The sequence below is a fragment of the Kitasatospora sp. NPDC053057 genome (assembly GCF_044546945.1).
Classification (GTDB): domain Bacteria; phylum Actinomycetota; class Actinomycetes; order Streptomycetales; family Streptomycetaceae; genus Kitasatospora.
Genome location: NZ_JBITZP010000025.1, coordinates 1 through 109,291, shown reverse-complemented (window position 1 = coordinate 109,291; position 109,291 = coordinate 1). Strand labels below are relative to the sequence as shown.

General features: G+C 72.9%; 104 protein-coding genes, 2 pseudogenes and 1 riboswitch. Of the genes and pseudogenes, 42 read left to right on the top strand and 64 right to left on the bottom strand.

Going from position 1 to position 109,291, the window contains the following annotated elements:
* Nucleotides 1-11: 11 nt before the first annotated feature.
* The 10 genes from ACIG5E_RS25275 to pdxH all read right to left on the bottom strand — a co-directional run bounded on the left by ACIG5E_RS25275 (nucleotide 12) and on the right by pdxH (nucleotide 13,732).
* Nucleotides 12-680, bottom strand: a complete 669-nt coding sequence (locus tag ACIG5E_RS25275) for a DUF4097 family beta strand repeat-containing protein (RefSeq protein ID WP_396536905.1) — start codon at nucleotides 678-680, stop codon at nucleotides 12-14.
* A 262-nt stretch (nucleotides 681-942) separates the two neighbouring features.
* The gene (locus ACIG5E_RS25270; RefSeq protein ID WP_396536903.1) at nucleotides 943-1,716 is read right to left on the bottom strand and encodes an aminoglycoside N(3)-acetyltransferase; all 774 of its coding nucleotides are present in this window, start codon (nucleotides 1,714-1,716) and stop codon (nucleotides 943-945) included.
* Between the two features lie 15 nt (nucleotides 1,717-1,731).
* Nucleotides 1,732-4,146: an FxsB family cyclophane-forming radical SAM/SPASM peptide maturase gene (locus tag ACIG5E_RS25265; RefSeq protein WP_396536901.1), complete on the bottom strand. Its 2,415-nt coding sequence runs from the start codon at nucleotides 4,144-4,146 to the stop codon at nucleotides 1,732-1,734.
* A 54-nt stretch (nucleotides 4,147-4,200) separates the two neighbouring features.
* Nucleotides 4,201-4,386, bottom strand: a complete 186-nt coding sequence (gene fxsA / locus ACIG5E_RS25260) for an FxSxx-COOH cyclophane-containing RiPP peptide (protein WP_033347760.1) — start codon at nucleotides 4,384-4,386, stop codon at nucleotides 4,201-4,203.
* Nucleotides 4,387-4,723: 337 nt separating this feature from the next.
* Nucleotides 4,724-5,812, bottom strand: a complete 1,089-nt coding sequence (locus tag ACIG5E_RS25255; RefSeq protein WP_396536898.1) for an aKG-HExxH-type peptide beta-hydroxylase — start codon at nucleotides 5,810-5,812, stop codon at nucleotides 4,724-4,726.
* A 178-nt stretch (nucleotides 5,813-5,990) separates the two neighbouring features.
* Nucleotides 5,991-7,160: an FxsB family cyclophane-forming radical SAM/SPASM peptide maturase gene (locus ACIG5E_RS25250; protein WP_396536896.1), complete on the bottom strand. Its 1,170-nt coding sequence runs from the start codon at nucleotides 7,158-7,160 to the stop codon at nucleotides 5,991-5,993.
* Between the two features lie 43 nt (nucleotides 7,161-7,203).
* A complete protein-coding gene (gene fxsT, locus ACIG5E_RS25245) occupies nucleotides 7,204-11,217 on the bottom strand; it encodes an FxSxx-COOH system tetratricopeptide repeat protein (RefSeq protein ID WP_396536894.1) in 4,014 nt (1,337 codons plus the stop codon).
* A complete protein-coding gene (locus tag ACIG5E_RS25240; RefSeq protein WP_396536892.1) occupies nucleotides 11,214-12,608 on the bottom strand; it encodes a TIR-like protein FxsC in 1,395 nt (464 codons plus the stop codon). Before ACIG5E_RS25240 ends, fxsT begins: the two co-directional genes overlap by 4 nt.
* A 132-nt stretch (nucleotides 12,609-12,740) precedes the next feature.
* The gene (gene fxsA, locus ACIG5E_RS25235; protein WP_396536890.1) at nucleotides 12,741-12,935 is read right to left on the bottom strand and encodes an FxSxx-COOH cyclophane-containing RiPP peptide; all 195 of its coding nucleotides are present in this window, start codon (nucleotides 12,933-12,935) and stop codon (nucleotides 12,741-12,743) included.
* Nucleotides 12,936-13,099: 164 nt separating this feature from the next.
* Nucleotides 13,100-13,732 carry a pyridoxamine 5'-phosphate oxidase gene (gene pdxH / locus ACIG5E_RS25230; protein ID WP_396536940.1) on the bottom strand — a complete coding sequence of 211 codons (633 nt, stop codon included), beginning with the start codon at nucleotides 13,730-13,732 and terminating at the stop codon, nucleotides 13,100-13,102.
* A gap of 416 nt (nucleotides 13,733-14,148) precedes the next feature.
* Here pdxH and ACIG5E_RS25225 point away from each other — a divergent pair, with 416 nt between their 5' ends.
* Together ACIG5E_RS25225 and serC are read left to right on the top strand one after the other, a co-directional pair.
* On the top strand, nucleotides 14,149-15,249 hold the full coding sequence (locus ACIG5E_RS25225; RefSeq protein WP_396536888.1) for a citrate synthase 2: 1,101 nt from the start codon (nucleotides 14,149-14,151) through the stop codon (nucleotides 15,247-15,249).
* A 162-nt stretch (nucleotides 15,250-15,411) separates the two neighbouring features.
* Nucleotides 15,412-16,530 carry a phosphoserine transaminase gene (serC, locus tag ACIG5E_RS25220; RefSeq protein ID WP_396536886.1) on the top strand — a complete coding sequence of 373 codons (1,119 nt, stop codon included), beginning with the start codon at nucleotides 15,412-15,414 and terminating at the stop codon, nucleotides 16,528-16,530.
* A 228-nt stretch (nucleotides 16,531-16,758) separates the two neighbouring features.
* Here serC and thpR read toward each other — a convergent pair whose 3' ends face one another.
* Complete coding sequence (gene thpR / locus ACIG5E_RS25215; RefSeq protein ID WP_396536884.1) at nucleotides 16,759-17,346, bottom strand: RNA 2',3'-cyclic phosphodiesterase; 588 nt, start codon at nucleotides 17,344-17,346, stop codon at nucleotides 16,759-16,761.
* Between the two features lie 46 nt (nucleotides 17,347-17,392).
* Here thpR and ACIG5E_RS25210 point away from each other — a divergent pair, with 46 nt between their 5' ends.
* A complete protein-coding gene (locus ACIG5E_RS25210; protein ID WP_396536882.1) occupies nucleotides 17,393-17,911 on the top strand; it encodes a GNAT family N-acetyltransferase in 519 nt (172 codons plus the stop codon).
* Nucleotides 17,912-17,974: 63 nt separating this feature from the next.
* Here ACIG5E_RS25210 and ACIG5E_RS25205 read toward each other — a convergent pair whose 3' ends face one another.
* Together ACIG5E_RS25205 and ACIG5E_RS25200 are read right to left on the bottom strand one after the other, a co-directional pair.
* Nucleotides 17,975-19,264, bottom strand: coding sequence for an MFS transporter (locus ACIG5E_RS25205; protein ID WP_396536938.1), 1,290 nt, complete (start codon nucleotides 19,262-19,264; stop codon nucleotides 17,975-17,977).
* Between the two features lie 353 nt (nucleotides 19,265-19,617).
* Nucleotides 19,618-20,052: a MarR family winged helix-turn-helix transcriptional regulator gene (locus ACIG5E_RS25200; RefSeq protein WP_030287092.1), complete on the bottom strand. Its 435-nt coding sequence runs from the start codon at nucleotides 20,050-20,052 to the stop codon at nucleotides 19,618-19,620.
* A gap of 122 nt (nucleotides 20,053-20,174) precedes the next feature.
* On the opposite strand from ACIG5E_RS25200, the gene ACIG5E_RS25195 reads away from it, so the two are divergent.
* Complete coding sequence (locus tag ACIG5E_RS25195; RefSeq protein WP_396536880.1) at nucleotides 20,175-20,642, top strand: VOC family protein; 468 nt, start codon at nucleotides 20,175-20,177, stop codon at nucleotides 20,640-20,642.
* Nucleotides 20,643-20,928: 286 nt separating this feature from the next.
* On the top strand, nucleotides 20,929-21,759 hold the full coding sequence (locus ACIG5E_RS25190) for an MHYT domain-containing protein (RefSeq protein ID WP_396536878.1): 831 nt from the start codon (nucleotides 20,929-20,931) through the stop codon (nucleotides 21,757-21,759).
* A gap of 108 nt (nucleotides 21,760-21,867) precedes the next feature.
* Here the strand turns inward: ACIG5E_RS25190 and ACIG5E_RS25185 are convergent, their stop codons facing one another.
* Together ACIG5E_RS25185 and ACIG5E_RS25180 are read right to left on the bottom strand one after the other, a co-directional pair.
* Nucleotides 21,868-23,580: a hydrogenase maturation protein gene (locus ACIG5E_RS25185; RefSeq protein ID WP_396536876.1), complete on the bottom strand. Its 1,713-nt coding sequence runs from the start codon at nucleotides 23,578-23,580 to the stop codon at nucleotides 21,868-21,870.
* Between the two features lie 204 nt (nucleotides 23,581-23,784).
* Nucleotides 23,785-24,708 carry a DUF4231 domain-containing protein gene (locus ACIG5E_RS25180; protein WP_396536874.1) on the bottom strand — a complete coding sequence of 308 codons (924 nt, stop codon included), beginning with the start codon at nucleotides 24,706-24,708 and terminating at the stop codon, nucleotides 23,785-23,787.
* Between the two features lie 129 nt (nucleotides 24,709-24,837).
* Between ACIG5E_RS25180 and ACIG5E_RS25175 the strand changes: the two genes are divergently transcribed.
* Nucleotides 24,838-25,290 (top strand): VOC family protein, encoded by a 453-nt coding sequence (locus ACIG5E_RS25175; protein WP_396536872.1) that lies wholly within the window; start codon nucleotides 24,838-24,840, stop codon nucleotides 25,288-25,290.
* Nucleotides 25,291-25,361: 71 nt separating this feature from the next.
* On the opposite strand, the gene ACIG5E_RS25170 is transcribed toward ACIG5E_RS25175, so the two are convergent.
* The gene (locus ACIG5E_RS25170; protein ID WP_396536936.1) at nucleotides 25,362-26,768 is read right to left on the bottom strand and encodes an NCS2 family permease; all 1,407 of its coding nucleotides are present in this window, start codon (nucleotides 26,766-26,768) and stop codon (nucleotides 25,362-25,364) included.
* A 238-nt stretch (nucleotides 26,769-27,006) separates the two neighbouring features.
* On the opposite strand from ACIG5E_RS25170, the gene ACIG5E_RS25165 reads away from it, so the two are divergent.
* From ACIG5E_RS25165 to ACIG5E_RS25155, 3 genes are read left to right on the top strand one after another with little or no spacing between them, the layout of a single operon-like run.
* A complete protein-coding gene (locus tag ACIG5E_RS25165; protein WP_396536870.1) occupies nucleotides 27,007-27,309 on the top strand; it encodes a DUF2530 domain-containing protein in 303 nt (100 codons plus the stop codon).
* 52 nt (nucleotides 27,310-27,361) lie between these two features.
* Nucleotides 27,362-29,818, top strand: coding sequence for an HAD-IC family P-type ATPase (locus ACIG5E_RS25160; RefSeq protein ID WP_396536868.1), 2,457 nt, complete (start codon nucleotides 27,362-27,364; stop codon nucleotides 29,816-29,818).
* Nucleotides 29,819-29,853: 35 nt separating this feature from the next.
* The gene (locus ACIG5E_RS25155; RefSeq protein WP_396536866.1) at nucleotides 29,854-30,066 is read left to right on the top strand and encodes a hypothetical protein; all 213 of its coding nucleotides are present in this window, start codon (nucleotides 29,854-29,856) and stop codon (nucleotides 30,064-30,066) included.
* Here the strand turns inward: ACIG5E_RS25155 and ACIG5E_RS25150 are convergent.
* Together ACIG5E_RS25150 and ACIG5E_RS25145 are read right to left on the bottom strand one after the other, a co-directional pair.
* Entirely contained in the window at nucleotides 30,063-33,362 is a 3,300-nt protein-coding gene (locus ACIG5E_RS25150) for a sacsin N-terminal ATP-binding-like domain-containing protein (RefSeq protein ID WP_396536864.1), read from the bottom strand. The two genes, ACIG5E_RS25155 and ACIG5E_RS25150, sit on opposite strands and share 4 nt — an antisense overlap.
* Before the next feature lie 344 nt (nucleotides 33,363-33,706).
* A complete protein-coding gene (locus ACIG5E_RS25145; protein ID WP_396536934.1) occupies nucleotides 33,707-34,588 on the bottom strand; it encodes a DUF3027 domain-containing protein in 882 nt (293 codons plus the stop codon).
* A 581-nt stretch (nucleotides 34,589-35,169) separates the two neighbouring features.
* Between ACIG5E_RS25145 and ACIG5E_RS25140 the strand changes: the two genes are divergently transcribed.
* From ACIG5E_RS25140 to ACIG5E_RS25125, 4 genes are all read left to right on the top strand, one after another.
* Entirely contained in the window at nucleotides 35,170-36,528 is a 1,359-nt protein-coding gene (locus tag ACIG5E_RS25140) for an MFS transporter (protein ID WP_396536932.1), read from the top strand.
* An 83-nt stretch (nucleotides 36,529-36,611) separates the two neighbouring features.
* Nucleotides 36,612-37,160: a hypothetical protein gene (locus tag ACIG5E_RS25135; RefSeq protein ID WP_396536862.1), complete on the top strand. Its 549-nt coding sequence runs from the start codon at nucleotides 36,612-36,614 to the stop codon at nucleotides 37,158-37,160.
* A gap of 10 nt (nucleotides 37,161-37,170) precedes the next feature.
* Complete coding sequence (locus ACIG5E_RS25130) at nucleotides 37,171-37,932, top strand: futalosine hydrolase (protein WP_396536860.1); 762 nt, start codon at nucleotides 37,171-37,173, stop codon at nucleotides 37,930-37,932.
* A complete protein-coding gene (locus ACIG5E_RS25125) occupies nucleotides 37,925-38,782 on the top strand; it encodes a menaquinone biosynthesis family protein (RefSeq protein ID WP_396536858.1) in 858 nt (285 codons plus the stop codon). The genes ACIG5E_RS25130 and ACIG5E_RS25125 overlap by 8 nt, the downstream gene beginning before the upstream one ends.
* 22 nt (nucleotides 38,783-38,804) lie before the next feature.
* Here ACIG5E_RS25125 and ACIG5E_RS25120 read toward each other — a convergent pair whose 3' ends face one another.
* Entirely contained in the window at nucleotides 38,805-39,188 is a 384-nt protein-coding gene (locus tag ACIG5E_RS25120) for a cold-shock protein (RefSeq protein ID WP_396536856.1), read from the bottom strand.
* Nucleotides 39,189-39,689: 501 nt separating this feature from the next.
* On the opposite strand from ACIG5E_RS25120, the gene ACIG5E_RS25115 reads away from it, so the two are divergent.
* The gene (locus ACIG5E_RS25115) at nucleotides 39,690-39,932 is read left to right on the top strand and encodes a hypothetical protein (protein WP_396536854.1); all 243 of its coding nucleotides are present in this window, start codon (nucleotides 39,690-39,692) and stop codon (nucleotides 39,930-39,932) included.
* Nucleotides 39,933-39,938: 6 nt separating this feature from the next.
* On the opposite strand, the gene ACIG5E_RS25110 is transcribed toward ACIG5E_RS25115, so the two are convergent.
* Nucleotides 39,939-40,568, bottom strand: a complete 630-nt coding sequence (locus tag ACIG5E_RS25110; protein WP_396536852.1) for an HAD family hydrolase — start codon at nucleotides 40,566-40,568, stop codon at nucleotides 39,939-39,941.
* Between the two features lie 250 nt (nucleotides 40,569-40,818).
* Here ACIG5E_RS25110 and ACIG5E_RS25105 point away from each other — a divergent pair.
* The 3 genes and pseudogenes from ACIG5E_RS25105 to ACIG5E_RS25095 all read left to right on the top strand — a co-directional run.
* Nucleotides 40,819-40,986 (top strand): annotated as a pseudogene (locus ACIG5E_RS25105) (cobalamin/Fe(3+)-siderophore ABC transporter ATP-binding protein); the annotation flags it as partial.
* A gap of 76 nt (nucleotides 40,987-41,062) precedes the next feature.
* Nucleotides 41,063-42,046 carry an ABC transporter substrate-binding protein gene (locus ACIG5E_RS25100; protein ID WP_396536850.1) on the top strand — a complete coding sequence of 328 codons (984 nt, stop codon included), beginning with the start codon at nucleotides 41,063-41,065 and terminating at the stop codon, nucleotides 42,044-42,046.
* 106 nt (nucleotides 42,047-42,152) lie between these two features.
* Nucleotides 42,153-42,848: a VC0807 family protein gene (locus ACIG5E_RS25095; protein ID WP_396536848.1), complete on the top strand. Its 696-nt coding sequence runs from the start codon at nucleotides 42,153-42,155 to the stop codon at nucleotides 42,846-42,848.
* Nucleotide 42,849: 1 nt separating this feature from the next.
* On the opposite strand, the gene ACIG5E_RS25090 is transcribed toward ACIG5E_RS25095, so the two are convergent.
* Entirely contained in the window at nucleotides 42,850-43,638 is a 789-nt protein-coding gene (locus tag ACIG5E_RS25090; protein ID WP_396536846.1) for a DUF6597 domain-containing transcriptional factor, read from the bottom strand.
* Between the two features lie 66 nt (nucleotides 43,639-43,704).
* On the opposite strand from ACIG5E_RS25090, the gene ACIG5E_RS25085 reads away from it, so the two are divergent.
* A complete protein-coding gene (locus ACIG5E_RS25085; protein WP_396536844.1) occupies nucleotides 43,705-44,292 on the top strand; it encodes a TIGR03086 family metal-binding protein in 588 nt (195 codons plus the stop codon).
* A gap of 51 nt (nucleotides 44,293-44,343) precedes the next feature.
* Here ACIG5E_RS25085 and ACIG5E_RS25080 read toward each other — a convergent pair whose 3' ends face one another.
* The 3 genes from ACIG5E_RS25080 to ACIG5E_RS25070 form a co-directional block, all read right to left on the bottom strand.
* Nucleotides 44,344-45,312 (bottom strand): RICIN domain-containing protein, encoded by a 969-nt coding sequence (locus ACIG5E_RS25080; RefSeq protein ID WP_396536842.1) that lies wholly within the window; start codon nucleotides 45,310-45,312, stop codon nucleotides 44,344-44,346.
* Nucleotides 45,313-45,475: 163 nt separating this feature from the next.
* Nucleotides 45,476-46,351 (bottom strand): LysR family transcriptional regulator, encoded by an 876-nt coding sequence (locus tag ACIG5E_RS25075; RefSeq protein ID WP_396536840.1) that lies wholly within the window; start codon nucleotides 46,349-46,351, stop codon nucleotides 45,476-45,478.
* An 89-nt stretch (nucleotides 46,352-46,440) separates the two neighbouring features.
* On the bottom strand, nucleotides 46,441-46,620 hold the full coding sequence (locus ACIG5E_RS25070; RefSeq protein WP_396536838.1) for a DUF2382 domain-containing protein: 180 nt from the start codon (nucleotides 46,618-46,620) through the stop codon (nucleotides 46,441-46,443).
* Between the two features lie 154 nt (nucleotides 46,621-46,774).
* On the opposite strand from ACIG5E_RS25070, the gene ACIG5E_RS25065 reads away from it, so the two are divergent.
* Nucleotides 46,775-47,143, top strand: a complete 369-nt coding sequence (locus tag ACIG5E_RS25065) for a nuclear transport factor 2 family protein (protein WP_396536836.1) — start codon at nucleotides 46,775-46,777, stop codon at nucleotides 47,141-47,143.
* 177 nt (nucleotides 47,144-47,320) lie between these two features.
* Here the strand turns inward: ACIG5E_RS25065 and ACIG5E_RS25060 are convergent, their stop codons facing one another.
* Nucleotides 47,321-47,554 carry a hypothetical protein gene (locus tag ACIG5E_RS25060; RefSeq protein WP_396536834.1) on the bottom strand — a complete coding sequence of 78 codons (234 nt, stop codon included), beginning with the start codon at nucleotides 47,552-47,554 and terminating at the stop codon, nucleotides 47,321-47,323.
* A 14-nt stretch (nucleotides 47,555-47,568) separates the two neighbouring features.
* Nucleotides 47,569-47,940, bottom strand: coding sequence for an ATP-binding protein (locus tag ACIG5E_RS25055; RefSeq protein ID WP_396536832.1), 372 nt, complete (start codon nucleotides 47,938-47,940; stop codon nucleotides 47,569-47,571).
* Between the two features lie 231 nt (nucleotides 47,941-48,171).
* On the opposite strand from ACIG5E_RS25055, the gene ACIG5E_RS25050 reads away from it, so the two are divergent.
* From ACIG5E_RS25050 to ACIG5E_RS25040, 3 genes are all read left to right on the top strand, one after another.
* Nucleotides 48,172-49,035: a helix-turn-helix domain-containing protein gene (locus ACIG5E_RS25050; protein ID WP_396536830.1), complete on the top strand. Its 864-nt coding sequence runs from the start codon at nucleotides 48,172-48,174 to the stop codon at nucleotides 49,033-49,035.
* On the top strand, nucleotides 49,028-49,219 hold the full coding sequence (locus tag ACIG5E_RS25045) for a DUF397 domain-containing protein (protein WP_396536828.1): 192 nt from the start codon (nucleotides 49,028-49,030) through the stop codon (nucleotides 49,217-49,219). The genes ACIG5E_RS25050 and ACIG5E_RS25045 overlap by 8 nt, the downstream gene beginning before the upstream one ends.
* Nucleotides 49,220-49,284: 65 nt before the next feature.
* The gene (locus ACIG5E_RS25040; protein WP_396536826.1) at nucleotides 49,285-49,992 is read left to right on the top strand and encodes a carbon-nitrogen hydrolase family protein; all 708 of its coding nucleotides are present in this window, start codon (nucleotides 49,285-49,287) and stop codon (nucleotides 49,990-49,992) included.
* 152 nt (nucleotides 49,993-50,144) lie between these two features.
* Here the strand turns inward: ACIG5E_RS25040 and ACIG5E_RS25035 are convergent, their stop codons facing one another.
* Nucleotides 50,145-50,720, bottom strand: coding sequence for a TetR/AcrR family transcriptional regulator (locus ACIG5E_RS25035; RefSeq protein ID WP_396536824.1), 576 nt, complete (start codon nucleotides 50,718-50,720; stop codon nucleotides 50,145-50,147).
* A 76-nt stretch (nucleotides 50,721-50,796) separates the two neighbouring features.
* Between ACIG5E_RS25035 and ACIG5E_RS25030 the strand changes: the two genes are divergently transcribed.
* Nucleotides 50,797-51,123, top strand: a complete 327-nt coding sequence (locus tag ACIG5E_RS25030; protein WP_396536822.1) for a rhodanese-like domain-containing protein — start codon at nucleotides 50,797-50,799, stop codon at nucleotides 51,121-51,123.
* A gap of 181 nt (nucleotides 51,124-51,304) precedes the next feature.
* Nucleotides 51,305-51,446 (top strand): annotated as a pseudogene (locus ACIG5E_RS25025) (IS5/IS1182 family transposase); the annotation flags it as partial.
* 5 nt (nucleotides 51,447-51,451) lie between these two features.
* Here the strand turns inward: ACIG5E_RS25025 and ACIG5E_RS25020 are convergent.
* From ACIG5E_RS25020 to ACIG5E_RS25005, 4 genes are all read right to left on the bottom strand, one after another.
* The gene (locus ACIG5E_RS25020; RefSeq protein ID WP_396536820.1) at nucleotides 51,452-52,270 is read right to left on the bottom strand and encodes a hypothetical protein; all 819 of its coding nucleotides are present in this window, start codon (nucleotides 52,268-52,270) and stop codon (nucleotides 51,452-51,454) included.
* Between the two features lie 59 nt (nucleotides 52,271-52,329).
* Entirely contained in the window at nucleotides 52,330-53,415 is a 1,086-nt protein-coding gene (locus ACIG5E_RS25015; RefSeq protein ID WP_396536818.1) for a fatty acid desaturase family protein, read from the bottom strand.
* Between the two features lie 154 nt (nucleotides 53,416-53,569).
* Entirely contained in the window at nucleotides 53,570-53,995 is a 426-nt protein-coding gene (locus ACIG5E_RS25010; RefSeq protein WP_396536816.1) for a VOC family protein, read from the bottom strand.
* A gap of 72 nt (nucleotides 53,996-54,067) precedes the next feature.
* On the bottom strand, nucleotides 54,068-54,673 hold the full coding sequence (locus tag ACIG5E_RS25005; protein ID WP_396536814.1) for a TetR/AcrR family transcriptional regulator: 606 nt from the start codon (nucleotides 54,671-54,673) through the stop codon (nucleotides 54,068-54,070).
* A gap of 84 nt (nucleotides 54,674-54,757) precedes the next feature.
* Here ACIG5E_RS25005 and ACIG5E_RS25000 point away from each other — a divergent pair, with 84 nt between their 5' ends.
* The gene (locus ACIG5E_RS25000; protein ID WP_396536812.1) at nucleotides 54,758-55,630 is read left to right on the top strand and encodes an alpha/beta fold hydrolase; all 873 of its coding nucleotides are present in this window, start codon (nucleotides 54,758-54,760) and stop codon (nucleotides 55,628-55,630) included.
* Nucleotides 55,631-55,770: 140 nt separating this feature from the next.
* On the opposite strand, the gene ACIG5E_RS24995 is transcribed toward ACIG5E_RS25000, so the two are convergent.
* Nucleotides 55,771-56,301 (bottom strand): hypothetical protein, encoded by a 531-nt coding sequence (locus ACIG5E_RS24995; RefSeq protein WP_396536810.1) that lies wholly within the window; start codon nucleotides 56,299-56,301, stop codon nucleotides 55,771-55,773.
* A 210-nt stretch (nucleotides 56,302-56,511) separates the two neighbouring features.
* Between ACIG5E_RS24995 and ACIG5E_RS24990 the strand changes: the two genes are divergently transcribed.
* Nucleotides 56,512-58,929: a hypothetical protein gene (locus ACIG5E_RS24990; RefSeq protein ID WP_396536808.1), complete on the top strand. Its 2,418-nt coding sequence runs from the start codon at nucleotides 56,512-56,514 to the stop codon at nucleotides 58,927-58,929.
* Between the two features lie 61 nt (nucleotides 58,930-58,990).
* On the opposite strand, the gene ACIG5E_RS24985 is transcribed toward ACIG5E_RS24990, so the two are convergent.
* The gene (locus ACIG5E_RS24985) at nucleotides 58,991-59,674 is read right to left on the bottom strand and encodes a hypothetical protein (protein ID WP_396536806.1); all 684 of its coding nucleotides are present in this window, start codon (nucleotides 59,672-59,674) and stop codon (nucleotides 58,991-58,993) included.
* Between the two features lie 343 nt (nucleotides 59,675-60,017).
* On the opposite strand from ACIG5E_RS24985, the gene ACIG5E_RS24980 reads away from it, so the two are divergent.
* Nucleotides 60,018-62,519, top strand: a complete 2,502-nt coding sequence (locus ACIG5E_RS24980; RefSeq protein ID WP_396536804.1) for a helicase-associated domain-containing protein — start codon at nucleotides 60,018-60,020, stop codon at nucleotides 62,517-62,519.
* Nucleotides 62,520-62,531: 12 nt separating this feature from the next.
* Here the strand turns inward: ACIG5E_RS24980 and ACIG5E_RS24975 are convergent, their stop codons facing one another.
* A complete protein-coding gene (locus tag ACIG5E_RS24975) occupies nucleotides 62,532-62,783 on the bottom strand; it encodes a hypothetical protein (RefSeq protein WP_396536802.1) in 252 nt (83 codons plus the stop codon).
* 151 nt (nucleotides 62,784-62,934) lie between these two features.
* Between ACIG5E_RS24975 and ACIG5E_RS24970 the strand changes: the two genes are divergently transcribed.
* Complete coding sequence (locus ACIG5E_RS24970; RefSeq protein ID WP_396536800.1) at nucleotides 62,935-64,572, top strand: DNA repair helicase XPB; 1,638 nt, start codon at nucleotides 62,935-62,937, stop codon at nucleotides 64,570-64,572.
* Nucleotides 64,573-64,600: 28 nt separating this feature from the next.
* Here the strand turns inward: ACIG5E_RS24970 and ACIG5E_RS24965 are convergent, their stop codons facing one another.
* Nucleotides 64,601-64,762, bottom strand: a complete 162-nt coding sequence (locus tag ACIG5E_RS24965) for a hypothetical protein (RefSeq protein ID WP_396536798.1) — start codon at nucleotides 64,760-64,762, stop codon at nucleotides 64,601-64,603.
* 291 nt (nucleotides 64,763-65,053) lie between these two features.
* On the opposite strand from ACIG5E_RS24965, the gene ACIG5E_RS24960 reads away from it, so the two are divergent.
* Nucleotides 65,054-67,099 carry a HelD family protein gene (locus ACIG5E_RS24960; RefSeq protein WP_396536796.1) on the top strand — a complete coding sequence of 682 codons (2,046 nt, stop codon included), beginning with the start codon at nucleotides 65,054-65,056 and terminating at the stop codon, nucleotides 67,097-67,099.
* A gap of 44 nt (nucleotides 67,100-67,143) precedes the next feature.
* On the opposite strand, the gene ACIG5E_RS24955 is transcribed toward ACIG5E_RS24960, so the two are convergent.
* The 3 genes from ACIG5E_RS24955 to ACIG5E_RS24945 form a co-directional block, all read right to left on the bottom strand.
* Entirely contained in the window at nucleotides 67,144-67,830 is a 687-nt protein-coding gene (locus ACIG5E_RS24955; RefSeq protein ID WP_396536794.1) for a copper homeostasis protein CutC, read from the bottom strand.
* A 61-nt stretch (nucleotides 67,831-67,891) separates the two neighbouring features.
* On the bottom strand, nucleotides 67,892-68,845 hold the full coding sequence (locus ACIG5E_RS24950) for a hypothetical protein (protein WP_396536792.1): 954 nt from the start codon (nucleotides 68,843-68,845) through the stop codon (nucleotides 67,892-67,894).
* Nucleotides 68,842-69,195, bottom strand: coding sequence for a PadR family transcriptional regulator (locus ACIG5E_RS24945; RefSeq protein WP_396536790.1), 354 nt, complete (start codon nucleotides 69,193-69,195; stop codon nucleotides 68,842-68,844). The genes ACIG5E_RS24950 and ACIG5E_RS24945 overlap by 4 nt, the downstream gene beginning before the upstream one ends.
* Before the next feature lie 63 nt (nucleotides 69,196-69,258).
* Between ACIG5E_RS24945 and ACIG5E_RS24940 the strand changes: the two genes are divergently transcribed.
* Nucleotides 69,259-69,885 carry a hypothetical protein gene (locus ACIG5E_RS24940; protein WP_396536788.1) on the top strand — a complete coding sequence of 209 codons (627 nt, stop codon included), beginning with the start codon at nucleotides 69,259-69,261 and terminating at the stop codon, nucleotides 69,883-69,885.
* Here the strand turns inward: ACIG5E_RS24940 and ACIG5E_RS24935 are convergent.
* The 5 genes from ACIG5E_RS24935 to thrC all read right to left on the bottom strand — a co-directional run bounded on the left by ACIG5E_RS24935 (nucleotide 69,882) and on the right by thrC (nucleotide 74,687).
* Nucleotides 69,882-70,238, bottom strand: a complete 357-nt coding sequence (locus ACIG5E_RS24935; RefSeq protein WP_396536786.1) for a hypothetical protein — start codon at nucleotides 70,236-70,238, stop codon at nucleotides 69,882-69,884. The genes ACIG5E_RS24940 and ACIG5E_RS24935 overlap by 4 nt on opposite strands.
* Nucleotides 70,239-70,353: 115 nt before the next feature.
* Nucleotides 70,354-71,976 (bottom strand): chaperonin GroEL, encoded by a 1,623-nt coding sequence (gene groL, locus ACIG5E_RS24930; protein WP_396536784.1) that lies wholly within the window; start codon nucleotides 71,974-71,976, stop codon nucleotides 70,354-70,356.
* A gap of 344 nt (nucleotides 71,977-72,320) precedes the next feature.
* Nucleotides 72,321-72,524, bottom strand: a complete 204-nt coding sequence (locus ACIG5E_RS24925; RefSeq protein WP_030289665.1) for a cold-shock protein — start codon at nucleotides 72,522-72,524, stop codon at nucleotides 72,321-72,323.
* Nucleotides 72,525-73,086: 562 nt separating this feature from the next.
* Nucleotides 73,087-73,365 carry a ubiquitin-like small modifier protein 1 gene (locus ACIG5E_RS24920; RefSeq protein ID WP_396536782.1) on the bottom strand — a complete coding sequence of 93 codons (279 nt, stop codon included), beginning with the start codon at nucleotides 73,363-73,365 and terminating at the stop codon, nucleotides 73,087-73,089.
* Nucleotides 73,366-73,391: 26 nt separating this feature from the next.
* The gene (gene thrC / locus ACIG5E_RS24915) at nucleotides 73,392-74,687 is read right to left on the bottom strand and encodes a threonine synthase (RefSeq protein WP_396536780.1); all 1,296 of its coding nucleotides are present in this window, start codon (nucleotides 74,685-74,687) and stop codon (nucleotides 73,392-73,394) included.
* Nucleotides 74,688-74,702: 15 nt separating this feature from the next.
* Nucleotides 74,703-74,838, bottom strand: a riboswitch (SAM riboswitch).
* 143 nt (nucleotides 74,839-74,981) lie between these two features.
* On the opposite strand from thrC, the gene ACIG5E_RS24910 reads away from it, so the two are divergent.
* The gene (locus ACIG5E_RS24910) at nucleotides 74,982-75,986 is read left to right on the top strand and encodes a glucosyl-3-phosphoglycerate synthase (protein ID WP_396536778.1); all 1,005 of its coding nucleotides are present in this window, start codon (nucleotides 74,982-74,984) and stop codon (nucleotides 75,984-75,986) included.
* 38 nt (nucleotides 75,987-76,024) lie between these two features.
* Complete coding sequence (locus ACIG5E_RS24905) at nucleotides 76,025-77,491, top strand: trehalose-6-phosphate synthase (protein ID WP_396536776.1); 1,467 nt, start codon at nucleotides 76,025-76,027, stop codon at nucleotides 77,489-77,491.
* Here the strand turns inward: ACIG5E_RS24905 and otsB are convergent.
* The 3 genes from otsB to ACIG5E_RS24890 all read right to left on the bottom strand — a co-directional run bounded on the left by otsB (nucleotide 77,478) and on the right by ACIG5E_RS24890 (nucleotide 79,936).
* Nucleotides 77,478-78,302, bottom strand: coding sequence for a trehalose-phosphatase (gene otsB, locus ACIG5E_RS24900; RefSeq protein WP_396536930.1), 825 nt, complete (start codon nucleotides 78,300-78,302; stop codon nucleotides 77,478-77,480). The genes ACIG5E_RS24905 and otsB overlap by 14 nt on opposite strands.
* 58 nt (nucleotides 78,303-78,360) lie before the next feature.
* The gene (locus tag ACIG5E_RS24895; RefSeq protein ID WP_396244790.1) at nucleotides 78,361-78,588 is read right to left on the bottom strand and encodes a DUF3263 domain-containing protein; all 228 of its coding nucleotides are present in this window, start codon (nucleotides 78,586-78,588) and stop codon (nucleotides 78,361-78,363) included.
* A gap of 94 nt (nucleotides 78,589-78,682) precedes the next feature.
* Nucleotides 78,683-79,936, bottom strand: coding sequence for an extracellular solute-binding protein (locus tag ACIG5E_RS24890; RefSeq protein WP_396536774.1), 1,254 nt, complete (start codon nucleotides 79,934-79,936; stop codon nucleotides 78,683-78,685).
* A gap of 330 nt (nucleotides 79,937-80,266) precedes the next feature.
* On the opposite strand from ACIG5E_RS24890, the gene ACIG5E_RS24885 reads away from it, so the two are divergent.
* Nucleotides 80,267-81,214, top strand: a complete 948-nt coding sequence (locus ACIG5E_RS24885) for an ROK family protein (protein ID WP_396536772.1) — start codon at nucleotides 80,267-80,269, stop codon at nucleotides 81,212-81,214.
* Nucleotides 81,211-82,407: an N-acetylglucosamine-6-phosphate deacetylase gene (gene nagA, locus ACIG5E_RS24880; RefSeq protein WP_396536770.1), complete on the top strand. Its 1,197-nt coding sequence runs from the start codon at nucleotides 81,211-81,213 to the stop codon at nucleotides 82,405-82,407. Before ACIG5E_RS24885 ends, nagA begins: the two co-directional genes overlap by 4 nt.
* Before the next feature lie 65 nt (nucleotides 82,408-82,472).
* Here nagA and ACIG5E_RS24875 read toward each other — a convergent pair whose 3' ends face one another.
* Complete coding sequence (locus ACIG5E_RS24875) at nucleotides 82,473-83,453, bottom strand: hypothetical protein (protein ID WP_396536768.1); 981 nt, start codon at nucleotides 83,451-83,453, stop codon at nucleotides 82,473-82,475.
* Nucleotides 83,454-83,642: 189 nt separating this feature from the next.
* On the bottom strand, nucleotides 83,643-85,433 hold the full coding sequence (locus ACIG5E_RS24870) for a diguanylate cyclase domain-containing protein (protein WP_396536766.1): 1,791 nt from the start codon (nucleotides 85,431-85,433) through the stop codon (nucleotides 83,643-83,645).
* A 367-nt stretch (nucleotides 85,434-85,800) separates the two neighbouring features.
* On the opposite strand from ACIG5E_RS24870, the gene ACIG5E_RS24865 reads away from it, so the two are divergent.
* On the top strand, nucleotides 85,801-86,328 hold the full coding sequence (locus ACIG5E_RS24865; protein WP_396536763.1) for a flavin reductase family protein: 528 nt from the start codon (nucleotides 85,801-85,803) through the stop codon (nucleotides 86,326-86,328).
* Between the two features lie 23 nt (nucleotides 86,329-86,351).
* On the opposite strand, the gene arfB is transcribed toward ACIG5E_RS24865, so the two are convergent.
* Nucleotides 86,352-86,783: an alternative ribosome rescue aminoacyl-tRNA hydrolase ArfB gene (gene arfB, locus ACIG5E_RS24860; RefSeq protein ID WP_396536761.1), complete on the bottom strand. Its 432-nt coding sequence runs from the start codon at nucleotides 86,781-86,783 to the stop codon at nucleotides 86,352-86,354.
* A 216-nt stretch (nucleotides 86,784-86,999) separates the two neighbouring features.
* Here arfB and ACIG5E_RS24855 point away from each other — a divergent pair, with 216 nt between their 5' ends.
* From ACIG5E_RS24855 to ACIG5E_RS24845, 3 genes are all read left to right on the top strand, one after another.
* Nucleotides 87,000-87,497 carry a hypothetical protein gene (locus ACIG5E_RS24855; RefSeq protein WP_396536759.1) on the top strand — a complete coding sequence of 166 codons (498 nt, stop codon included), beginning with the start codon at nucleotides 87,000-87,002 and terminating at the stop codon, nucleotides 87,495-87,497.
* A 146-nt stretch (nucleotides 87,498-87,643) separates the two neighbouring features.
* The gene (locus ACIG5E_RS24850; protein ID WP_396536757.1) at nucleotides 87,644-88,219 is read left to right on the top strand and encodes a TerD family protein; all 576 of its coding nucleotides are present in this window, start codon (nucleotides 87,644-87,646) and stop codon (nucleotides 88,217-88,219) included.
* A 589-nt stretch (nucleotides 88,220-88,808) separates the two neighbouring features.
* On the top strand, nucleotides 88,809-89,390 hold the full coding sequence (locus ACIG5E_RS24845) for a hypothetical protein (RefSeq protein WP_396536755.1): 582 nt from the start codon (nucleotides 88,809-88,811) through the stop codon (nucleotides 89,388-89,390).
* Between the two features lie 279 nt (nucleotides 89,391-89,669).
* Here the strand turns inward: ACIG5E_RS24845 and ACIG5E_RS24840 are convergent, their stop codons facing one another.
* The 6 genes from ACIG5E_RS24840 to ACIG5E_RS24815 form a co-directional block, all read right to left on the bottom strand.
* Nucleotides 89,670-90,158, bottom strand: a complete 489-nt coding sequence (locus tag ACIG5E_RS24840) for a DUF3180 domain-containing protein (RefSeq protein WP_380411349.1) — start codon at nucleotides 90,156-90,158, stop codon at nucleotides 89,670-89,672.
* 185 nt (nucleotides 90,159-90,343) lie between these two features.
* Complete coding sequence (folK, locus tag ACIG5E_RS24835; RefSeq protein ID WP_396536752.1) at nucleotides 90,344-90,943, bottom strand: 2-amino-4-hydroxy-6-hydroxymethyldihydropteridine diphosphokinase; 600 nt, start codon at nucleotides 90,941-90,943, stop codon at nucleotides 90,344-90,346.
* A 43-nt stretch (nucleotides 90,944-90,986) separates the two neighbouring features.
* A complete protein-coding gene (gene folB, locus ACIG5E_RS24830) occupies nucleotides 90,987-91,346 on the bottom strand; it encodes a dihydroneopterin aldolase (RefSeq protein WP_396536928.1) in 360 nt (119 codons plus the stop codon).
* Between the two features lie 247 nt (nucleotides 91,347-91,593).
* Nucleotides 91,594-92,091 carry a nuclear transport factor 2 family protein gene (locus ACIG5E_RS24825; RefSeq protein ID WP_396536750.1) on the bottom strand — a complete coding sequence of 166 codons (498 nt, stop codon included), beginning with the start codon at nucleotides 92,089-92,091 and terminating at the stop codon, nucleotides 91,594-91,596.
* A 10-nt stretch (nucleotides 92,092-92,101) separates the two neighbouring features.
* Nucleotides 92,102-92,974: a dihydropteroate synthase gene (gene folP / locus ACIG5E_RS24820; protein ID WP_396536748.1), complete on the bottom strand. Its 873-nt coding sequence runs from the start codon at nucleotides 92,972-92,974 to the stop codon at nucleotides 92,102-92,104.
* Nucleotides 92,975-93,043: 69 nt separating this feature from the next.
* On the bottom strand, nucleotides 93,044-94,885 hold the full coding sequence (locus ACIG5E_RS24815; RefSeq protein ID WP_396536746.1) for a phosphatidylglycerol lysyltransferase domain-containing protein: 1,842 nt from the start codon (nucleotides 94,883-94,885) through the stop codon (nucleotides 93,044-93,046).
* A gap of 379 nt (nucleotides 94,886-95,264) precedes the next feature.
* On the opposite strand from ACIG5E_RS24815, the gene ACIG5E_RS24810 reads away from it, so the two are divergent.
* On the top strand, nucleotides 95,265-96,419 hold the full coding sequence (locus ACIG5E_RS24810; RefSeq protein ID WP_396536744.1) for an alpha/beta hydrolase: 1,155 nt from the start codon (nucleotides 95,265-95,267) through the stop codon (nucleotides 96,417-96,419).
* Between the two features lie 130 nt (nucleotides 96,420-96,549).
* Complete coding sequence (locus ACIG5E_RS24805; RefSeq protein ID WP_396536742.1) at nucleotides 96,550-97,338, top strand: ferritin-like domain-containing protein; 789 nt, start codon at nucleotides 96,550-96,552, stop codon at nucleotides 97,336-97,338.
* Nucleotides 97,339-97,358: 20 nt separating this feature from the next.
* On the opposite strand, the gene folE is transcribed toward ACIG5E_RS24805, so the two are convergent.
* The 6 genes from folE to dacB form a co-directional block, all read right to left on the bottom strand.
* Nucleotides 97,359-97,964 (bottom strand): GTP cyclohydrolase I FolE, encoded by a 606-nt coding sequence (gene folE / locus ACIG5E_RS24800; RefSeq protein ID WP_396536740.1) that lies wholly within the window; start codon nucleotides 97,962-97,964, stop codon nucleotides 97,359-97,361.
* 121 nt (nucleotides 97,965-98,085) lie between these two features.
* Nucleotides 98,086-100,137, bottom strand: a complete 2,052-nt coding sequence (ftsH, locus tag ACIG5E_RS24795; protein WP_396536738.1) for an ATP-dependent zinc metalloprotease FtsH — start codon at nucleotides 100,135-100,137, stop codon at nucleotides 98,086-98,088.
* A gap of 225 nt (nucleotides 100,138-100,362) precedes the next feature.
* On the bottom strand, nucleotides 100,363-100,917 hold the full coding sequence (gene hpt, locus ACIG5E_RS24790) for a hypoxanthine phosphoribosyltransferase (RefSeq protein WP_045692298.1): 555 nt from the start codon (nucleotides 100,915-100,917) through the stop codon (nucleotides 100,363-100,365).
* Nucleotides 100,918-100,987: 70 nt separating this feature from the next.
* The gene (tilS, locus tag ACIG5E_RS24785) at nucleotides 100,988-102,115 is read right to left on the bottom strand and encodes a tRNA lysidine(34) synthetase TilS (protein ID WP_396536735.1); all 1,128 of its coding nucleotides are present in this window, start codon (nucleotides 102,113-102,115) and stop codon (nucleotides 100,988-100,990) included.
* Between the two features lie 309 nt (nucleotides 102,116-102,424).
* Nucleotides 102,425-103,609 carry a zinc-dependent metalloprotease gene (locus ACIG5E_RS24780; RefSeq protein ID WP_396536733.1) on the bottom strand — a complete coding sequence of 395 codons (1,185 nt, stop codon included), beginning with the start codon at nucleotides 103,607-103,609 and terminating at the stop codon, nucleotides 102,425-102,427.
* Nucleotides 103,610-103,827: 218 nt separating this feature from the next.
* Entirely contained in the window at nucleotides 103,828-105,420 is a 1,593-nt protein-coding gene (gene dacB, locus ACIG5E_RS24775; RefSeq protein ID WP_396536731.1) for a D-alanyl-D-alanine carboxypeptidase/D-alanyl-D-alanine-endopeptidase, read from the bottom strand.
* Between the two features lie 94 nt (nucleotides 105,421-105,514).
* Between dacB and ACIG5E_RS24770 the strand changes: the two genes are divergently transcribed.
* Nucleotides 105,515-106,006, top strand: a complete 492-nt coding sequence (locus tag ACIG5E_RS24770; protein ID WP_030059594.1) for an inorganic diphosphatase — start codon at nucleotides 105,515-105,517, stop codon at nucleotides 106,004-106,006.
* Nucleotides 106,007-106,135: 129 nt separating this feature from the next.
* On the opposite strand, the gene ACIG5E_RS24765 is transcribed toward ACIG5E_RS24770, so the two are convergent.
* The 3 genes from ACIG5E_RS24765 to ACIG5E_RS24755 all read right to left on the bottom strand — a co-directional run bounded on the left by ACIG5E_RS24765 (nucleotide 106,136) and on the right by ACIG5E_RS24755 (nucleotide 108,132).
* On the bottom strand, nucleotides 106,136-106,345 hold the full coding sequence (locus tag ACIG5E_RS24765) for a dodecin (protein ID WP_030288965.1): 210 nt from the start codon (nucleotides 106,343-106,345) through the stop codon (nucleotides 106,136-106,138).
* Nucleotides 106,346-106,458: 113 nt separating this feature from the next.
* Complete coding sequence (locus ACIG5E_RS24760) at nucleotides 106,459-107,418, bottom strand: asparaginase (RefSeq protein ID WP_396536729.1); 960 nt, start codon at nucleotides 107,416-107,418, stop codon at nucleotides 106,459-106,461.
* A gap of 72 nt (nucleotides 107,419-107,490) precedes the next feature.
* Nucleotides 107,491-108,132 carry an ABC transporter substrate-binding protein gene (locus tag ACIG5E_RS24755; protein WP_396536727.1) on the bottom strand — a complete coding sequence of 214 codons (642 nt, stop codon included), beginning with the start codon at nucleotides 108,130-108,132 and terminating at the stop codon, nucleotides 107,491-107,493.
* A 573-nt stretch (nucleotides 108,133-108,705) separates the two neighbouring features.
* On the opposite strand from ACIG5E_RS24755, the gene dtd reads away from it, so the two are divergent.
* Nucleotides 108,706-109,146 (top strand): D-aminoacyl-tRNA deacylase, encoded by a 441-nt coding sequence (dtd, locus tag ACIG5E_RS24750; RefSeq protein WP_030288976.1) that lies wholly within the window; start codon nucleotides 108,706-108,708, stop codon nucleotides 109,144-109,146.
* The last annotated feature ends 145 nt before the right edge of the window (nucleotides 109,147-109,291 follow it).

The window sequence follows — 109,291 nt, the reverse complement described above, 5'->3', positions numbered from 1 at the left end:
CGGTTGGCGGATCAGAGGCTGCGGGCGGTGATGTCGCCGTAGGCGGTGGTGGCGTGGATGGTCAGGCCGGGGGTGCTGTCGGCGTTCTTCAGGGCGTTGTGGATCCGGCCGTGGCCGGTGCCGGCGTCCAGGGCGGCGGAGACCCCGCGGGCGACGCCGACCGCGATCTGCCCGTACTCGGTGCGCAGGGTGACGGCGCCGCCGACGGCCTCGGCGATCTGGAGGTCGCCCTTCTGGGTGCGGATCTCGGCGGGGCCGCCGAGCCGGCCGACCGCGATGTCCCCGGCCTGGAGGGCGAGGTGGGCGCCGGCGGTCTCGTCGAGCTTGACGGTGCCCTGCGCGGCCTGGAGGGTGACGTCGCCGAGGCGGCCGACGCCCCGGAACTCGCCGAGCGCCGCCTTGGCGTCGACCCGGGAGCCGGCGGGCAGCTGGACGGTCACCTCGACGGTGCCGGAGTGGCCGAGGATCCGGTTCTCCGCCTCCGGGGCCTGGATCCGCAGCACGCCGTCGGCGTACGCGACCTCGATCCGCTCGGCGGCCTTCACGTCGCGGCTCTTGCCGGCGTCGGCAGGCCGGACCTCGACCACGGTGTCGCTCCGGTCCGCGGCGATGAACCGGATGCGGCCGGCGGGGATGTCCAGGACGGCCGAGACCGGGGCGGGGGTGGCGAACTTCTGCATGGTGCGCTCCTTCTCTTCCGCGGCTTCGGCCCCTTCGGCCCGCCGCTTTCTGACGAGGGAAACGCTACGTTGCATTCAATGGCCTGGCAACAGCTGCGTTGCGCAAAAACACCATCATCGCAGGTGAAAGGCACATATTCATTGCAACGGCCCTGCCGGGAATGCAACGACCGCGAGCCCATTCATTGCAATGGACTGAAGGTGAACGCTATGACAGAGCCGCTACGGCGGGCGTCACGGGGTTCCCGGGGGCTCCCGGGGGTCAGCTACGGATGTCGCGCAGGAAGCCGTCGGCGAGGTCGACGGCCTCCCGGACCGGCACGAGCCGGCAGTCGGCCGTACCGATCCGCGCGCTGGAGATCCCCGTCGCCGCACCGAGGACCCGGTCTCCCAGCTCGGCGAAGTGCAGGTCGTCCAGGTCGGGCGCCTGGAAGGCGGTCCAGCCCTCCGGGGCGACGCACCGGTACTCGCGCAGCCGGACGCCCGGCTGGCGCAGGTCGGCGAGGTGGAAGGCGGTGAAGCGGTCCATCCCGACGCCGAGCATCAGCACCCGGGCGTCCAGCTCGTAGAGCCGCCCGAGCGGGGACTCCGGGCCCAGGTGGGAGGTGAGCGGGTGGCCGGCGGTGATCTCCTCCGCCCGGGGGCCGAGGGCCGCCCAGGAGGTCTGCGGATGACCGCTGCGCAGGGCGCCGGGCCGGGTGCGGACGGCCTCGGAGAGCGCCCCCATGGTCGGGGACGCCGGGGTGAGCGCCGGATCGAAGCGCGGCATCCGCGCCCGGTAGGCCTCGGCCTGCGCCGCGGAGAGCCCGGCGACGGCCTCCTGGTAGATCCGCGAGGTCGAGGAGTTCTCGGGCGTCGCGGTGTACGCCACCAACGTCCCGTCCGCTCCCAGGACTTCACACAGGGCGTCGACCACGCCCCCCGCCCCGCCCTCGACCGGCCCGAGCGCCCGCAGCGAGGCCTGGACGTGCAGCACCGTGCCCGGCCGGACGCCCAGCCGGGCGAAGCGTTCGACGAGCGCGGCGGTGGAGATCACCGGCAATCCTCCGAATCAGGCCTGGACCGACCTCAGTTGACCGCTTTCCCGCTGGTCGCGTTCCCGCCGCGTCCGCTCGGCCTCCCGCTCCGCCGCCGCCGGCAGCGGCACCGCGAGCCACGGCTCGACGCTCTCCCGCATTCCCTCCGCGAACCGCACTCCGAGCCCGGTCAGCGCCCCCGACTCGGCCAGCCGCTCGACCGCCTCCACGGTGTACCGCCGCCAGAGCGCGAACTGCGCCCGCGCCCGGTCGGCGGCCTCCCCCGCCAGACCGTCGTACGCGGCCGTCCGGGTGCCCCAGTACTCGGTCACCGCCAGGTGCGCGTACGTGCCCTGCAACAGCCCCTCCAGCGGGCGCGGATCGGGCCGCCAGGGGGCGAAGTACAGCCGGTCGTCGGCCCGGTCGTGGAGGTCGAACAGGTCGAGCACCGCGCCGAGCTTCACGTGCTGGAACTCGTGCGCGAGCAGCAGCGCCAGGGTCGGCGCGGTCGCGGGCCGGGCGATGCCGACCACCCCGTACGCCTGCCGGGCCGCCGAACTGATGTCCCGGCCCGCCGGGCCCGGCCGCAGCGGGGTCACCGTGCCCAGCCCGGCCCGGATGCCCTCCGCGTAGGCGGGCAGGTCGCGCCCGAGCAGTTCCCAGGCCTCCCGCAACGCGCCCGTCCAGCTCAGCAGTTCGGCCTCCGGCAGCCGATCGGCCACCGGGTGGGCGTGGCTGTCCCGCAGCGGGTCGACGTCCTCCAGCGCGACCGTCCAGCCCCCGGCCAGCCGGACCCGCCGCAGCGGCTGGTCCAGCGCCGTACGCACCGACCCGTCGGCGGCCCGCACCTCCAAGCCGTCCGCCCGTCCGGTGACGACCGCCTCCCCGTCCGGCACCGCGACCCGCCCCAGCGTCGGCAGGTGCAGCCACCCGCCCCGCGCCGGCACCGCGATCGAGTCCCCCCGCCCGGCCCGCACCGCCGCCGCCGCGGCCAGCGCGGCCAGCGGCCCGAGCCCGACCGCCAAGTCCCCGGCCAGCCGCCGCGCGGCCCAGGCCCGGGCGTACGGGTGCGCCAGCACCGCGTCCACGGCCGCCGGCGCCACCCCGTCGAGCGCCGACAGCAGCTCCCAGGCCTCCGCCCGGCCCTGCCCGGAGGCGTCCCAGGCGGCGGCCAACATGGCACGAGTCAGCGCGAGTTGGGAACGACCGAGGGCGGCGACGGTGTCGGCGCTGCCGTACCCGCGCGCCAGTTCGTCGAGTTGGGCGGGCGCGAGCGCGGCCGGCAGCAGCGGCTCCCCGCCCTGAGCGGGGACAGCAGCCGGAACAGCGGCCGAACCGCCGCTCCCCGCGATGCCGTTGATGAGCGTCATGAGGTCACCGCAGTAGACGGAGGGATTGTCGAAGCCAGTGTCCGCCCGGTAGCGGTGGGCGTACAACCCGCCACCGCAGGAGCGCACCACCGGACAGGCCCGGCAGGCCGCGCTCAGCCCGGCCAGACCGGACTGACGGGCGGCGATCCCGGGGTGGCGGGCGAGGTCGTCGAGGCTGTGCGCGAAAACGTTCATCCCGGTGACGGGCGCCCCGTCGTACGCGGTCTTCAGGCTGTCCGCCTGCTCGAACGTCCCGTCCGTCTCCAGCACCGCCAGGTCCGAGGGCTCCAGCCCCAGCGACTCGGTCAGGCTGGACAGCCCCCGCAGGGTCCGGTGCACGGATTCGAAGGTCCGCACGGCGAACGGCCGCCCGTCCGCCTCCCACAGCCTGTGGACGACCAGCAGCCAGTCCGCGTACGGTGCCTCCCCACCCCCCGGGACCCGCTTCGGCGGCTCCTCCCAGGTGGCGTGCGGCAGCAGGAAGTCCACCGCCGGCGGCCGGAGTCCGGCCAGCGCCCGGTACACGGCCACCGGGTCGTTCTCGATGTCGATGGTGCACAGCAACCCGGCGAACAGGTGCCGGTACTCGGGCTCGTTCAGCAGCCCCACCGCCCGCAGCACCTGCGGATGACTGCTCCGCCCGTCGGCGAACCGCCGGTGCCGGTCATTGGCGGCCCTGTCGCCGTCCAGCGAGATCCCGACCTTGACGTCCAGCTCCGCGAACAGCGCGCAGAATGCGCGGCTGAGCAGCACGCCGTTGGTGTGGATGCGCAGGTCGAGGGCGCACTCGGGCGGCAACGCCGCCCGCAGCGCCTCGGCGGCGCGGCGCAACCGGTCCGGGCCGGCGAGCAGGGGTTCTCCCCCGTGCAGGACGACCCGGACGGCGGACAACCGGTGGGCGACCGCATGCTCGCCGATCCGCTCGGCGGCCTTGGCCAGGATCCCCTCCCCGATGACCTTGGGGCGGGAGCGCCAGCTGCTGTCCGCGTGCTCGTAGACGTAGCAGTGGTCGCAGGCGAGGTCGCACCGGCTGTGCATCTTGACCACGAATTGCGTCAGTGGCACCGGAATTCGCGTCATCATGGATGTGGCGGGTTCAGCTCGGCCTGGGTCCGTTCGGTGTTCCGGTCCGGGTCAGATCGAGGAGTTGAAGGCCGCTACCGGCACGCGGCCGGATTCCGCGCCGGGGAGGGCGCGCTGCAGCCGGGAGGCGAGTTCCTCCGCGCCCAGGGCGGCGAGCTCGGCGAGGGACGGGCGTTCCGGCGTCTCCTGAGTGTCAGTGAGGTTGCCGGCCGGCCTGGTGCTGGTTACCGGAGTCATATTCGTTTCCTTAGGCGCGGTTAGGACCTGCCGAGTGCGGGTAGGCCACCCGGTTGCGACCAATGTAGTGCCCGCGAGGACTCCGCGCGGCACCTTGCCTCCTCACGTTGGTCTGCCCAGCCGGCCGACGCCATACCACGGCGCCTGGAAGGCCCAGAATTCACCCGTTCAGCGGTCGCGCACTTCGCCATTGCGCGCGCCGAAGCGCGTTGACCGGAGCAGACGTTCGAGCCCTTCGGCCGGTCCTCCCACGGACCCGAACCGCAGGAGCAAAAGCGCTCCCGAAACCGCCGCGTCGACATCCGTCGACGGATTTCCGATGGCCGGGCGAGCCGCCTCAGGAACCCAGCTCGCGGACGGAACGCGCCAGTTCCTCGGTGAACTCCCTTCCATTCACCGTGAGTTCACCGCACTCCAACAGAGTCCCGGCCGCCGCCAGGGTGTGCGCCCGCCAACAGGCGAACTCCCTTTCCGCGCGCGCGGGTTCACTTACCCCGGCGGCCGCCTCGGCGCACCAGAAGGACGCCACGCCCAGATGTGCGTACGCCCCCTGGAGCAGCGCACCGGCCGGGCGCGGATCGGTCCGCCAGGGGGCGTGGTAGACCGCCGGACCGTTGGGCCGGTGCAGCGGTACGAGGTCCAGCAGGGCGCCGAGTTGGACATGCAGGAACTCGTGCACCAGGGCCAGCGCCAGCAGCACCGGATCTCCCGGCAGCGAGGCCGCCACCGCCCCGTACGCCCGGCGGGCGGCGGCGCTGACCGCCTCCCCGCCGGGGGCGGGGTGCAGCGGCACCACGGCGGCGACGCAGGCCGCCACCGCCTCCGCGTGCCGGCGGTGGCGGCGCACCAGGATCTCCCAGGCCGCCGCCAACTGCTCCTCCCAGCCGCGCAGTTCGACGGCGGACAACGGCCCGGCCGGGGGGCGTCCGTAGTCCACCCGGCGCGGCCCGAGGTGGTCGACCACCGGCGTCCACCGCAGCCCGTCGCACTCCAGGTCGAGCGCCGGCCCGGCGTCCGCCCGCAGGAACGCGCCCAGCCCGTCCAGCGGCGCCACCGATCCGAGCGACAGCGCCCGCAGGCAGTCGGCCGCCCAGGCGTCCAACTCCGGTCGCAGCAGCACCTCTTCCCAACGGACCCGATCGCTCCGCTGGAGCGCGCAGACCTCGCCGTACGCCTCCCGGAAGCCCTCGTCCTGCGGAGCCTCCCGACGCAGCGCCAGCAGCAGCAGGGTCCGCTTGCTCAACTGCCCGGCGCGCAGCAGTCGCACCGCCTCCGGACCGCCGCGCGCGCCCGCGATCGCCCGGAAGGTCGCCCGGTCCATGACGTGCCGGGGCAGCCCGTCCGCACCACGCCCGTCCGTCGAAGACCCATCCGCGCCGCGCGCGCCCGGCACCCCGGCCGCCACCGCCTCGCCCGTACCCGTCACCGGTCCGTCCTCTCCCGAAAACCTGAACGCCCTGAAGGCCCTGAACAGCCGGACCACCCGTCCGGCCCGCCCGCAGTCTCCCCGCGCGGCGCCGACTCAGCCGGTCCGGGCCCGCCCATGACCCGGACGGGTGAGCACCGCCCGCGAGGCATGCCTGGACCGCGCGCCGCAGGCCCCGCTATCCCCGCTGCCCGGCCCCGGCCAGCTCCGCCACCCCGGCCCGCAGCCTCCCCGCGATGTGCCGGATCAGTCGGTCCATGTCCGCGCAGTACACGGACGGGTGGGCGAAGCCGTCGCCCGCGTAGCGGTGGGCGTAGAGCCCTCCCCCGCAGACCCGGACCAGCGGGCACGCCACGCACACCGGCCCGAGCCCGGCGAGGCCGCGCTGACGGGCCCGGAACGCCGGGTGCGCGGCCGCCTCCGCGAAGCCGTGCCGCCAGACGTCCAGGCCCGTTCCGGCGGCCCCGTCGTACGCCACCTTGAGGCTGTCGGCCTGCTCGATCGTGCCGTCCGCCTCGACAACCACCAGGTCCACCGGCGCCAGCCCCACCGCCTCGCTGGCCGCCCGCCCGCCGAGCAGCAGGACGGACAGCTCCTCGAACAGCCGCACCCCGGTCTCCCGGTACGGCGCGTCGTACCAGCGGTCGAAGGCGGCGATCAGCCACTCCCCGTAGGGCGCGGGATCGACGCCGGAGGGCGGCGAGGACGGCATCGCGCGCCGGACGCCCGTCGGCGGCTCCTGCCAGGTGGCGTGCGGCAGCAGCAGGTCGAGCCGGGGCGGCGCGAACTCCAGCAGCGCCTCGTAGGTGGCGACCGGGTCCGCGGCCAGGTCGACGACGCACAGCAGGCCGGCGAACAGTTCGCGGTGCCGGTCCGAGCCGAGCAGCCGCACCGCCGCCGCGGTCCGCTCCCAGCTCCCCGCGCCGGAGGGCAGCCGCCGGTGCCGGTCGTGGTCGGCCCGGGCGCCGTCCAGCGAGACCGCCACGCCGACCCGGTGGCGGTGCAGCACGTCGAGCAGCGCGGGCTGGTCCAGCAGCCGCAGCCCGTTGGTCTGCAGGCTGAACCGCACCCGCGGCCCGGCACCGGCCAACTCGGCCAGCAGCGCGTCCAGATGGGCCGGTCCGACGAGCAGCGGCTCGCCGCCGTGCAGCACCACGGAGACCTCGTCCAGCCCCTGCTCGGCCGCGTGCTCGGCGATCCGCCTGGCGGTGCGGCGGACGGTCGCCAGCTCCATCCGCCGAGGCCGGTCGCGCCAGCTCTGGTCGGCGCCCTCGTACATGTAGCAGTAGTCGCAGGCCAGGTTGCAACGGCTGTGGATCTTCAGCAGGAACTGCCGGAACGGCACCATGCGCGTGAACCTAGCACCGCCCGGCGAGATCGCTGACCGCCCGTCACACGTGCGGGGGCTCCACGTCCGAGTCGAGCCGTGTCCCCGCCTTCACCGCGACCGTGGTCGGGTGCTCCTCCCCCAGCGTCACCCGGGCCCGGCGGATGCAGTCCGCCCGCAGGTCGGCGGCCCGCTCGCTCTCGCCGACCGCCGCCAGGCTCAGCGACAGGTTGGAGTTGATGCCGATGGAGTCGTAGTGGTCCGGGCCGAGCGCCTCGGTCATCAGCGGCGCCGCCTCCTGCTCCAGGGCGAGCGCGGCCCGGATCTCGCCGCCCCGCGCCAGGTCGTTCGCGTGGTTCATCATCGCGATCGGGATGTAGAGGTGGTGCGCGCCGAGGACGGCCCGGAACTGCGTCAGCGTGCGCCCGGACAACTCCCGGGCCTCCGCGATCCGCCCGGCCAGCCGCAGGTAGACCGAGAGGTTGTTGGCGCCGGCCAGCGTGACCGGGTGGTTCTCGCCCAGGTAGTCGCGGTAGCGCGCGAGTGCCCGTTCGGCCAGCGGTATGGCCCGGTCGGTGTCGCCGAGCGCGTTGAGGTCGCTGGCCAGGTTGGTGGCGGCGGCCAGGGTGTCCGGGTGCTCGGGGCCGTTGATGTCCAGGTAGCGCTGGTAGATGTCCTCGTCGATCTCCAGGGCCTCGTGGTATCGCCCGGCCCGGCGCAGCGCCACGGCGAGGTTCTTGCGGGCGCGCAGGGTGTCGGTGTGGTTGTCGCCGATGGTCTGCTGGTAGATCCGGACGGTCTCCTCCAGCAGGTCCAGCGCCTCCCGCAGCCGCCCGGTCTCGCGCAGGTCGCGGGCGTAGTTGGAGGCGGAGGACAGCGCGTACAGGCTGTGGGCGCCGAGGGCGTCGCGCTGCTGGAGGTAGTTGCTGCGGTGCCGTTCCAGGGCGGCGCGGCGGTCGCCGGCCAGGTAGTCGGAGACGGCGAGGTTGTTGGTGATCATCAGGGTGCGCGGGTGGTCCGGGCCGAGGGTGCGCCGGGCCGCGTCCAGGGTCCTGCGGTCGAGCGCCCGGGCCTCGTCGTAGCGGCCGAGGAAGCGCAGGTCGGCGCCGAGGCTGTTGGCGACGGCGAGGGTGTGCGAGTGCTCCGGGCCCAGGGTCGCGGTGAACCGCTCCAGGATGTCCCGGTCCATCTCGTACGCCTCCTGGAGGGCGCCCTGGGAGCGGCGGATGTTGCACAGCTGGGTGCGCAGCATGAGCGTCTGGGCGTCGTTGTCGGCGTCGAAGCCGGGCCCGCCGTAGCCGTCCTCGCGCCAGTGCTCCAGGGTCCGTTCGGCCAGTTCCCGGCCGGACTCGTGCAGGCTGCGCTTCCACTGGTAGCGGACCGAGTCGATGATCCACTGCCGGACGTCCTCGTCCGAGCTGTCGAGCGCGCCGGACGGCCAGAGGTGGGGCAGGAGTTCGGCGTACTCGGCCCAGTTGGCGGGGATGTCCGGGTCGCCGGGGTTGGCGGTGGCCAGGGCCGCGTGCACGACGCCGCGCAGCTCGGCCTGCCGCCCCTCCTCGACCTGGTCCCGGAGCACGGCCTGGACCAGTCGGTGCACGGTGATGGTCTCGCTGCCCTGGTCGGTGCGGGCGAGCCCGAACCGGTTGATGGCGCGCAGGAACTCGCCGATCGCGAGCTTGTCGCGGGGCGCGCGCGGGGGCAGCCGCAGGGCGCGGGTGACGGCCCGGCTGTAGAGCAGCCGCATCGGGATGGCGTCCGGGCCGAAGAAGGCGCAGATCTCCAGGATCTGGGCGGCCGGGGCGTTCATCCGGCGCAGTTCCTCGACCGAGATGCGCCAGGTGGCGGCGGCGGAGTGGGGGTACTCGGCGGGGCGCAGCCGGGTGCGCTCCAGCATCTCGGTGAGCTCGCCGTCGAGCAGTTCGAGGTAGGTGGCGATCGGCATCGACGTCTCCTGCAGCCAGACGGCGGCCTGGCCGACGGCGAGCGGGAGGTCACCGAGGCGGTGGGCGACCTGGTCGGCGTCCTCCGGGGAGAGGCCGCCGTTGAAGCGGCGCAGCAGCCGGATGCTCTCCTCGCGCAGGAAGACGTCGACCTCGACCAGGCCGGCGTGCCGGGCCCAGCCCTGGTTGCGCGAGGTGATCAGCACGTGCCCGCCGGAGGAGCCGCCGGGCTGCCAGGGAGCGAGTTCCTCGGGGGTGCCGGCGTTGTCGAAGACCAGCAGCCAGCGGCGGTACGGGTGGCCGCGGCGCAGCGCGTCGAGGACGGCGGCGGCGGTGTGGGCGACGTCGTCGCTGGTGGGCACGCCGAGCCGGGGGGCGAGTTCGGCGAGCTTCTGCGGGATGTTGGCGGGCTCCTCGGCGGGCACCCACCAGATGACGTCGTAGGCGGACTTGAAGCGGTGCGCGTACTCGGCGGCGATCTGGGACTTGCCCGCGCCGCCGAAGCCGTAGAGGACCTGGCTGAGGACGGCGGCGGGTCCGCCGGTGAAGCGGTTGCGGAGCAGTTCGAGCAGCTTGCCGCGGCCGATGAAGGCGGCGTTGCGCGAGGGCGCCTCCTGGACCTGCGGGGCGGTGCCGGGGAAGCGCGCCGGGGCGAGGAACTCGCCGCTGTCGGTGTCGAACTGGCGGTTGCTGCCGGGCGGCGGGCCGAGTTCGCCGTACAGCTGGGCCTCGGCGCCGGTCGCGGAGGAGCGGATCAGGTCGGGCACCGCCTGGCCGATGAACGGGCGGGGCACCGGCTCGTCCGAGTCCTGCAGCCGCAGGGCGACCAGTGCCGAGGCGCCGGAGGGGAGTTCGCGCCCCTGCAGGAGCTGCCAGACCTCGGCGGCGCGGGGCAGCGCGGTGTACTCGGGCGAGAGCAGCGCGAGCAGCCGGCCCTGGCCGTCGAGCGGCCCGGCGACCTCGGGCGGCCGCTGGCCGGTGTGCGGCTCGGCGGCGTTGTGCAGGGAGGTCTGGTAGCCGAAGCGGGTGAGGGTGCCGGCCGCCCACTCGGCCCACATCCGGTCCTCGGGCGCGTAGCTGACGAAGACCTGGCGGGGCACCGCCCGGGCGGAGCGCAGGTAGGCGCCGTACAGCCGGCGGCGGGCCTCGGAGCTGAGCGGGCGCAGCGAGCGGACCCGTCCGTCGGTGATCCACTCGGCCAGCCGCTCGAAGGCGTTGAGCAGGCTGCGCGCCTCCTGCGGCCGGTCGGCGACGGTGGCCGGCACCTCCTCGTAGGCGTAGAACGGCTTGTACGGCACCTCGACGTCGGCCCAGTAGGCGGCCCGGCGGTCCCCGGGCAGCCAGCGGCCGAGGTAGGGGGCGAAGGCCTCCCGGGCGAAGTCCCGGCCGGCTTCGAGGCGTTCCTGCTCGGCGTCCTCGACCCGCATCGGCACCGGCAGGACGCGGATGGCCCGCTCCTCGGCCTCGGCGATGGCCCGGGCGGCGTCGACGCCGCCGCGGATGTTCTGGGCGCTGAAGGTGAAGCAGTCGACCACGGTGTCGGGCATCAGCACGGTGCAGATGCCGGAGGTGTCGCTGACGCCGGTGCGGCTGTCGATGAGCACGTAGTCGTAGCTGCGGGCCCAGCGTTCGCGCAGCTCGCGCAGGAACTCGCCGCCGCGGATGTCCCGACCGTGGTAGAAGCTGCGCCAGTTGAAGCTGGTGACGGCGGCCGCGTAGGCGGCGTTCTGCCGGCCGGCGGGCAGGAAGTCGAGCCGGCCGCCGGCGGGCAGGTCGAGGGCGAGGCCGCAGATGTAGCCGTCGAGCCGCCCGGGTTCGTCCAGCCAGGCGGCCGGGGGCCGGCCGGTCGGCCCGGCGGCGGAGGGCAGTGCCTGCTTGACGTAGGAGCGCAGCAGGTCGATCAGCCCGTCGGTGGAGTGGAGTTCGGGGTCGACCAGGAGCGGGTGGTAGTAGCGGTGGAGGCCGGGCGCCTCCAGGTCCCAGTCGACCACCAGGACGCGCAGGCCCCGGCTGGCGAGGATCCAGCCGACGTTGGCGAGTGCCATGGTCCGGCCGGTGCCGCCCTTGAACGAGTAGAACGTGACGACCGAACCCGGTCCGCCGCGTCCCGGCTCCGCGCCGGGCTCAGTGCTCATCGTTCGTCTCCCCTCAGCGGGACAGAGCCGTCGTGGCTGCCCGGGCGCTGGCCGGGCACGTCGTTCGGTGTCGGATCCGGATCGCGGCGCGCGGACGGGCTCCGCGGCGGACCGGAGGGACCGGGCGGTCCGGCCGGGATGGTCAGCCCGGGCATGTCAGGGCCGCCGCCCGGGCCGAAGCCGAAGGCGTCGCCGCCATCGTCCCCCCAATCCAGGTTGTCGTCCATGAGCTTGTTCTGAGCGACCGTCACCATGATGGCGAGGTCGCTGTCGAAGCTCTCCCGTCTCACTTTCACCCGGAACAATTGCTCCGGATCACGCCGGCGCAACCAGTTGCGGCGGAACACTCCGCGCACGCCGACCCACGGCGCTTCGCGCTCCCCGTCCGGGTCGTTGCCGCCGATCGGCACCACCACGCCGGTGACCGGGTGGTTCTGGTCGTCGTACTCGCTCAGGGCGGCCCGGTAGCGCTCGCTCCCGGCCGCCCACGGGTCCACCAGCAGCACGCTGACCTGGCTGTCCTCGCGGGCCTGGTCGAGCTTCTCGCCGAGCCCGGCGCCGATCTCCTCCAGCGTGGTGGTGTGCCCGGCGTTGGTGATCACCTGCTGGGCGCGCGAGGCCAGCGACGGCTGGGCGGGCGGGAAGAACGGCGCCCAGTGCCAGGGCTTGGCCCCGTACCAGCCGCCCGCGTACGAGCCGCCTTCGGCGGCGGCCTCCGAGGCCCGGCCGGCCGCGATGAACAGCCGCACCATCCCGGGCTCGGTGGCGGGCGCCGGCGCGGCCGGTCCGGGGAAGTAGCCGCGGACGGCGTCGAGGTCGAACTCGGGCAGTTCGGCGAGCCGCCGCACGGCCGCGTCCCGGATCCGCCCGGCGACCACCCGGACGACCTGCCGGTAGGCGTCCTGCTGGGCGGTGCGCAGCAGGGCGCGCAGGCCGTGCCGGGCGTAGGCGTCCCCCATGTCCGGCTGGGCCCACTGGATCTTGGTGACCTCGGTGACCAGGTCGCCGGGCGCGACCGGCTCCCAGAGCACCGGGATCAGCGCCGAGACCAGTTCCGCGGTCTCCTCGTGGTGGCGCCGGACCCTGCCGCGGAAGGCCGTCCACTCCTTGCCGCAGTACAGGCTGGCGAAGTAGGCCGGGGAGTACAGCGCGACCATGGTCCGGCTGCGGCCGAGCATCAGCGCCAGCTTCTCGGCCCACTCGTCGCCCAGGCGCAGCCGTTCGGTGTCCCGGAAGGCGAGTTCGTCGGCCTGGACGGCCGGTCCGAGGATGCGCCCGAGTTCGTCCCTCAGGTCGTTGAAGAACTGATCGACGAAGGCGTCCCCCGCCTCGAAGTCCCGACGCGCGTAGCTGAAGAAGAAGTACGGCCGCTGCTGTTCCCGTTCACTCACCTGTTCCCCCCGACCCCGACGGTGCCGTGACGGCGCTGGTTTCCTACCCAGCATGTCGTGAACTGCACCGACAGGAGCGGAAGTTGGTGATTTTCATGGCCCCCGGGGGTTTAACCGGCGGTCAGCGGTCGGTCACCGGAGTTCGAGCGCCGACTGGAAGGCGGCCAGCGGCTCCGCGCCGGGGGTCAGGGCGTCCGCCACGACCCGGCGGAGCAGGTCGCCGAGGACGGTGTCGGGAAGGGCGTCGAGCTCGTCGAGCGGCAGGGCGGCGACGTCGACCAGGTCGGAGCCGAGTCCCGCGGCGGTTTCCGCACCGGTGACGCCCATCAGTCCCTTAGTCCCTCACTCGATCACGCCGACACGGCGGCCGGCAGCCGAAGAAATCGACCCGGTCCACGACGCGCACATTCTACACAAAACGGTGACGGTGCGTCAGATCCGTGCGCCCGCCGCGCCCGGACGCGGCACGGCCGGCCGAAGCCGCTCCGCGGTCACGGGCAGAGCCGCTCCACCCGCCAGCCCGTCGGGGCGGCCGGGTCGGCGAGGTAGCGGAGGCGGTCGTGCAGGCGGTTCTCGCGGCCCTGCCAGAACTCGACGCTCTCCGGGACGACCCGGTAGCCGCCCCAGAACGGCGGGACGGGGACGCCCTCGCCCTCGGGGTAGCGGCGCTCCAGGTCGGCGTAGCGCTGTTCGAGGACCTCGCGGCCGCTGACCGGGCTGGACTGCTCGCTGGCCCAGGCGCCGAGCTGGGAGCCGTGCGGGCGGGTGCGGAAGTAGGCGGCGGTCTCGTCCCGGCCGACCTTCTCGACCCGGCCCTGGACGATCACCTGGCGGGCCAGCGCGATCCACGGGAAGAGCAGCCCGGCGTACGGGTTGACGGCGAGCTCGGAGCCCTTGCGGGAGCCGTAGTTGGTGAAGAACACGAAGCCGCGCGCGTCGTAGCCCTTGAGCAGCACGGTGCGCGAGCTGGGCCGGCCCTGGGCGTCGGCGGTGGAGAGCACCATGGCGTTGGGCTCCACCACCCCGGCGCCGTCCGCCTCCAGGAACCAGCGGGCGAACTGGCCGATCGGCTCGGGCGCGAGCTGCTCCTCGGCCAGGCCCTCGTGGGTGTAGTGCTTGCGCATCACGGTGAGGTCCGGACCGGGGCTGGCCTGGCCGGCCAGGGTCCGGGTGACGGGGCTCAGGGGCGTCGACTGGGCGCGTTCCGGGGTCTGCACGCCAACATCATCCCGTACGACAAGCAACCGGCACCGCTACCTCCGGACAAACCCCGGTCGGAGATATGGTGACTCGCCACCGCTTGGCCGCCCGCCGTACGGGGAATTGTCCGGAACCGGGCGTTTGGTTCCGGGGATCCCCCGGGCACGACCGACCCTCGGCGGAAAGTCAAGCGGTCCCACGGGAAACATCACCGCGGTGGTGTATGGCGCAATGCACCCCGTGCCTGTCACTCTGGCACCGAGTGCCAACCACGATTCGGTCACTGGTTAACCGCCCCACCACGGCGGAGCGCCGATCGCAGAACTGAAGGAGCCGTCGCATGTCCGATTTCGTACCCGGGCTTGAGGGAGTCGTCGCGTTCGAGAGCGAGATCGCCGAACCCGACCGTGAAGGCGGCGCCCTGCGGTACCGCGGTGTCGACATCGACGACCTGGTCGGCCACGTCTCCTTCGGCCACGTCTGGGGCCTGCTCGTGGACGGCAAGTTCAACCCCGGCCTGCCGGCCGCCGAGCCCTTCCCGATCCCGGTGCACTCCGGCGACATCCGGGTCGACGTCCAGTCCGCGCTCGCCATGCTCGCCCCGGTCTGGGGCCTCAAGCCGCTGCTCGACATCTCCGCCGAGCAGGCCCGCGACGACCTCGCCCGGGCCGCCGTGATGGCGCTGTCCTACGTCGCCCAGTCCGCCCGCGGCCAGGGCCTGCCGATGGTCCCGCAGAGCGAGATCGACAAGGCCGAGACGGTCGTCGAGCGCTTCATGATCCGCTGGCGGGGCGAGCCCGACCCGAAGCACGTCAAGGCCGTCGACGCCTACTGGACCTCGGCCGCCGAGCACGGCATGAACGCCTCCACCTTCACCGCCCGGGTCATCGCCTCCACCGGCGCCGACGTCGCGGCCGCGCTCTCCGGCGCGGTCGGCGCGATGTCCGGCCCGCTGCACGGCGGCGCTCCCTCCCGCGTGCTCGGCATGATCGAGGAGATCGAGCGCACCGGCGACGCCGTCAAGTGGGTAAAGAACGCGCTGGACAAGGGCGAGCGCCTGATGGGCTTCGGCCACCGCGTCTACCGCGCCGAGGACCCGCGCGCCCGCGTGCTGCGCCGCACCGCCAAGGAGCTCGGCGCGCCGCGCTTCGAGGTCGCCGAGGCGCTGGAGAAGGCCGCGCTGGAGGAGCTGCACGCCCGCCGCCCCGACCGGGTGCTCGCCACCAACGTCGAGTTCTGGGCCGCGATCATGCTGGACTTCGCCGAGGTCCCGGCGCACATGTTCACCTCGATGTTCACCTGCGCGCGCACCGCGGGCTGGTCGGCGCACATCCTGGAGCAGAAGCGCACCGGTCGCCTCGTGCGCCCTTCCGCGCGCTACATCGGCCCCGGCCCGCGCCGCCCCGAGGAGGTCGAGGGCTGGGACGCCATCGCGCACTGAACGCCCTGAGCGCACTGCGCTTCCGCTCGCGAAAGCGCCTCTGACCAGCGGGTCCGGCTCCGGCCGGGCCCGCTGTTCGGATACCTCCGAGCTATCAAGATCACAGTCTCAGCGGGCGGACGACCCGTACCCCGCAAGGCTCCCGGCCGGTAGGCTGCGCGCGTGGCTCAGATCCAGATCCCCGCTGACATCAAGCCCGCAGACGGCCGTTTCGGCTGCGGACCGTCCAAGGTGCGCCCCGAGGCCCTGAGTGCCCTCGCCGCCACCCAGACCTCGCTGCTCGGCACCTCGCACCGCCAGGCCCCGGTGAAGAACCTGGTCAAGCGCGTACGCGAGGGCGTGAGCAGCCTCTTCTCGCTGCCGGACGGCTACGAGGTCGTCCTCGGCAATGGCGGCTCCACCGCCTTCTGGGACATCGCCGCCTTCGGCCTGGTGCGGGAGAAGTCCCAGCACCTGGACTTCGGCGAGTTCTCCTCGAAGTTCGCCTCCTCGGTCAAGGCCGCCCCGTGGCTGGCCGAGCCGACCGTGATCAAGACCGCCCCTGGCACCCACCCGCTGCCGGTCGCCGAGGCGGGCGTGGACGTCTACGGCCTCACCCACAACGAGACCTCGACCGGCGTCGCGATGCCGATCGGGCGCCCGGCCGGCGCCGACGAGGGCTCGCTGGTGCTGGTGGACGCCACCTCGGGCGCCGGCGGCCTGCCGGTCGACATCACCGAGACCGACGTCTACTACTTCGCCCCGCAGAAGTCCTTCGCCTCCGAGGGCGGCCTGTGGCTGGCCACCTTCTCCCCGGCCGCCCTGGAGCGCGCCGCCGAGATCGCCGGCTCCGGACGGTACATCCCGCCGTTCTTCTCGCTGCCGACGGCCATCGACAACTCGTCGAAGGACCAGACGTACAACACCCCGTCGATCGCCACCCTGTTCCTGCTGGCCGACCAGCTGGAGTGGCTGAACGGCAACGGCGGGCTGGACTGGGCCGTCGCCCGTACGGCTGATTCCTCGTCCCGGCTGTACGCCTGGGCCGAGAAGTCCTCCTTCGCCACCCCGTTCGTGGCGAACCCGGCCGAGCGCTCCCAGGTGGTCGGCACCATCGACTTCGACGAGTCGGTGGACGCCGCCGCGGTCGCCAAGGCACTGCGTGCCAACGGCATCGTGGACACCGAGCCCTACCGCAAGCTGGGCCGCAACCAGCTGCGCATCGCGATGTTCCCGGCGATCGACCCGGCGGACGTCGAGGCGCTCACCCACTGCATCGACTACGTGGTCGAGCAGCTCTGACGGCTGCCTCCGAGCACGGCTGAGGGCCACCGCCTGCGGGCGGTGGCCCTCTCGCCGTTCCCGGGCCGCCTGCGGACCGGTGCGGGCCCGGTCTACTTGCCGACCAGTGAGCTGATCAGCACGACGACCAGCAGCAGCAGCAGGGTGCCGGAGACGATGCGCATACGAGTCTTGGGATCCACGGTCAACGAGCGTACCTCCGGCTCACACCCGCGCGAATCGGAGCCCCTAGCTCCAGTCGGCCAGCGCCCAGGAGCGCAGCGACTCGTAGTGGGCGAAGCCGCCGTCCAGGTCGCTCTTCATCAGGTGCAGCTCGGCGGCCTCCCACTCCGGCCCCCGGTAGTCCGCCAGCGCCGCCGCCAGCGCCTCCAGCTCGGCCGCCGCGACCCGCTGGACGGCCCGCCGGTGGCCGCGCGAGGAACCGGCCCGGGCCAGCGTGAGGTGCGGGTGGAAGCCGAAGGCGTCGGCCTCCCCGGTCATGTCGGCGGTGGCCTCGGTGACGGCCTCGGCGAGCCGTCGCAGCGCCCAGGTCTGGCCCTCGATCCCGGCCCAGAGCACCCGGTCGCCGAACCGGCCGGCGCCCGCGATCCGCAGCCGGTGCACCGGGTGCACCTCGGCGACGGCCGCCAGGCCGGTCTCCAGCTCCGGCAGCCGCTCGGCCTGCACCTGGCCTAGGAAGGCCAGGGTGAGGTGCCAGCCCTCGACGGTGGTCCAGCGCAGCCGGTCCGCCCCGGGCAGCCCGCGCACCGGCGCGACCGCGTCCGAGAGCCCCTGCAACGCCACGACCGGTGGGAGTACCGCCACGAACAGCCTCATGGGCCAATCTTCTCGCGATCGGCCGTTTGAGGTAGAACGTTGATCCATGAAGATCCGCAACGGGGGGCCCGCGGACGTCCCCAACATCCTGTCCCTGCTCGACGGCGCCGTCTCCTGGCTGGCCGCCCAGGACCGTACCGGGCAGTGGGGCGACCAGCCGTTCTCCACCAATCCGGCCCGGGTGGAGCACATCGAGCAGTACGCCGCCGAGCCGTTCCTGATCCGCCTCGCGGTCGACGACGAGGGCCGTACGGTCGGCTGCTGCGTGCTGTCCGAGGAGCGCGGCAGGTACGTCCCCGCCGTGGACGAGCGCGAGCTCTTCGTCCGCAACCTGGTCACCGACCGCGGCCGCAAGGGCTCCGGCATCGGCGCCGCGCTGATCGCCGACGCGGTCGAGGAGGCCCGCCGGCGCGGCATCGGCCTGCTGAGGGTGGACTGCTACGCCGGCGCCGACCGCAAGCTGGTCGGCCAGTACCGGGCGCTCGGCTTCACCGAGACCGTGGGCTTCGAGGTCGAGCAGCCCGCCGGCATCTGGCCCGGCCAGGTGCTCGAAATCCGCGTCTGACGCATTGACTGACGCTTCGTCAGAAAACCCCGGAAGTCACTTCCGGGGTTTTCTGACCGCCCATCAGCAGGCGGGCACCAGCTCGCCCTTGCCCGCCGCGGCGGCGCGCGGCACGAAGGCCACCACCCGCCCGCCGCGACCGGGGTGCAGGTCGAACCGCACCCGCAGGTCAGCGCTGCGGGCCAGCACCAGGCCGACCGCGCCGGCCGCCAGCGCGGACACCACGCCGCAGGCCAGCAGGCCGAGCCGGGGCCCGTACGAGGCGGTGACCCAGCCGACTATCGGGGCGCCGATCGGCGTGCCGCCGGTGAAGACCAGCACCAGCAGGCCCATCACCCGACCGCGCATCTCGGGGTCGGTGGCCAGCTGCAGGGTGGAGTTGACCGAGGTGTTGAAGCTCAGCCCGAACACCCCGATCAGCGTCAGCAGCAGCGCGAAGGTCCAGTAGTCGGGCGCGAAGGCCGCGACCACCTCCAGCGTGCCGAAGGCCAGCGCCGCACCGACCAGCCGGCGCAGCCGGGGCGCACCCCGGCGGGCGGCGAGCAGCGCACCGGCCAGCGAGCCGACCGCCATCGCGGTGTTCAGCAGACCGTACTGGCCGGCGCCCACCTTGAAGGTGTCGTACGCGAACCCGGACAGCAGCGTCGGGAAGTTGAACCCGAAGGTGCCGATGAACCCGGCCAGCACCATCGGAAAGAGCAGCTCGGGCCGCTCCTTCACGTACCGCAGGCCCTCGCGCAGCTGGCCCTTCTCGCGGGCGATCGGCTCGGTTGGGCGCAGTTCGCTCTCCCGCATGGCGAGCAGCCCGCCGATCACGGCGGCGAAGGACAGCGCGTTGACGGCGAACGCCCAGCCGCTGCCGACCGCGGCGATCAGCAGGCCCGCGACGGCGGGGCCGACCAGGCGGGCGGTCTGGAAGTTGGCGGCGTTCAGGCTGACGGCGTTGGCGAGGTCCTTGGGACCGACCATCTCGGAGACGAAGGCCTGCCGGGTCGGGTTGTCGACCACGGTGACCAGGCCGAGCAGCAGCGCGAAGGCGTAGACGTAGTACGGCGTCACCACGTCACCGATGGTGAGCACGGCCAGGCCGGCGGCGAGCAGGCCCATGGCGCCCTGGGTGTAGATCAGCAGCCGGCGCTTGGGCATCCGGTCGGCGAGCACGCCGCCGAACAGGCCGAGCAGCAGCATCGGCAGGAACTGCATGGCGGTGGTGATCCCGACCGCGAGCGGGCTGCCGGTGAGGCTCAGCACCAGCCAGTCCTGGGCGATCCGCTGCATCCAGGTGCCGGTGTTGGACACCACCTGGCCGGCGAAGTAGTAGCGGTAGTTGCGAACGCGCAGGGAGGAGAACATCCCCCGCGGCCGGGTGAACTCGGCTCCCGTGGGAGATGCGGCCGAATGGGTTCGGCGCTGAGCGGCGGAGTCCGCCGCGGTGCGTTCGTCGGGGTCGTCGTCGCCGCTGCCGGGCAGCCCGCCGGGGTCGGAGGCCTGGGCGTCGGCGGCCGCGGTGCTGTCCGCGGCGGGGTCGGTGGTCGGGTCGTCGGTACGGATGGCGGCGGCGCTGGCTGCGGCCGGCGGTGTCACGGTGGTCTCCCCTCGCGGCGCGACGGCCCTGGCGGGGGCCGTCGCGCTCCTGGTTACGGTGGTCGGTCCTGCGGTGATGCGGGCTCCTTCGTCTCCCGGCGGCTGGGCCGGGCTCGGTGTGCCTAGAGGTGTGCGAGCTTGTAGAGCACCGGAGCGGCTTCCCGAAGGACGGCCCACTCCTCATCGTCGAGCCCCTGGGCGAGCTCGGCGAGCCAGACGTTCCTGCGCCGACGACTCTCCGTGAGGATCGTCTCGGCCTGCTCGGTGCTGCTGACGACCACCTGGCGGCGGTCCTCGGGGTGCGGCTCGCGCCGCACCAGCCCCTTCTCCTCCAGCATCGCGACGATCCTGGTCATCGAAGGAGGCTGCACGTGCTCCTTCCGGGCGAGCTCACCCGGCGTCGCCTTCCCGCACCGGGCGAGGGTGCCCAGTACCCCCATCTCGGTGGGACTGAGCGACTCCTCCACCCGCTGGTGTTTGAGTCGTCGGGAGAGGCGCATCGTGGACGACCGCAGCTGAGAGATCGCTGCGAGGTCCTGCTCGGACATCTCGGGCATCTCTTTAGCTTACGTCATTACTCTCGCTAAGGAAAAACGGGTTCCCACCGCGCCGGAAGATCGGCCCGGTGCCATATTGGTGATGGGTGATCGTTCCCGACTCCCGGAAGGGCCGACCAGACATGTCCGATCTCGCCGCCGAGCAGCCCGGGCCGTACGTGCCGTACCCGCCGCCCCCGCCGTACGAGCAGTCCGCAACGTCCGGGCCGGACCGGCAGGACGACACCGGCTTCGCCCGGCTCGCCATGGTCACCATCGACTGCGCCGACCCGGTCGCGCTGGCCTCGTTCTACGGCGAGCTGCTGGGCTGGGAGACCCGGCACGTGGACGAGCACTTCGCGATCCTGGACAACCCGGAGGGCGGCAGCCCGCTGGGCTTCGGCCGAGTGACCGGCTACCGGCCGGAGCCGTGGACCGAACCGGACGGCAGCAAGCACTTCCACCTCGACTTCTACGTGGACGACCTGGAGGAGTCCACCGCGAAGGCCCTCGCGCTCGGCGCGACCGAGCCCAGCTACCAGCACGGCCGCACCCTCAAGGTGCTGATCGACCCGGCCGGCCACCCGTTCGGGCTCGCCCCGCTGGAGTAACCGACAAGAGGGCCCGGGGGCGATGCGCAGGCGGTGTCAGGGCTTGGTGCCAAGATCATGCAGACTACGTAAAGGTCCATCCTGACCTGGGACTTCACGAAAAACGCGAACCTTGTGCGACTGGACGGTAGTGGCTACTGTCCCCGCTGTCAGGTGCACCACACGCCAGGCCCCTCCTCGGCGGAACCCGTCTCGTGCCCGTTTCCCGCACGCCCGCCCCGGCCGTCCGGCCTGCCGCTTCCGTCCGAACCCTGGCGTCCGCAACCCCCATGTCCAGGGAGCTCAATTGGGTGAGATCCATCATGCCGACCACGGCTGGGTGACACCGGCGGTCTCGTACTTCGTCGCCTGTCTCGGTGCCTTCGTCGCCCTGCGCAGCGCCCGCTGGGCACTCGTCTCCCAGGGCCGCAGCCGGGTCGCCTGGCTGCTCTTCGCCTCGACCTCGCTCGGGGCCGGGATCTGGTCCATGCACTTCATCGCGATGCTCGGCTTCTCGGTCAGCGGCGTCGAGATCAGCTACCAGCCGGGGCTGACCGTGTTCAGCCTGCTGGTCGCCGTCGCCATGGTCGGCGTCGGCCTGTTCACCGTCGGGTACTGGCGCAGCCACCCCCTGCTGGCCCTGCTGATCGGCGGGCTGACCACCGGGCTCGGCGTCGCGGCGATGCACTACCTGGGCATGGCCGCGATGGTCCTGCCCGGCCGACTCGGGTACGACCACACCACGGTCGGGCTGTCGATCGGCATCGCGGTGTTCGCGGCGACGGCCGCGCTCTGGGCCGCACTGAACATCCGGGGCACGCTCGCCGTGCTGGCGGCGGCGCCGGTGATGGGTGTGGCCGTCTGCGCGATGCACTACACCGGGATGGCGGCGCTGTCCGTCCAGCTGGACTCCTCGCGCTCCACCCAGGGCGGCGTGATGGCCCTGCAGTTCATCTTCCCGCTCGGGGTCGGGCTCGGCTGCTACGTCTTCTTCGGCTCGCTGGCCTTCGCCGTCTCGCCGAGCAAGGGCTCCACGCAGCCGCTGCTGGCCGGCCCGGCGGCCCCGCTGCCCCCGCGGACGCCCCGGGTCCCCCCGCAGCGGCGGCGGCCGATGAGCGAGGCGCGCGCCCGGCGCTGAACCCCGAGCAGCAGAACACCGGGCAACAGAGCACCGGGCAACAGAGCACCGAGCAACAGGACGTCCGGCCGGGTCCCCCACCCCGGCCGGACGTCGTCGCGTTCGGACCTACTCCGGCTTCCCGAGCAGCCCGGTCAGGTGCTCCGGCGTGGCCACCGGGCAGACCTTGCGCACGAAGTCCCGCCGCAGCGCGTGGTACGGCTCGCCCGCCCGGTAGAAGTTGGCGTGCATCCGGCGCAGTTCCTCCGCCCGGTACTCGGCCAGCGGCTTCGCCTCCTCGTCCTCGGCGCGGCGGCGCTTCTTGTCCACCAGCCGCCCGGTGAGCTCCGGCGAGTCGGCCAGCCGGGCGGCCTCCCGGGCCACCCAGCGGCGGAAGCCGGCCGCGTCCCCGCCGGCCGTACGGTCCACCAGGCCGATCCGGCGGGCGTGTTCGGCCCCGACCGGCAGCGCCTCGGTGGTCAGCCGCTCCGCCTGCTCGGCGCCGACCCGGGCCGGCAGGGTGTACGTCCAGTACTCGGAGCCGTACAGGCCCATCAGCCGGTAGTGCGGGTTGAGCACCGCCGAGTCCCGGCACCACACCTCGTCGGCGGCGAGCGCCAGCATCAGCCCGCCGGCCGCCGCGTTCCCGGCCAGCGCGGCGACGGTCAGCTTGTCGCCGGTGGTCAGGATCGCCTCGACCAGGTCGTCCATCGCGTTGATGTTCTCCCAGGACTCCAGCGCCGGGAAGGTCGCGCCCTCGATGACGTTGAGGTGGATCCCGTTGGAGTAGAAGTCCCGGGGCGCGCCCAGCACCAGCACCGAGGTGGGCCGGTCGGCGGCCTCGCGGTAGGCGGCCAGCAGCCGGCGGCACTGCTCGGTGCTCATCGCCCCGCCGGCGTAGGCGAACTCCAGGAAGCCGACCTCGCCCTCCTCCCGGTAGCGCAGCTCCGACCAGGTGTTGCGGCGGGCGGCCTGCGCCGGGGTCACCGGCACCTCGCGGACCCGGTGCAGCTCGTCGGCCAGCACCGTGGCGGCCGGCAGCTTGAAGGTGACCGGCCCGCCGGGGGTGCGGCGCGGGCGCAGCTGCGGGATCCAGACCGCGCCGTCCACGGTGGCCCGGCAGATCGCGCCGTCCCGGGTGGCCAGGACGGCGCCGGGCTCCGGGCCGCGCAGCTCGTCCTCGGGGTGGCCGCCGTGCAGGAAGAACTCGCGCCCGTACAGCTCGTCCAGCACGCCGGGCTGGGAGTCGGCGGCGCGCAGTTTGCGCAGCACGGTCTCGGTGTCGTCCCGCTGCCAGTCGATCCGGCGCGCCTCCTGCCGGAGGAACGGCCGCAGCTCGCCGCGCACGTCCGGGCGGGTGTAGTCGAGCGGCTCGGGGGTGAACAGCCCGCCCTCGTACCGCTGGACGGCCAGCAGGACGGCCTCGACGGCGGCGTCCGCGACCTCGCCGCGGTACAGCTCGCTCTTGCCGCAGTCCGGGACGGCGAACTCGACGGACGCCCAGATGTCACCGGCGTCCATCTCGTCGACGGCCTGCAGCACGGTGACGCCCCAGCGCCGGGCGTCCTCGGTGATCGCCCAGTCGAGCGAGGAGGGGCCGCGGTCGCCCTTGGGGCCCGGGTGCACGATCAGGACCGTCCGGGTGGACCAGATGTCCGCCGGGACGGCCCTGGTGAGCATCGGGCAGAGGATCAGCTCCGGGTCGACGCGGGCCACCGCGTCCCGCATCTGCTCGTCGCCGAGCGCGAGTTGGACGGCGACCTGGTGGCCGCGCTCGCGCAGCTCGGTGTGGACGCGCTGGGTCAGGCTGTTGAACGCGGTGGCGATCAGGAGAATGCGCAAGGGGGGCCTCCGGGCAGGGACTGCGGGTCGCGCGGAGGCGATGAAACCAGGGCATGGACACGTAATGGTCACGTTCGGTGCCTCGGCGCTCTACTCTCACGCACCCCGCACACCTGTGGCGTCGGCGTGGCCCCGCTTCGCCGGATCTCCCCAGCCCCTCCCCGGAGTTGCCCCAGGGAGCGTCTTGCGGATCCCTGCCCCGTCCTACCGCGGGAACGCCCGGCGGGCCCGCCAGGTGGTGTGCTCCCGGGAGACCGCGTCCTCCGCCTCGGCGGCCAGCCGGGCCCAGCGCGCCTCGGCGTCCGGCGCCTTGAGGTCGAGGTCGGAGAGCTGGTTGCCGACGTTCTCCAGCTCGCGCGCGGCCAGCTGGTAGGCGGCGGCCAGCGGGCGCAGCTGCTTGAGCTGGGTCCAGGCGATGATCGCGGCGGCCGCGGCCGAGCTGGCGCCGAAGATGTGCACCTCCAGGGCGCCGGTGGCCTGGGCGATCGCCGCCGCCGCGCCGATGATGATCAGCGTCGCGATGCCGAGCCCCCAGGAGACCGCCTGGGACTCGCAGGACTCGGCCCGGGAGCGGTACCAGGTGCGCTGGCCCTCGACCCGGGTGCGCAGGTAGAGGGTGCGCCGGGCGGTCAGGCTGTCGGCCCGGGCGCGCCGCATCTCCTCGGTGATCTCCGGGACGCTGCCGGGCGGCACGATCTCCGGGTCCTCGAAGGCCCGCAGCACGTCCTCGACCTGGAGCAGGTAGCCGCGGTCGGCGTCCGCCGACTCGGCCTCGCCGTCGAAGGGCCGGGCCCGGACGCTGTACTTCCAGGCCAGCGTCTTGACCGACTCGGCCGCCGCCCGGGCCTCGTACCACCGGCCCTGCGGGTCGCTGCGGCGCAGCCGGGACCAGAAGTAGCCGGCGACCAGGAAGGCCGCCACCGAGAACAGTGGCTTGATATCGCTGTCGCCCTTGTGGTCCGGGCCCGGGAGCGAGCCGATCAGCGCGGCCACCACCAGCATGGCGATCAGCCCGCGGTGCCAGCGGAGCGTCTCGCGCTGCCCGTCCAGCGAGGCCTTGTCCGCCCGCCAGAACAACTCCGGCAGCAGCCGCGCCTCGACTCCCCCGGGCGGATCCTGTTGCACCATCGGTCGCGTCCCCTCCCCGTCTCCGTCCAGGCAGTATGCCCTCCGCCAACTGCCCTACACAGTCGCCTTTTTGACACCTTTCGCCGGCACTGATTGCCCCGCCCCGACGTAACCGATATAAACGGTTACATGCCGCTGCATTGGAAGCTCGTCATCGACTGCGCCGACCCGCACCGCCAGGCCGCCTTCTGGGGCGCCGCCCTCGATTACACCGTCGAGGACCACAGCGCCCTGATCACCCGCCTCCTGGCCGCCGGCGCGATCACCCCGGACGCCCTCACCGAGGTCGACGGCCACCCCGCCTGGCGCACCCTCGCCGCCGTCCGCCACCCCGAGGACGAGTACGACCCGGCCTCGGACACCGGCCTCGGCCGCCGCATCCTCTTCCAGGCCGTCCCCGAGGCCAAGCAGCAGCCCAAGAACCGCCTCCACCTGGACGTCCACCCCGGCCCCGGAGAACGCGCGGCCACCGTCACCCGGCTTGAATCCCTCGGCGCCACCGTCCTGCACGACGTCAGGGAGCCCGGCGGCGAGTGGACCGTCATGCGGGACCCGGAGGGCAACGAGTTCTGCGTCCACTGACGCGGCCCACCGGAAAACGCCGAAGGGTCCTCCCCGCACGACGCGGGGAGGACCCTTCCGGGCTGTCCGGCTCAGAGCAGGCCGAGGGCCGGCATCAGGTAGTAGAAGGCGAACACCGCCGCCACCACGTAGAGCGGGGCCGGTACGCCGCGGCCGCGGCCGGTGGCCAGGCGCAGCAGGCAGAAGGCGATGAAGCCGAAGCCGATGCCGTTGGTGATCGAGTAGGTGAACGGCATCATCACGATGGTCAGGAAGGCCGGGATCGCGATGGTGTAGTCCGCCCAGTCGATCTCCTTGATCGAGTTGGCCAGGATCAGGAAGCCGACCGTGACCAGGGCCGGGGTGGCGGCCTGGGCGGGGACCATGGTGGCGAGCGGGGTGAGGAAGAGCGCCACCACGAAGAGCAGGCCGGTGACGATCGAGGCGAAGCCGGTGCGGGCGCCCTCGCCGACGCCGGCGGTGGACTCGACGAAGCAGGTGTTGGCGGAGGCGGAGGTGGCGCCGCCGGCCGCGGTGGCGATGCCGTCGACCATCAGGATCCGGTTGATGCCGGGCAGGTCGCCCTTCTCGTCGAGCAGGTGGGCCTCGTCGGCGACGCCGAGGATGGTGCCCATCGCGTCGAAGAAGCAGGACATCAGCACGGTGAAGACGAACAGCACGCCGGTCAGCACGCCGACCTTCCCGAAGCCGCCGAACAGGCTGACCTTGCCGACCAGCCCGAAGTCCGGGGCGGCCACCGGGTTGCCGGGCCAGGTGGGGACGGTGAGGCCCCACTTGAGCGCCGGGATGTCGGCGACCTTGTCGATCACCACGGCGAGCACGGTGGAGGCCGCGATGCTGATCAGGATCGCGCCGGGCACCTTGCGGATCACCAGGACCAGGGTCAGCACCAGGCCGAACACGAAGACCAGCACCGGGAAGCCGAGCAGGTGCCCGTTGCCGCCGAGCTGCAGCGGGACGGTGGTGTGGGCGACGTCCGGGATGCGGCTGACGAAGCCGGAGTCGACCAGGCCGACCAGGCTGATGAACAGGCCGATGCCGATCGCGATGGCCTTGCGCAGCCCGAGCGGCACGGCGTTCATGACCCGTTCGCGCAGACCGGTGGCGACCAGCAGCATGATCGCGAAGCCGGCCAGCACCACCATGCCCATGGCGTCCGGCCAGGTCATCTTGGGCGCGAGCTGGAGCGCCACGATGGTGTTGACGCCGAGGCCGGCCGCCAGGCCGATCGGCACGTTGCCGATCACACCCATCAGCAGGGTGGTGAGACCCGCGGTGAGGGCGGTGGCGGTGACCAGCTGGGCGCTGTTCAGGTGGGCCCCGGTGATGTCCGTGGCGCTGGCCAGGATGATCGGGTTCAGCACCAGGATGTACGCCATGGTGAAGAAGGTGGCGACACCGCCGCGGATCTCGCGCGGCAGGGTGGAGCCGCGCTCACTGATCCTGAAGTAGCGGTCCAGGGCGCCGTTGGGGGGCATCGGCGCGGGGGCCGCGGGTTCGGGCGACTCGGTGGTCGGCTGGACCACAGGCATGCGTGCGTCCTCTGTGGGGGAGCTGAGGAGGGGGAGAACGCCCGTGGCGACGGTGGCCGGGCGCGGACCTTCAAGTATGGTTTCCCGCTCGCACACGCGCTATCTTCGCGCGTAGAGCGCCGCTGACGCCGACCGGGCTCCCGCCGCGCCCCCGGAGCCTGCGGCGCACCGTACGCTAGGCCCCATGCCCAAGACGCCGCCGCACCCCTCGCCCCCTCCGCTGGAGGCCAATGACGTCGCCATCGTCGGCGGCGGCACGGTGCTGTGGTTCGTCGCCTTCCTCGCCCTGCTCCCCTTCCAGGGCACCCTCTCCGATCACGGCCACGGCACCTGGCCCTGGATCTGCCTCTCCGGCTGCCTGCTCGGCCTGATCGGCCTCTGGTACTGCCGCGCCCGGCGGGACGCGATCGCCCGCAGCCGCGCCGCCGAGGCGGCCGCACGTGAAGCGGAGAACGACGGCACGGGCCCGGCCACCCAGTCGGACTGAATAGTCCTTTAGTAGCACGCATCGGACATAAGGCACCCGTAGAGTCGGTGCCATGACGCAGCCTGCCCAGCCGGCGGAAGAGCAGCCGAGCGACGGGAACCGCCCCGACGGAGCGCACCCGCTCGGGCTGCTGCCCGGCCGGCGAGGCGGCCTCACCGCAGCGGAGGTGGCCGAACGCATCGCGAACGGGCAGGTCAACGACGTCCCGGTGCGGTCCAGCCGGTCCGCCGGGGAGATCGTCCGGGCCAACGTCTTCACCCGGTTCAACGCCATCATCGGCATCATGTTCGGGATCATCCTGATCGTCGGACCCCTCCAGGACGGCCTGTTCGGCCTGGTCATCGTGGCCAACACGGCGATCGGCATCTTCCAGGAACTGCGCGCCAAGAAGACGCTGGACAGCCTGGCGCTGATCGGCGAGGCCCGCCCGCAGGTCAGACGGGACGGCAGCGTCCAGCAGATCGCCGTCTCCGGGATCGTCCTCGACGACACCGTGCTGCTGGGCATCGGCGACAAGGTCGTCGTGGACGGCGAGGTCACCGCGGCCGACGGCCTGGAGATCGACGAGTCGCTGCTCACCGGCGAGCCCGACCCCGTCCTCAAACAGCCCGGCGACCAGGTGATGTCCGGCAGCTTCGTGGTGGCCGGCGCGGGCGCCTTCACCGCCACCAGGGTCGGCCGCGAGGCCTACGCGGCCCAGCTGGCCGAGGAGGCCAGCAAGTTCACCCTGGTGAAGTCGGAGCTGCGCAGCGGCATCAACAGCATCCTGCGGTTCATCACCTACCTGCTGATCCCCACCGCCCTCGGTCTGATCATCAGCCAGCTGGCCGTCGAGGGCCGCGACTGGCGCGAGGCCGTGCGCCGGATGGTGGCCGGCATCGTGCCGATGGTCCCCGAGGGCCTGGTGCTGCTGACCTCGGTCGCCTTCGCGATCGGCGTGATCCGGCTGGGCCGCAAGCAGTGCCTGGTCCAGGAACTCCCGGCGATCGAGGGCCTGGCCCGCGTCGACACCGTCTGCCTGGACAAGACCGGCACCCTCACCGAGGGCGGCATGGACGTGATCGACCTGCGGGTGATCTCCGACGGCGAGCCCGCCCCCGTCGACCGGGAGACCGTCCAGCACGCGCTCGCCGTGATGGCCGGCGCCGACGCCCGCCCCAACCCCTCCATGCAGGCCGTGATCGACGCGTACGGGCGCGGCGACGGCCCGGGCCCGGGCGGCAACGGCTGGCGGGTGATCGAGGCGATGCCCTTCTCCTCCGCCCGCAAGTGGAGCGGCGTACAGCTGCTGGAGCCCCAGGGCGGCGAGGCCAGCTGGCTGCTCGGCGCCCCCGACGTCCTGCTGCCCGCCGGGCACCCGGCGCTCACCGAGGTGGACGAGCTGGGCGCCCAGGGCCTGCGGGTGCTGCTGCTCGGCCGCACGCCCGTCCCACTGGACTCCCCCGACCCGGCCTCCGGACTCACCCCGCTCGCCCTGGTGGTGCTCCAGCAGCGGCTGCGCTCGGACGCCGCCGAGACCCTGCGCTACTTCGAGGGGCAGAACGTCCGGGCCAAGGTGATCTCCGGCGACGCGGCCGTCTCGGTCGGTGCCGTCGCCGGGCACCTCGGACTGCCCGGCGCGGAGCACCCGCTGGACGCCCGCACCCTGCCCGAGGACTCGGAGCGGCTCGCCGAGACCGCCGACCGGACCAGTGTCTTCGGCCGGGTCACCCCCCAGCAGAAGCGCCTGCTGGTGGGGGCGCTGCAGTCGCGCGGCCACACCGTGGCGATGACCGGCGACGGCGTCAACGACGTGCTCGCGCTCAAGGACGCCGACATCGGCGTGGCGATGGGCACCGGCTCGGACGCCACCAAGGCCGTCGCCCAGATCGTGCTGCTGAACGACTCCTTCGCGACCCTGCCCTCGGTGGTCGCCGAGGGCCGCCGGGTGATCGGCAACATCGAACGGGTGGCCGGGTTGTTCCTGGTCAAGACGGTCTACTCCGTTTTGCTGGCCCTGTTGGTGATCTTCACCCACTCGCCGTACCCGTTCCTGCCCCGGCACTCCACCGTGCTGTCCACCCTCACCATCGGCGTGCCGGCCTTCTTCCTCGCCCTCGCCCCCAACAACGAGCGGGCCCGCACCGGCTTCGTGAAACGCGTGCTGCGCCTGGCGGTCCCCGGCGGCGCCATCGCCGGCACCGGCACCTTCGTCGCCTACGCGCTGGCCCGGGCCAACCACACCACCGACCTCAAGGCCGACACCAGCGTGGCCACCCTGACGCTCTTCCTGATCGCCATCTGGGTCCTCGCCATCGTCGCCCGCCCGTACAACTGGTGGCGCCTGCTGCTGATCGGCACCATGGGCTTCGCCTTCGCGCTGGTGCTGGTGGTGCCGTGGCTGTCGAACTTCTTCCAGCTCTCCCTGGTCGGCGACCGCGACCCGTGGACGGGCGTCGCCATCGCGCTGGTCTGCGGCGCGGCCCTGGAGACCGCCTGGGCCTGGATGAAGCGCCGCGGGATGGAATGACGACGCCTTAGCATCTTCACGAGAGGGGGTGCCGAATGGCGCGCAGGGGTGGGGAGCTGGAGGCGTTCATCGCCTTCCTGGGCGGACTGCTGGCCGCCGGGCTGGCGGCGCTGACGATGGCGGGAGTCGGCCTGGCGGCCAGGCCGACTCCCGCGCTGAGGACGGCGGCGATGGTGACGCTCGGCGCGATCTGGCTGACCGTCACCACCACCGTCTACCTGCGGCTCAAGCCGCGCATCCGCCCCTAGCCCTCGAAGTCCCGGGCCGCGGAGAGCTCGTACGCCCGGTCCGGCTCGCTGAGCGCTGCCAGCACCTCGAAGCGCCGGTGCCACTGGCCGACCGACCAGGCGAGCCCGGCCGCCAGGCCCTCCGGGGTGGCGGCGTGCAGCAGGCCCGGCACCGGCGGGACCTCGAACTCGTCGTCCTCGTCGCCGGCTTCGGCCAGCTCCGGGTCGTACGGCGGCTCCGGGGCGTCCGCCTCGTGGTCCCACCGCCAGTCGACCGCGGCCTCGCCGCCGTCCGGGCCGACCACCAGCAGCTCCTCGTGCTCCTCGTAGACGACCGGGCAGCCGGGCAGCAACTCCCTCACCACGGCCGGGACTCGGTGCAGCACGCCCTCGGAGAGCACCCGCCCGCCGGCCACCTCGCTGGCCAGCGACACGTGCAGCCGCTCGGCGAGGTCCGCGGCGAGCGCCGGGGCGACCGGCAACAGCGGGTACGGGTGCAGGAGTTGGACCAGGTCGGGGGCGTCGGCGACGACCGCCTCGGTGGCGTCCACGACCACGGTGTGGTCCGGGCGGCGCCCGGTGGCCGGGTCCAGCGGCGGCAACGCCCGTACCACGTCCAGCGGTTCGATCCGCTCGCGGTCGACCCTGGCCAACGCGCTGTGGATGCCGTGCAGTTGGCGGTGCCCGACCTCGGCGGCCGGGTCGGTGAGGCGGTCCAGCACCTCGTCCGGGCCGTGCACCTCGGCGAGCAGCGCGGCCAGCGTGGTGCGCACCCCGAGGGCGTGCAGGAACTGCTCGTCCAGGGTGGTGCGGGCCTCGTCGTACAGGCCGCGCAGCAGCGGGTCGGCCCCGGCGGCGCGCAGCCCGGCGGGCTCGCGGCCGGCCAGCACCGGGTGGTCGCGCAGCCACCAGGCGGTGTACGGCGGCAGGTCGGCGTAGGTGCCGTCCGGCAGCAGGGTGCGCACCGGGTTGACCACGGCGTCCCGGTACGGCGGGCGGGCGAGCGCGGCGAGCGCCTCCGGCCAGGCGTCGTCGTCCACCAGGTCGAGGTCCCGGACGGCCAGCAGCTCGGCGGCCACCGGCGGCACGCCGACCACCTCGTCGGCGTGCAGCGCCTCCAGGGCGTCCTCGGCCCAGTCGGCGAGCCCGTCGGGCGCCTCGTCGAGCAGCCCGGTGGGGTGGCCGCCGGCCGCCCGGTCGGCGGGCACGGTCGGGTCGAGCCGCTCCAGGTCGTCCGGGTCGAGCACCACGTCCTCGGCGCGCACCAGCACGAAGTCGGCCAGCACGCCGACGGCCGTGAGCACCTCGGGGCCCCAGCGCTCCAGCAGCTCGTCGTCCACCCAGCCGGCGTCCTCCTCCCGGGCGAGCGCGGCGAACGGGCTGCCGGGCAGCACGAGTTCGCCCGCCCGGGCGGGCTCGCCCTCGTCGTCCAGCAGCGCCAGCCGGGCCAGCCAGGGGTGCTCGCCCGCGGCCGGGGCGGCGGCCTTCACCAGGGCCAGCACGGCGTCGGCCAGTTCGAGCGCGGCATCCAGGTCGTCGTCGGCCGCCAGCTCGTAGGAGCGGGCGACGGCGGCGCGCACCTCGGGGGTGTCCAGCACCCCGGCCGGGGTGGCGGTGCCGGCGCCCAGCTTGGCCAGCAGCGGGTGGGCGGCCTCGGGGTGGGCCAGCCGCAGGTCGAGCGCGGCGAGCGCGGCGGCCAGCGACTCGGGGTAGCCGGGGAAGGCCGCCCAGTCGGCGTCCTCGGAGGGCAGCAGCACCCGCCGGGGGCCGGTGACGGTCCGCCCGTCGGCGAGCGGTACGGGCAGCGCGCCGAGCGCCTCCGGGTCGGCCGCGCCGAGCGCCGCGTACAGGTTGCGCCACCAGGCGGGGTCGCGGTCCAGCCCGCCGAGCTGGTCCACCACCTCGGCCAGCGGCACCCGGCGCACGTTCAGCACTCGCAGCTCGGTGCGGCGCTCCAGGCCGGCCGGCAGCAGCCCGGGGAAGATCGGCGCGAGCGCCTCCACCACCGAGCCGTCCGCGCCCTCCAGCAGCGTCGCGTCCCGGGGCCGCAGCGCGGGCGTGCCCTCCTCGACGCCGCCCGGGTGCGGCAGGAACGGCGTGCCGGGCAGCCGGGACAGCACCGCCCCGCGCAGCGCGTTGTCCAGGGCGCCCTGCCCGAGCGGCCCGGGCACCAGCCCGAGCGAGCCGAGGTCGGCGCCGCGGGCGCGCAGCAGGTCGGCGTAGCTGTCGGCGGCGCGCTCGGTGAGGAAGTCGGCGAGCGCGCCGGGGGCGATGTGCCGGCGGGTGGAGTCCAGCGGGTAGGAGGCGATCAGCAGCGCGGGCAGGCCGATCGGCTCGTCGCTGGGTGTGGGCGCGTGCAGCACCGGCGCGATGGCGGGCCGCTGCGGGCTGCCGTCCTCCTCCACCGGGACGGCCCAGGTCACCGTCCAGTACGGGCGGGCGCGCTCCTCGGTGGGCCGGTCGGCGAGCAGTTCGGCGTCCAGCCGGCCGGAGGCGCCGGCGGTCTGCCAGACCGTCCGCCGCAGCCGCCCGCCGGCGTCGTCGGTGACGGTGACCTCGGTGACGCCGTCCGGGCGCGGCTCGGCGGCGCTGCGGGTGAGCACCCGGGTGCCCTCCGGGGTCTCCACCACGACCTCGGCCAGCCCCGGCAGGGTGAGCAGCAGGGCGTCGTCGATCCCGGCCAGCAGACGGCGGGTCAGGTCCTCGGCGGCGGCGTCCCGCAGCGGCAGCACCACCACGGTGTCGTAGCCCTCGGGCGCCGGGCCCTCGGCCGCGAACGGCAGCCGCAGCAGCGGCACGTGGCCGTCCCGGGCCCGCAGCTCGTCGGCCAGCGCGGGCTGCGCCCCGGCGAGCGCCCGGGCCTCGCCCAGCGACCAGCGCACCCCGCCCGCGGCTCCGAGCACGGCCGGCTCGTCGGTGACGGCCAGGACGGCGGCGAAGCCGACGCCGAAGCGGCCGACGGCGGGCTCCTCGCCGCGCTTGGAGGAGGCGCGCAGGGTGGACAGCGACTCGACGGCCGCCGCGTCCAGCGGGGCGCCGGTGTTGGCGGCGGCCAGCACGCCGTCGGCCAGGGTCAGCCGCAGCCGCCCGGGGCCGCGCCCGGCCCGGACCGCCGCGTCGGCCGCGTTCTGCGCCAACTCGACCACCAGGCGGTCCCGGTAGCCGCCGAGCGCCAGTTCCTCCTCGGCGTTGGCGTCCTCCCGGAACCGGGCCGGCGAGGCGGCCCAGGCGTCCAGCACCCGCCGGCGCAGCACGGCGCTCCCGAAGGGATCCGCGAGGTGCTCGTCCCCGCCGCTGCCGATGATCCGAGGTTCCACTGGACCTGCCGCCTTCCGCCGCCCTGTACGTCGTAGGGCATTCTTCCCTGCCCCACTGACTGCTCCCGACCACGGCCCGCTCGGACGGCGGCCAACGACCCGCCCGGGCCCGGGATTGCGCGGGCGACGTCCGGCGGGCGGGGCGGAGCGACAGCGGCCGTCGGCCGTCGGCCGGCACCCCACCGGCCGGGCCGACGACCCGCCCTGCCGCCGTCCGTGGGCTGGGGGTCCCCACGGACGGCGGCAGGACCGGGGGCCCCGCGGCGGGCGGGCGCCCCCACCTGGAGGAACGCCGCGGCCCGCCCCGCCGGTTCAGCGGGACGGGCCGAAAGGGCGATGCGGCCTCAGGAGTGGCCGAGCTCCTCCGCCGGGGCGTCGGGCTCGACCGAGCCGGAGGCGCGGTCCGGGTGGAGCTGCAGCGGCTCGACCACCAGCTCGTCCAGGATCAGCTCGGACGGCGCCGGCGGGGCCGGGATGACGGCCGCCTCGGAGTGCCCGCCGCAGCCGTACGCGAAGGAGACGATCTGGCCGTCGGCCGGACCGAACTCATTGCCGCACACACCGAAGGCCTGTCCGAGCGAGCCGCCGATCGGGATCAGGAAGCCGCAGCTGGCGCACGCGGCGGGCGCGGCCTGAGCCATCGGGGTCTGCGGGCCGTGCGTCTTCTCCCAGCGGTCGGCCGCCAGGTGCAGGCCGAGCCGGGACAACACCCGGCTGCGGCCCAGGCCGAGCTCGTCGGCGACCGCGTTGATCTGGGCCCGGGCCGGGGCGGGCTGGACGTGCGGGTCGGTGACGACCACGTCCTCCTCGGCCGCCAGGGCGACCACGGAGTTCGGCGCGGGCTCGTCCTCGCCGCTCCAGCCGGGCTCCAGCCGCACGTCGTCGGCACCGGTCGGCAGCAGGTCGCCGGGGCCCATGTCGCCCGGGCGCAGCCGCTCGCTCCACGGCACCCACTGCGGCGCCAGCACGGCGTCCGGGCCGGGCAGCAGCACGACCTCGTCCAGCGTGACGTTCTTGGCGCGCGGGGCGCGCGCGACGGTGACCGCCCAGTGCCAGCCGCGGTAGGCCGCGTCCAGGCACTCGAAGCTGTGGGTGACGACGCGGTCGGCGTCCGCCTGCACACCCAGGTGCGCTCCGACTGCCTCCGGCCCGACGGCCTCCTCGGCAGCCTGGCGGGCGAGTTCGACGGCCTCGGCACAGAGCCGGTCGGGGGTACGGCTTCGCATCGCAGCACTCACGGCGTCGATTCTCTCCCAGTTCTTCTGTCGCCCACGGCGTGTTGCCTTCTCCGTCGCGGCGCGGTAGTCCCTTATCCATTCTGCGCGACCCGGGGCCGCCGCGGGTACCGGCCGCGCCGCTCGTCCGGCCTGCCGGCGCCCCTGCGCCCCGGCGGGCGGACCCTGGGGCAGGCTACCCGTCGCTCGGTGCCCCGGCACAGTCCGGGGCGGAGCCGACCCTTCCGGAGGCCGCGCCGAGCGGATCCGAATCCCGCGTCACGGCGGCGAATCTGGGGCAGGATGGGCTTGTGGCGGACGACAACCCGTCGCAGCACGCACTGCGCCCCTCGCAGGCCGGCAGCCCCGACGAGGCGGACGCCGCGCCGCGACAGCAGCCTCCCGTCCCCGCTGCGGGCGAACCGCAGCCGGTGGACGGCGACGGGGCGTCCGCCCTTCGGGTCAGCCTGGAGAAATCCGATCCGCCCGCCGAGTCCTCGGGAACCGACCCGGAGGACGACGCCCACACCCGCCACCTCCACGCGCTCGACGAGGACCTGGCCGAGGAGTCCCCCGAGCCCCGCCGGCACTTCCTGGTCCGCACCGCCTCCGCCGCCGGCCTGGGCACCGGCAGGCTGGTGCACGGTACCGGCCGCCGGATCCGCCGGGCCACCTCGGCTGAGGGCGCGGGCGAGTCTGGCCTGGCGAAGCTGATCGAGCTGCACGCGCTGAACTCCTTCGGCGACATGCTGATCACCATCGCGCTGGCCTCCACCATCTTCTTCTCCGTCCCGACCGGCGAGGCCCGCGGCCGGGTCGCCCTGTACCTGCTGATCACGATGGCCCCCTTCGCCCTGCTGGCCCCGGTGATCGGCCCGCTGCTGGACCGGCTGCCGCACGGCCGCCGGGCGGCCATGGCGATGTCGATGCTGGCCCGGGCCGTCCTGGCCTGGACGATGGCCGGGGTGATCTCCGGCGGCGGCATCGCGCTCTACCCGGAGGCGCTGGGCGTGCTGGTGGCCTCCAAGGCGTACGGGGTGGTGCGCAGCGTGGTGGTGCCCCGGCTGCTGCCGAGCCGGCTGTCCCTGGTGAAGGCGAACTCCCGGGTCACCCTGGCCGGGCTGCTGGCCACCGGCGTGGCGGCCGGGGTCGGCGGGGTGCTGCACCTGATCGGGCCGGGCTGGCCGCTGCGCGGCGCCTTCCTGGTGTTCGTGATCGGCACCCTGATGGCCTTCCACCTGCCGCACACGGTCGACTCGGCCAAGGGCGAGCAGCGGGCCGTGCTGCACGCCGAGCTGCCCCGCGAGGGTGAGGGCTCCCACCTGATCCACCACAGGCCCCCGAAGGTCAAGGCCTCGCTGCGGACCGTCGGCCCGTCGGTGGTGCTGGCGCTGCGGGCGATGTCGGGGATGCGGTGGCTGGTCGGCTTCCTGGTGTTCTTCCTGGCCTTCCTGCTGCGCACCGACCCGATCGGCGGCCTGCGGCCGACCCTGGCGCTGGGCCTGGTGGCGCTGGCGGCCGGGACGGGCAACGCGCTGGGCTCGGTGCTCGGCTCCTGGCTGCGCACCCGCGGCCCGGAGGCGACGGTCACCGCGATGCTGCTGCTGGCGGCCTGCGTGACGGCGGCGGCCGCGCTCTGGTACGGCGTGGTGACGGTGGTTCTGGTCGCCGGGGTGTCCGGGATGGCGGCCTCGCTGGGCAAGCTGGCGCTGGACGCGCTGATCCAGCGGGACGTCCCGGAGGCGGTGCGGACCTCGGCGTTCGCCCGTTCGGAGACGCTGATGCAGCTGTCCTGGGTGGCGGGCGGCGGGGTCGGCATCGTGCTGCCGCTGAACGGGGTGCTGGGCCTGTCGATCGCCACCGCGGTGGTCGGCCTGGTGCTGGTGTGGACGACCCATTCGCTGCTGCGGCTGGGCCTGCGGCGGCACCCGACCGCTCCCCGGGTGGCCTGAACCCGCCTGAACCGGGTGACGGGCAACACGCGGCGGCCGACCCCCGCGTAGCGTGATCGGCCGGGCCCGGTAGATTCTGACGCATGAGCCTCAATACCCGTGTCATCGCCGCCCTCGGCGCCGTCGTCGTGGTCGGTGCCGCCACGGTTGGCACCTCCGTCGCGGTTGCCTCCGGCCAGACCGAGCACAACAGCCACCGGGCCACCCTGACGGTCGGCACCACGTCGGTCACCGCGGACCCGCTGTGCTGGAACGACGGCAGCCCGCTCACCGACGACCAGCAGGACCAGTGCAAGGCCAAGGCCACGAAGGCCCTGAAGGACGGCTCGCTGCCGTCCTCCGACGTGGTGCCGAGCGACCGGATCGGCGTCGGCGTCAGCCCGAACGTGGCCAAGACCGGCTGGTGGGCCTCCACCAACGGCGGCGCGAGCGCCCAGAGCGGGCAGACCAGCCTGTTCTCGTACGCCCAGGGCCCGACCTTCTCCGGCCTCCAGACCGCCGGCTCGGTGCTGAACGCCAGCGGCCACACCCTGGTCACGGTGGTCGAGATCGACAAGAAGGCCGAGGCCCCGGTCGCGGTCTGGTACTTCCAGCTGAACGGCAAGAACGCCACGGACGCCAGCAACGGCTGACGCTCCCGCGATGACCGCGCACGTCGACGACGCGCACCCCGGGCAGTCGGGCCCCGAACGGGCCCGGCTGCTCGTCGTCGTCGCGGTCCCGGCCGAGGCCGAGGCGGTTCTGCGCGGCCTGCCCGGCGGGGCTGACGCCGTTCCGCTGCCCGGCGGAGTGCTGCACCGCTCCACGGGCGCGCCGGTGGACGCCCTCGCCGCCGGGGTCGGACCGGCCGCCGCCGCGGCCGCCGCCTCCGCCGCCCTGGCGGCCCGCCCGTACGGCCTGGTCGCCTCGGCCGGGATCGCCGGCGGGTTCGCCCCGCACGCGCCGGTCGGCGCCACCGTGCTGGCCGACGCGATCATCGCCGCCGACCTCGGCGCCGAGACCCCCGAGGGCTTCGCCGACGTCACCGAGCTGGGCTTCGGGACCGTCCGGCACACCCCGCCCCCGGCCGCCGTCGCGCTCGCCGTGAAGGCACTGGCCGCCTGGGACGTCCGCGCGGTGACCGGCCCGGTGCTGACCGTCTCCACCGTCACCGGCAGCGCCGAGCGGGCCGCCGCGCTGGCCGCCCGTCACCCGGGCGCCGCGGCCGAGGCGATGGAGGGCTTCGGCGTGGCCGAGGCCGCCGCCCGGTACGGCGTGAAGGCCTTCGAGCTGCGCACCGTGTCCAACCCGGTGGGCCCGCGCGACCGGGCCGCCTGGCGGATCGGCGAGGCGCTGGCCGCCCTGGAGCGGGCCTTCGCGGCCCTGCCCGTCCGAGAACTGATCGAGGAGGCCGGCCGTGGCTGAACGGCTGAGCATCGCGTACTCGCCCTGCCCGAACGACACCTTCGTGTTCCACGCCTGGGCGCACGGCGAGGTCCCCGGGGCGGACGCCCCCGAGGTGACCTTCGCCGACATCGACATCACCAACGGCCTGGCCGAGCGCGGCGAGCTGGACGTGCTGAAGATCAGCTACGGTGCGCTGCCCTGGGTCCTGGAGGAGTACGCCCTGCTGCCCTGCGGCGGCGCGCTCGGGCGCGGCTGCGGCCCGCTGGTCCTCACCCTGCCGGGCGTCGGCTCGCCCGCGGACCTCGCCGGGAAGACGGTCGCGGTGCCGTCCGAGCGCTCCACCGCCTACCTGCTGTTCCGGCTCTGGGCGGCGCGGGCGGTGCCTGGCGGCTTCGGCGAGATCGTCGTCCTGCCGTTCCACGAGATCATGCCCGCCGTCCGGGACGGCCGGGTGGACGCCGGCCTGGTCATCCACGAGGCCCGCTTCACGTACCAGCAGTACGGCCTGCACAGCCTGGCCGACATGGGCGAGGCCTGGGAGCGGGAGACCGGCCTGCCGATCCCGCTGGGCGCGATCGTCGCCAGGCGCTCGCTGGGCGCCGAACGGCTGCGCGAGCTGGCCGCGACGATCCGCACCTCCGTGCGGCAGGCCTGGGCGGACCCTTCGGCCAGCCGGGAGTACGTGCTGGCGCACGCCCAGGAGATGGACCCGGCCGTCGCCGACCAGCACATCGGGCTGTACGTGAACGAGTTCACCGCCGACCTCGGCGAGGAGGGCTACGAGGCCGTCCGCGCGCTGCTCACCCGGGCCGCCGCGGAGGGGCTGGTGCCCCCGCTCGACCCGGGTGCGCTCGCGTTCCCGTCGTAGGGCTCGTCCTGGGCCCTCGGACTCAGATGTCGAACTGGTCGGCCACCGCGCGCAGCAGGCCGGCCAGCTTCTGGCCGGTCGGCTTGGCCGGGTAGCGCCCGCGCTGGAGGCCGGGCAGCACCGCGTCCAGGGTGGTGATCAGGTCCTGGACGATCGGCGCCATGTCGTCGGCGCTGCGGCGCTGGGCGGCGGCCACCGAGGGCAGTGCGTCCAGCAGCTGCACGGCCATCGCCTGATCTCCGCGGTGGCCTGCGACCACGCCGAACTCGACCCGCTGGCCCGGCTTCAGCACGGTGACACCGGCGGGCAGCGCCTTGGTGTGGACGAAGACGTCGCCACCGTCGTCGCGCGACAGGAAGCCGAAGCCCTTCGTCTCGTTGAACCACTTGACCTGGCCGGTGGGCATCTCGAACAGTCCTCGAATGGGTGTGAGGGATCCCGGCCCTGGCCGGGGATCACTGGGTGGAGTGGGGAGAAAGACGGCCGGCCTCGACTCGGCGCCCGCGGGCGCTCACGGCCGGTGCGTTGTCAGGAGCAGACTAACGGCCCGTCACTGCCTCATCCGCGTTCCGCGATGGATCCGCGTTCCGAGGCCCGCCCGGGGCGACGGGAGCGCGGGGATCTCGCGGTCACGGGCGACCCGGTACTGGCACGGCCGGGGCGCGGTCCGGCGCTGTCCATCGGCTCACACCCCCGGGTCTGAGGACACGGGACGCACCTGTAGCGCCCCTCGGCACCCCGTGCATACCCCCGCCCAGCAGGGATCAAAACGCATCGCTGCCGGGAAACTGCGCAACGTGACCGAGTCGCTCCGGTGGGCCGCCGCGGCGGGCGTTCTGAGAGACTGGACGGCGCAGACTGGGGCCCGCACCGGGCAGCCCGGCGCAGCCCCGAGGAGTGAGCGGACGTGAGCAGCCAGAGCGCCGATCCCGGCGACGTGTACGTCAAGGCCGGGACGGTCGTGTTCGGCCTGGGCGCGCTCGCCACCCTGGTCACCTTCGTCCCGCTGTTCCTGCACCTGACGCCGCTGCCGACGGCCATGTACTGGCTGAGCATGCTGATGCCGGCCGGGTTCCTGGCCGCACTGACCGGGCTGTTCCTGAACGCCCGGGCGCAGCGCCGCCGGCTGGAGCCCCAGCAGCCCGCCTAGAGCCGCCTAGCGCGACCCGAGGTGCCGGTCGAGCCACTCCGGGAAGCCGGTGAGGTCGGCCAGCACCACGTCCGCCCCGGCCGCGCGCAGCTCGTCCGCGCCGTACGGGCCGGTGGCCACGGCGACCGCGACGGCCTCCGCGTGCCGGGCGCCCACGATGTCGCCGAGGTGGTCGCCGACGTAGATGCTCGCGCCGTTCGCCCGCAGCGCCTCGCCCTTGGTCTCCGCCCACAGGTCGCCGATCACGGTGTCGGCCTTCAGCCCGGCGTGCTCCAGGTGGAGGCGGGCGTTCGGCTCGTACTTGCCGGTGATCACCGCGATCCGGCCGCCGCGGGCGCGGACCGCCTCGACGGCGGCGTGCGCGCCGGGCAGCGGCACCGTCGGCGCGAAGGCGTGGTCGCGGTAGAGCTCGCGGTAGCGGTTCGCGGCCCGCTCCGCCTCGGCCTCCGGGAACCAGTTGCGGATCTCGTCCAGCAGCGGCGGGCCGAGCCTGGTGACCACGAGGTCCGCGTCGATGTGGGTGCCGGTCTCGGCGGACAGCGCCCGGTAGGTGGCGTGGATGCCCGGCCGGGTGTCCAGCAGCGTCATGTCGAGGTCGAAGCCGACGGTGAGCGGGGCGGGTGAGGTCGCAGGCATGTCGTCAGGCTACCGAAGGGGAACTGGCCGTGACGAGGCGATTTGCCCCACCTCCGCGGCGGAACTTAGGTTTACCTGAGTTTTCTGCGGAGAGGGCTCATGACCGACATCACCGCACCACCGGGCAGGCGGCGGACTTCCCCGTCACCGGATCCTGTGGCTCGCCGCCGCACTGGTCGTCCTGGCCGTCGCGGTGCTGCTGAGCCTGGCGGTCGGCAGCCGCGACGTGCCGCTCTCCGAGACCGTCGGCGTGCGGGAGGTGTTCGGGCTGGACTCGGTGGTGGTGCCGGACCCGGTGACGGGCACCCCGCTGGTCGTTCCGGGCGCTCCGTGGGCGGCGAGGGCGGAACCCGTGGACGCCGTGGACGCCGTGGACCCCGTCGACCCCGTCGACCCCGTCGACCCTGTGGAGGCTTGACGGCGCTTCACGACTTCACGCCCGATTTCGGACATAATCGACGCACCCCCGCAGCCTCACGCCCGAGGACCCGCCGATGCCCCGGATCGCCCGCCGTACGTTCCTCGCCGGCCTCGGCGGGGCCGCGCTCACGGCGTGCACGTCCTCCTCCGGGGGTTCGCAGCCGCCCACCCCGGACGGCTTCGAGGCGAGCGGCTCGCCGTCCCCCACCCCGGCGCCGCCGGTGACGGTGAACGCCGCGAACGGGCCGGTGCTGGTGCCGGGCGAGCCCCAGCGGGTGGTCGTCCTGGACACCGACGTGCTCGACTCCGCGCTGACCCTGGGCATCACCCCGGTCGGCGCCGCGCTCCCGGCCGCCGACACCCGCTTCCCCGACTACTGGCCGGCCTCCCGCACCGCGGGCATCCGGCAGGTCGGCCCGGTCGGCGCGCCCGACCTCGCCGCCGTACGGGCGCTGCGGCCGGACCTCATCCTCTCCAGCCAGGCCCGCGACGGTGACCGGTACGAGCAGCTGCGCGAGATCGCCCCGACCGTGCTCACCCAGACCACCGGGGCGCCGTGGAAGGCGAACTTCCAGCTGCACGCCCAGGCGTTGAGCCGGGTGGCGGCCGCGGCGGCCTTCGTCGCCGCGTACCAGAAGCACGCCGGGCAGGTGGTGCAGGCGCTGTCGGCGGCGAAGCTGTCCGGGCGCCGGGTGAGCCTGGTGCGGTTCGTCGAGGGCGGCGGGATCCGGCTGTTCGGGCGGCAGAGCTTCCCCGGGACCGTGCTCGCCGACGCCGAGGTGGGGCGGCCGGACGCACAGAACGTCGACCAGTCGGACTTCGAGATCCCGCTGGACCAGATCGCCAAGGCGGACGGCGACCTGCTGCTGTACGCGACGTACGGCGACCCGGCGAAGGCGGGCACCACTGCGGCGCTGGCGAGCCCGGGTTGGCAGGCGCTCGGGGCGGTCAAGGCGTTCCGGGCGTTCCCGGTGGACGACCAGCTGTGGTTCCAGGGGGTCGGGTACACGGGCGCCAACTTCATGCTGGACGCGCTGCAGCGCTTCCTCGGGGCGTAGTCCGCGGATTGACGACAAGTCGACTCCATCGGGGCTGTGCAGCCGACGGCGCTTACGCCACAATGGCGCCGCCCGTCACACATCTTTCGTCCCGGGGGACAGCACCATGTCAACTGCGGTAGCTCCGACCGCTCCCGACCGCAAGGGGAAGGCCGCCGCGCTCGGCTGGCTGATCAGCATCGCGTTCAACGTGGTCGCCCCGATCATGATCTACAACCAGCTGCACGACCACGGCTACAGCGAGTCCACCGCCATCCTGCTCTCCGGCCTCGGCCCGGTGGTCGACACCGTGATCTACCTGGCCTGGCACCGCCGGATCGACGAGTTCGCCATCGTCTCGCTGGTCTTCGTCGGTCTGACCCTGGTCGTCGCGCTGATCGGCCCGACCGACCCGAAGATGCTGCTGGCCAAGGACTCCTTCGTCTCCGGCCTGCTCGGCGTGCTCTACCTGGCCTCGCTGGCCGCGCCGAAGCCGATCATGTTCTACTTCGGCCGCAAGTTCGCCACCGACGGCACCCCGGAGATGATCTCCTGGTGGAACTCGATGTGGCAGTACGAGGGCTTCCGCCGGGTCCAGCGCAACCTGACCGTCGTGTGGGGCATCGCCTTCGCGCTGGAGGCCGCGCTGCGGATCGTGTTCGTCTACACGCTGTCGCACGGCACGGTGGTGACGATCAACAACATCCTTCCGTACGTGGTGATCGGCGCACTGGTGTACTGGACGATGGCCTACGCCAAGCGGGCCGGCGCCCGCGGCCGGGCCGCGGCCGAGGCGGCTGCCGCGGCGGCTGCCGCGGCTTGATCTACGTCGAACTCGCGTAGCGGGCCGGGGAGATGCCCACCGCTGCGGTGAAGTCCCGGGTGAGATGGGCCTGGTCGGCGTAGCCGAGTTCCACGGCGAGCGCCGCCAGGTCCAACTTGCCTTCCGTCGCGGCGCGTTCGGCGGCCTCGTGCAGCCGGGCGCGGCGCAGCACCCACTTCGGCGTGGCGCCGACGTACGCGGCGAACAGCCGCTGGAGACTGCGGACGGTCACGCCCGACTCGCGGGCCAGCTCGTCCACCCGGCACAGGTCCGGGGAGCCGGTGATCCGGTCCACCATCGCGGCGACCTCCTCGGCGACCGGATCGGGCGCGGGGAGGCGGGGGCGAAGGAAGTCGTCAACGAGTTCGGCGCTCGGCTCGTCGAGGATCCGGGCGTTGATCCGGTCCGCCTCGGCGCCGAAGTACTCGGCGGCGGGGACGGCCCGGTCGGCGAGGTCGCTCACCGGGTGCCCGGCGAAGGGCCGGAAGGCGCCGGGGCGGAACTTCACGCCCAGCACGTGCCCGGTGTTTTCGAGACGGCGCACGAAGAGCGAGCGGTCCACCCCGTAGACGAGGGCCCGCGGGGCCTCGAAGACGAGGTGGACGTTGGGGTGGGCGAGCACCTTCTGCTCGTACGGCGGATGGCCGATCAGGTCCCAGCGCACCAGCCAGTAGAACTCCACGAACCGCGCCAGTTCAGGCGCGGGCGCGAGCCGCTCCACACTGATCAGCTCGGCTGCCCGGGCCGGGTGGAGCACGCCACGGCCGAGCTCGGGTTCGGAGGAGTCCATGACGGCCAGGCTAGCCGTCGCGTTTCTTCAAGACCCCGCGGCGGGGCCAGGGGCAGGCTTGGTGGCATGAACGCTCACCCGATGCACCCGTTCCTCGTCCGCGCCGCCACTGCCGCCTCCGGCGTCGCCGCCGCCGTCCCGGCCGGGGTGCGGCTGGACGCGCCGACACCCTGCGGGGAGTTCGACGCGCGGGCGCTGATCAACCACTGGGTGCTCTACACCTCGCACGGCCTGGAGCACCGGGCCCGGCGCACCGAGCTGCCCGAGGAGCTGAGCTCCCGCGACTTCACCGCCGATGCCGACTGGCGCTCGGCGTACGCGACGCAGCTGGAGCGGGCGGTGGCGGCCTGGGGCGAACCGGCCGCCTGGGCGGGGGACGTCGACCTCGGCGGATCCCCCGTCCCGGCGGTGGGGATCGCCCGGATGCTGATCCTGGAACTGGTGCTGCACGGCTGGGACGTGGCCCGGGCGGTCGGCGGGGAGATCGAGGTCGACGAGGAGCTCGCCGTGCTGGTCGGCGAGATCGTCGAGGAGAACGCCGAACTGTACCGGCAGTACGCGGGGTTCGCCCCAGCCGTGGCGCTGCCGGACGACGCCTCCGCGTGGGACCGCGCGCTGGCGGCGTCCGGGCGTGATCCGCACTGGAAGGCCTGAGCCCGCCCGCCGACGGCATCGGCGAGCGGGCTCAGGGGGTGACGTCCTGCCTCAGACCAGGGTGTCCGCGAGCTTGATGTAGCCGTGCTGGACGATCCACTTCTGGTTGGGGTTGGTGCTGCCGCACTGGTAGATGATGGCGGGGTCGCCGTTCTTGCGGTAGCTGCCGGAGTCCAGGCACATCTCCCGGCTGGTGCCGATCGTGTCCTTGAGCACGAACTGTCCGTCGCGGACGATCCACCGCTGGTTCGGGTGGTCGAGGCACTGCCAGAGGCGCACCTTGTCGCCGTTGTTGCGGCTGTTCCCGGCGTCCAGGCACATCTCGCTGCCGGAGCCGATCGTGTCATCGACCTTCACGTGGTTGTCGTCGATCGTGAACCGCTGGTTGGTGTGGGCCAGGCACTTCCAAACCCGCACCTGGTCACCGTTGTTGCGGGTGTTGCCGGCGTCCAGGCAGACGCCGTTGGTGTCCGGGTTCGTGAAGATCGGCGAGTCCCACTTGAGGTTGTTGGAGGGGTTCGTGGCGTCCTTGTACAGGTAGGCGGGGACACGGTTGGCGCTCGTGTCACCACCGCTGTCCAGCACGTAGCCGGTCGCCACGTTCCGGATCCGCTTGGTGCTGGGGTTGTAGTCCCACTTCAGGTTGTCGGAGGAGCTGTTGGCGTCGTCCTTGTACAGGTAGGCGGGGACACGGTTGGCGCTCGTGTCACCACCGCTGTCCAGCACGTAGCCAGTGGCGACGTTGCGGATCTTCTTGGTGTCCGGGTCGTACGTGAACTTCAGGTTGTTGGAGCGGTTCGTGGCGTCCTTGTACAGGTAGGCGGGGACACGGTTGGCGCTCGTGTCACCGCCGCTGTCCAGGACGTAGCCGGTGGCCACATTGACGATCTGGCCCGGGGCCGAGGCGACGCGCGGCTTCGCGGCGGCGGCGTCGGTCGCGGGCATTCCGGCGGCCAGGGCGAGCAGCGCGGTCGCGCTGGCGAAGGCGCCCAGGCTGCGGGGGATGCGGAGGGTAGACATGGAGGTGTCCTCAACAAGTCAGGGGTGCGGTTGCCCGCCTACACGGCGGGCACACGATTCGCACACATCGTGGCTGCCCACGATCGACCTCGGATGCGGAACGCCACCGGCCATCACTCGTACGGAGTAGTGGCGCCACGCCCCTGAGTGAGTCGTATGACGATCAGTCGGAACACATGGCCGTACCGAGCTTGGCGAGGAGCAGCCGGACCGCCGGGGACTGCTGGTCGCGGCGGGCGACCAGCCCGAGCCGGGCGTTCGTAGCGGCATCGACGAACGGCACGGCCCGCAGGCCGGCGCCCTGCGCGGAGGAGGTGCTGAGCACAGCGACGCCCGCGCCGCGCTCGGCGAGGCGGAGCAGGGCGACCGGGGAGCTGGCGTCGATGTCCACCCGGGCGCCGAGGCCGAGTTGGGCGCAAGAGCGCTCGTAGGCGGCGCGGATGCCGGTTCCCTGGGACAGGCAGAGGATCTTCTCGCCGTCCAGGTCGGCGAGTTGGAGGGTGTTCCGGTCGAGCGGGTGCCCGGCCGGGACGACGGCGGCGATCGGCTCGTCGATGACGACGGTGGCCTCCAGGCCCGGGGAGACCTCGCCCGCGTAGCCGATCAGGGCCAGGTCGAGGGAGCCGGCGAGAACGTGGGACTGGAGCAGGTCGGAGTGGTCCTCGTGCAGGCTCAGCTCGATGCCCGGGTGGGTGTGGCCGAGTTCGGCGACGGTGTCCAGGAAGGGCGGGATCGAGCAGCCGGTGATCATGCCGAGCCGCACCCGGCCGCGCACCGCGTCGGCGAACTCGGCGGCGGTGTGCTGGATGGCGTCCAGGGTGGCCAGGGCGCTCTTCGCCAGCGGGAGGACGGCCTCGCCGACCGGGGTGAGCCGGACCCGGCGGCCGGAACGTTCCAGCAGCTGCTGCCCCAACTCGCGCTCCAGCTTGGCCACCTGGGTGCTGATGCCGGACTGGCTGACGTGCAGGCGGTTGGCGGCTGCCGTGAAGGACCCCTCGTCGACCACGGCGGCGAAGTAGCGCAGCTGGTGCATCTCCATGACCGGTGACGATATGCAACGGGCGCGCCGGACGGCTTCGGCGGGGGCGGGCCGTCACCGCACGGGCCGGTCACGGCCCGGCGGGACCGTCACCGCCGACGGCCCTCACCCCGGATCTCCTTGCCCTGCATCCGCGCCTTCTTCCCGTCCGGGAGGTCGGCATCGATGCGCTCCTTGCGCACCCGACCGGTGACGGTCTGCTGCTCGACGCGCTCCTCGGTCACCAGTCGCACGCGCTCGACGGGGACGGCCTCGGTGCGCACCGGCACGGTCTGCCGCTCCTCCTCCCATGCCGGGCTGGTTGGCGGTCACCGAAACGGCTATAGCTGACATTCACTCAGCGCCACTTCCATCGCCAATAGTGATATCAGGCATCAGATCTATATGTTGGACGGATGGATTGGCCCGGCGGAGGATTGAGGCATGACGACGACGAAGACTGCGCGCGAGCTTGCCGAGACCTACTTCACCGCCTGGGAGGCGGGTGACTTCGACACGCTCCGGGGACTGCTGGCCGAGGACGTCGACTTCGTCGGGGCGCTGGGCACGGCGTCCGGGATCGAGGAGGCGCTGGGCGGGCTGAAGGGGCTCGGGCAGGTGCTGGAGAAGATCGACGTGAAGGTGCGGGTCGCGGAGGGGGACGAGGTGATCACCTGGTTCGAGCTGCGCACTACGGTTGCGCCGCCGGCGCCGACGGCGAACTGGATGCACGTGGAGAACGGGAAGATCGTCCGGATCCGGGTGACCTTCGACCCGCGCGGACTGCTGGCGGGGTTCGAGAGGAAGAGCTGAGCGGGGCGGGCGGAACAGCGGGGCCAGGGGGCCGTGATCGCCGGGGGCGGTGACGGCCCTCTTCGGCTGTTCGCGCTCAGGCGTCCTCGTCGGGCGGGGTCGCCCTGAGGGCGGTGATGACGCCCAGGGCGACCGTGGCGATCGCGAGGGCGAGGAGGACGGCGAAGGCCGCCCCGATCAGGAATCGCACGGGTGCTCGCGGTCGGCGTCGAGGAGCAGGACGAGGAGGTTCAGCAACGTCGAGGCCGGCGCCGTGTTGAAGCGGACGAGGACGCGGCCGTCGAGGGTGTGGTCGAGGTCGGCGGAGGGCCAGATGAGGCCGAACTTCTTGCCGCGCTCCTGGAGTTCGGCGAGGAGGGTGCGGATGTGGTCGTCGGTGTAGGCGCGGATCCGGGGGTCGGTCGGCTTCATGGGGAAGCGGCGCTTCACTGGGCACCGCCCAGCTCGCACTCGAACCAGATGGTCTTGCCGCGTTTCTGGGGGTCGACGCCCCAGCGGTTGGTGAGGGCCGCGACGAGTTGGAGGCCCCGGCCGGACTCGGCGAGGAGGTCGAGGGACTGCATCTCGGGCAGCACCGGGCTCTCGTCGGAGACGCCCACTCGGAGGGTGTGCTGGGTGATGGCGAGGATCTGGACGACCGGCGCGGGGGTGTTCGCGTGGTTCCAGGCGTTCACGATCAGCTCGCCGAGGGCGAGTTCGGCGTCGAAGGTGCCCGAGGGCGGCCAGCCGAGGCGGGTCATGGCGTCCTGGAGGGACTGCCGGGCGAGGGTGAGGGAGGGCGTGTTGCACTGACGCATGGGAGATCTCCCGGCGTGAGGTGGGGTGGAGAACCGGCGGACACGTCGCCGTGAGCCAGGCCAGGCCGATGGGCATGACTGCTCTGCGGTGTGGACAGCGCGCATTACTGACGATCCGTCGGATCGCTGTGAGAACGACCATAGCGCACATGGTCTTTCGCTTAAGACCTTCCCGGAAATCTTCCCTCTAACGTGGGGCACACTGGTCTCACCATCCGCAGAGAGGACGCCATGGCCCTTCGACCGAACCCAACCCTGCGCCAACGGCGGGTGGGGACTGAGCTGCGAAGGATGCGGGAGCAGGCCGGCCTCGGCGGCAGCCAGCTGGCACGCCAACTCGGAATCCACGCCGCCCAGGTCACTCAGATGGAGACCGGCAAGAGCGGGATCAGCGTCGAGCGACTGCGGACCATCGCCGCCGCATGCATGTGCACCAACCAGCCCCTGATCGACGCCCTCGCAGAGATGACTACCGAGCGGGGACAAGGCTGGTGGCAGGACTACCGCGGCACGGTCTCCGCCGACCTGCTCGATCTCGCCGAGCTCGAAGGAACCGCGAACCGCCTCACCATCTACACGATTACGTTCATTCATGGCCTATTTCAGACCGAGGCATACGCGAACTCGGTCTTCACCCGAGCGATCCCGCCATTGCCTCGCCACGAACTCGATGTTCGGCTCGACTTCCGAATGAAGCGACAACACATCGTCCGCCCGAACGGTACGCCGGTTCAGGCGTTCATCCACGAGGCAGCGCTCCGCATGCAGTTCAGCGGCCCAAAAATCCTCATCGAACAGCTTGACGAGCTGATCAAGCACTCAGAAGACCCGGAGATTGCCATCCGTGCAGTGCCGTTCGACGTTGAGTCCCTGCCGGGTCCGAGCGAAAATTTCACCTACGCAGCGGGCCTCGTGACAGAGCTGGATACGCTCCAGATCGACACTACTCACAACCTCCTGATCTCCGACTCTCCTGCACAACTCGCGAGCTATCGCGAGATGCTCACGCGCTTGTCATCTGTTGCGCTCTCAGAGGAGGACTCACGAGACTTCATTCGAAGCATCAAGAAGGAGATCGAGAGCAAGCATGGATAGCCCCACCTGGCAGAAGTCCAGCTACTCCGGCGCAAGCAACGCTTGCGTTGAGGTTCGCAGGGTTGACGATGCCGTCGAGCTCCGAGAGTCGGACGAAGGCCACCTCATACTCAGCACCACCTCCGCCGCCCTCGCCGCCCTCCTCCGCGGCATCAAGGCCGGCGAATTCGACCACCACGCCTGAGCTCCCCGGAGTAGGAAGTCGGCCAGGCCGACTTCCTACTCCCACCCCATGCCATGCTGGCCGCCATGAAGATCGCTGCCGCCCAGCTCAGCTGCGTCCCTGCCGACATCCCCGCCAACGTCCGGCAACTCGTAGCCCTCGCCGAGCAGGCCCGCGCCCAGGGCGCCGAGCTGATCGTCTTCCCCGAGTTCGCCCTCACCGGCTACGAACTCGACGCCCTGGCCGCCGATCCCACCCTCTGGGTCACCCCGGACGACCCCCGCCTGGCACCCCTCCGGGCCACTGGCATCGCCGTCGTCCTCAACTGCGCCGTCCCCACCGACGGCCCCCGGCCCGCCATCGGCACGTACGTCTACGACAGCAACGGCAAACTCATCACCACCTACCTCAAGCAGCACCTCTACGAGCACGAGCAGGGCATCTTCACCCCCGGCGACCAGGACGGCCGCTTCGAACTCGACGGCCTCCGCTTCGCCCTCGCCACCTGCTTCGACAACCACTTCCCGGGCCTCACCGCCCGCGGCGCCGCCGACGGCTGCGACGTCCACCTCGCCAGCTCCCTCTACGGCACCGGCAACGGCATCCACGAGCGCGCCACGCTCTACCCGTCCATCGCCAAGGACACGAACCTCCACGTCGTCCTCGCCAACCACGTCGGCCCCTCCGGCCCCTGGACCGGCTGCGGCGGCGCCGCCCTCTGGGCCCCCGGCGGCGCCCTCCTCACCGAGGCCGACGACCACTCCACCACGGTCGCCATCGCCGACATCCGCTAGAGATCCCCACCGTCGCCGGGCCGGGCCGTGGGGCCTTCTGAGCCGTTCCGGCCGTTGGCTCGGGCTGTCCGGACGACGGGGCGGTGTGGCGGCCTGCCGGACTGATCTTCCTACTTAGAACTCACGCAGATAGGCGGGATCGCAGGGCGGGATCATCGCATCGCCGAGGCGAGACGGAGCAGGCCGGCGCGCATCCGCTGTTCGCCGAGCTCTGGCAGGAGTGCGGCGACGTGATCGGCTGCCAGGGCGGCGAGCAGCGCGTGGGCGGCGTGGTCGGGGTCGGGTGCGGTGGCGAGGAGGATCGCCACATGGCGGTGCCAGAACCGGTAGGCCCCGATCCTGTACCGGGCTCCGGGAGTGGCGGTCTCGGACATCCGGACCAGCGCCAGATGCTCCAGCAGGTAGTCGAAGTAGGCGTGGAGGAACGCGGTCAGGCGCTCGTCGGCCGGGGCCCCGGGGCCGAGTGGGGGCGGCCCGTGCAGGATCGCTTCCTGCAGTACGCGTTCGCGGGCGTCCAGCAGTGCGGCAGCCAGCCCCGACTTGTCACCGAACCGGCGGAACAGGGTGCCCTTGCCGACGCCGGCGGCTGCGGCCACCTGATCCATGGACACCGCGTCGACGCCCTGCTCGGCGAACAGCCTGGCAGCCGCTTCCAGTACCGCGACCCGGTTGCGGGCTGCGTCCGCGCGCTCCTTGGGAGGCGGCGTCCGCAGTAGTTTCAGCGGCATTGCCGAACCGGACTGAAGTCCGTTACTGTCTTGAGCCATAACAGGACTGTAGTCCGATTCCCTTGGAGGCAGTGGCATGACCGCACTCATCACCCGTGACGAGCTGGCAGCTGCGATCGAGACCGGCTCCGTGACCGTCGTCGACGCGCTCGGCGGCGAGTACTACGCCCAGCAGCACCTGCCCGGTGCCCTGGCACTGGTCCTGGCCGACGTCGACGCCCAGGCGCCCACCGTGCTCCCTGACCGCGACGCCGCGATCGTCACCTACTGCTCCAACCCGGCATGCCCCAACAGCGGACAGGTCGCCGACCGACTCACCAACCTCGGCTACACCAACGTCCGCAAGTACCGAGAGGGCATTCAGGACTGGGTCGAGGCCGGCCTCCCCATCGAAACCGCCTGACCTCCACCCCCGGGGGCGAAGACTCCGCACGGAGTCTTCGCCCTTCCGCAGGCCCTTCCGCACGCCCATGCGCACCCCGCACGAGACGGACCGCTCGACCGTCAGGCGAACAAGCCCGCACGGGCACGGAGCCGGCCCAACGCATCGGCCTCCAGCATGGGGCCGCGGCACTCGGTGATCCCAGCGGCCGACCTACCACCCGAACCATCCCCCGCGCTGCCACCGCCCTCGCATCGGCGGCCGGATCGTCTTCGACGAACTGCTCCAGCCGCCGCGACGAGTGGATCCGGCTTGGCATCCTCGGTCGGCTCAAGCAGATCGCACCCGGCTAGCGGGGGGTGTCCCGGCCCTTCTCCTCCGCGTACGTGGTGGTGAAGCCGAGGAGCACCACGTACCGGCCCTCGGCCGGCTTCAGCACGTCGGCCGGCCGGACGGGCTGCCAGGACAGGTACTCCGACCGGTGCTCATCATCGTTCCGGTACCGCCGGGTGCCGTGGTCCTGGTACCAGGCGTCCTCGCCGGTCTCCCGGTAGCTCCGCGACCCCTCGCCCACCTCGACGCGAAGCTCCGTCCGCACCGCCTTCCCCTCCGACCGGATGAACCCCACGGACGGGGCGATCGGCCGCGCCGCCGCCTTCGCGACCTCCTCCGGCGTCGCGTCGCGGGACGTCTGGTGCGCGTACTGGTCGGCCGCGACCAGCCCCTTCCACATGTCGGCGCTCCGCCAGCCCTGGGCGTCCAGATACCGGTCCAGGTCGGCCAGGCGCGCCCGGACGTCGCCCCCGTCGAAGGCCAGGTACACGTTCACCGTCCGGCCACAGGCCGCCGGCGACCAGGCGCCCGGGCTCATCAGCGCCACCATGTTGCCCCGGTGCTCCGACTGGCAGACGTCGACCGTCGAGCTCCCCAACTTCTCGGCCCACGGCAACAGTTCGGGCAGTCGGCCGACCTGCCCATCCGTCAGCTCCGTCGCCGCCCGCCGGGCCTCCACGGTCTCCGGGGCCTTCGCCAGCCCCGGGACGTCCGGCGGGTCCGGGATCGCCGTCGCACTGCGGATCCCCCACCACACCAGGCCGACGCCCGAGACCAGGACCACCGGTACCGCGAACAACACCACGGTCAAAAACCGCCGTACGAACGCCCGCATTCGCCTGCTCCCCCAAGCCTCCGTTGCGTACGGGCATCGTACGGGCCCGAACACGCCCCTCAGCCGCCGGACCGGATCGGCTCGCCCGTCCGGTGCAGGTGGGCCAGGATCTCGCGGTACGAGCGGAGCAGGCCGGTCTCGTAGTACGGGATGCCCTTCTCGGCGCAGAACTCCCGGGTGATCCGGGCTGCCCGCCGGAGCGCCGGGGTCGGCATGCTGGGGAAGAGGTGGTGCTCCACCTGGTAGTTGAGGCCGCCCATCACCGAGTCCAGGACCGCGTTGCCGCGCACGTTGCGCGAGGTGAGCACCTGGCGGCGCAGGAAGTCGAGCCGCATCTCCGGCGTCACCATCAGCATGCCCTTGTGGTTCGGGGCGAAGACGCAGCCCAGGTAGACGCCGAGCAGCGCCTGGTGCACGGCGAGGAAGGCGACCGCCTTGCCGAACGGCAGGGCGGCGAAGACCAGGCCGAAGTAGGCCGCGAAGTGGACCACCAGCAGGGCGCCCTCCAGCAGCGGGCGCTTCACCACCGGGCCGCGCAGCGCGCGGAAGCTGTTGAAGCTGAGGTTGAGGCCCTCCAGCAGGAGCAGCGGGAAGAACAGGTAGGCCTGGCGGCGGCCGATGAACCGGGCGAGGCCGCTCGCCTGCCGGGCCTGCCGCTGCGACCACACGACGAGGTCCGGGGAGACGTCCGGGTCCCGGGTCTCGTGGTTGGGGTTGGCGTGGTGGCGGGTGTGCTTGTTCATCCACCAGCCGTAGCTCATGCCCATCAGCAGGTTGGCGGCGATCCGGCCGCCCGCCTCGCTCGGCAGACGCCGGCTGAACACCTGGCGGTGCGCCAGGTCGTGGGTCATCAGGCCGACCTGGGCGAAGACGACGGACATCGCGGCCGCCAGGCCGAGCTGCCACCAGGTGTCGCCCAGCGCGAACATGGCGTAGAAGCCGCCGATGAACCCGGCGAGCACCAGGCCCGCGCGGACGGTGTAGTAGCCGGGGCGCCGGTCGAGCAGGCCCTCGGCGGCTATCCGGCGGCTCAACTGGGCGAAGTCGCTGCCGAGGCCGTCCGGCTGCGGGGCGGTGGCGTGCGGGGCGGTGGCGGGCAAGGTCTCGGGAACGGCCTTGGTCATCGTCACGGGCTGTGTGGGCATGCCCCGAGTCTGGTCCGCCGGGATGGGCCCGAAGAACGGGGAAAGCACCCGTCCCGTAGGGGTGTTAACCCCCTGCTGCCGACGGGTGCCGCCCCTCCCCGCGCGTCCCGTCACCCGGCACCGGCCCGAGGGGGCCGGGCGCCGACCGTGCGTCTCAGCCCTGCCAGGCGGCGCGCTGACGGAGGGAGATGCGGTTGCCGTCCGGGTCCACGGCCTCGATGCGGATGCCGAAGCCGTAGTCCTCCGGCTCGGGCTGCTCGAAGACCACACCGCGCTCGCGCAGCACCTCGAAGTCCGCCCGCAGGTCGTCCGACTCCAGGAAGACCGGGCCGGGCGCGGCTGCGCCGGACTCGCGTCCGGCGGGCTGCCCCGCGGCCGGGGCGTGCGACCACAGAATGATCTCCAGCGGGTTGCCCGGGGCGGCCACGGTCAGGAAGCGGCCGTCGGGGCCGGGGTGGTCGACGCGCTTCTCCAGGCCGAGCCGGTCGGTGTAGAACTCCAGGGCGCGGTCCTGGTCGGTGACGTAGACCGTCACGTACATGATGTTCGTCAGCATCTCGCTGTCGTCCCTTCGTGCCATCGGTGTTGCTCCACTGCTCCACCGACGGATCGCGCGGGGCGAATGTGACACGGGAGGCGCGCGGATGTGGCCTCACTCAGCGCGGGGCGCCCGGAACAGCTCGTCCAGGTGGTGGGTGAGGATCGCCAACACCTGCTCGCCGGTGCGCTGTCCGCCCAGGACGCTGGAGCCCAGCCCGTTGACCATCGCCAACAGTCCGGCCGCCGCCATCTCGACGTCACGCCCCGGCGCGATCCCCCCGGCCTCCTGCGCCGCGCGCAACTGCTTGACCAGGAAACCCTCCAGCACCACCGGCGGCTGCGCGGCCTGCTGCTCCAGTACTTCGGGGTCGCTGAGCACCAGCGCGTAGTACGCCGCGTACGTCCGGGTGATCCGGCGGCTCTCCGGGTCCGTCGGCAGGATGCAGGATAGGACCGCCGTCACCACCTCCCGGGGGGCGCGGGCCTCGCCGATCCAGCGCTCCATCCGGGCCTGGAGCTGGGTGCCGAGGCGGGCGAGGGCGTCCAGCAGCAGGCCCTGCTTGGTCGTGAAGTAGTACTGCACAAGGCGCAGCGAGACGCCCGCCTCGGTCGCGACCGCCCGCATGCTGGCGGACTGCAGGCCCTCGGTGTCCGCGATGCGCAGCAGGGCCTCGGCGATCTGCCGCCGGCGCTCCTCATGGTCGACCTTCTCGGCCACGGCTCGTCCTTCCTCTCCGGCCCCTCTCGGCCTCTCTCGACCCCTCTTGGTACACCCGTATCATGCCTGTGATACACATGTACCATGCGAATCAGCGAGTTCAAGAACGGCAAGGCCGAAGCCCGCTTCCGCACCGCGTACGAGCACGCGCTCACCGAACTCTGGCCCGGGCAGCGCACCCCGCTCGACATCCCGACCAGCTACGGCACCACCCGCGTCCACCGCGCCGGCCCCGAGCACGGGCAGCCGATCGTGCTGCTCCCCGGCTCCGGCGGCAACGCCCTGATGTGGCACGCGTACGTCGAGCGCCTCGCCGCACACCACCCCGTCCTCGCCGTGGACACCGTCGGCGAACCCGGCGCCAGCGTGCAGAGCGCCCCGATCACGGACGGCCACGACGCCGCCGACTGGCTGGAGGAACTGCTCGCCGCCCTCGACCTCCCGGCCGCCCACCTGGTCGGCTGCTCCTACGGCGGCTGGATCGCCCTCCACCACCAGATCCGCCACCCCGGACGGACCGCCACCCTCACCCTGGTCGACCCGGCGGGCCTCGCCGACGTCGGACGGCGCTTCTACACCTGGGTCATCCTCGGCGGCCTCGCCGCCCTGGCCCCGCGCCCGCTCCGGCCCCGGCTGGCCAAGGCGGTCGGCAACAGCGCCATCCTGGAGACCGAGCTGATGGCCCTGATGCGCGCCTCGATGGGCTTCCGCCGCCGCCTGCCACTGGCCGACACCCTCGGCGACGAACAGCTGAGCCGCCTGAGCGCCCCCGCGCTCTTCCTGCTCGGCGAGCGCAGCGCCATGAACGACCCCCGGGCCGTCTCCGAGCGGCTGCACCGGCTCGTCCCCGCCGCCCGGGTCGAGGTCGTCCCCGGCGCCGGGCACGCGCTCCCCACCGACGACCCGGCCGCCGTTCTCGCCGGAATCCTCAGCATGGCGGCGCCGCAAGGCCGTTGAGCCCTCCGAGGTCACAGCGGATCCGGGCCCTGCCGCCGCCACGAAGGCGGCAGGCTTGGCAACGGGCCCCGGGGCCACGCCGTCCGATGCCGCCCCTCCGGACCGGCTCCGCGGCGCTCTGCCGACGGGGTCCGGGCGGGTCAGTAGATGTCGGTCGGCAGACTGCGGCGCCACTCCTGGAAGCGGTCGAACCAGCCGATCCAGTCCGCGATCCGACCGCCCTCGGCCACGAACAGGGAGCCGATCGCGTCGGCCGGCTCGACGAGCGGGATGGAGAACTCCATCCGCTCCTCCATGTCCTCCAGGCAGTCCCGCTCGTACTCCGTCAGGCCGTTCCGGGCGTACGTCACCAGCGGGTAGCCGCCGGCCGGCGGGCGGGGAACCGGCAGCACCGGAATGCAGCGCCACACCACCCCGCAGCGGCGGACCAGCGTCTCACCGAAGTACCAGGCGGGCACCTCCAGCAGCGGGGTGTCCCGGGCTGCCCGTACCTCCTCCCAGGTGTCGAACCGGCTGAGGAGCAGCGCCTGGAGGCGGTCCAGCGAGGCGGGCTCGAAGTCCCAGCCGCCCCCACTCTCCTGCGCCCACGCGGGGAACGCCGCGCGCTGTGCGGCGAGCCAATCCGCCAGCCGGGGATTGTCGGCCCACTCGGGGGTGTCGATCGGATCCATGCCGGCAGCCTACGACCGATCCTGCTACCGGAGCGTAACGGTCCTGTGTGCAAGGCGAGTTGACGTTCGGCAGGGCGTCAAATCGAAGGGCGCGACCGCTGCCCACCGTCTACTGTTCGAACTTCGGCGGCGCACACGTCAATTGGGGGTCCGTCAGGGCGCCGCCCGAACAGCCGTCCTTTTCACCGGGCTCCTTGGGGGAGTAGCCACGTGACAGACCTGATACCCCGCCGCGCGCGCATCTGGGTGCGCGGCGGCCTCGCACTCACCTGCACCGCCGTCCTGGCGGTCACCGGCCTGCCCAGCCTGCAGGGCACCGCCTATGCGGCGAAGGGCAAGCGCTGCGACGAGCTCTACCCGAACACGAAGGGCGGCACCCAGGGGACGTCCTTCCCGTGGGACACGTCGCCCGACAGCGTCAGGGACAAGAACGCCTGGGACTCGTACACATACGACGCCCCGCGCCAGGTCTTCGACGGCCTCACGCTCCCGTCCGACCCGGCCGAGCAGGAGGCGTTCCTCAAAAAGTTCGACAAGCCGCACGAGCAGTACCCCAAGGGCTCCGAGGACCGCCTCTTCGCGACGTACAAGGAGTACCTGGCCCGCGACCCGCAGAACAAGAAGTACGGCACCTTCGAGAAGTGGCTGTCCGACGCCTACATCCTGCCGAACAACAACAACCGCCGAGGCGCCTTCTACGAGGAGAAGGTGGTCAAGGACCTCGGGCTGATCGGCCCCGACTGGCTCTGCCAGGAGGAGATCCCGATCCTCGACAAGGACGGCAAGCCGGTCCTCGACCCGAAGACCAACAAGCCGATGGTCCGCAAGTGGGACGCGGTCAACTACAAGACCAACGACTTCCTGGAGTTCAAGGCCGGCGGCGGCCGTGACACCACCCAGGACCCGACGAACAAGGCCTTCCTGCAGGATCCCCAGCGCAAGGCCGCGCGCGTCACCTACGTCTTCGGCGAGGAGAAGACCAGCGCGACCAAGAAGTACCTCAGCAAGGTCAACACCGACGTGGGCTCGGACCCGGCGAACCCGCGGGTGCGCAGCTACGAGCACCGCTCGACCAGCGTGCCCGTCTCCAAGTTCGACCCGAACACCTCCAAGCCCGACCCGTACATGAACACCGGGGCCAAGCAGCCCTCCGGCGGCGCCGCCCGGAACATCGAGGGGTCCATGCCCACCCCGAAGGACATGGCCGAGCGGATGGCCCGGATCCGCGCCGATGACCCGGCCGGCCTGCGGGTGCGCGGCCCGGGCGGCGTGGACTTCTCCACCCTGCAACTCTCCTACGTCGGCAAGCCGGTCAAGGGCCAGGCGCTGAACTACGCGTTCGCCGCCAAGAAGGCCGACGAGGACGAGCAGAACCTCGGCTGGGGCGGCCAGGAGAAGGCGCAGCTCATCTCGGACTCCTTCTTCACCTGGCTCGCGCTGAGCCCGGACAAGTTCTGGGTCAACCTGATGCCTGACCAGCCCGACCGGATCATGGATCCGACCTTCGGGAAGACCGACGCCGGGCGGGTGCTGCTCCAGGCCGACCTGGAGATGAAGCACGACTGGTCCAAGGACGTGGACCCGCGTCAGGGCCTCGGCGAGAAACTCCAGGAGGCCATGCGGGCCGCGGGCCTCCCCTGCGGGGTGGTCGTCCGCAACTGGATCGTGCCCGAGCCTGCGAAGGTCCGCGCCGACGAGAACGGCGTCTACATCATCGACGCACCGTTGAAGGTCAACTCCGAGGCCGCGAGTCCCACCGTCCACAACCCGAACGGGGACTGCAACCTCACCGAGGCCCAGGTCCACACCTACGAGCGGCTGGTCCACGAGATCGTCCTCCCGGACGTCGAGCACAAGGTCAACACCGCCCCGGCGTACGCGGACCTGCGCCGCGTCTACAGCGCCCGGGTCGCCGCCGAGTACGTGCGGCAGCAGGACCAGCAGGAGGCCACCGACTACCGGTCGATCATCAACAGCAACGACGTCTCCCAGTGGCCGCTCCGGGGCGAGAACCGGAGCTGGACTCCGCGCCAGACCTACGACGAGTTCCTCAAGTCCTGGACCCAGGGGGACATCCAGTACCCCTGCGGAGAGGACGGCAAGATCTGCGTTCTGGGCGGCGTCGACCTCTCCCAGGCGCCCAAGCAGGACATCGGCGCGACCGAGTTCACGGCCAAGCACAAGGACCTGCCGCGCTCCACGCGGACCTCGGTGAAGGCCATGACCGACAAGGTGGACACCGAGGACCAGCTGCTGCTCGGCGGCGGCGGGCCGGTCGACAACGGCCCGACGCCCACGCCGACGCCGACGCCGACTCCGACACCGACGGACACCCCGACGCCGACACCGTCCGGCACCCCGACCGGCGGCCCGACGGACACCCCGACCGCCACGCCCACGACCGCCACGCCCACGACCACGCCCACGACCGCGCCGGGCACTCCGGCGGGTGACGGCGGCGCCAGCCCCAGCCCATCCCCGGCCCCGGCCAGCGGCGGCAGCGGCAACACCGGTGGCGGCGGAAGCCTCGCCAGCACCGGCTCCAACGCCCTGCCCCTGGCGGGCACCGCAGCCGTGCTCCTCGCGAGCGGCGCGGCCATGGTCTGGTGGCGTCGCCGCCGAGCCTGACCCGACCGAACAACCATACGACCGGCCCCGCACCCACCCGGTGCGGGGCCGGTCCCGTGCCTCAGCCCTGCTGCGGCGGGCGGCGGCGCAGGCCGAGCAGCAGCAGGACCACCGCCGTCAACACGGCGGCCGTGCGCAGCACGCCCGGCGCCATCGACCAGCTGAACTGGCCCAGCGGGGAGCCGGGTTGGACGGCGCCGCCGCCGCTCTGCTTGGCGTGGTTCATGGCGAACAGGGTGGTCGCGCTCATCGTGATCAACGGGATCCCCAGGATCACGAACTTGCGCATGAAGTCCGAGAGTTGACGGGTCAGGTAGCCGAGGCCCCAGCCCGCCAGCATGGCCGGGAAGAAGCCGGACACCGCGCCGCCGACCAGCAGGCCGCAGGACAGCAGGATCAGCGGGGACGGCTTGCGGGCGCCCCGGCCCGCCCCCGCCCCGGCGGCGGGAGCGGCCTTGGCCTTCGCCTTCCGCTGCCGCTTCGGGTTCGACGGCTTCGCCCCGGCCGGCCCGACCGGCTGCTGCCGCGCCGCCTCCTCGGCCGCGCGCTGCTCGGGGATCGGCTTCGGCGCGGGCTGCGGCGCGTCCGAGAAGTCGAGCATCGTCATCGTCCACGGGCTCGAACTCTGCACCGTCGGCGGCGGGATCACCTCCGAGCCGCCCCCGGGACCGGCGACGCCCGGCAGGTCCAGCGACACGTTCGGGATGCCGCCCGTCGCGCCGGAAGCGGCCGAGGGGCCGTACACGCTGTCCTCCGCCGGTCCGCCCGCCGCGCCCTCAGCCGACGAAGCCGACGAAGCCCCCGAAGCCGACGGAGCCGACGCGCCAGACGTGTCAGAGGCGCCGGACGCCCCCGCCCGCTCGCTCCACGGCCCGCTCTTGCGCCACCACTCGCCGTCCGTCATCACCGACACCCCGCCTCGCCCGGCCCGCCCATGGAGAGCGCGGCCGCCCACCGAACCGCCCTCGGCCGTGACGGTACCCACCGCGCCCCGCCCGCGCGAGTCCATCGCGGCCGCCGCCGTCCGCGGGCGCGACCCCGCGCACGAGCGCGCCCCGCCGTCCGTGCTCCCGACTAACCTAGGTCGAATGACCACACAGCAGGGCCCTCAACGCCAAGGCAGGACGCCCGCCGGCCCCCGCACCCTCGCCGAGGAGCTGCGCGCCCGCCCCGACGACGCGATCGCCGCCCTGCTCCGGTCCCGTCCCGACCTGCTGAACCCCGTCCCCGGCGACCTCACCCAGCTGTCCGCCCGGCTCTCCTCGCGCGCCTCCGCGCTGCGCGCCCTGGAACGCCTCGACCGGTTCACCCTGCAGGTCGCCGAGGCGCTGGCGACCGCCCCGGACGGCACCGGCCTGGCCACCGTACGGACCCTGCTGACCGGCCCGTCCAAGGTCAAGCCGCACCCCGGCGCCACCCCGCTCACCCCGGCCGACCGGTCCGCCGTCGCCGCCGCCCTCCCCCGCGCCATCGCCACCCTGCGCGACCGGGCGCTGCTCTGGGGCCCGGACAACGGCCTGCGGCTGGTGCTCGCCGTCCGCGAGGCACTCGCCCCGACCGCCGCCAACCCCGGCCGCACCGGCCTCGGCCCCACCCTCGCCGAGGCCACCACCGGCATGTCCCCGGCCCGGCTGCAGCAACTGCTCGCCTCCGCCGGACAGCCCGCCACCCCGGACCCGGTCACCGCCGTCGCCGCCCTGACGGCCCTGCTCACCGACCGCACCCGCTGCGCCGCGCTGCTCGACACCGCCCCCGAGCCCGCGCTGCGGCTGCTGGAGCGGCTGGTCTGGGGCCCGCCCACCGGCACCGTCCCGGACGCCACCCGCCCGGTCACCGCCGAGGACGCGCAGAGCCCGGTCGAATGGCTGCTCGCCCGCGGCCTGCTGCTGCCGACCAGCCCGGGCAGCGTCGTGCTGCCCCGCGAACTGGCCCTCCACCTGCGCGGCGGCCGCACCCACCGCACCGTCGAACCGCTCCCGCCCGAGCCCGCGCCCGCCGCTCCGCCGCGCGATCCACAGGCTGTGGACAGCGCCGCGGCCGGGCAGGCGCACACCGCCGTCAAGACCGTCGAGGAACTGCTGGAGGCCTGGGGCCTCACCCCGCCGCCCACCCTGCGGGCCGGCGGCCTCGGCGTACGGGACCTCAAGCGCGCCGCCCAGACCCTGGAGACCACCGAGCAGCAGGCCGCCTTCTGGCTCGAACTCGCCTACACCGCAGGCCTGCTGGCCCCCGACGGCGAGGTCGACGAGTGCTGGGCGCCGACCCCGGGGTACGACAGCTGGCTGCAGCTGGACACCGCCGAGCGCTGGTCCGTCCTGGCCGCAGCCTGGCTCGCCGCCACCCGCGTCCCCGCCCTCGCCGGCACCCCGGACGGCAAGGGCAAGCCGCGCGCCGTCCTCGGCCCCGAACTCGACCGCACCCTCGCCCCGTCCGTGCGCCGCGCCGCCCTCGCCCTGCTCGCCGAACTCCCGCCCGGCACCCCGGCCACCGCCGAGGAACTGCTGCCCACCCTGCGCTGGCAGCGCCCGCTGCGCGGCGGCCCGACCGGCCCGGACGGCCGCGAACTGCGCGACGACCTCACCACCTGGACCCTCGCCGAGGCCGAACTCCTCGGCATCACCGGCCGCGGCGCCCTCGCCTCCCCCGCCCGCGCCCTGCTCACCGCCGAGTCCGACCCGGCCGAGGTGCTCGCCCCGCTGCTGCCGCAGCCGCTGGACCATGTGATCCTCCAGCCGGACCTCACCGCGATCGCCCCCGGACCGCTGCTCACCCCGCTCGCCCAGGCGCTCGCGCTCTGCGCCGACATCGAGTCCAAGGGCGGCGCCACCGTCTACCGGTTCACCCCGGCCTCCGTCCGCCGCGCCCTGGACGCCGGGCGCACCGCCGCCGACCTGCAGACCTTCCTGGCCCAGCACAGCCGCACGCCCGTCCCCCAGCCGCTCGCCTACCTGATCGACGACGTCGCCCGCCGGCACGGCATCCTGCGGGTCGGCGCCGCGTCCTCCTACCTGCGCTGCGACGACCCCTCGCTGCTCAACGAGGTGCTCGCCGACCGCCGCGCCGCCGACCTGCGGCTGCGGCTGCTCGCCCCCACCGTCCTCGCCTCCCAGGCCGCCCCCGACGTCCTGCTCGCCGCGCTGCGCGCCATGGGCTACGCCCCGGCCGCCGAATCCACCGAGGGCGACGTCCTGATCACCCGGCCGGACAGCCACCGCACCCCGCCCCGCACCGCCCCCACGCCCGTCCCCGACGGCCCGCCCACCCCCGACGACACCCTCCTCGCCGCCGCCATCAAGGCCATCCGGGCCGGCGACCGCGCCGCCACCGCCACCCGCCGCGAGCCCACCCCGGACTCGCGCCAACTCCCCCGCACCGCCGCCGCCGAGACCCTCGCCGCCCTCCAGACGGCCGTCCTGCTCGGCGAACGCATGTGGATCGGCTACCTCAACGCCGAGGGCATCGCCAGCCAGCGCATCATCGACCCGGTCAAGGTCGAAGGCGGCTTCGTCACCGCCTTCGACCACCACGCCGACGAACTCCGCACCTTCGCCCTCCACCGCATCACCGGCGTCGCGGAGTTGGACGAGTAGTGCGCGGGGCCGTCAGTGCCCCTGCGACTCCTTCATCTTCTCCTTGACCGCCTGGTCCGCCAGGCCTCCGATCTGCCCCTGCCCGACCGGCAGTTCGCCCCCGCTGACCACATCCGCCAGCAGGAAACCGGGAGCGGCGAGGGGCCCGCCCGGCCCCTCCCCGATGCCCGCGAGAGCATGGGCGGAACCGGCCGAGGAGGCGGTGGCGGCGAAGGCCGTACCCATCAGGGCGAGGGCGGTGAGAACACGCTTCGAGGTCTTCATGACCAGCTCAACGAGCGAGCACGGACCGTGGTCACTCGAAGCGGCCTCCCGCGTACCACCCGGGATGAGCGACACTGGAGGGTCTGCGTCAATCCGGTCTGCCAATCCAGCCGGTCAATCCAGCCTGTCAGCCAGTGGAGGGCTCCCCCGCGTGAACGACGGACCGCTCATCGTCCAGAGCGACAAAACTCTTCTCCTGGAGATCGACCACCCCAAGGCCGCCGACTGCCGCCGCGCCATCGCGCCGTTCGCCGAGTTGGAGCGGGCGCCCGAGCACGTGCACACGTACCGGGTGACGCCGCTCGGGCTGTGGAACGCGCGCGCGGCCGGGCACGACGCCGAGCAGGTGGTGGACGCCCTGGTGACGTACTCGCGCTACCCGGTGCCGCACGCGCTGCTGGTGGACGTGGCGGACACCATGGGCCGGTACGGGCGGCTCCAGTTGCTCAAGCACCCCACCCACGGGCTGGTGCTGACCACCACCGACCGCCCGGTGCTGGAGGAGGTGCTGCGCTCCAAGAAGATCGTCCCGCTGGTCGGCGCCCGGGTGGACCCGGACACCGTGGTGGTGCACCCCTCCGAGCGCGGGCAGATCAAGCAGGTGCTGCTCAAACTCGGCTGGCCCGCCGAGGACTTCGCCGGTTACGTGGACGGCGAGGCGCACCCGATCGACCTGGACGAGGACGGCTGGCAGCTGCGCCCGTACCAGGCGCAGGCGGTCGAGGGCTTCTGGCACGGCGGCTCGGGCGTGGTCGTGCTGCCCTGCGGCGCCGGCAAGACGCTGGTCGGCGCGGCCGCGATGGCGCACGCCAAGTCGACCACGCTGATCCTGGTCACCAACACCGTCTCGGCCCGCCAGTGGAAGCACGAGCTGGTCAAGCGCACCTCGCTGACCGAGGACGAGATCGGCGAGTACAGCGGGACGAAGAAGGAGATCCGCCCGGTCACCATCGCCACCTACCAGGTGATGACCACCAAGCGGAAGGGCGTGTACGCGCACCTGGAGCTGTTCGACGCCCGCAACTGGGGCCTGGTGGTCTACGACGAGGTGCACCTGCTGCCCGCGCCGGTGTTCAAGTTCACCGCCGACCTGCAGGCCCGCCGCCGGCTCGGCCTGACCGCCACGCTGGTGCGCGAGGACGGCCGCGAGGGCGACGTGTTCAGCCTGATCGGCCCGAAGCGCTTCGACGCCCCGTGGAAGGAGATCGAGGCGCAGGGCTACATCGCGCCCGCCGACTGCTGCGAGGTGCGGGTCACCCTGACCGACTCCGAGCGGCTCTCCTACGCGACCGCGGAGCCGGAGGAGCGCTACCGCTTCTGCGCGACCACGGCGACCAAGCGGCGGGTGGTGGAGGCGCTGGTCAGGAAGCACGAGAAGGACCAGACGCTGATCATCGGCCAGTACATCGACCAGCTGGACGAGCTCGGCGAGGTCCTGGACGCCCCGGTGATCAAGGGCGAGACCAGCAACGCCCAGCGCGAGAAGCTCTTCGACGCGTTCCGGAACAAGGAGATCAGCGTCCTGGTGGTCTCCAAGGTCGCGAACTTCTCCATCGACCTGCCCGAGGCGACGGTGGCCATCCAGGTCTCCGGGACCTTCGGCTCCCGCCAGGAGGAGGCCCAGCGCCTCGGCCGCGTCCTGCGCCCCAAGGCGGACGGGCACGCGGCGCACTTCTACTCGGTGGTCGCCCGGGACACCGTGGACCAGGACTTCGCCGCCCACCGGCAGCGCTTCCTGGCCGAGCAGGGCTACGCGTACCGCATCATCGACGCGGACGACGTGCTGTAACGCTCTTCAGTACCTCAGTACCGGACTCTCAGTACCGGACACCGTCGCGCCCGAGGAAGAGCACGCGCGCGGCGGTGTCCAGGGCGATGCCGACGTTGCGGACGACGGTGCTCAGCGGGTTGCGGTGGCGGCCCTGGACGGCGGTCGCGCCGGCCGGGCCCGTACGGGTGGTGGTGTTCTCACTGCTCATGTCTTCAACGGTAGGCACCCGACCGGCCGAGGGCATCACTCCAAAGGCCGCATCCGGCGAGGCGGCCGTCCTCCTCCTGGTGTACGGGAGCCCCGAGACCTGCAGGGCTGGAACCCTGAGACGGACGGGTCTAAGATCGTCCGCCTGCCCCCTCCCGAACCGTGGTACCTGGCGGTGTCCCGCAGGCAGCCGGGGGAGGCGCCGACCGCACGGCAACCGGCCGGCCCTTACACCACCGTGAGCTCCATCGATCCGCTGCGCCCGCCACCGGGGCAGCCGGGAAGGTTCGCTGTGCCCGCCACCCCCACCACCGACCCCCTCCAGCGCGAACGCGACCACCTGAGCGCGTCCCGGTCCGCGCTGCGGGCGATGCGCGAGGACGTCGAGTCGCTCGACCTGCGCAACGTGACCGGCACCTGGGTGTCCGCCGTCATCCTCCGCAACCAGATCGAGGCCAGGATCGCCGCCCTGGCCGACCTCTCCGACACCCCGCTCTTCTTCGGCCGCCTCGACTACCTGCACGCGGTCAGCGAGGAGCTGAGCGAGGGCGGCGGAGGGGAGAACTTCTACATCGGCCGCCGCCACGTCCACGACGCCGACGGCGACCCGATGGTGATCGACTGGCGCGCGCCGGTCTCCCAGCCGTTCTACCGGGCCAGCCGCGCCGAGCCGATGGACGTCGAGCGCCGCCGCCGCTTCGGCTACACCGGCGGCGAGCTCACCGCCTACGAGGACGAGCACCTCACCGACCCGGCGGAGACGGACACCACCTCCGCCCTGCTCGCCGCCGAGATCGAGAAGCCCCGCGTCGGCCCGATGCGCGACATCGTCGCCACCATCCAGCCCGAGCAGGACGAGATCGTCCGCTCCGACATCACGGGCACCATCTGCGTCCAGGGGGCGCCCGGCACCGGGAAGACCGCGGTCGGCCTGCACCGCGTCGCCTACCTGCTGTATGCGCACCGCGAGCGCCTGGCCCGGACCGGCACCCTGGTGATCGGGCCGAACAACGCCTTCCTCTCGTACATCGAGCAGGTCCTGCCCGCCCTCGGCGAGCTGGAGGTCGCCCAGGCCACCGTGCAGCAGCTGGTCGCCCACGTCGAGGTGAAGGGCGAGGACGACCCGGAGGCGGCCCGGCTGAAGGGCGACGCCCGGATGGCCGAGGTGCTGCGCCGGGCGGTGCGGGCGGGCATCACGCTGCCCACCGAGCCCTGCGTGGTGGTCCGCGGCTCCCGCCGCTGGCGCGTCCCGGTGTACGAACTGGTCGAGATCATCGAGGAGTTGAAGGGCCGCGAGGTCCGCTACGGCGCCGCCCGGGACGCCCTGCCGCAGCGCATCGCGCACGCCGTGCTGCTGAAGATGGAGCAGGGCGGCGAGGCCCCGGACGACCGGGTGCAGGACGCGGTGGCCCGCAACAGCGCCGTCAAGGCCGTGGTCAAGGAGTGCTGGCCAGCCGTCGACCCGGCCAAGCTGGTGCTGCGGCTGCTCTCCGAGCCCGAGTTCCTGGCCGAGTGCGCCGAGGGCGTGCTGACCGCCGAGGAGCAGCGGGCGGTGCTGTGGCCCAAGCCCGGCCGCTCGGTGAAGACCGCCCGCTGGACGGCGGCCGACGCCGTCCTGGTGGACGAGGCGACGGACCTGGTGCAGCGCACGCCCTCGCTCGGGCACGTGGTGCTGGACGAGGCCCAGGACCTCTCCCCGATGCAGTACCGCGCGGTCGGCCGCCGCTGCACCACCGGCTCGGCGACCGTCCTCGGCGACCTCGCCCAGGGCACCACCCCCTGGGCGACGGCGAGTTGGCCCGACGCCCTGCACCACCTGGGCAAGCCGGACGCGCACGTGGAGGAGCTGACCAAGGGCTTCCGGGTGCCCGAGGAGGTCATCGCCTACGCCTCCCGGCTGCTGCCCGCGATCGCCCCCGGCCTGGCCCCGGCGACCTCGGTGCGCGACGCCCCCGGCTCGCTGGTGATCCGTCCGGTCACCGCGTGGGAGGACGCCGTCCTGGAGGCCTGCCGGGAGGCGCTGAAGCACGAGGGCTCGACCGGCCTGATCGCCGCCGACGCCCGGATCCCGCAGCTCGGCGAGCTGCTCACCGCGGCCGGGCTGCCGTACCTCTCCCCCGGCACCGAGACCAGCACCGAGGCCCGGCTGACCCTCGTTCCGGCCTCGCTGGCCAAGGGTCTGGAGTACGACTACGTGGTGCTGGACGAGCCGGCCGCGGTGATCGCCGGCGAGCCGGACGAGCGGACCGGCCTGCGCCGCCTGTACGTGGCGCTCACCCGCGCCGTCTCCGGCCTGACGGTGCTGCACAGCGAGCCGCTGCCCGAGCAGCTGCGCTGACGCCGAAGGGCCGGTCCCGAGGACCGGCCCTTCACGTACGGCGCTCAGGCGTCGATCAGCGCCCGCCACTCGGCGACCTTGGCCGCGTCGACCGGCGTCCGCCAGCCGTCGGCCCGCACCGCGCCGCCGACGTGGAAGGCGTCGAAGCCCTCCGCCCGCAGCTCCTTGAGGTGCTCGGCCCGCAGGCCGCCGCCGATCAGGATCCGCTGGGTGTACCCGGGCTCGCCCGCGCGGGCCAGCTCGGCGGCCAGCACCTCACGCCCGGCGTCCACCCCGGCGGCCGCGCCGGAGGTGAGGAAGGTGTCCAGCCCGGGCAGCTCGCCGACGGCGGCGCGCAGGGCGGCCCGGTCGGTGCTGTGGTCGATCGCCCGGTGGAAGGTCCAGCGGCAGCCGGCGATCGCCCCGGCCACGGCCGTGGTGGCGGCCAGGTCGACGGCGCCCGCGGCGTCGAGGAAGCCGAGGACGAACTCCTCGGCCCCCTCGGCCCGCAGCGCGGCGGCCCGGGCGCACAGCTCGTCCAGGTCGCCGGGGGCGAAGCCGTCCCGGATCCGGAGCATGACGCGCAGCGGGATGCCGACGGCGGCCCGGATCCGGGCGAAGTCCTCGACGGACGGGGTGAGTCCGTCGGCGGCCATGTCGGTGACCAGTTCGAGCCGGTCGGCGCCGCCCGACTCGGCAGCCTGGGCGTCCTGGGGCGTCAGCGCGATGACTTCGAGAATTGGTCTAGACATGTGAGACAGCCTGCCACATCCGACCGCCCCCGGCGAGACCGCACCCCCGCTTTCGGCCCCCTCAGGCCAACTGCCGCCCGCCCGGCCCGGACGGACCCTTCCGGCGGCCCACCAGGACCAGCGCGACCGCCACGACGACCGTCAGCCCGGCCATCGGCAGCAGCTTCCAGGCACCGCCCTCCTGCTGCCACAGCGCGTGCAGGTTGACGCTGAACGTCCACGGCAGCATCGCGAGCCCCGGAACGGCCACCAGGTACCAGCCGCGCACCGCGGTCAGGGCCATCAGCAGCGGCACGACGATCATCAGCGCCCGCCACGGCGCGGCCAGGTGGTGCCAACTGCTGGAGAAGTTGGTCGAGATCGACACCATCGGGGCCAGCATCGCCGCCGCCACCACCAGACCCCGCTCGCGCCAGGTCGGCACCGGCAGGGCGTCCTTCGGCGCGGCCAGCAGCACCAGGGGCCAGAGCAGGAACGGCCCGGCCCACTGGAACTCGAAGAGGACGTCCCAGAACGGCTGGAGCGCGTACGGGTACGTCAACGGCTGCACGATGCCCGCGATCGCCGCCAGCGCCGTGACCCCCGCCAGCAGCTTCGCCACCGTCCACCGCCCGAGCAGCACCGCCCCGGCGGAGAGCACCGCGGAGCCGAACAGCGCCCAGTGGGCGAGGAAGAACGCCAGCGCCCCGAGGTGGCGCGGCACCTGGTGCCAGACGCGGGGCGCCTCCAGGTTCTCCAGGACCGCGTACACCGCCGCCATCCCGCCCACCGCCCCGACCACCAGCGGCGCGGCCAGCGCCGCCAGCTGCCCGCCCCGGGAGGTCGAGGTCAGCCCGGTCCGCATCCGCAGGCCGTACGCGCCCAGGTCGAAGAGCTCCCGGACCTTGGCGAATCTGCCCGCCTCCGCCGTGGCGTCGGCGAAGACCACGGCCAGCTCGTCCCCACGCTCGCGGCGGTAACGCCCCGGGTAGAGCGCCAGCGCCGTCCGAACGGCGAGAACAGTCGTATCACTCATGCGAAGGCCCCCCTGACCCTCGGACTGGCAACGGCGACGGACAGCCGCCGCTCGGCCTCGGTGGCCACGGCCCGCAGCCGCTCGGCCTCGGTGGCCAGAGCGCTTCGGCCGGCGTCGGTCAGCGCGTAGGTGCGCCGGGCGCGACCGTCCACCACTTCCTCGGCGGCGACCTCGATCAGGCCCTGGCCCAGCAGCCGGTCGAGCGCGCCGTAGAGCGTGCCGGTGCGCATCTTGACCCGACCGTCGGAGATCGCGGCGATCTCCTGGATGAGCGCGTAGCCGTGCCTCGGGGCATCGGCCAGCGCGGTGAGCAGAAGCAGCGTCGGCTCCTGCATGGAGCGTTCTGTCATGCGACTACATATATCGCTGACCGGCATATCCCGTCCACCCTAATCAGCCGACAGAATGTGCCCATGCCGACCGAGGACCTGCTCCCCGCCTGGACCGCCCTGCTGCACCGCTGCGGCGCCGCCGACGACCCCGAACCGTACGGACGCGAGCTGCTGCGCCGCTGGTCCGAGCCGCAGCGCCGGTACCACACCCCCGAGCACCTGCGCGCGGTCCTGCGCCACGTCGACGACCTCGCCGGGCACGCCGCCGACCCGGACGCCGTCCGGCTCGCCGCCTGGTTCCACGACGCCGTCTACCGCCCCGACCGCACCGAGAACGAGGAGCGCAGCGCCGCCCTCGCCGTCCGCGCGCTGACCGCCGCCGGACTGCCCGCCGAGCGCGTCACCGAGGTCGAACGGCTCGTCCTGCTCACCGTCACCCACGACCCGGCCCCCGGCGACCGCGACGGCGAGGTGCTCTGCGACGCGGACCTCGCCGTCCTCGGCGGCACCCCCGAGGCGTACGCGGCCTACGCGGCCGCCGTCCGCGAGGAGTACGGCTTCGTCCCGGAGCCGGACTTCCGCGCGGGCCGGGCCGCCGTCCTGCGCCAGCTCCTGGCGCTCCCGGCCCTCTACCGCACCCCCGCCGCCCACCAGCGCTATACCGCGGCCGCCCGCGCCAACCTGACCGCCGAACTCGAAGGCCTCTAGACCAGCTCGCCGACCGGCGCCACCACCACGCCCTGCTTGCCGCACACCCAGTGCGGCTCCGGGCCCAACTCGGGCTCCACGCCCAGCGCGTGCGGGTCCCCGTCGGCCGCGCAGGCGGTGCACAGCGGCCACCGCCCGTACGCCTCCAGCAGCGCGTCCTGGACGTCCTGGGCGACCAGCCCGAGCACGTACTCGGTGCCGTCCGGCCACTGCTCCAGCCACCAGCGGCGGTGGGTGACGGCCTGCTCCACCAGCGAGACGACGGCGGCGTCCGCCACGTCCCGCGCGGTGAGGTCGGCCAGGATCAGTGCCCGCGCGTTGTGCAGGGCGGTCTCGATGTCGTCGGAAGCCATCCGTCCATTCTCCGCCGAAACCCGGGACACGCCGAAACGCCGCGTGGGCGGCCCCCCCCGAAGGGGACCGCCCACGCGGACGAGGAGTCAACCGACCCGATCGAAGCGATCAGGATCAGAAGTCCATGTCACCGCCCGGCATGCCGCCGCCGGCGGCCGCGGCGGCCTTCTCCGGCTTGTCGGCGATGACGGCCTCGGTGGTGAGGAACAGCGCCGCGATGGAGGCGGCGTTCTGCAGCGCGGAGCGGGTGACCTTGGCCGGGTCGATGATGCCCTCGGCGATCAGGTCGACGTACTCGTTGGTGGCGGCGTTCAGGCCGTGACCGGCGGGGAGGTTGCGCACCTTCTCCACCACGACGCCACCCTCCAGGCCGGCGTTGGTCGCGATCTGCTTGATCGGGGCCTCCAGCGCGACCTTGACGATGTTGGCACCGGTGGCCTCGTCGCCGTCCAGCTCCAGCTTGTCGAACGCGACACCGGCCTGCAGCAGGGCGACGCCACCACCGGCGACGATGCCCTCCTCGACGGCGGCCTTGGCGTTGCGGACGGCGTCCTCGATGCGGTGCTTGCGCTCCTTGAGCTCCACCTCGGTGGCCGCGCCGGCCTTGATGACGGCCACGCCGCCGGCCAGCTTGGCGAGGCGCTCCTGGAGCTTCTCGCGGTCGTAGTCCGAGTCGCTGTTCTCGATCTCGGCGCGGATCTGGTTCACGCGACCGGCGACCTGCTCGCTGTCGCCGCCACCGTCGACGATGGTGGTCTCGTCCTTGGTGATGACCACCTTGCGGGCGGTGCCCAGCAGGTCGATGCCGGCGTTCTCCAGCTTGAGGCCGACCTCCTCGGAGATCACGGTGCCACCGGTGAGGATGGCGATGTCGCCGAGCATGGCCTTGCGGCGGTCGCCGAAGCCCGGGGCCTTGACGGCGACGGACTTGAAGGTGCCGCGGATCTTGTTCACGACCAGGGTCGACAGGGCCTCGCCCTCGACGTCCTCGGCGATGATGACGAGCGGCTTGCCGCTCTGCATGACCTTCTCCAGCAGCGGGAGCAGGTCCTTGACCGAGCCGATCTTGGAGTTGGCGATGAGGATGTACGGGTCCTCGAAGGTCGCCTCCATGCGCTCCAGGTCGGTGGCGAAGTAGGCGGAGATGTAGCCCTTGTCGAAGCGCATGCCCTCGGTGAGCTCGAGCTCCAGACCGAAGGTGTTGCTCTCCTCGACGGTGATGACGCCTTCCTTGCCGACCTTGTCCATGGCCTCGGCGATCAGCTCGCCGATCTGGGTGTCAGCGGCGGAGATGGAGGCGGTGGAGGCGATCTGCTCCTTGGTCTCCACGTCCTTGGCCTGGGCCAGCAGCTGGTCCGAGACGGCGGCGACGGCCTTCTCGATGCCGCGCTTCAGGGCCATCGGGTTGGCGCCGGCGGCGACGTTGCGCAGACCCTCGCGAACCAGGGCCTGGGCGAGCACGGTGGCGGTGGTGGTGCCGTCACCCGCGACGTCGTCCGTCTTCTTGGCGACCTCCTTGACGAGCTCCGCACCGATCTTCTCGTACGGGTCCTCGAGCTCGATCTCCTTGGCGATGGACACACCGTCGTTGGTGATCGTGGGGGCGCCCCACTTCTTCTCCAGCACGACGTTGCGACCCTTGGGGCCGAGCGTGACCTTCACTGCGTCGGCGAGCTGGTTCATGCCACGCTCAAGGCCGCGGCGAGCTTCCTCATCAAAGGCGATGATCTTGGCCATCAGAAGTGGTCCTCCGGGACACGGTCGACTGCTCGGACCAAGGGGTGCCCGCGACGGACGGCCCTGGTGCGCGGAGGTCCATTCCCCTACCGCTCCCGGGGGCCTCACCGACCCGGTCCGCTGTCACTCTCACACTGTGAGTGCTAACGCAATGATTAGCACTCCGGGTGGTCGAGTGCAAGCCCAATCGCCAACCCGCGAGCCGTCCTCCGGGCCCGCACCGACTCCCGTCCGGGCCCGTGCGGGAACGCGAACGGGCCCGTACGACGCGTGTCGTACGGGCCCGTCGAGAAGCGAGTGGTCACCAGCCGTGGGCCGTGCCGAGCTCCTGGATTCGGAAGGGGTCAGACCGCCGCGCGGACCATGTCCGCCTGCGGGCCCTTCTGTCCCTGGGAGATCTCGAACTCGACCCGCTGGCCCTCCTCGAGGGTGCGGTAGCCGTCCATCTGGATCGCGCTGTAGTGGACGAAGACGTCCGCACCACCGTCGACCGCGATGAAGCCGTAGCCCTTCTCCGCGTTGAACCACTTGACGGTGCCCTGAGCCATTCCGAACTCCCCTAGTGCTGTGCTGGCCCTTCACGGTCCCGCAGGTCACGGGCCCGGGTCTGGTTTGAAGGCCGGCCCGGGGAACCCCCCCTGGGCGCAGCCGTGCACGCCGCAATCCTCCCCACGGGAACGCCGGACGGCTTCCGTGAGCGGGTGATTACGTCGACCGCCGCTGAATGTATCCGGATCGACGCCCTCTGCAACAGGGTCAACCGCCGGGAATTCCGCAGCACCGTCAAGAGACAACACCGAGCAAATCGGAAGGAACTCGGCATTCCGCGCGGGACATAGCGGACGAATTACCCAAATGCCCGCAGGAATTCTGACATCTGCCTGACATGTTTCCCGGGCCGGCCCCAGCGTCCGGACGCCCTCCGGCGAACCACGCCGTGGGCCGGAAGGGGAAGCCCTGTTCCCAGCCGAGCCACACTCTACTCCGACTTGACCCGGAAATATTCCCGCCGAAATGCAAGCGGCCGCCCGCACATACGGAGAGTGGAATTCCGTACGTACGGGCGGCCGCGAAGCAGACCCGGAAGCGGGTCGGAAGGCCGGGAACGGCTCAGCAGCCGCCGGCCACCGCCGGAATGATCGAGACGCTCGCGCCGTCCTTGATCTCGGTCGCCAGGCCCTCGGCGAACCGCACGTCGTCGTCGTTCACGTACACGTTCACGAAGCGGCGCAGCTTGCCGGTGTCGTCCAGGATGCGGGCGGAGATGCCCGCGTGGTTCTTCTCCAGGTCGGCGATGACCTCGGCCAGGGTGGCACCCTCGGCGGTCACCTCGGCGGCGCTGCCGGTGTAGGTGCGCAGGATGGTGGGGATGCGGACGTTGGCGCTCATGGCTCTCCTAGCGGGGGTGGGGTGGTTCAGGCGGACGCGAGGCCGGCGGCGCGGAAGGAGTCCAGCGTCGGGCGGATGACGGTGGTCATCCCGGCCTCGGAGACGGCGTCCAGCGTCTTCAGGCCGTCGCCGGTGTTGATCGCGACGGTCTCCCTGGCCGGGTCCAGCTGACCGGTCTCGACCAGCTTCTTCAGCACGCCGACGGTCACCCCGCCCGCGGTCTCGGCGAAGATGCCCTCGGTCCGGGCCAGCAGCCGGATCGCCGCCACGACCTCCGCGTCCGTGACGTCCTCGACCGCGCCGCCCGTCCGGCGGGCGATGTCCAGCACGTACGGGCCGTCCGCCGGGTTGCCGATCGCCAGCGACTTGGCGATGGTGTCCGGCTTCACCGGCTTGATCACGTCACGGCCGGCCTTGAACGCGGCCGACACCGGCGAGCAGCCCTCCGCCTGGGCGCCGAAGATCCGGTACGGCCGGTCCTCCACCAGACCCAGCTTGATCAGCTCCTGCAGCCCCTTGTCGATCTTCGTCAGCTGCGAGCCCGAGGCGATCGGGATGACGATCTGCTCCGGCAGCCGCCAGCCGAGCTGCTCGCAGATCTCGTACGCCAGGGTCTTGGAGCCCTCGCCGTAGTACGGCCGCAGGTTGACGTTGACGAAGCCCCAGCCCTCGCCGGCCGGGTCCCCGATCAGCTCCGAGCAGAAGCGGTTCACGTCGTCGTAGTTGCCCTCGATGCCCACCAGCTCGCCGCCGTACACCCCGGCCATCACGACCTTGCCCTGCTCCAGGTCGTGCGGGATGAAGACGCACGAGCGGAACCCGGCCCGGGCCGCCGCCGCGCCCACCGCCCCGGCCAGGTTGCCGGTCGAGGAGCAGGACAGCGTGGTGTAGCCGAACGCCCGGGCCGCCTCGATCGCGCAGGCCACCACCCGGTCCTTGAACGAGTGGGTCGGGTTGCCGGAGTCGTCCTTCACGTGCAGCTGCGCGGTGAACCCGAGCTCCCGCCCCAGGTTGTCCGCCTTCACCAGCGGGGTCCAGCCGGGGTTCAGGTTGGGCTTCGAAGCCACGTCGGCCGGCACCGGCAGCAGCGGCGCGTAGCGCCAGATGGACGCGGGGCCGGACTCGATCCGCTTGCGCAGCTCCTCGGCGCGCTCGCTGCCGAACTCGTAGGCGATCTCCAGCGGCCCGAAGCACTCCAGGCAGGCGAAGCTGGGGCCGAGCGGGAAGCGGGTGCCGCACTCGCGACAGGACAGCGCGGCGGCGGGGCCGAGGTCGACGGAAACGGGTGCGGCGACAGAAAGGGTCGTCTCAGTGATAGCCATGATGGCGGAGGCCTCTCCTCATCTTCCCCGTGGCGCGGTCGCGCCACAGGCCGGAATTGGCACCTGTCCCGCCGGGGCCTGTCGACGACAGCCGAGCGAGAAGGTTGCCGGGACGTCAACGGGCCGTTCCCTCAGTCCCTCTGGATGAGCATGTGAAGTTATGGTTCAGCGGCGACCCTGGCGTGCAAAGGTCCGACCGCTGTACGAAGACTGTATCCGAAGGCGTCAATCCTGAACGGGACCGTCCGCCACGCGAGATGACCCGTTCCACCTATCCCGCCGAGGAGAGTCACCGTGCCCGCCGAACCGACCCCCGCACTCCTCCCGCAGGCGGCGTCCTGGCTCCGCCGCCGCTCGTGGAGCGCGGCCGACCGGCCGGTGGACACCCTGCTGGAGGCCAAGCGGCGCACCGGCCGCACCGTCAGCGTCGTCCTCCCCGCCCTCGACGAGGAGGCCACCGTCGGCGACATCGTCCGCACCATCCGCCGCGAGCTGATCGAGCGGATCCCCCTCGTCGACGAACTCGTCGTGGTCGACTCCGGCTCCACCGACGCCACCGCCGCCGTCGCCGCCGAGGCCGGCGCCCGGGTGGAGCACCGCGACGCGATCCTCACCCGGCTGCCCGCCGTCCCCGGCAAGGGCGAGGTGCTCTGGCGCTCCCTGCTGGTCACCCATGGCGACATCGTCTGCTTCGTCGACGCCGACCTGCGCGAGTTCGACCCGGCCTTCGTCTCCGGCATCATTGGCCCGCTGCTGACCGACGAGAAGATCCAGCTGGTCAAGGCCATGTACGACCGCCCGCTCGAAACCGACAATGGTGCGATCCTCCCGGCCGGCGGCGGCCGGGTCACCGAACTCGTCGCCCGCCCCCTGCTCAACCTCCACTGGCCGGAACTCGCCGGTTTCGTCCAGCCCCTCGGCGGCGAGTACGCGGCCCGCCGTTCACTGCTCGAACGACTGCCCTTCCCCACCGGCTACGGAGTCGAACTCGGCCTGCTGGTCGACGCGCTGGAACTGGCCGGACTGGACGCCCTGGCACAGGTCGACGTCGGCGTCCGGCACCACCGCCACCAGGACGGCCAGGCCCTCGGCCGGATGGCCGCCACCATCTACCGCACCGCCCTCGAACGCCTCGACCGCACCCACCGCCTCAAGGCCTCCGCCGACCTGGTCCACCCCCACCTCACCCAGTTCACCCGCGACCCGGAAACCCGCGCCTTCACCGCCCACACCCACCCCGTGACGGCCCTGGAGCGCCCCCCGGTGCACACCGTCCCCGAATACGCCACCCGTCATTGAAGGGTTTGCCACCACTGACCCTTGGCAACATGCCAACCATGGGCGATCTCACGACCGAACGTTCGAGTGCGACCGGCACCGCCCCCGTCCTGGTGGCCTCCAACCGGGGACCGGTGTCGTTCAGCACCGCCGACGACGGCACGCTGACCCTGCGCCGCGGTGGCGGAGGCCTGGTCTCCGGCCTCTCCGCGATCGACGACCCCAACGCCGTCTGGGTCTGCGCCGCCCTCGGCGACGCCGACCGCCGGGCCGCGAGAGAGGCCCCCGACGGCCGCCTCGACCTCGCCGGGCACGAGGTCGGCGGCCAGGCCGTACGGATGCTGGACATCGACCCGCAGACCTTCGCCCGCGCCTACAACGGCGTCGCCAACTCCACCCTCTGGTTCGTCCACCACCTGCTCTACGCGACCCCCACCGCGCCCTCCTTCGACGCCGGCTTCCGCACCGAATGGGCCGCCTACCAGGCGTACAACACCGCCTTCGCGGACGCCCTGGCCGCCGAAGCCGCCCCGAACGCCGCAGTCCTGGTCCAGGACTACCACCTCTCCCTCACCCCCGCCCTGCTCCGCGAGGCCCGCCCCGACCTGCGGATCGGCCACTTCTCCCACACCCCCTGGGCCCCGCCCGAGTACTACCGGCTGCTCCCCGACGACGTCGCCCGCGCCGTCCTCACCGGCATCCTCGGCGCCGACCGGGCCGGCTTCCTCACCGAACGCTGGGCCCGCGCCTTCGCCGCCTGCTGCGAGGACCTCCTCGGGGCGACCGTCGACCACGACGCCCTCACCGTCACCCTCGACGGCCGCACCACCCGGCTGGGCGTCCACGCCCTCGGCGCCGACGCCGACTTCCTCCGCGAGCGCGCCCACCGCCCCGACGTCGACGAACGCCTCGCCGCCCTCCGCACCGCCGTCGGCGACCGCCGCACCGTAGTCCGGGTCGACCGCACCGAGCTGAGCAAGAACATCGTCCGCGGCTTCCAGGCCTACCGGCACCTGCTCCGCACCCGCCCCGAGTGGCACGACCGGGTGGTGCACATCGCCTTCGCCTACCCCTCCCGCACCGACCTCGCCGAGTACCGCGACTACACCGCCGCGGTCCGACGCCTCGCCGACGAGATCAACGCCGAGTTCGCCACCCCCACCTGGCAACCCCTGATCCTGCACGTCAACGACGACTTCCCGCGCTCACTGGCCGCCTACCGGCTCGCCGACGTGGCGCTCGTCAACCCGATCCGGGACGGCATGAACCTGGTCGCCAAGGAAGTCCCCGTCGTCTCCGACCACGGCTGCGCCCTCGTCCTCTCCCGCGAGGCCGGCGCCCACGCCGAACTGGGGGACGACGCCCTCACCGTCAACCCCTACGACGTCATCGCCACCGCGGAGGCCCTGCACACCGGCCTCGCCATGAGCCCGGAGGAACGCGCCGACCGCACCAAGCGCCTCGCCGCCGCGGCCACCGCGCTCCCCCCGCAGCAGTGGTTCCTCGACCAGCTCAACGCCCTCTGACCGCCTCCCCCAGGGCGCCCAGCAGCTCCACCACACCCTCGGGCCCGTCGACCACCAGATCCGCCCGGTCGGCCAGCTCGCGCACCGGCGCGTCCCCCACCGCCCCGGCACACACCAGCAGCCCGGCCAGACCCTGCCCGCGCAGCTTCTCCACCGCCGCGAAGGCCGCCACATCCCCCAGGTCGTCCCCCGCGTAGAGCACCGACCGCGCCCCGCGCTCGCGCAGGAACCCGGTCAGCGCCGCGCCCTTGTCCACCCCCGGCGGCCGCAACTCCAGCACCAATCGCCCGGGCTCCACCACCAACCCGTACTCGGTGGCCAACTCCCCCACCGGCGCCCGCAGCAGTTCCAACGCGGCCTCCGGCGCCCCCGTCCGCCGGGTGTGCACCGCCACCGAGCGCCCCTTGTCCTCCACCCACGTCCCCTCGGGCGCCCCCGCCCGCTCCAACACCCCCGGCAGCTCCGCCCGCACCTCCGCCACCCCCGGGTGCACCTCCGGCGCCGTCACCGCACCCCCCTCCCACCGCTCGGCCCCGTAGTGCCCCAGCACCACCAGCCCGGGCACCCCCGCGAACCCGCCGTACTCCGCCGCCACCCCCGCCGGCCGCCCCGTCACCACCACGACCGCCCCCACCACCGGCGCCAATCCCCGCAACGCCCCCGCCACCCCCGGATGCGCCCGCGCCGCCCCCGGGTCCGCCACGATCGGCGCCAAGGTCCCGTCGAAATCCAACGCGACCACCGCATCCCCCGGCGCCGCCAGAATCGCCCGCAACCCGTCCCGCCCGGCATCGGTGGCCGGCACACCCATCTCCTCGAAACCCATACCAACCCCCATACCCGCACCTCCCCCGGAGCACCCCCGTGGGTCAGCGGGCCGCCCGCCGCGCCTCCCGGACCCGCCGCAAGCGATTCACCAGCACCGGAGCGAAGGCCAACGCCTCCTCCCGGTCCAACAACCCGTTCAGCACCTGGTAGTACCGCGTGGAGGAGAGCCCCAGCTCCTCCCGGATCGCCCGCTCCTTGGCCCCGGCCGTCCGCCACTGCCGCCCCTCCAGCGCCAGCACCGCCCGGTCCCGCTCACTCAGCTCGCCCAGCTCACCCACCGAAAAACACCTCCGCGCATCCCCCCACGGACCTACGGAGTGTCATTCTCCCGCCGAACCCCGACGAACGGACCGGCCCAGGGTCCTACTGCTTCCGGACCCGGGCCGCCTCCTTCATCGCCGCGTCCTGCAGCCCGCCGAGCACCTGCTTCGGGTCCCCGGTCACCGCCTGCCCGATCCCCGCCTTGATCCGGTTGCTGACCTCGCCCCAGGCCGGGTCCCCGAACGGGTAGAAGCTCGCGTTGGTCAGCCCGACCGTGAACTGCTTGAGGTCCTCGTGCTTGGGGTCCGAGGACATCTGGCTGAACGCGTCCTGGGTGACCGGCAGCAGGTTGTACTGCTCGTCGAACTTCAGCTGGTAGTCCTTGGTGTAGACGAAGGACAGGAACTTCTTGATCTCGTTCTTGTGCCCGTTGGCCTTGAACGCCATCATCCAGTCCGCGACCCCGAGGCTCCCGGTCCTCCCGACGCCGTCCTTCTTCGGGATCGGCGCCGTCCCGAAGTCGATCTTCCCGGCGGACGCCAACCGCAGCAGCGTCGGGTGCCCGTTGAGCATCGCGACCTTCCCGGACGCGAAGTCCTGGAACACCGGCGTGCGGTTCATCTTGCCGGGGTCCGGGTACGTCAGCCCGGTGCTCACCAGGTTGTTCTTCAGCCAGCCGAACGTCGCCTGGTTCTGGTCACTGTCGATGGTGTAGTTGCCGACGTCGTCGGAGAGGCTGCCGCCACCGCTCAGCGTCCACAGCATCGACTCGGCCGGCGCCTCCTCGGGCCCGAGCGGGAGCCCGTACGGGGTCACCCCCGGCACCTTGGCCTTGATCTTCTCGGCCGCCGCGCGGAGCTCGTTCCAGGTGGTCGGCGGCTGGGTGATCCCCGCCTGCCGGAAGATCGCCTTGTTGTAGAAGAGGACCCGCGAGGACGACACGAACGGGATCCCGTACTGGGTGCCCAGCACCTGCCCGGCGTGCGAGAAGTTGTCCATGAACTTGGCCTGGGTGTCCATGGAGAGCACGTCCGCGGCCGGGTACAGCCGGTCCGCCGCGACCTGCTCCGCGAAGCCGCCGGTCTGCAGCAGGTCCGGCGACTTCCCGGCCGCGATCATGTCGTCGACCTTCTTGCCGATGTCCGTCCAGCTGTCCACCTCGACCTGGACCTTGATGCCGGGGTTGGCCGCCTCGAAGGCCTTGGAGACCTCGTCCCAGTAGTGCTTGGAGCTGGTCTCGACGTTCTCCCCGTAGTCCGCGGCGACCAGTTTGAGCGTGACCGGCCCGTCGCCCTGCCCACTGCACGCGCTGACCGCGGTGAGCACCAGTGCTCCGGCCAGCGCCGTTCCGAGCACACGGGTGGAAACGTGGGCGCGCCTGTCCAACGCGGGTACCGCCTTCGGGGGAAATACGGCCGGACGAGGGAATCCGGCAGGGGGAGCGCAAGACTGCCAAACGGCTCGCCCACTGGTCCACACCACTCGGCCCCATCCGCCGAGTAGTTACCGAAGTGCCCCGGTTCGTTGCACGATGCGCAACAAAGGGCGAACGCAAGCCCTCACCCCGGCCCTCGGCGCAAAGCCCCGCACACCCCCGCGGCCGAGACAAAGCTCACCCAGTATGGACCAGACCAATCCGACAACTGGACTAGACCTCTTCGACCAGACCAAGGGAAACTGTCCTCCGTGAAGCACGTCATCGCACTCGATGTAGGCGGCACCGGCATGAAGGCCGCGCTGCTCGCCCAGGACGGCTCCGTGCTGTTCGAAGCACGCCGACCGACCGGGCGGGAGCACGGCACCGACGCCGTCGTCACCGCCATCCTCGACTTCGCCGCCGACCTGGCCGACGAGGGCCGCGCCCGCTTCGGCGTCGCCCCCGCGGCGGCCGGCGTGGCCGTCCCCGGCACGATCGACGAGAAGAACGGGATCGCGGTCTTCTCCGCCAACCTCGGCTGGCGCGACCTCCCGATGCGGGGGCTGCTCGGCGAGCGCCTGGCCGCCCCCGGCGGCCCCGCGATGCCGGTGGCGCTCGGCCACGACGTGCGTTCGGGCGGCCTGGCCGAGGGCCGGCTCGGAGCCGGCCGGGGCGTCGACCGCTTCCTGTTCATCGCCCTGGGCACCGGCATCGCCGGCGCCATCGGCATCGACGGCCGGATCGAGGCCGGCGCGCACGGCTACGGCGGCGAGATCGGCCACGTCGTGGTCCGCCCCGGCGGCCCGCGGTGCGGCTGCGGCGGCCGCGGCTGCCTGGAGACGCTGGCCTCGGCCTCCGCCGTCTCCCGCGCCTGGGCCGAGGCCAGCGGCGACCCCGACGCCGACGCGGCCTCCTGCGCCGCCGCGGTGGCCGCCGGGGACGACCGCGCCCGGGCGGTCTGGCAGGACGCGGTCGACGCCCTGGCCGACGGCATCGTGCTCGCCCAGAGCCTGCTCGACCCGTCGAGGGTGATCGTCGGCGGCGGGCTGGCCGAGGCCGGCGACACGCTCTTCACTCCGCTGCGCACGGCGGTCACCGAGCGCCTGACCTTCCAGGTGCCCCCGAAGGTCGTACCAGCCATGCTCAAAGACACCGCCGCGTCCCTGGGCGCGGGCCTGCTCGCCTGGGATCTGCTCTCCTTGGAGGTGACCGCGTGACCACCGCGGACCGTGACCGTACTGCCCTGGCCGGCGCCCGACTGGTCCTGCCCGGCGGCGTCGTCGAGGGAGGCCGCCTCGCCGTCGAGGGGTCCCGCATCGCGGCCGTCACGAGCGCGGCGGGTGGCGGTGGGAGCGAGCCGGGCGACCTCGACCTGACCGGCCACACCGTCGTACCCGGCTTCGTGGACCTGCACGTCCACGGCGGCGGCGGCGCCTCCTACGCCTCCGGAATCGCCGAGGAGGCCCTGCTCGCCGCCCGTACCCACCTCGAACACGGCACCACCACCACGATGGCCTCCACCGTCACCGGCGAGATCGACGACGTCGCCCGCCAGGCCGCCGTGCTCTCCGAACTCGTCGAGGACGGCATCCTCGCCGGCATCCACTTCGAGGGCCCCTTCATCTCCCACAACCGCTGCGGCGCCCACCGCCCCGACCTGCTGCGCGACCCCGACCCCGCCCTCGTCCGCAAGCTCGTCGACGCCGCCCGCGGCCACGCCAGGATGGTCACCCTCGCCCCCGAACTCCCCGGCGGCCTCGACTCGGTGCGCATGCTCGCCGACCTCGGCGTCATCGCCGCCGTCGGCCACACCGACTCCGACTACCCCACCACCCTCGAAGCCATCGACGCCGGCGCCACCGTCGCCACCCACCTCTTCAACGCCATGCCCGGCATCGCCCACCGCGCCCCCGGCCCCATCGTGGCGCTGCTGGAGGACGAACGCGTCACCGTCGAACTGATCAACGACGGCGTCCACCTCCACCCCTCCGTCCTCGACCTCGCCTACGGCACCGCCGGCCCCGCCCGCGTCGCCCTGATCACCGACGCCATGGGCGCCGCCGGCATGGGCGACGGCCTCTACCCCCTCGGCCCCCTCCAGGTCCAGGTCGAGGACGGCGTGGCCCGGCTGGTCGAGGGCGGCGCGATCGCCGGCTCCACCCTCACCCTGGACGTGGCCTTCAAGCGCTCGGTCACCGTCAACGGCCTGACCCTCGACCAGACCGTCGAGTCGCTCTGCGCCACCCCGGCCCGCCTGCTCGGCCTCGCCGACTCGATCGGCTCGCTGGAGACCGGCAAGCTCGCCGACCTGGTCGTGGTCGACTCCGCGAGCTACGACCTGGTCGCCGTGATGCGCCAGGGCCGCTGGGTCCTCGGCGGCGACCGGTTCCCCACCGTCAAGTCCGCCTGACCGCACGGCGACGGCCGCCCTCCCCCGAAAGGGGCGGGCGGCCGTTCACGCCTGCGGGACCGGTCTCAGCTGCTCGGCTCGACGCTGATCTGGTCGATCAGGACCGGGCCGGACGGCACCGTGAAGGTGACCGAGTTCGCCCCGGCCTGGAACTGCGGGAGTATCCAGGTGGTGTACCAGGACGACGCCGGATCCTTGCCGGGGACGTAGTTCTTGTACGTCAGCCCGCTCCCCCAGTCCTTCCCGTTGACCGACGCCGCGCCCTTCACGTCCGCCCCGGCGTTGTTGTAGTGCACGGTGAGCTTGTACGTCCCGGCCGTGGCGACCTGGCCGTTCCAGGTCACCGAACCGCCCTGCTGCAGCGTCAGGTAGCTGCCGTCGGCGGACTTGGCGCCCTTGACGCTGTTGCCCGACGGCGCGTTCTGGCCCTGCAGCTGGCCGGCGTCCACGGTCGACGGCCCGTTGGTGGCGGTGGCACTCGCCGAGGGGGAGGCCGTCCCGCTGGCGGTGCTGCTCGCCGCGGTGGTGGGCGCCGGCGGGGCGGCGGTCGTGGTGCCGCCCTTGGCGCCCTTGTCGCCGTCCGGATCCCCGGTGGAGAGCGCGATCCCGGCACCGATCGCGATGGCCGCGACCACGGCGACCGCGCCGATCACCGCGCCCTTGCTCCGGCCGCTGCTCGGCCGCTCGTCCCCCGGCTGCGGCCGGGAGTGCTCGGCGTAGCGGGACTGCTGGACGGTCGCGCCGCCCTGCTGCGGCGGAACGCCCGGCTGGCCGTACGGGCCCTGCGGCGGCACCCCCTGCTGGCCGTACGGCTGCTGCGCCATACCGGGCTGGCCGTACGGCTGCTGGGCGCGCGGCGGGCCGTACTGCGCCCGCCCGACCTCCATCGGCCGGCTGTACGGCGTCCGGGGAACTCCCTGCTGCGGCTCGGCCGGCTGTCCGGTGGAGCCGTCGGCCGGGCGGTAGAGGTAGCCGAACGGGTCGTCGTCCTGTGGGGCACCGCCCCCCTGGCCCTCGGGCACTCCGTTGTCGCCGGCGGTCGTCACGGTGGTCTGTTCCCCCATCCGGTGCGCGCCGCCGCGCTGCGGGCGGCGCAGATCATGGACGCTGTCGTACCGCGCACCCTACCTGCCATACCTGACAGCGGGAAAAGAACCCTTGACAACCCGTGGGTAACCTGCGCGCCCCCAAGCGTGGTCGGCACCCGACCGACCCGCCGCCCCCGGCGGCCGCCGTCAGCCCGCGCGCCGGTGTGAGCGCTCGCCCCGCGCGCCCCGCACCGCGCCGCCCCGGGCCCGCTTCTCGTCGTACATCCGCTCGTCCGCGGTGTGCAGCACCTCCTCGATGCTCATCCCGCAGCCGGCCCAGCCGATCCCGAGGCTCACCCCGACCCGCATCGCCCGGCCGTCGATCCGCATCGGCGGGATGATCGCGTTGCGCAGCCGGTGGGCGAGGTCCTTGGCCTCCTCGCGGCCGATCCCGTCGGCCAGCACCACGAACTCGTCGCCGCCCAGCCGGGCCACCGTGTCGCCGTCCCGGACCGCCCCGCTCAGCCGCCGGGCGACCTCGACCAGCACCGAGTCGCCCGCGTTGTGCCCGAACCGGTCGTTGATCGACTTGAAGCCGTCCAGGTCGCAGAAGAGCACCGCGAGCCCCTTGTCCACCGGCGTCGCCGGGCCGGAGCGGAACGGCGCGGACCAGGCGTCGCCGCCCGGCCCGTACTCGGCCGGGACCACGGCGTGCACGTGCTCCCCGTAGCCCGCGACGAATCCGGGCAGCGGGCCGCCCTCGACCGGCCCGTAGCCGTGCACCGGCCCGGTGTGCGGGTCCGCCCCCTCCAGGCCCTCGTAAGCGGTGTGCGCGCTGTACGAGTCGGCCGGGTAGCCGTAGGGCTGCGGGTAGCCGGCCTCGCCGGACTTGGCGGCGGCGCCGACCGGCTGGGGCTCGGCGCAGAGCCGGCGGGCCAGCCGGGCCTTGAGCTCGGCGCCGTTGGGCAGGCCGGTGAGCGCGTCGTGGCTGGCCCGGTGGGCGAGCTGGAGTTCGTGGCGCTTGCGGTCCTCGATGTCCTCGACGTGGGTGAGCAGGAAGCTGGGGCCCTCGGCCGCGTCCGCCACGATCGAGTTGCGCAGGCAGACCCACTGGTAGCCGCCGTCCCGCCGGGACAGCCGCAGTTCGGCCCGGCCGCTCTCGGCGCTGGTGCGTTCCAACAGGGCGCGGTCCTCGGGGTGGACCAGGTCGGCGAAGCTCTGCTGGCGCAGCACCGCGCGGGGGCGGCCGAGCAGTCGACACAGCGCGTCGTTGACCCTGGTCAGCTGGCCGCGACCGGCGCCGTGCAGCTCGGTGATGGCCATCCCGCTGGGCGCGTACTCGAAGGCCTGCCGGAAGCTCTCCTCGCTGGCCCGCAGGGCCTGCTGCTCCTTCTCCAGCCGGGCCAGCGCGCGCTGCATCTCGGCCCGCAGCCGGGCGTTGCCGATCGCGATGGAGGCCTGCAGCGAGAACATCTCCAGCGCTTCGCGGGTCCACGCCCCGGGCCGCTTGCCGCTGCGCGGGCGGTCCACCGAGAGGACGCCGAGCAGGTCGCCGCCGGCGCTGTACATCGGGGCGAGCAGCCCGTCGGCGGGGTGCCAGTCGTTGGCGTAGACGGGCAGCGGGCCGTCCCCGATCCAGCGCGGGATGTCGCTGGCGACGGCCCAGCCGCGGTCGTACGGGAGGAAGCGCAGGGTGCCCCAGTGGTCGCTGACGCCGAGCAGCCGGTCCCAGGACTCCCGTGATCCGACCTGGCCGAGCAGCACGGAGGGCCCGCCCATCGGGCTCTCCTCCAGCTCCCAGACGGCCGCCACCACGAGGTCGCCGTCCGGCCGGACCAGGCTGACCGCGGCGGCGTCGAAGCCGAGTCCGTGCACCGCGCCCTCGACGACGGCCTGCAGCGTGCCCGCCAGGCTGCGGGCAGCGTTGAGGTCCGCCACGACCCGGTGCAAGGTGCGGAGGGTCGCGAGACGGACGTACGGCTCCGACTCGGCTTCCATGCGGGGGCTCCCCGGCTGCTTCGGATAGTTCTTGATTGGTTATCGTCCGATTGCCAGAAGAACTGAATCACAGGGAGCACAACGTTCGGCACGCTCGGTCAGCAATAGGCTGCCACTTGTGACTTAAATCACACGAGACTAATGCACCCTTAATCAGTTCATCTGTCCCATAGCGGGACATAAAGCGCTATCGGAACATTTCTCGTGGTCGACCGCATCGGGCGCGCGCTGAAGCCCACTGCACCCTCCGGTCCCCCCGCTTCACTCCTGGGAGTGAGCGCCACCCGACCGGAACCGGACGTGCACCGGTGGTCCTACGACCACGGCCCGATGCCGTTTCCGGCGAGCGACGACTACCGTGCGGTACGTGTACCCGTCCCCGCAGCCCGAAGCTGCCCCCCACGCCACGCCCGACGAGTTCCGGGCAGCTCTCTCCCAGCTCGCCGCCGGTGTGAGCCTGGTGACCGTCCACGACGAGGAGGACGGTGAGGACGTCGGCATGACCGCCACCTCTTTCCTCTCGGTGTCGCTGGACCCGCCGCTGGTGCTGATCTCGGTCCGCGAGGACTCCCGGATGGACGAGGTGCTCTCCCGGAACGACACCTGGGCGGTCTCGGTGCTCGCCGAGGGGCAGAAGACGCTCGGCTCCCGCTTCGCCATGAAGGGCCGGCTCAGCGACCGGCTGCTGTTCGCGGAGACCCCGCACCACCACGGCGCGCACACCGGCGCCCCGCTGATCGAGGGAGCGCTGGCCACCGTCGAGTGCCGCACCGAACAGCGGATACCCGCGGGCGACCACATCCTGCTGGTCGGCCGTGTCCTGGAGGCCACCGTCCCCGCCCCCGGCGGCCGGCCGCTGCTCTACTTCCGCGGCGGCTACCGCTCCCTGGGCTGAACCGGCCTGGGGACCGGGCCGGGCTACTCGCCGCGCGGCGACCGCCGCCCCTGCTTCAGCTCGGAGCGGTGCCGCTTGTTGTTCAGCCGCCGCTCGACCATCCCCCGGCTCGGCCGGGTCGCGCGGCGGGCCTTCGGCGGCGGCGCGCACGCCTCGCCCAGCACCGCCGCCAGCCGGGCCGCGGCCGCCTCCCGGTTGCGCCACTGCGAGCGGAACTCCGAGGCCTGGATCACCAGCACCCGGCCGTCCACCAGCCGGTGGGCCAGCCGCTCCAGGGCGCGCGTGCGCCACACCTCGGGCAGCGCCTTCGAGGCGGCCACGTCGTAGCGCAGCTCGACCTTGGAGTCGGAGGTGTTGACGTGCTGGCCGCCGGGGCCAGAGGAACGCGAGAAGCGCCAGACGAGCTCGGCGTCGGGGACGACCACCGACCCCCGTACGCGGATGGGCTCGGACATGGGCCCATCATCCCGCGCGAGCCCCGCCCGGTCACCCGGTTATCAGTGACTCGCCCGCTCGCCTCCGGGCGCTCGGGACCCGATGCCGACAGTCGGCGCTCCGTCGCGCCTCCGTCGCTCCCTCGCTTCTCCCTTTCGCGTTTCTCCCTTTCGGCACCGGCGCGCCCTTCGGCTCGGGCGGGCCCCGGTTACCCGGCCGCGCCCCGAGCCCCGACAATGGCGTACGTGATCGAGCTCGGCTACTCCCTCTCCAACCGCTTCCCCGACCCCCCGCAGACCGACTACCGCACCGCCCCCGTGCGCTCGCTGCGGTACGACCTGTTCTGCGGCGACGTCTACCTGGACGCCGAGGGCGCCGAGCTCTCCACCCGCTGGGGCTGGGTGCCGGTGCTGGACTTCGCCTGGGCGCTGTGCGACATCGTCGAGCAGCTCGACCGCGACCCGGACGGCTCCCGGTCCGCCCGGGTGCAGACCGCCGACCTCGACTTCACCCAGAACACCGAACTGCTGCGCTTCGCCCGCCGCTTCAACTGGGTCGAGATCACCGCGACCTGGCTGCGGGACGAGCCGCCCGCCGTGGTCCGGCACAGCGAACTGCGGCGCGAGGCCCGGGACTTCCTCCAGGACACCCTCGCCGACCTGTTCGACATGCACCCCGACCTGGCCGACAACCCGAACATCTGGACGCTGCAGGGCCGCTTCCCCCGGGTCTGACGCCCGGAACCGACCGGCCCGACCACCGCATTGCCCGTCCTTTGCCCGGGATTGACACCCCGCGAAGAATTCACGGAATCCACGGAACCAAGCCGCCGGAGTATCGCGTTGTCCGGGGAAAAGCGAACGAAGGGACTGCAATCGCCATGCCAGTGAGCCTCTCCAAGGGTGGCAACGTCTCGCTGACCAAGGAGGCCCCCGGCCTGTCCGCGGTCAGCATCGGCCTGGGCTGGGACGTCCGCACCACGACCGGCGTCGAATTCGACCTCGACGCCAGCGCGATCGTCCTGAACGCGGACGGCAAGGTGCTGTCCAACGCGCACTTCGTGTTCTTCAACAACACCAGCACCCCGGACAACACCGTCGTGCACACCGGTGACAACCGGACCGGCGAGGGCGCGGGCGACGACGAGTCGATCAACGTCAACCTGTCCGGCCTGCCCGCCGAGGCCGCCAAGATCACCTTCCCGGTCACCATCTACGACGGCACCGCCCGCGGCCAGAACTTCGGCCAGGTCCGCAACGCCTACATCCGCGTGGTGAACGCGGCCGGCGGCGCCGAGATCGCCCGCTACGACCTCTCCGAGGACGCCGCCACCGAGACGGCGATGATCTTCGGCGAGCTCTACCGCAACAACGGCGAGTGGAAGTTCCGCGCGGTCGGCCAGGGCTACGCCTCCGGCCTGGCCGGCATCGCCCAGGACTTCGGCGTCCAGATCTGACGCCGAACGGCCGGGAAACGCCGCGGGGGGGGGGGTGGGGGCCGGCGGCGCCCCCCCCCCCCGCGGTTCGCCGGGGGGGCAGCGCGAGGCGCGCAGCTCCGGCAGCTCGATCAGCTCGGTCTCGTCCTCGGGCGTCAGGTCCACCACGGTCGGCCCGTCCTGCTCCGCGTCCTCGGCACCGACCGGCTGCCCCGGCTGCCCGGGCCGCTCCTGCGACGCGCCCTCCAGGACCTGCTGGGCCTCCTGGGCCTCCTGGGCCTCCTGCGCCTCGGCCTTCGCCTTGGCGGCGACCGCCTCGTCGCCCACCACGTCCGCCAGGTCCGCGCGCTCCCCCAGCTCGGCGACGCTGCCCACCGCCGGCGCCGGAGCGGCCGCCCGGACCGCCGCGCCCGTGCCGCGGCCGAAGAAGCTGAAGCCCGGTCCGCGGGTCTGCCCGGACTGCGCCGGGCGCGGCCGCTGCCGCTCCACCGGTGCCGGCGCGGCGGCCGGAGCCACCGGCGCCCCGCCGAGCTGACCGACCGTCGCGGTCAGCGCCGGGCGCAGCGGCGTCGGCTGCACCGGCGTCCGGCCCGCCGGAGCCTGCGCCGGAGTGGGCACCGAGGGCGCCACCGGGGCCGGCACGGACACCGGCTTGGGCGCCGGCGCAGCAGTCGCGGCGGGCGCGGCAGTCGTGGCCGGTGCCGTGCGCGCCCGCAGCGCGACCTCCGCACCCGCCGTACGCTCCCGCTGCGCCTCCTGCTCGGCGGCCCGCCGCTCCAGCAGCCGCAGCACGGACGCGGCGCGGACGAACGCGGCCGGGCTGGCCGGGTACTTGGGACGGCTCGCGGCAAGCGCCCGCTGGGCCGCCTCGGCCTCCTTGAGCGCCTGCTCGGCCACGGCGACGGCCCGCTCCCGCAGCAGCCGGGCGATCTCGGTCTCGGCCTTGGCCAGCCGCGACTTCTCCGCCGTCAGCCGCCGCCCGAACCGGGTGGCCCGCTCCTCGGCGACCTCGGCCGCGTACTCGGCCTCGGCCAGCTGCTCCTCGAACCGCTCCTCGGCCCGCATCCGCTGCGCGGCGGACATCTCGGCGGCCGCCCGGGCCGCCTTGTCCCGCTGGCGCAGCAGCACCGCGAAGCCGAGGGTGGCGATCAGTGCGGCGATGCCCACCGAGCGCACCAGGATGGTGTCCTGACTGAAAAGCAGAGCGGCCAGTGCGGCGACCAGCAGTACGCCGGCGGCGGTGGGGGGAAAGACCCGGCCGAGGACGGAGGAATGACGGTGGCGTCCGCGAGACATGCCAAGAAACTAGCGTGCGAATTGGGGGCGTGTCAGCCCAGGGTCCCCTTCCGCCCTTGACAGTGCGCAGTTTTTACCGCACGTGCCCGGCTTTTCACTCAAGATCACGAAAAAAGCCCTGCTCAGCGATGTCCGGCGCGATCGGGGGGTGATCCGGGGTGATCGGGGTGGTCCGTCAGTGGTGCGAGGCGGCCGGACCGCTCGGATCGTCGTGGTTCTCCGGCAGCTTGCACACGTGCTGCACCCAGAGCGCCGCCGCGATCACCGCCGCCCCCGCCAGCACCGCGAGCCCGGCGGTGACCGCCTGGTCCTTGCGGGCCGACACGTCCAGCTCGCCGAGCAGGTAGATCCCGGCCCCGGCGTAGATGCCGGTGACCACCGAGGAGACCAGCGCACTGGCCTGCCCGAGCACCACCGCCCGGGCCGCCAGCAGTGGGTCGACCCGCTTCGCGCCGGGCTGCCGCTCGCGCACGGCCTTCAGCCGGGACCGCAGCGAGATCGCGGTCGCCAGCAGGATCACCGCCACCGCCGCCAGCACCACCGGCGCCGCGGCGGGCACGGCCGGCAGCGTGTCCAGGGAGGCCCAGAGCTTGGAGCCGGCCCAGGACAGCGCCGTCGTCGCGGCGGTGATGCCGATCAGCAGGCGGAGGCGAAGCAGCTTCACGCGGAGGAGGTCCTTCCCGGGTACCAGAGCCGACCGCCCGCCCGGTGGCCCGGTACGGCGGCGTCAGGCCACCGTACCGGGACCGGACGGGCGGACATCTACTCGTACGGCCGGGCCCCTGGCCGAGTTCCCCGACCGATCGGCCGGACCGGCCGCGCGCCGTCCTTCCCGGCGCCGCTCCGGCGCTACTCCGGCAGCGTCAGCCGGATGTCGTCGCGCCGCTTCACGCCCTGCGCGTCCGGGCCGCCGAGCGCCGCCAGCAGCGCGGCGACCTGCCCGTGCCCGGGCACCTCGGCCTCGGGCTGGGCGTCCAGCCACGGGGCGAGCACGAAGGCCCGCTCGTGCGACCGCGGGTGCGGCAGCAGCAGCTGCGGGTCCTCGCTGAGCACGCCCTCGTAGGCCAGGATGTCGACGTCCAGGGTGCGCGCGCCCCAGCGGACCTCCCGGACCCGCCCGAAGGCGTCCTCGATCGCGTTGCCGCGCTCCAGCAGGTCCCGCGGGGGCAGCGAGGTGCGCAGCACCACGACCGCGTTGTAGTAGTTCGGCTGTTCCTCCGGGCCGCCGACGGCCTCGGTCTCGTAGACCGCCGACACGGCCTTGATCCTCAGCCCGGGGGTGTCGGCGAGCGCGTCGACGGCACCCTGCAGGGTGTCCAGCCGGTTGCCCAGGTTGCTCCCGAGCGCGATCACCGCGCACCGCTGGCTGTGCAGCGTGGTGTCGGCGGAGTCCACCCGGCTCTCCAGGTCGAACGCGTTCGGCTCGGCGATCGGGTCACTGCTTTTCATCGAAGAAGTCCCTCTGCATCGGAAACCAGGCGCGCGGTGGGGGTCATGCGCGGCCCCGGTGGATGGTCACGGTCACGTCATCGAACGGCACGGTGATCGGGGCGTCCGGCTTGTGCACGGTGACCTCGACCTCCTCGACCGCGTCATGCTTCAGGCACTGGTCGGCGATCCGCTGCGCCAGGGTCTCGATCAGGTCGACCGGTTCCCCGGCGATGATCGCGGTGACCTCCTCGGCCACGATGCCGTAGTGCGCCGTGCGGGTGAGGTCGTCTCCGGCCGCGGCGGGGCGGGTGTCCAGGTACAGCACGAGATCGACCACGAAGGTCTGGCCCTCGACGCGCTCGCGCTCGAAGACGCCGTGGTGGCCCCGGGCTCGCAGCCCCCGCAGGGTGACGCGGTCCAGCAAACGAATCACTGCTCCCAGTCGGACGGGCCCCACCCGGAGAAAGGCATGGACGGGCGGGGCGAAGGCGGGCAGCACGCCCGCCACTCCGTTTCGAATCTACCCGCGAGCGCGGACAACGCCTGACCGTCCTACCCGGCACGAACCGTCGCCACGCGCGCCGGAATGGCGATTGACGTGAACGTTCGGTGACCACTCGGAAATTCCCCGGCGACCGTCCGGCAGAGATTTTCCGCAGCCCCCCGAATCAGTCCTCGTCGTCCTCGTCACCGCTGGTCAGAACGGGTGAACCGTGGTGCGACCAGAGCTTCCACCCGGCCGGGGTGCGACGGAACAGATTGCTCGACACGACCTTTCCGCCGACCAGCGGCCCGAGTTCTCCCTCCTCCTCCGCCTCACCGCCGGAGAGGATGTTCTCGGTGCACGTGACAAGGGCCACATCGCCGTGGACCTCGGCCTCGACATCGGTCAGGAAGAACTGGATGTACTCCGTGTTCATCATGATCAGCATGTACGAGCGGGTCACCTGCGCCCGCCCGCGCAGCACCGGCCAGCCGGGGTGCACGCAGACCACGCCGCCCTTGTCGTCGGCGTGCTCGGGCCCCAGCCAGGCCTCCTCGACCGCCTCGACGTCCCCCCGTTCCAGCGCCTCGTAGAACGCCCGGTTCGCCGCGAGCACCGCCTCCAGGTCCGCTTCCCGGGCCTTTCCGGCCGTCCCGCCGCTCAACCTGCCGTCACCTGTCACAGACCCTCCCTCACCCCAGCCGCGCCGCGCGCTGCCAGGCCGCGACCACGCGGACGGCGTCCGCCGTACCGGACACGTCGTGCACCCGTACCGCCCAGGCTCCGGCCTGGGCCGAGAGCACCGAGACCGCGGCGGTCGCGGCGTCCCGCTCGCGGGCCGGGCGCAGCTCCCCGGTTTCCGGGTCGGCGAGCAGCGTACCCAGGAACCGCTTGCGCGAAGCCGCGACGAGGACGGGACGGCCGAGCGCGGTGAGCGCGTCCAGCCGGCCGAGCAGCGCCCAGTTGTGCTCGGCGGTCTTGGCGAAGCCGAGCCCCGGGTCGAGGACCAGCTGGTCCTCCTTGACCCCGGCGGCCAGCAGCGCCTCCATCCGCCCGGTCAGCTCGGCGACCACGTCCCGTACGACGTCCTGGTAGACGGCCAGCCGGTCCATGTCGGCGGACTGGCCGCGCCAGTGCATGACCACGAAGGGCGCGCCGGTCTCGGCGACCACCCGGGCCATCGCCGGGTCGGCGAGGCCGCCGGAGACGTCGTTGACGATCGCGGCGCCGGCCTCGACGGCCCGCTCGGCGACCGAGGCCCGCATGGTGTCGACGGACACCACCACCCCGGCGGCGGCCAGCTCGCGGACCACCGGCAGCACCCGGCGCAGCTCCTCCTCCTCGGGCACCCGCTGGGTCCCGGGCCGGGTGGACTCGCCGCCGACGTCCACCAGGTCCGCGCCGCGGGCCCGCAGGGCCAGCCCGTGCGCGATCGCCCTGGCGGGGTCGAACCACATCCCGCCGTCCGAGAAGGAGTCGGGCGTGACGTTGACCACGCCCATCACGGCGCAGCGGTCGAGCCGCGGCAGTCCGGCCGGCAAGGAGAAGGACGGCGAATCGCTCATGCCTCCCATTATCGAACGGGGCCCCCGCCGAGGATTCTCGGCGGGGGCCCCGGACGGTGTCGAGCTGCCTCAGGCGGCCTCGTCGACCTCGCGGGTCGACGGGACGGGCATCAGGCCCTCGCGCTGGCGCTTGCGGCCGAAGCGCGGCATGCCGAGGGTGATGAAGGCCTCGGCCTGCATCGCGGCGAAGCCGATCCGGGGCAGGTCCCGGGTGCTCGGGAAGACCAGGAAGCGCGGCTCCCACTCGGGCTGGAACTTGGCGTTGAACTTGTACAGCGACTCGATCTGGAACCACCGCGACAGGAACACCAGCAGTCCGCGCCAGGCGCGCAGCACCGGGCCGGCGCCGATCCGCTCGCCGCGGGCCAGCGCCGAGCGGAACATCGCGAAGTTGAGCGACACCCGGCGGATGCCCAGGGAGCCCACCTCCTGCAGGGCGGCGACGATCAGCAGCTCGTTCAGCCCGGGGTCGGCGGCGCGGTCGCGGCGCATCAGCTCCAGCGAGATGCCGTCCGGCCCCCAGGGCACGAAGTGCAGCACGGCCTTCAGGTCGTCCCCGCTCTCGCCCTCCTCCGGGGCCTTGTGGGCGGTGACCACCACGCAGTCGTCGTCCAGCGGGTCGCCGAAGCGGCCCAGAGCCATCGAGAAGCCGCGCTCGGTGTCGGTGCCGCGCCAGCGGGCGGCGGCGTCGGCGATCCGGTACTTCTCCTCGACGGTGAGGTCGGAGACCCGGCGCACCTTGCAGGAGTAGCCGTTGCGCTCGATCCGCTTGACCATCTGGCGGACGTTGCGCATGGCCCGGCCGGCGAGCGAGAAGGTGCTGGTGTCGACGATCGCCTCGTCGCCCAGCTCCAGCGCGTCCAGGCCCGCCTCACGGGTCCAGACCTCGCCGCCGACCTCGCTGCAGCCCATCACGGCCGGCACCCAGGCGTGCTCACGGGCCTCGGCCATGAACACCTTGATCGCGCCGGGCCAGGCCTCGACGTCGCCGACCGGGTCGCCGGAGGCGAGCATCACGCCGGAGACCACCCGGTAGGAGATCGCGGCCTTGCCGGTGGGCGAGAACAGCACGCTCTTGTCGCGGCGCAGCGCGAAGTAGCCGAGCGAGTCGCGCTCGCCGTGCCGCTTGAGCAGCTCGCGGACCTTCTCCTCGTCCTCGGCGGTGAGCTCCGGCTTGGGCTTGCCCGGGCGCAGCGCGAGGTAGGCGGTGGTGAAGGCGGTCAGCAGGCCGAGGCCGCCGAGCAGGTAGGCGACCAGGTCGGACATCCGCTCGTTGCTGTAGCGGATCGGCCCCTCGAAGCCGAACAGCCCGTACCCGACGTGCTGCAGCCGCTCCAGCAGGGCCGGGTGTCCGACCTCGTACTTGGTGCGGGTGCTCACGATCAGCAGACCGAGCAGCACGCTGAGGGCGCCCATGACGATCAGGTTGACCACCGCGCCCCAGCGGGTGCGCGGGTCGGCCTTGGCGTAGAACTCGCGCTGGTGCACCAGCATCACGGCGAGGACCAGCAGCGAGACGACCGCCGGACCGACCTGGTGCCAGCGCACGATGTGCAGCGCGGCGCTGACCGGCAGCAGCACGCAGACCGCCCGCCAGGCCCGCCGCTTGCGCCGGCGCAGCGCGTGCGCCAGCGGCACCAGCAGGATGCCGACCATCAGCGTGCCGACCGCGGCCAGGCTGGTGGTGCCGCCCGGCAGCTGCCCGGCGAAGGTGTGCATCTTGGTGTGCCGGAGCTTGGGGAACACCGCGCTGGCGATGTTCACCAGCCCGATCAGCAGACAGGCGTAGCCGACCGCGCCGGGGAGCCAGGCCCTCGGGACGGCGGCCGCCTGGTTGCGCAGCGTCTGCAGGCCGCGCCGACGGGGCGGCGGCTGCTCGGGGCTCGGCTCAACGGACACGGGAACGCTCATGGAAGCTCAGCGTAGAGGCTGCGGTGCGGTGTCCGTTCACTCCGGGGGAGCACGTGTGATGGACCTTCATGCCTATTCCTTCATCAGGCAATGCGCATACCAAGGACCCGGAAACGGACGGTAATCCGGGGCCGTGGGCGCGCTGCGGGTTGAGCCGGGGGTGGGAGCCGTGGGCCCACCGCCGCGTGGCGGGACGGGACCCTCCGGTACGCGTTACGTACGGTGGACGCCGCATTCTAGGGTGCCGGTTGCCCCCGGTCTCCCCCCGCCCTCCCGCGCCGGCCCGGGCGCCCGGACAGCCTAGCTGCGGTGGCCCGGCCTGACGGACCGCCAGACGATGAAGCCTGCACCGACAGTGTCCCACCGGAAGGCCGACGGCATGGAACTGACCAGCGAAGCGCTGGTGAACTCGCTGCTCGCACTCGGAGCGGTAGCCCTGGTCACCACCCTGTGGGTGTGGCCGCGGCTGGCCAGGCAGCGCCCGCTCCCGGTGCTCGGCCGGATCGGCCTGCTGACAGTCGTTCAAGTCTCGATCCTCGCGGTGCTGGCGCTGTCGGTGAACAACTCCTTCGGGTTCTACACCTCCTGGGACGACCTGCTCAACCCCGGCGGCGCGAAACTCGCGCTGACCAGCAACGAGAACCACAAGGGCGGCACGCCGGTCTCCGAGCAGCTGGTCCAGCCGACCAACGAGGGCGGCCTGGAGGGCGTCTCCAACCTGCCGAAGGGCGCGCCGGAGGAGGTAGGGAAGATCGAGTCGGTCCGGGTCAACGGCAAGGAGACCGGTTTCTCCGACCAGATGTTCGTCTACCTGCCGCCCGAGTACTTCGACCCGAAGTTCGCCCTGGTCCGCTTCCCCGTCGTACTGGCCCTGGCCGGCTTCCCGGGCACCACGCTGAACCTGCTCAAGGAACTGCCCGTGGTGCAGACCGCGATCGAGCTGCAGCGCTCCGGCAAGATGCCGCCGACCGTCCTGGTCCTGGCTCGCCCGGCCGTGGTCCCCGCCCGGGACACCGAGTGCGTGGACGTCCCCGGCGGGCCGCGCAGCGAGACCTGGTTCGTCAAGGACGTGCCCGAGGCGCTGCACAGCGCGTACCGGCTCAGCCGCTCGGCCGGCTCCTGGGGCCTGTTCGGCTACTCCACCGGCGGCAGCTGCGCGATGCGCCTGTCGATGCGCTCCCCGAACGTCTACGGCAGCGCCACGGGCCTGCACGGCGACTTCGCGGTGCGCCAGGACCAGTACACCGGCGGTGACCTCTTCAACGGCGACAAGGCGCTGGCGCAGCAGCACGACCTCGGCTGGCGGCTGCAGAACCTCCCGGCCCCGCCGCTCAACCTGCTGGTGGTCTCCACCCGCAAGGAGTCGGACTACCCGCAGACCGCCCAGTTCGTCGACCAGGCCACCCAGGTCGCGGCGGCCAACCCCCAGTTCAAGGTGGAGTCGCTGTACCTGGACGACGGCGGGCACAACTTCGACAGCTGGACCAAGGAGCTGCCCGCCTCCCTGGAGTGGCTGGGCTCCCACTTGGGGTGACGGACCGGCTAGCGCGTCCGAGTGATTACCCGCCGGTCGGCCCCGCCCGGCCGGCGGTCCGGGGGGACGTATCCCGACCGCCCGTCCGGCCCCCCGGTGGGCGCCGCCCCGGATCCGCGCAGGAGGCGCCGTGCTGAGCACCCGATCGCTCTTCAACGAGATCTACCGGAACGACGAGGCGTACCAGCTGTTCTGCAGCATCGCGGCCGGTGGCGAGGACCAGGGCGGTTGGGAGAACGAGCGGATCGCCGCCCTCACCCGGGACCCGGTGCTCGCGCCGAAGGTCGCCCGGCACGGCGCGGACGAGCGCAAGCACGGCCGGATCTTCACCCAGCTGCTGAACAAGCGCGGCCTGCCCAAGGTGCCCGTCCCGGACGAGGCCGACTACTGCATGCTGCTGGAGCGCAAGGGCGTCGGCCTCTCCCACGAGCGGCTGAACAGCGACGCCCCGCTGAGCGACCGGGAGATCATCACCTACCTGGCGCACAGCCGGGTCACCGAGCAGCGCGCCGCCGAGCAGATGCGCCAGCTGGTCAGGGTGTACGGGGACGAGCCGGAGCTCGGCCGGGCGATGCGGATGATCTCCGCCGACGAGGACAACCACCTCGCGTACTGCCACGAGGAGCTGCTGCGGCTGACCGCAGAGGGCCACGGCCCGTACATCCGGCACGCCCTGGAGACCAGCGCCCGCGGCGAGATCCGCACCCATCGGGACGTCGGGCTCGCGGTCACCGCCCGGATGGCGCGGATCCTGCGCTGGCCGCGCTGGCAGCTGGCCGTGGTCACCCTCGGGGTGCATGCCCTCTACCTGTACGACCGGGCCCTCGGCTGGCGCCGGATGGTCACGCTGCGGATGCCGGAGCGCCGCAACGCACTGGGCACCCCGGCTCCGCCGCACGCGGAGCACGAGGTGCCCTGAGTCGTTGCCGTCCTGCCGGACTACCGACCGATGATGAGGCTCATCGCCTCGGCCCGGGTGGCCGGGTCGCGCAGCTGGCCGCGCACGCAGGAGGTGATGGTCTTGGCGCCGGGCTTGCGGATGCCGCGCATCGACATGCACATGTGCTCGCACTCGACCACGACGATCGCCCCGCGCGGCTCCAGGATCCGCATCAGCGCGTCGGCCACCTGGCTGGTCAGCCGCTCCTGGACCTGCGGGCGGCGGGCGTAGACGTCGACCAGCCGGGCGAGCTTGGACAGCCCGGTGATCTTGCCGCTGGTGGACGGGATGTACCCGACGTGCGCCACGCCGCGGAACGGCACCAGGTGGTGTTCGCAGACCGAGGTCAGCTCGATGTCCTTGACCAGCACCATCTCGTCGTGGCCGAGGTCGAAGGTGGTGGTCAGGACGTCCTCGGGATCCTGCCACAGGCCCGCGAATATCTCCTTGTACGCCCGCGCGACCCGGGCCGGGGTCTCCAGCAGACCCTCGCGGTCCGGGTCCTCCCCGACGGCGAGCAGCAGCTCGCGGATGGCGTTCTCGGCCCGCTTCTGGTCGAAGGTCCCGACGGCGGGCGGACCGTCGAACGTCACCGGGTCGATCATGCGGGCCTCGCTTACTTGTGGGAAGACTCTGGCTGAACAGCACGGATGCCGCGCCTCCAGGGTACAAACCCTGGTGACGCGGCAACCATTCCCTACTGGGGCTCCCTGCGGGAGGCCCCGATCAGCCCTCGGTCGGCGGCTCGGCGGCCGGCAGCGGCGGGAGCTTCACGATGTCCACCGGAGCGGTGTCGGAGGCGGCGGCGCCGTTGGTGAGCGCCAGCTCCTTCGGCGACTGCACCGGCGGCCGGGTGGACGGCGTGCGGCGGGCGGAGCCCGTCCAGGCCGGCCGGGTCGGGCGCTTGACGATCGGGGCGAAGATCTCGGCGATCTGCTCCTTGTTCAGGGTCTCCTTCTCCAGGAGCTCCAGGACCAGGTTGTCGAGCACGTCGCGGTTCTCGACCAGGATCTCCCAGGCCTCGTTGTGCGCGCTCTCGATGAGCTTCTTGACCTCTTCGTCGACCAGCCCGGCGACCTCTTCCGAGTAGTCGCGCTGGTGGCCCATCTCACGGCCCAGGAACGGCTCCGAGTTGTCGGAGCCGAACTTGATCGCACCGAGGCGCTCGGTCATGCCGTACTGGGTGACCATGGCCCGCGCCGTGGCGGTGGCCTTCTCGATGTCGTTCGAGGCGCCGGTGGTCGGGTCGTGGAAGACCAGCTCCTCCGCCGCGCGCCCGCCCAGCATGTAGGCCAGCTGGTCGAGCATCTCGTTGCGGGTGGTGGAGTACTTGTCCTCGTCCGGCAGCACCATGGTGTAGCCGAGGGCCCGACCGCGGGACAGGATGGTGATCTTGTGCACCGGGTCGCTGTACTGGCAGGCCGCCGCGACCAGGGCGTGACCGCCCTCGTGGTACGCGGTGATCTTCTTCTCCTTGTCGGACATGATCCGCGTGCGCTTCTGCGGACCGGCCACGACGCGGTCGATCGCCTCGTCCAGGATGCCGTTGTCGATCAGCTTCTTGTCCGAGCGGGCGGTCAGCAGCGCGGCCTCGTTGAGCACGTTCGACAGGTCGGCGCCGGTGAAGCCGGGGGTGCGCTTGGCGACGGCCGACATGTCGACGTCGGGCGCGATCGGCTTGCCCTTCTGGTGCACCTTGAGGATGTCCAGACGGCCCTGGAGGTCGGGGCGCTCCACCGCGATCTGGCGGTCGAAGCGGCCCGGGCGCAGCAGCGCCGGGTCCAGGATGTCGGGGCGGTTGGTCGCGGCGATCAGGATCACGCCGCCCTTGACGTCGAAGCCGTCCATCTCGACCAGCAGCTGGTTGAGGGTCTGCTCGCGCTCGTCGTGGCCACCGCCGAGACCCGCACCGCGGTGCCGGCCGACGGCGTCGATCTCGTCGACGAAGACGATCGCCGGGGCGTTCGCCTTGGCCTGCTCGAACAGGTCGCGGACGCGGCTGGCGCCGACACCGACGAACATCTCGACGAAGTCGGAACCGGAGATCGAGTAGAACGGCACCCCGGCCTCGCCCGCGACGGCACGCGCCAGCAGGGTCTTGCCGGTACCGGGCGGGCCGTAGAGCAGCACGCCCTTGGGGATCTTGGCTCCGACGGCCTGGAACTTGGCCGGCTCCTGCAGGAACTCCTTGATCTCGTGGAGCTCCTCGACCGCCTCGTCCGCGCCCGCGACGTCGGCGAAGGTGGTCTTCGGGGTGTCCTTGGTGAGCAGCTTGGCCTTCGACTTGCCGAACTGCATGACGCGCGAGCCGCCGCCCTGCATCTGGTTCATCAGGAACAGGAAGACCAGCACGATGATGACGATCGGCAGCATCGACAGCAGCAGGCTGACGAAGGTGCTCTGCTTCTCGGGGCTGACGGTGTAGCCCTCGGTGAGGGAGCTGCTCCTGTCGTTCATCTGCGACTGCAGCTTGTCGGCGATCGCGACGCCCTGGTCACCGATGTACGAGGCCTGGAACTTGCTGCCGGACGGGGCCTTGCCCGTGCCGGCGGGGGACAGCGTGGCGCCGTCCTTCAGCTGGATCTTGATCGTGTTCGAGTCACCGGTGGTGATCTGCGCGGACTTGACATTGTGCGCGTCGATCGCCGCGACGACCTGACCGGTGTCCACCGTCTTGTAGCCGTTCGAATCCGAAACGACCTGCATCAATACGATGACGGCGAGGACGGCCAGCACGATCCACATGATCGGCGCACGGAAGTATCGCTTGACGTCCATCCATGCGGGGCGTTGCCGCCCCGTCCCTCCTGCCACTCAACGGCGCCGGGTGGCTGTGGGCCGCGGCGCATCCGAATCGGTGCTCATGTGAAGAGCGGTTTATTGGACCGTACCGCAGTCGCACCCACCGATGGCGGGAGCACGGCGACACGGTTGTGCTTCTTTGTCCCCCGGTCCAACGGGCGGGAACGACCTACTGTTCCCGCCCATAGCCCGAACGGGGCCTCAGCCACCGTAGACGTGCGGGGCGAGGGTCCCGATGAAGGGGAGGTTACGCAGCTTCTCCGCGTAGTCCAGGCCGTAGCCCACCACGAACTCGTTCGGGATGTCGAAGCCGACGTACTTCACGTCGATCTCGACCTTGGCCGCGTCCGGCTTGCGGAGCAGGGTGCAGACCTCGAGCGAGGCCGGGCCGCGCGAGCCCAGGTTCCCCAGCAGCCAGGACAGCGTCAGACCGGAGTCGATGATGTCCTCGACGATCAGGACGTCCCGGCCGGCGATGTCGGTGTCCAGGTCCTTCAGGATCCGCACCACACCGGAGGACTTGGTGCCCATGCCGTACGAGGAGACGGCCATCCAGTCCATGGTGACCTGCGAGTGCAGGGCCCGGGCGAGGTCGGCCATGACCATCACGGCCCCCTTGAGGACGCCGACGATCAGCAGGTCCTTGCCTGCGTAGTCCCGGTCGATGCGCTCGGCCAGCTCCTGGAGCTTGGCGTCGATCTCGTCCTTGCTGATGAGCACCTTCGCGAGGTCAGCGCCCATGTCGTTCTGGTCCACCGGGGATACGTCCTCAAACGTTCGGGGTCTGTGTGGCCGACGGCCGGCTCCCCCGGGACATGCCTCGCCCTCAGTCGCCCTGCCGCCGAAAGACCAGCGTGCCACACCGGCGGGTGGCCTCGACGCCCCCGGGTAGGTGCAGCGGTCCCTGTCCGCGCCATCCGGTGACCAGCTGGTCCACCGTCTCCAGGTGGCGGGCGAACAGGTCCCCGGCCGGACAGCCCGCGCGCAGCGCGGCCCGGCGCAGCACCCGGCGCCGCACGGCGGGCGGCAGTTCGGCCAGTTTCACGGTGTCCAGGGCGCCCTCGCCCGTACGGAGGTCGCGTTCGGCGAGGGAGGCCCACTGGTCGAGGGCGTCGGCGTCGTCGCGGAACAGCCGGGCGGTGCGGGCCAGCGCCTCCACCACGCCGCCGCCCAGGTGCTTCTCCAGCACCGGCAGCACCTCGTGGCGGACCCGGGAGCGGGTGTAGGCGGGATCACAGTTGTGGGGGTCGTCCCAGACCGGGATCGCCTGGGCCGAGCAGGCCTGCCGGGTGGCCGCCCGGTCCAGCTCCAGCAGCGGGCGGCGGTAGCGCCCCTTCTGGGCCGGCATCCCGGCCAGCGAACGGGAGCCGGAGCCGCGGGCCAGGCCCAGCAGCACGGTCTCGGCCTGGTCGTCCCGGGTGTGGCCGAGCAGCACCGCGATCGCGTCGTGGCGCTCGGCGGCCTCGTCCAGCGCCGCGTAGCGGGCGTCCCGGGCGGCGGCCTCCGGGCCGCCGGAGCGGCCGACCAGCACCGGGACGGCCTCGACCGGGTCCAGACCCAGCGAGCGCAGCCGCTCGGCCACCTGGGCGGCGCGGTCGGCGGAACCGGCCTGCAGGCCGTGGTCGACGGTGACGGCGCCGACCCGCAGGCCGATCTTGGGGGCCTCGAAGGCGGCGGCGATGGCCAGCGCCATCGAGTCCGCGCCGCCGCTCACGGCGACCAGGACCAGCGGCGAACCGGGGGCGGCCGGGGTGCGGGGCAGCCCGGAGGGGTGGCGGGCGGCGTTGCCGATCAGGGTGGTGCCGACGGCGGCACCCACCAGCGGCGCCCCGGCCGGGCGCTCGCGGGGCTCGCGCACGGGCGCGGTGAAGGTGGTACCGACCTCGGCGGCGAGGTCGGTGAGCGTGCGGCGAACGGCCAGGCGTATCGCTGCGACGGCGGGGTGAGGGCCCACGGCGGACGACTCCTCGAGGGAGGGGGACAGGACTGCGGCGGGCGGCCGGGGCCGCGCACCTGCGTAGCGCCGCGTTACCGGGCGCTCACAGATGGTGGCAGAAAGCAGCGACCCGCTACGCCACCCGCGCCACCGGTACGACCACCGTCCCACGTTCGGGTGAATGGAGAAACGTATCTTCACCCACCATCTGCCCGATTGGACCACTCGTACGAGCGGGTTTGACCGCCACCGACCGGCCGCGGTCCCGCTGCGCGCCGGGATTGCCCGATCGGGGCCACGCCCAAGGCCCCGGTGGGCCGGGGCTCCTCAGCGGCCGACCCGGGCGACCCAGGCGGCCGGGTCGTGGATCTCGTCCTTGGTCGGCAGGGTGTTCGGGGACGTCCACACCCGGTTGAAGCCCTCCATGCCGAGCTGCTCCACCACGGCCCGCACGAACACCGCGCCGTCCTGGTACTGCCGCAGCTTGGCGTCCATGCCCAGCAGTCGGCGCAGCACCAGGTCCAGCCGGTTCGCCCCGCGGTCGCGGCGCTGCTGGAACTTCTCCCGGATCTCCGCGACCGTCGACACCACGGCCGGGCCGACACCGTCCATCACCACGTCCGCGTGGCCCTCCAGCAGCGACATCACCGCCGTCAGCCGGCCGAGGATCTCGCGCTGCGCGGGCGACTGGACGATCTCCAGCAGGCTCCCCGCCGAAGCGCTCTCCCGGCCCTCCCGGTTGCCCGCCCCCGGCAGCCCGGCCCCCAGCGAACCCGCCGCGTCGCGCAGCCGCTCCAGCAGCGCACCCGGGTCGACGTCCGTCTCCGCCAGGAAGGACTGCACCTCGGACTGGATGTGGTCGCGCAGCCACGGCACCGCGGTGAACTGCGTCCGGTGCGTCTCCTCGTGCAGGCAGACCCAGAGCCGGAAGTCCGACGGGTCGACGTCCAGCTCGCGCTCGACGTGCACGATGTTCGGCGCCACCAGCAGCAGCCGGCCCGGCCCCGGGCCCTCCGGGCCCAGCCGCGGCTTGTCGAACAGCGCCGCCGGACTGTCCGGCGCCTCCAACGACGGCTCGGCCGGGGCGAAGGTCTCGTACTGGCCCAGCACCTTGGTCGCCAGGAACGCCAGCAGTGCCCCGACCTCGATCCCGGTCGCCTTCTCCCCCACCGCGCCGAAGACACCCGCCGCGGCGCTGTTCGCCCGCCGCGCCTGCAGCTTCTCCACCAGCGGCTGGACGACCGTACGGAAGCCGGCCACGTTCGCCCGCACCCACCCCGGACGGTCCACCACCAGCACCGGCGTCGCGGCGGCCGCGGCCAGACTGCTCGACCGCATCCCGGTGAACGCCCGCACGTGCTCCTCGGCCTCCAGCGCGTGCCGGCGCAGCTCGGCGACCACCGCCGCCGCCTCCGCCCGGCTCACCTCCGGACCCGGCCGCACCAGCCTGGTCGCCGTTGCGACCGCGAGATTCCAGTCGACCATGTCAGCCCCGCCACTCGCGCTCGTCATGCCCTCACCGTACGTGCTCCCCACCATCAACGGCAGCCACCCGTCACGAAGACCCTGCCCGCCCCCGAGCCCCCTCGAACCCGCCACCGGCAGCGGCGGTCGAGGGCGCGGACGGCACCGCGGGCACAGGCCCGAAACGCCCGTCCCGCCCGGCAAAGGCCCCCCGGGGCGCGCGACGGATCGCGGCCACCGGACACCCATCGCGACGCCGCAGTGGGTCAGCGGCAGCCGCAGGAGGCGAGGTGGGCGGCGATGCGGTCCATGGCGGCGCGGGCGGTGTCGGCGGCGATGGTGTCGGGGGTGCGGGTCATGACGGCGAAGGTGAGGAGCCGGCCGTCGGCGTCGACGACGGTGCCGGCGAGGGTGTTGACGCCGCTGAGGGTGCCGGTCTTGGCGCGGATCAGGCCGGCCGCGTCGGCGGCGCCGGAACCGGAGCCGTAGCGCTTGCTGAGGGTGCCGGTGAAGCCGGCGACCGGGAGGCCGGTGAGGACCGGGCGCAGGGCGGGGTGCTGGTCGGAGGCGGCCAGGGCGAGGAGCCGGACCAGGACGGCGGGCGGGATCTGGTTGCCCTTGTGCAGACCGCTGCCGTCGTTGAGGACCACCCCGGTCGTCGGCACGCCGAGCTTGGTGAGTTCCCGGGTGACAGCGGTCGCCGCACCCTCGAAACCGGCCGGCTGGTGCGCGGCCAGGGCGACCTGGCGGGCGACCGCCTCGGCGAGCTGGTTGTCGGAGGTGGTCAGCAGGCGCTCGACCAGCCGGGCGACCGTCGGCGAGTCGACCTTGCCGAGGACGGGGGCGTCGGCGGCCGCCGGGGCGGCGGCCGGCTTGGCCTTGCCGTCGACGGTGACGCCCTGGGCGGCGAGCATCGTGGCGAAGGTCGTGGCGGCCGCGTCGGCCGGGTCGGCGAAGCGCTCCGGGGCGTCCTCGCGGCTCTTGGGGTCGATCATGCCCTCGTCCGCCATCAACGGGACGACCAGGGCGATGTTGTGGTTGTCGGGGTTCTGGTGATGCGGGTCGCCGGTGTACAGCGACAGGTCGTAGTCCAGCTTGACCGTGGTGGTGCCGGCCGCCTTGAGCGCGGCCGCGGTCTGCCGGGCGAGTTCCTCCAGCGAGGCGGGGGCGGTGTCGGCGTCGGCGGGCTGGCCGCCGATCTGCACCTGGTCGGCGGGCAGCGCGGTGAGCGTCGGGTCCCCGCCGCCGACCAGCGTGATGGTGCCCGGGTTCGCGCCGCGGACCACCCGGGTGGTGAGCCGGGTGTCGCCGGGGATCAGGGACAGGGCCGCGACCGAGGTGGCCAGCTTGGTGGTGGAGGCGGGGGTGCCCGGGACGTTCTCCCCGGAGCCGTACAGGAGTTGACCGCCCGCGGCGTCCGCGACGGCGACGGTCACGGTGCCCAGGTTCTTGTCGGCGATGTAGGGGGCGAGCACTTGCCGGAGGCCCTGCGCGGTGGGGGCGGCGGCCTCCGGGCCGTTCTCGGCGGTGGCCAGCACGGCACCCGTCGCGGGCGCCGGGGGCGCGGCCGGCGAACCGCCGCCGGGCGTGCCGGTGGGCGTGCCGGTAGGCGGCTCGGCCCGGCGGCCGGGCCCGTCGGGGCTCTGGCTCGGTCCGGGCTTGCCCTTCCCGTGGTCACCCTTGCGGCCGTCCCGACCCCCCTGGTCGCCCTGGCCGTTGTCGTCCTCGCCCTGACCCGTGCTGTGCCCGCCCGTGGGCGACGGTTGCGCGTACGCGCCGCCCGCTCCCAGCGCCGTTGTGGCGACCAGCAGGGCCGCCCCGAACAGTCCGGCGGCCGTCCCCCTGCGACGGCGCGCCACCCCTCCCCCTGCCCCCACCGACCGGCCCCTTTCCCGAGCACTCACTCCCGTAGGAGACACTTGGATTCTGTCAGTCCCTACCTTGGAGGAACCGTTGGAGTTCGACGTCCTTATCGAAATCCCGAAGGGCTCTCGTAACAAGTACGAGGTCGACCACGAGACCGGTCGTCTGCGGCTCGACCGGATGCTCTTCACCTCGACCCGCTACCCGGCCGACTACGGCTACGTCGAGGGCACGCTCGGCGAGGACGGCGACCCGCTGGACGCCCTGGTCATCCTGGACGAGCCGACCTTCCCGGGTTGCCTCATCAAGTGCCGCGCCATCGGCATGTTCCACATGACCGACGAGGCCGGCGGCGACGACAAGCTGCTGTGCGTCCCGGCGACCGACCCGCGCTGGGAGCACCTGCGCGACATCCACCACGTGTCGGAGTTCGACCGCCTGGAGATCCAGCACTTCTTCGAGGTCTACAAGGACCTGGAGCCGGGCAAGTCCGTCGAGGGCGCCAACTGGGTCGGCCGCGCCGAGGCCGAGGCCGAGGTCACCGCTTCGATCAAGCGCCTCGCGGAGCAGGGCGGCCACTGAGCCGTCGTTCCGATCTCGTTCGCTCCTCGTCCGATCGGGGCAGTTCGAGGTAGGTCGGGACAGGCGGGGCCGGGCCGGGGTCCGCGGATTCGTCTGCGGGCCCCGGCCCCTGTGGTTTCCGGGAGCCGCTCAGTCCTCCAGCCGGAAGCCGACCTTGATGCACACCTGGTAGTGCTTGATCCGGCCGTCCTCCAGGTGGCCCCGGACCTGCGAGACCTCGAACCAGTCGAGGTTGCGCAGCGTCCGGGAGGCCCGTTCCACCCCGTTGCGGATCGCGGCGTCGACGCTCTCGGTCGAGGAACCGACGATCTCGGTCACCCGGTACACGTGGTCGGTCATGGCGGACTCCCTCAGCTGTGCGACGGCCCCCGGTCCACCGTGCACCGCCCCGGGGCCGCCCGCACCCCGACGGGGTCCGCGGGGTCCGGCGGGGCCTAGGGTCCGGCCGGACCCTAGAAGGCCGCCCGGACCTCGCCGACCGGGGCGCCGCCGCCGAGCAGCGGGGCCGCGCCGATCCGCTCGACGGTGTCGTCCGCGCCGGTCACGCCGAGCCGGCGCAGCGCGGCCGCCAGCACCGGGCCGCGGGCCCGCTCCGCGCCGTCGTCGATCTTGAAGGCGAGCGCCCGCCCGTCCGGCAGCGCGACCACCTGGACGGCCTCGGCGCCCATCTTGGACAGCGCGCCCGGGACGGCCCGCATCAGCCAGGTGTCGGCCCGGCGGGTGCCGGCCACGTACTCGGGGTGGGCGCGCATGGCGTCGGCGACCCGGCGCTGCGCGGTGCCCTCGTCGGCCAGCACCAGGCTGCGGTAGCCGCGGGCCAGACCGGTCAGGGTGACGGCCAGCAGCGGGGCGCCGCAGCCGTCCACGCCGGTGTGCACGGGGGTCTCGCCGGTGCCCTCCGCGAGGGCCTCGCGGGCCAGCTCCTGGATCGGGTGCACCGGGTCGAGGTAGCTCCCGGTGTCCCAGCCGTTGGCGACGCAGGCGGCCAGCCAGCCGGCGTGCTTGCCGGAGCAGTCCATCAGGATCGGGGCGCGCCGCCCGCCGGCGCCGAGCAGCAGCTCCGCCTCGGTCTCGTCCAGCGGCAGGTCGGCCGGGGTGCGCAGGGCCGATTCGTCGAGGCCGGCGGAGCCGAGGATGGCCCGGACACCGTCGAGGTGAAACGATTCAGCGGAGTGGCTGGAGGCCGCCAGCGCCAGCAGCTCGCCCTCGATCGCCAGCCCGGCCCGCAGCGTGGCCACCGCCTGGAACGGCTTGGCCGTCGAGCGGGGGAAGACCGGCGCGTCGGGGTCGCCGAGCGCGAACTCCACCGAGCCGTCGGCGGCGAGCAGGACCAGGGAGCCGTGGTGGCGGCCCTCGGTGAAGCCCGAGCGTATGACCTCGGCGAGCACGGGCGGGGTGGCGGACTGGGACATCGGGGTGCCTTCCGGGGGCGAGGGTGGGCCGGGAGGAAGCCGGACCCCACCCACCCCCGACGACTCACCCGGTCAGAGCGGCCTCTCCGAGAGCAGGTCGTCGACCCGTGCTTCCCCATCACGGTACCTGCGGGTGATCTCGGCATTGCAACCGTCGGCAGTCCGCAGCAGCAGCTGGCGCCGTCCGGACACCTCGCGCTCGTGGGCGCGCAGCCGCTCCAGGGCGGCCAGCAGCTCCTCGGCCGGGTGGGCGGCGAGGTCGGCGAGCTGGACGTCGCCCATCAGCGCGTCCGCCTCCAGCTGGGACTCCTGGGTGCGCGGCGGGCCGAGGGTGACGTGCCGGGCCGAGCGCCGCACGGTGGAGGGCGCGTCGGTCAGGATGGCCGGCAGCCGGTCCAGCAGATCGCCGCCGCGCTCCCCGCCGACCGCCGGGGCACCGCTCCCGCCGCCGACCCGGGCGGGGTGGACGGGGCCGCCGCCGGGGCGCCGGTCGAGCTCCGCGCGCAGGATGTCCATCCGCCCGTGCAGCAGCCGCCGCAGGTAGGACAGGTCGGCCTCCTGCTCCATGGTCTCCCGGCGCAGGATCCGCAGCTGGTCCAGGCCCAGCCGCTCCAGGTCGGGCTCGCCGTCCGGGCCGGCCACCCAGGAGGGGGCCCCGGGGGCCTGCGCCACCTGCCCGGATCGGTTCCACGCCGCGCTGCTCGCGTCCATCATCCAGCCCACCTGCCGTCGTCCGATCCCGCCCGCTCGCGGCACCCCGTCCCTGCCGCCGGTCCGGCCCGTCCCCCGACGGGCCGGCGCGTCCTGTCCGTTGGCACGCCCGGGGACCCCGCAGGGTTCCACTCCCCGGCCGGGACCACCCACCGGGGCGACCCCGACAGAACGCCTGACCTACCGCTCGACCGCCCGGCCGAACCCCGGCCCGGTGCGGCGGACCTTCAGGCGCGCCGGGCCCTTCGTACGGTCCCCCAGCGTGCCACCCCACCCGGCGCGCGCGCACCGCCCGTGCACCCGAACGGCCCCCTGGCGAACGGGGGTGGCTGATATGACCAAGACTTTCCGCAGGAAGGGCAGCGCCTGAACCTGCGCAGGCGCGCGCCGCATGGCGTGCGCCACCATTTCTCGCGCCCCTCGTGCGCGCCCCTCGCGTGCGCCCCTCGCGTGCGCCCCTCGTGCGCGCCCCTCGTGCGCGTCCCTCGTGCGCGTCCGGCCCCCGGGCCCACGACGTCCCGCGCCGATTCCCCGGAGGCCCCGCCGGGCCGAACGGCGCTCCGGCACAATGGCGGCATGCGAGCAGTGGTGCAGCGAGTGACCGAGGCCCGGGTGACCGTGGCCGGAGAGACCGTCGGCGCGATCGAGGGGCCCGGGCTGTGCGTCCTGGTCGGCGTGACCCATGAGGACACCCCGGCCAAGGCGGCCCAACTGGCCCGCAAGCTCTGGACGCTGCGGATCCTGCCGGTCAACGACGAGGGCGTGGAGCAGAGTTGCTCCGACATCGGCGGCCCGCTGCTGGTGATCAGCCAGTTCACCCTCTACGGCGACGCCCGCAAGGGCCGCCGCCCCACCTGGACGGCGGCCGCCCCCGGGCCGGTCGCCGAGCCGCTGGTGGACGAGGTGGTCGCCCAACTGCGGGCGCTCGGGGCCAAGGTGGAGACGGGCCGGTTCGGCGCCGACATGCAGGTGGCGCTGGTGAACGACGGCCCGTTCACCGTCCTCGTCGAGGTCTGAGGCCTGAGGGCTGAGGCCCGTGGCCTGAGAGGGTGTTCGATACCGATTTGGGGCTCTCCTGCTTGATGTGTGGGTCAGGCTGTCGCGGGTTGGCGTCCAGGGAGGGTGGGGCGAGGGCCCGCCAGGGTGAGCATGACCAGGGCGA

What these genes read in the sequence shown, in the direction of transcription:
- ACIG5E_RS25275 (WP_396536905.1), bottom strand. Translation starts at nt 680, where the DNA reads ATGCAGAAGTTCGCCACCCCCGCCCCGGTCTCGGCCGTCCTGGACATC.
- ACIG5E_RS25265 (WP_396536901.1), bottom strand. Translation starts at nt 4,146, where the DNA reads ATGACGCGAATTCCGGTGCCACTGACGCAATTCGTGGTCAAGATGCAC.
- fxsA (WP_033347760.1), bottom strand. Translation starts at nt 4,386, where the DNA reads ATGACTCCGGTAACCAGCACCAGGCCGGCCGGCAACCTCACTGACACT.
- ACIG5E_RS25250 (WP_396536896.1), bottom strand. Translation starts at nt 7,160, where the DNA reads ATGGTGCCGTTCCGGCAGTTCCTGCTGAAGATCCACAGCCGTTGCAAC.
- fxsT (WP_396536894.1), bottom strand. Translation starts at nt 11,217, where the DNA reads ATGAGCACTGAGCCCGGCGCGGAGCCGGGACGCGGCGGACCGGGTTCG.
- fxsA (WP_396536890.1), bottom strand. Translation starts at nt 12,935, where the DNA reads ATGGGCGTCACCGGTGCGGAAACCGCCGCGGGACTCGGCTCCGACCTG.
- pdxH (WP_396536940.1), bottom strand. Translation starts at nt 13,732, where the DNA reads ATGCGCAAGCACTACACCCACGAGGGCCTGGCCGAGGAGCAGCTCGCG.
- ACIG5E_RS25225 (WP_396536888.1), top strand. Translation starts at nt 14,149, where the DNA reads ATGTCCGATTTCGTACCCGGGCTTGAGGGAGTCGTCGCGTTCGAGAGC.
- thpR (WP_396536884.1), bottom strand. Translation starts at nt 17,346, where the DNA reads ATGAGGCTGTTCGTGGCGGTACTCCCACCGGTCGTGGCGTTGCAGGGG.
- ACIG5E_RS25210 (WP_396536882.1), top strand. Translation starts at nt 17,393, where the DNA reads ATGAAGATCCGCAACGGGGGGCCCGCGGACGTCCCCAACATCCTGTCC.
- ACIG5E_RS25205 (WP_396536938.1), bottom strand. Translation starts at nt 19,264, where the DNA reads ATGTTCTCCTCCCTGCGCGTTCGCAACTACCGCTACTACTTCGCCGGC.
- ACIG5E_RS25200 (WP_030287092.1), bottom strand. Translation starts at nt 20,052, where the DNA reads ATGCCCGAGATGTCCGAGCAGGACCTCGCAGCGATCTCTCAGCTGCGG.
- ACIG5E_RS25195 (WP_396536880.1), top strand. Translation starts at nt 20,175, where the DNA reads ATGTCCGATCTCGCCGCCGAGCAGCCCGGGCCGTACGTGCCGTACCCG.
- ACIG5E_RS25180 (WP_396536874.1), bottom strand. Translation starts at nt 24,708, where the DNA reads ATGGTGCAACAGGATCCGCCCGGGGGAGTCGAGGCGCGGCTGCTGCCG.
- ACIG5E_RS25175 (WP_396536872.1), top strand. Translation starts at nt 24,838, where the DNA reads ATGCCGCTGCATTGGAAGCTCGTCATCGACTGCGCCGACCCGCACCGC.
- ACIG5E_RS25170 (WP_396536936.1), bottom strand. Translation starts at nt 26,768, where the DNA reads ATGCCCCCCAACGGCGCCCTGGACCGCTACTTCAGGATCAGTGAGCGC.
- ACIG5E_RS25165 (WP_396536870.1), top strand. Translation starts at nt 27,007, where the DNA reads ATGCCCAAGACGCCGCCGCACCCCTCGCCCCCTCCGCTGGAGGCCAAT.
- ACIG5E_RS25160 (WP_396536868.1), top strand. Translation starts at nt 27,362, where the DNA reads ATGACGCAGCCTGCCCAGCCGGCGGAAGAGCAGCCGAGCGACGGGAAC.
- ACIG5E_RS25155 (WP_396536866.1), top strand. Translation starts at nt 29,854, where the DNA reads ATGGCGCGCAGGGGTGGGGAGCTGGAGGCGTTCATCGCCTTCCTGGGC.
- ACIG5E_RS25145 (WP_396536934.1), bottom strand. Translation starts at nt 34,588, where the DNA reads ATGCGAAGCCGTACCCCCGACCGGCTCTGTGCCGAGGCCGTCGAACTC.
- ACIG5E_RS25135 (WP_396536862.1), top strand. Translation starts at nt 36,612, where the DNA reads ATGAGCCTCAATACCCGTGTCATCGCCGCCCTCGGCGCCGTCGTCGTG.
- ACIG5E_RS25130 (WP_396536860.1), top strand. Translation starts at nt 37,171, where the DNA reads ATGACCGCGCACGTCGACGACGCGCACCCCGGGCAGTCGGGCCCCGAA.
- ACIG5E_RS25120 (WP_396536856.1), bottom strand. Translation starts at nt 39,188, where the DNA reads ATGCCCACCGGCCAGGTCAAGTGGTTCAACGAGACGAAGGGCTTCGGC.
- ACIG5E_RS25110 (WP_396536852.1), bottom strand. Translation starts at nt 40,568, where the DNA reads ATGCCTGCGACCTCACCCGCCCCGCTCACCGTCGGCTTCGACCTCGAC.
- ACIG5E_RS25100 (WP_396536850.1), top strand. Translation starts at nt 41,063, where the DNA reads ATGCCCCGGATCGCCCGCCGTACGTTCCTCGCCGGCCTCGGCGGGGCC.
- ACIG5E_RS25095 (WP_396536848.1), top strand. Translation starts at nt 42,153, where the DNA reads ATGTCAACTGCGGTAGCTCCGACCGCTCCCGACCGCAAGGGGAAGGCC.
- ACIG5E_RS25090 (WP_396536846.1), bottom strand. Translation starts at nt 43,638, where the DNA reads ATGGACTCCTCCGAACCCGAGCTCGGCCGTGGCGTGCTCCACCCGGCC.
- ACIG5E_RS25085 (WP_396536844.1), top strand. Translation starts at nt 43,705, where the DNA reads ATGAACGCTCACCCGATGCACCCGTTCCTCGTCCGCGCCGCCACTGCC.
- ACIG5E_RS25080 (WP_396536842.1), bottom strand. Translation starts at nt 45,312, where the DNA reads ATGTCTACCCTCCGCATCCCCCGCAGCCTGGGCGCCTTCGCCAGCGCG.
- ACIG5E_RS25075 (WP_396536840.1), bottom strand. Translation starts at nt 46,351, where the DNA reads ATGGAGATGCACCAGCTGCGCTACTTCGCCGCCGTGGTCGACGAGGGG.
- ACIG5E_RS25065 (WP_396536836.1), top strand. Translation starts at nt 46,775, where the DNA reads ATGACGACGACGAAGACTGCGCGCGAGCTTGCCGAGACCTACTTCACC.
- ACIG5E_RS25060 (WP_396536834.1), bottom strand. Translation starts at nt 47,554, where the DNA reads ATGAAGCCGACCGACCCCCGGATCCGCGCCTACACCGACGACCACATC.
- ACIG5E_RS25055 (WP_396536832.1), bottom strand. Translation starts at nt 47,940, where the DNA reads ATGCGTCAGTGCAACACGCCCTCCCTCACCCTCGCCCGGCAGTCCCTC.
- ACIG5E_RS25050 (WP_396536830.1), top strand. Translation starts at nt 48,172, where the DNA reads ATGGCCCTTCGACCGAACCCAACCCTGCGCCAACGGCGGGTGGGGACT.
- ACIG5E_RS25045 (WP_396536828.1), top strand. Translation starts at nt 49,028, where the DNA reads ATGGATAGCCCCACCTGGCAGAAGTCCAGCTACTCCGGCGCAAGCAAC.
- ACIG5E_RS25040 (WP_396536826.1), top strand. Translation starts at nt 49,285, where the DNA reads ATGAAGATCGCTGCCGCCCAGCTCAGCTGCGTCCCTGCCGACATCCCC.
- ACIG5E_RS25035 (WP_396536824.1), bottom strand. Translation starts at nt 50,720, where the DNA reads ATGCCGCTGAAACTACTGCGGACGCCGCCTCCCAAGGAGCGCGCGGAC.
- ACIG5E_RS25030 (WP_396536822.1), top strand. Translation starts at nt 50,797, where the DNA reads ATGACCGCACTCATCACCCGTGACGAGCTGGCAGCTGCGATCGAGACC.
- ACIG5E_RS25020 (WP_396536820.1), bottom strand. Translation starts at nt 52,270, where the DNA reads ATGCGGGCGTTCGTACGGCGGTTTTTGACCGTGGTGTTGTTCGCGGTA.
- ACIG5E_RS25015 (WP_396536818.1), bottom strand. Translation starts at nt 53,415, where the DNA reads ATGCCCACACAGCCCGTGACGATGACCAAGGCCGTTCCCGAGACCTTG.
- ACIG5E_RS25010 (WP_396536816.1), bottom strand. Translation starts at nt 53,995, where the DNA reads ATGGCACGAAGGGACGACAGCGAGATGCTGACGAACATCATGTACGTG.
- ACIG5E_RS25000 (WP_396536812.1), top strand. Translation starts at nt 54,758, where the DNA reads ATGCGAATCAGCGAGTTCAAGAACGGCAAGGCCGAAGCCCGCTTCCGC.
- ACIG5E_RS24995 (WP_396536810.1), bottom strand. Translation starts at nt 56,301, where the DNA reads ATGGATCCGATCGACACCCCCGAGTGGGCCGACAATCCCCGGCTGGCG.
- ACIG5E_RS24980 (WP_396536804.1), top strand. Translation starts at nt 60,018, where the DNA reads ATGACCACACAGCAGGGCCCTCAACGCCAAGGCAGGACGCCCGCCGGC.
- ACIG5E_RS24975 (WP_396536802.1), bottom strand. Translation starts at nt 62,783, where the DNA reads ATGAAGACCTCGAAGCGTGTTCTCACCGCCCTCGCCCTGATGGGTACG.
- ACIG5E_RS24965 (WP_396536798.1), bottom strand. Translation starts at nt 64,762, where the DNA reads ATGAGCAGTGAGAACACCACCACCCGTACGGGCCCGGCCGGCGCGACC.
- ACIG5E_RS24955 (WP_396536794.1), bottom strand. Translation starts at nt 67,830, where the DNA reads ATGTCTAGACCAATTCTCGAAGTCATCGCGCTGACGCCCCAGGACGCC.
- ACIG5E_RS24950 (WP_396536792.1), bottom strand. Translation starts at nt 68,845, where the DNA reads ATGAGTGATACGACTGTTCTCGCCGTTCGGACGGCGCTGGCGCTCTAC.
- ACIG5E_RS24945 (WP_396536790.1), bottom strand. Translation starts at nt 69,195, where the DNA reads ATGACAGAACGCTCCATGCAGGAGCCGACGCTGCTTCTGCTCACCGCG.
- ACIG5E_RS24940 (WP_396536788.1), top strand. Translation starts at nt 69,259, where the DNA reads ATGCCGACCGAGGACCTGCTCCCCGCCTGGACCGCCCTGCTGCACCGC.
- ACIG5E_RS24935 (WP_396536786.1), bottom strand. Translation starts at nt 70,238, where the DNA reads ATGGCTTCCGACGACATCGAGACCGCCCTGCACAACGCGCGGGCACTG.
- groL (WP_396536784.1), bottom strand. Translation starts at nt 71,976, where the DNA reads ATGGCCAAGATCATCGCCTTTGATGAGGAAGCTCGCCGCGGCCTTGAG.
- ACIG5E_RS24925 (WP_030289665.1), bottom strand. Translation starts at nt 72,524, where the DNA reads ATGGCTCAGGGCACCGTCAAGTGGTTCAACGCGGAGAAGGGCTACGGC.
- ACIG5E_RS24920 (WP_396536782.1), bottom strand. Translation starts at nt 73,365, where the DNA reads ATGAGCGCCAACGTCCGCATCCCCACCATCCTGCGCACCTACACCGGC.
- thrC (WP_396536780.1), bottom strand. Translation starts at nt 74,687, where the DNA reads ATGGCTATCACTGAGACGACCCTTTCTGTCGCCGCACCCGTTTCCGTC.
- ACIG5E_RS24905 (WP_396536776.1), top strand. Translation starts at nt 76,025, where the DNA reads ATGGGCGATCTCACGACCGAACGTTCGAGTGCGACCGGCACCGCCCCC.
- otsB (WP_396536930.1), bottom strand. Translation starts at nt 78,302, where the DNA reads ATGGGTGTGCCGGCCACCGATGCCGGGCGGGACGGGTTGCGGGCGATT.
- ACIG5E_RS24870 (WP_396536766.1), bottom strand. Translation starts at nt 85,433, where the DNA reads ATGGAAGCCGAGTCGGAGCCGTACGTCCGTCTCGCGACCCTCCGCACC.
- arfB (WP_396536761.1), bottom strand. Translation starts at nt 86,783, where the DNA reads ATGTCCGAGCCCATCCGCGTACGGGGGTCGGTGGTCGTCCCCGACGCC.
- ACIG5E_RS24855 (WP_396536759.1), top strand. Translation starts at nt 87,000, where the DNA reads ATGGCGTACGTGATCGAGCTCGGCTACTCCCTCTCCAACCGCTTCCCC.
- ACIG5E_RS24850 (WP_396536757.1), top strand. Translation starts at nt 87,644, where the DNA reads ATGCCAGTGAGCCTCTCCAAGGGTGGCAACGTCTCGCTGACCAAGGAG.
- folK (WP_396536752.1), bottom strand. Translation starts at nt 90,943, where the DNA reads ATGAAAAGCAGTGACCCGATCGCCGAGCCGAACGCGTTCGACCTGGAG.
- folP (WP_396536748.1), bottom strand. Translation starts at nt 92,974, where the DNA reads ATGAGCGATTCGCCGTCCTTCTCCTTGCCGGCCGGACTGCCGCGGCTC.
- ACIG5E_RS24815 (WP_396536746.1), bottom strand. Translation starts at nt 94,885, where the DNA reads ATGAGCGTTCCCGTGTCCGTTGAGCCGAGCCCCGAGCAGCCGCCGCCC.
- ACIG5E_RS24810 (WP_396536744.1), top strand. Translation starts at nt 95,265, where the DNA reads ATGGAACTGACCAGCGAAGCGCTGGTGAACTCGCTGCTCGCACTCGGA.
- folE (WP_396536740.1), bottom strand. Translation starts at nt 97,964, where the DNA reads ATGATCGACCCGGTGACGTTCGACGGTCCGCCCGCCGTCGGGACCTTC.
- ftsH (WP_396536738.1), bottom strand. Translation starts at nt 100,137, where the DNA reads ATGGACGTCAAGCGATACTTCCGTGCGCCGATCATGTGGATCGTGCTG.
- ACIG5E_RS24780 (WP_396536733.1), bottom strand. Translation starts at nt 103,609, where the DNA reads ATGACGAGCGCGAGTGGCGGGGCTGACATGGTCGACTGGAATCTCGCG.
- ACIG5E_RS24765 (WP_030288965.1), bottom strand. Translation starts at nt 106,345, where the DNA reads ATGACCGACCACGTGTACCGGGTGACCGAGATCGTCGGTTCCTCGACC.
- ACIG5E_RS24760 (WP_396536729.1), bottom strand. Translation starts at nt 107,418, where the DNA reads ATGTCCCAGTCCGCCACCCCGCCCGTGCTCGCCGAGGTCATACGCTCG.
- ACIG5E_RS24755 (WP_396536727.1), bottom strand. Translation starts at nt 108,132, where the DNA reads ATGATGGACGCGAGCAGCGCGGCGTGGAACCGATCCGGGCAGGTGGCG.
- dtd (WP_030288976.1), top strand. Translation starts at nt 108,706, where the DNA reads ATGCGAGCAGTGGTGCAGCGAGTGACCGAGGCCCGGGTGACCGTGGCC.